The following is a 113,408-nucleotide window of genomic DNA, read 5'->3' as shown; positions in this document are numbered from 1 at the left end:
TGGGCCAGCCCGCGGGCGTGGGCGGCCGCGAGGGCGGCCGCCGCCTGCTCGACGACGGCGACGACCCGCGCGGGCTCCAGGACACCGTCGTGCCGCAGCACCGCGGCGAGGTCGGGCCCGGCGAGCAGGGGCGTCTCGACGGTCAGCCGGCCCTCGATCTCGCCGTGCTCGAGGACGGGCAGGACGTGCGGCTCGCGCAGCGTCCGGGCGATGGCGCAGGCGCGCTCGACGCGGCCGCGGTACTCCCGGTCGGCGCCGTCGGGAACGAGCACCTTGAGGGCCCCGACGCGCCCGGCGAGGGTGTGGCGGGCCCGCCAGACCTCGCCCGAGCGCCCGCGGTGGACGAGGTCGAGCAGCTCGTAGTGCCCGAACCTCCTCGGCGTACCACCAGCGGGCGGCACCCCCACCGCGGCCTCCTGACTGACGGGACGGGACCCCGGCCCCGCCTGCGCGGTCACCGGCTCGGGGTCCGAGCCTGCCAGCTCGGGGGCGTCGGCGTCTCGCCGGCGGGCGAGGCGAACAGGATGTGCTCGCACAGCTCGCGGGCCGTGCGCACGTGGCGCTGCAGCACCCGCGACGGGCGGGCCTCCAGACGGCGCCACTGCGGGATCTGCGCGGCCGCCGCGGCGGCGACCTCCTCGCGGCCCGCGCCCGCGGGCAGGCCCAGGCGCCGGGCGTCGTCGGTGCCGGTGGCGAGGTCGCGCAGGCGGGCGACGTCCTCGTCGCCGAGGCGCATCCGGCCGGCCTCGAGGTCGACGAGCGCGGCCGCGAGGTCGACCTGGCGCAGGGCCGGCTCGAGGCGCAGCCGGTCGAGGTCGGACTGCAGCGCGAGCAGCGCCCGGCGGTCGACCTCGTCGGGCACGTCCCAGCCCAGGTGCTCGAGGGCGGCGATGCCGGCGCTCGCGCGCAGCCGGTCGGCGCCGGCGACGAACACGGTCTCGATGCGCTCGAGCACCGCCGCGAGCCCCGAGTGCTCGGCGAGACCGTCCAGCAGCGCCGCGGCGGAGCGGCGGCCGTCGTCGAGCAGCGCGAGGCCGACCCGGATGCCGTGCAGGCCGAGCAGCTCGAGCAGCCGCTCGCGCTCGTCGGCGCCCAGCGGGGCGTCCTCCCACCCCCGGAAGCGCTGGACGGTGCGCAGCTTGCGCAGGACCGCGGCGCGCTCGGCGCCGCCGAGGGCGCGCAGCGCGCGGGCGTCGGCCTCGCCGAAGTCCGGGCCGCGGGCGGTCTCGGCCAGCAGCCCGGCCACCGGCACGACGTCGGAGAGCACCGCGCGCAGCTCGCCGGCGTAGCGATCGGCGACGCGGCGGGCGGTGGGCCACGGGTCGTCCTCGCCGGAGAGCGTGTCGATCCGCGAGAGGACGCCGATCATGTTCGCCGCCCCGAGCCGCAGGTCGCCGGTCCACGAGCGGACGGCCTCGATGGCCTCCACGTCGCGCTCGCCGGGGTGGGGCATGAGGTAGACGACGGCGTCGGCGTCGGCGAGGGCCGCGAGGGAGTCCGGGTCGAGCTTGGACAGCGAGTCCATGCCCGGCGTGTCGATGAGGGTGTACCGGCTCAGGGCGTCGTTGGGCGTCTCGACGGTCAGGTGCGCGACATCGTCCGTGGTGTCCAGGGAGGCGCCGACGCCCCCGGTGGCGGCGAGCGGCAGGACGCGCTCGGTCCCGTCGCGGCGGTGCACGCGCAGGCGCGCCTGGTGGCCGTGGGTGAACCAGGTGACCAGCCGCGTGGTCTCGGTCGCCCCGGTGGCGGCCAGCCGCTCCTGGAGCAGCGCGTTGGCGAGCGTCGACTTGCCGGCGTTCATGCGCCCGCCGACGGCGACGCGGATGCGCGGCTCGGACAGGCGGGTCACGAGGGCGTCGAGGCGGTCCCGCAGCTCGGGGGTGCGCAGCCGGTCGCGCGTCTGCACGCAGAGCTCGACGAGGCGCGACGTCACGGGCCCGACGGGTCCGGCCTCCTCGGTGCTCATCTGGCCGGTGCTCATGCCGTCCGGGCGGCGGGGTGGTCGCCGAGCAGCTCCACGAGGGCGCGGCGGCCGCGGGAGAGCTGGGACTTCACGGTGTCGATCGGGATGTCGCGCATCTCCGCGATCTCGGCGTACGACAGGTCGCACAGCTCGCGCAGTACGACCACGGCGCGGTACTGGGGCGGCAGCTGGGCCAGCGCGCGGTCGACGTCCATGCGGGCGACGACGCCGCCGTCGGCGCCGCGGGCGGGCGTCGGCTCCGGGACGGTCTCGGCCGGCTCCGGCGCCCGCTTGCGGCGGCGGACCTCGTCGATGGCCGCGTTGGTGGCGACCCGGTACAGCCAGGTGCCCACCGCCGAGCGGCCGTCGAACTCCCCGAGCCGCTTCCAGGCGATGATCATCGTCTCCTGGAGGGCCTCCTGGGCGTCCTGGTCGTTCGTGGTGATGCGGCGGCACACCGCGTAGAGGCGGGGGCGGTGGCGGGTCATCAGCTCGGCGAACGCGACCTGGTCGCCGCCCGCAGCAAGCACGGCCAGCTCGGTGTCCGGTCGCGCGTCCGCGCCTGCCATGCCCACGGCTCCTCCCTCGCGTCGACGTCACCCCGGGTGACCGTGAACCTGCCCCGACCGGGCAGACGTTACGTTCCGTCGACCACGGCGGCCACCCGAGCCACTCTTTCAGCCTAATTTTGGCTCCACTCCGTGACCAGAGCGGCCGGGAACAGCCCGAGCGGTGCGTGCGCTGACAATGGGAGCAGGGATCGCCGGGGCGTCGGCAGTGACCGCTGTCCCGCGACGGTCCCGCGACGCCGGGACACGGCGTCCCGATCCCCTGACCAGCACGAGGAGTACACGGGTGCCCGCTGCGACCGATCGCGCCGACACGGGCGCGGACCTCGGCGCGGACCTCGGCGCGCGCGTGGCCGCGCTCGGCCCCGCCGACGAGCACCGCCTGCGGCGCCGGATCGCCGGCGCCGAGCGCATCGGCGACGACGCCCGGCGCGCGAGCACGCTGGAGAAGATCGCCGGTGACGTCGCGGCCGCCGAGGACCGCCTCGCCCGCCGCCGCGCCGCCGTTCCGGCCGTCTCCTACCCCGCCGAGCTGCCGATCACCGAGCGCGTCGGCGAGATCCGCGCCGCGCTGGAGTCCCACCAGGTCGTCGTGGTCGCCGGCGAGACCGGGTCGGGCAAGACCACCCAGCTGCCCAAGATCGCCCTCGAGCTCGGCCGCGGCGTGCTCGGCACCATCGGGCACACCCAGCCGCGCCGGATCGCGGCCCGCACCGTCGCCGAGCGCGTCGCCGAGGAGCTCGGCACCACGGGCACCGACACCGTGGGCTACCAGGTGCGCTTCACCAGCCGGGCCGGCGAGGACACGCTGGTCAAGCTCATGACCGACGGCATCCTGCTCGCCGAGATCCAGCAGGACCGGCTGTTGCGCCGCTACGACACGCTGATCATCGACGAGGCCCACGAGCGCAGCCTCAACATCGACTTCCTGCTCGGCTACCTCGCGCAGCTGCTGCCGCGCCGCCCGGACCTCAAGGTGGTCATCACCTCGGCGACGATCGACCCCGAGCGGTTCAGCCGGCACTTCGGCGACGCGCCGATCATCGAGGTGTCCGGCCGCACCTACCCGGTGGAGGTCCGCTACCGCCCCCTGGTCGACGACGAGGGCGAGGCCAGGGACCAGGTCGACGGCATCGTCGACGCCGTCGACGAGCTGCGCCGCGAGGGACCGGAGGGCGACGTGCTCGTCTTCCTCTCCGGCGAGCGGGAGATCCGCGACGCCGCCGACGCGCTGCGCGAGCACGCCGAGCAGGCGCACGTCGAGGACCTCGACGTCCTGCCCCTCTACGCGCGGCTGTCCGCCGCCGAGCAGCACCGGGTCTTCGAGCCCGCGGCTGCGGGAGCAGGCGGGAGCAGACGGCGGGTCGTGCTCGCGACCAACGTCGCCGAGACCTCGCTGACCGTGCCCGGCATCCGCTACGTCGTCGACCCGGGGCTCGCGCGCATCTCCCGCTACTCGCGGCGCACCAAGGTGCAGCGGCTGCCGATCGAGCCGATCTCGCAGGCGTCGGCCACCCAGCGGGCGGGGCGCTGCGGCCGGGTCGCCGACGGCATCTGCATCCGGCTCTACACCGAGGACGACCTCGACGCCCGCCCGGAGTTCACCGACCCCGAGATCCAGCGCACCAACCTCGCGTCGGTGATCCTGCAGATGGCCGGCGCGAAGCTGGGCCCGGTCGAGGACTTCCCGTTCGTCGATCCGCCCGACCGGCTCGCCGTCCGTGACGGTGTCCGGCTGCTCGCCGAGCTCGGCGCGATCGTCGACGGCGACGCCACGCGGCTCTCCGACACCGGCCGGGCGCTGGCGCGGCTGCCCGTCGACCCGCGCATCGGGCGGATGGTGCTGGAGGCGGACCGGCTGGGGTGCCTGCACGAGGTCACGGTCATCGCCGCCGGGCTCTCCGCGCAGGACCCGCGCGAGCGGCCCGCGGACAGGACGGACGAGGCCGACGCCGCGCACGCCCGGTTCACCGACCCGCGCTCGGACTTCCTGTCCTGGGTGCACCTGTGGGAGCACGTGCGGAGCGGGCGCCGCGAGCTGTCGTCGAACCAGTTCCGCAAGCGCTGCCAGGCCGAGTTCCTCAACTTCCTGCGCATCCGCGAGTGGCAGGACCTCGCCGCGCAGCTGCGCCAGCTCTCCGACGAGCTCGGGCTGACGCGCAACGAGCCGTCGGCGGAGCTCACGAAGGAGCTCGGGGACCGCATCCACCAGGCGATGCTCACCGGGCTGCTCTCCCAGATCGGGCTCGCCCAGGAACCGCCGAAGGACCCGAGGACCGGGAAGCCGAAGCGACGCGCGCTCGTCGAGTACGAGGGCTCGCGCGGCGCCCGGTTCGCCATCTGGCCCGGGTCGACGCTGGCCAAGCGCCCACCGACGATGGTGATGGCCGCCGAGCTGGTGGAGACGTCGCGGCTGTGGGCGCGCACCGTCGCGGGCGTCGACCCGGCCTGGGTCGAGCGCGCCGCGGGCGACCTCGTCACCCGCACCCACTCCGAGCCGCGCTGGTCCAAGCGCCGCGGCACGGCCGTCGCCACCGAGCGGGTGTCGCTGTTCGGCGTGCCGCTGGCCCTCGACCGCACCGTCGACTACCACCGCATCGACCGCGAGGTCGCCCGCGACCTGTTCATCCGGCACGCCCTCGTGCTCGGCGAGTGGAACACCCGCCACGCCTTCGTCGCCCGCAACCGCGAGCGCCTCGAGCAGGTCGAGGAGATGGAGCGCCGGGCCCGGCGCGAGCTGGCGGTCGACGAGGAGACGATCGTCGCCTTCTACGACGCCCGGGTGCCCGAGGACGTCGTGTCGGTGCGCCACTTCGACCGCTGGTGGCAGAAGGCGGAGCGCCGCGACCCGCGGCTGCTCGACCTCGACCCGGCGGCGCTGGTGGCCGGCGAGGCTCCGAGCGCGGAGCAGTTCCCCGACACGTGGACCTCCGGCGGGCTCACCCTGCCGCTGTCCTACGCGTTCGAGCCCGGCGCCGAGACCGACGGCGTCACCGTGGACGTGCCGCTGGCGGTGCTCGGGCAGGTGCGCGCCGAGGACCTCGCGTGGCAGGTGCCGGGCCTGCGCGAGGAGATGCTCACGGCGCTGGTGCGTTCGCTGCCGAAGAACCTGCGCCGCTCGCTGGTGCCCGCCCCCGACAGCGCGCGCGCCCTGCTCGCGCGGCTGGCCCACGACGGCCGGCCGCGCGGCGAGGAGCCACTGTTGCCGGCGCTCTCGGACGCGGTGCGGCGGCTCTCGGGGCTCGACGTCCCCGTCGACGCGTGGAGCGTCGCGAGCCTGCCGGCGCACCTGCGGCTGACGTTCCGGGTCACCGCGGACGACGGCGGGGCGGTGGCCGAGGGCCCCGACCTGGGGGCCCTGCGCCGGCGGCACGCCGCGGCTACCCGCGCCGCGGTCGCGGCCGTGGCCGACGGCGCCGAGCGGCGCGGGGTGACGTCGTTCGCCGAGATCGGGGAGCTGCCGCGGACCCGCGAGCAGCGCCGGTCCGGCGGGACGGTCACCGCCCACCTGGCGCTGGTGGACACCGGCCGCGCGGTGGACGTGCGGGTGTTCGACTCCGCGCTCGAGGCCCGCGACGCCATGCGTGGCGGCACCCGGCGGCTGCTGCGCCTCGCGGCGTCCTCCCCGGCGCGCTCGCTGGTGCGGTCGCTGGACAACCGGGCGGTGCTGCGGCTGCGGGGGGCGATGACGGCCGGCGGCTACCGGGACGTCGACGTGCTGGCCGAGGACTGCGTGGACGCGGCGGTCGACGCGCTCGTCGCCACCGGCGGCGGGCCGGCGTGGGACGCCGACGCCTTCGAGCGCCTGCGGGCCCACGTCGCCGCGCGCCTGCCCGCCGCCGCGGCCGAGGTGCTCTCCCGCGCCGAGACCGTGCTCGGCGAGGCGGGGCAGGTGGCGCTGGCGATCGGCGAGCTGGCGGCCCGCCCCGGCGGGACGCTCGGACCGGCGCTCGACGACGTCCGCGAGCAGCTGCGGGTGCTCGTCGGCGACCGGTTCGTGGCCCGCACGCCGGTGGCCCGCCTGCCCGACGTCGCGCGCTACCTGCGCGCGGCCCGCAAGCGTCTCGAGAAGCTGCCGACGGCCCCGCGCCGCGACGCCGAGGAGACCGAGGTCGTGCACCGCGTCGACGCGGCCTACCGCGCGCAGCGGGTGCGGTCGGCGGGCGAGCCGCGCACCTTCGACCGCGACGGCTACGACGCGGTCGGCTGGATGGTGCAGGAGCTGCGGGTGAGCCTCTTCGCCCAGGAGGTCGGCACCGCCGGCCCCGTCTCCGAGCAGCGCATCCAGAAGGCCCTGGCCAAGCTCACGTGAGTGATCTTCCGAGCGATGGCTCGGAAGATCACGCACGGAGGGGTCAGCCGGGGGGCAGGTCGCCCTGGCGCAGGGCCCAGGCGACGAGCACCGACGGCACGACGACGAGCACGAGCGTCGCGACGGCGGCGAGCACCCAGAGCCCGGGGACGAGCAGCAGCGCCACACCCACGGCCGCGAGCGCGGCGCCCACGAGCCAGGGGACCGCGGCGCCACGCCCCGGGCGGCGGCGCAGGCGCCGCGCGAAGCCCGGGTCCGCGGCGCTCTCGTGGGCCGCGAGGCGGTCGAGGACCACCCGCTCGTGATGGGTCAGCGGCTCGCTCACGGCACACCTCCGCGCGGCTCGACGTCGTCGTCGATCGGCCCCCGAGCATGCCCCGGATCCCGGTGACGCGCACCCGCCGACCCGGCAGGCAGGATGGCGCGCCGTGGTGAGCGATGCCGAGGAAGCGCTGGTCCAGGAACAGCTCGAAGCCGTCCACGACCACCATTCCGACGCCCACGAGGACGACATCGTCTCGATCGCCCTTCCGGCCGCGGAGGGTGAGGAGGACGTGTTCGGGCTCGCGGGCACGGCGGTCGACGGCACCCAGTGGACCGTCGGCGACTGCGAGTTCCGCTTCCCCCTGCAGTCGATCTCCAAGGTCGTCACGTACGCGCTCGCGCTCGAGGACAACGGTCGCGAGACGACCCTGCGCCACGTCGGCGTCGAGCCCTCCGGCGACCCGTTCCACTCGATCACCTTCGACGACGAGCACCAGCGCCCGCACAACCCGATGGTCAACGCCGGCGCGCTCGTCGCCGCGTACCTCGTGCACGGCGACACGGCCGCGGAGAAGGTCGACCGCATCCTCGCCCGGTTGCGGGCGTTCACCGGCGTCGGGGACCTCGCGGTGGACGGCGACCTGCTCGCCGACCAGCTCGCGGCGGCCGACCGCAACCTCGCGATCAGCTACCTCATGCGCTCGCTCGGCATGATCGCCGGGAGCATCGAGGACAACCTGCTGGTCTACCTGTCGATGTGCTCGGTGCGGCTGACCACCTGCGAGCTCTCGGTGCTCGGCGCGACGCTCGCCAACGGCGGGACCAACCCGCTGACCGGCGAGAACGCCCTCGACCCGCAGCACGTGCGCGACGTCGTCAGCGTGATGATGACCTGCGGCATGTACGACGCCGTCGGCGAGTGGACCACCGACGTCGGCATCCCGGCCAAGAGCGGGGTGTCCGGCGGCATCGTCGCCGTCATGCCCGGCCGGCTCGGCCTGGCGACGTTCTCGCCCGGCCTCGACGCCCACGGCAACTCGGTGCGCGGCCAGGCCGTGTTCCGGGAGCTCTCGGCGCGGTACGGGCTGCACATGTTCGCCTCGCCCGACCAGACGCGCTTCGGGCGCCTGCGCCGCACCGGAGGACCTCGCCTGACCCGGGCCTGAGACGGCAGGATGGTGATCGTGGTCGCCGTCGGGGAAGCCGAGCTCGTCCGCAAGCAGCTGAACGAGCTCCACGAGGAGTACCAGGACTTCGGCGAGGACCAGGTCGTCAGCTACTACCCCGAGGACACCCCGGAGGCGCAGCGCCGCCTGTTCGGCCTCGCCGGCACCAACATCGACGGCACGCACTGGGAGGCCGGCGACTGCTCGGTGCCCTTCCCCCTGCACTCGGTGTCGAAGGTGTTCACCTACGGGCTCGCCCTCGAGGACAACGGTGCCGCGGCCACCCTCGCCCGGGTCGGGGTCGAGCCGTCCGGCGACCCGTTCAACTCGATCACGTTCGACGAGGTCAACCACCGGCCCCACAACCCGATGATCAACTCGGGGGCGCTGGTCGCGGCGAGCCTCGTGGCGGGCCGCGACGTCGACGAGAAGGTCGACCGCATCCTCGAGCGCTACCGCGCCTACTCCGGCAACCCGGAGCTGGCCGTCGACCAGCGCATCCTGCGCGCCCAGCTGCGCAGCAACGACCGCAACCTCGGCCTCTGCTACGTCATGCGCTCGCTGGGCATGATCACCGGTGACGTCGACGAGGTCGTCGAGACCTACCTGTCGGCCTGCTCGATCACGGTCACGGCTTCCGACCTCAGCGTCATGGGCGCCACGCTGGCCAACGGCGGGCTCAACCCGGTGACCGGCGAGCGCGCCGTCGCCCGCGAACACGTCCGCGACATCGTCAGCGTGATGATGACCTGCGGCATGTACGACGCGGCCGGTCAGTGGGCCAACGAGGTCGGCATCCCGGCCAAGAGCGGGGTCTCGGGCGACATCGTGTGCGTCCTGCCGCGCTACTTCGGCTTCGGCGTCTACTCACCGGGTCTCGACGTGCACGGCAACTCGGTGCGCGGGGTCGCGCTGTGCCGCGAGCTGTCCGAGGCCTTCGGGCTGCACGTGTTCGCCGATCCCGCCGACTCCCGCTTCGGCCGCGTCGCGCAGCCGACGCGCCCGGCGTGACGCGGGATGATGGCCGCGTGCATGACGTCCGGGCCTCCGACGCCGAGCGCGAGCTCGTGGTCGAACGACTCCAGCGCGCCGTCGGCAACGGGCGCCTGACCGTCGACGAGTTCGAACAACGGGCCGCCGCGGCGTACGCCGCGACGACCCGCGGTCAGCTCGCCGAGCTCACGAAGGATCTCCCCGGCCACCTCTGGTGACCGCCTCGCCGTTGACCGGCTCCCCGTGGGCGGCCGGCTCGGCCGCCTCCCGGGTGAGGGGCTCGGCGGCCGCGTCGATCGCGCGGCGCACGGCGTCGTCGGGGTCGACGGCCGGAGCCGCCGACGAGCTCGCCGGCGGAGCCGCCGACGAGCCCGCCGTCGCGGCCGAGCCGGGCCCCGCCGCGCTCTCGAAGAACCGCAGCAGTTCCACCGGCATCGGCATGACCAGCGTCGAGTTCTTGTCCGACGCGACGTCGGTGACGGTCTGCAGCAGTCGCAGCTGCAACGCGCCGGGCGTGGCGCTCATCCGCTCGGAGGCCTGGGTGAGCTTCTCCGAGGCCTCGAGCTCGCCCTGCGCGGCGATGACGCGCGCCCGGCGGTCACGCTCGGCCTCGGCCTGGCGCGACATGGACCGGCGCATCCCCTCGGGCAGGGCGATGTCCTTGATCTCGACGCGGTCGATGCTCACGCCCCACTCCTCGGTGGGCGCGTCGATCACGGCCTTGAGCTCGCTGTTGATCGCGTCGCGGTCCGAGAGCAGGGTGTCCAGGTCCGCGCGCCCGATGACCGAGCGCAGGGACGTCTGGGCCACCTGCGACGTGGCGCGCAGGTAGTCGTCGACGTTGACGACCGCCCGCACCGGGTCCGAGACCCGGAAGTAGACGACGGCGTCGACGCCGATCGTGACGTTGTCGCGGGTGATCGCGTTCTGCGACGGCACGTCGAGCACGGTCGTCTGGACCGGCACCTTCCGCATCCGGTCGACGAACGGGACGATCACCCGCAGACCCGGTTGGCGCACGGCCGGCAGCAGCCGGCCGAAGCGCAGGACGACGCCGCGCTGGTACTGCTGCACGGCCTGGACGGCCGCGCTCCCGGTGGTCAGCACCAGGAGCGCGACGACGATGAGGACCACCACGAGGGCTTCCATCCCCGACTCCTCCCTGAGGGCGGATCTCCACCCTCCCCGCGACGGCTGATGTCCGCCTGGCGGGGCGCTGAGCGCGGCCTGAGCGTCAGCGCTTCGGCATGATCACCCAGAGCGCCAGGTAGATCACGAACTGCGGTCCCGGCAGCAGGCAGGAGAGCACGAACAGCAGGCGCACGACGCCCGCGGACATGCCGAAACGCTCGGCGAGACCCGCGCACACGCCGGCGATGACCTTGCCGTGCTGGGGTCGGGTCAGGGTGGCCATGGTTGCCTCCGATCCATCGGTGGACGACTGGGGTGGACGGCTGGGGTGGACAACTGCCACCGACACTCCCCCAACGTGCGGCGCCCCTCCTCGGTGCCCGACCCCGGGGTTTCCGGGGGAGGCCCTGGTGACGCCGCTCACCGTGCCGGACGTGCCGCTCGTCGTGCGATCGCGGTTTCACCTCCCCGGCCGTGTTGGTACGTCGGCCGGGGTCCACACCGGGCCGGGAGTTCCAGGGTCGAGGAGGATCCACGTGGACGGGACCGCACGCACGGGAGTGGCCATCGTCGGGCTCGGTGGGGCCGTGGCCACCACCGCCGTCGCCGGCGTCGAGATGATGAAGCTGGGGGGCGTCGGCACCGAGGGCCTGCCCCTGGCCGACGTCGGGGGCCTGGTGCCCTACACGTCGCTGGTGTTCGCCGGCTGGGACGTCAACGGCGACGACCTCGCCAAGGCCGCCGAGGGCCACGGGGTGCTCGACCACCGCCAGATCGAGGCCGCCGGGCAGGCGCTGGCCGGGATCGAGCCCTGGCCCGCGGTCGCCGACCCGGAGTACTGCCGCAACGCCCGCGGCACGAACCTCGTCGCGGTCCCGGCGCTGCGTGACCGGGTCGCGCACATCGTCTCCGACCTGCGCCGCTTCCGCCGCGACCACGACCTCGAGACGCTGACGGTGGTCAACCTGGCCTCGACCGAGCGGTGGCCCGACCTCACGCTGCCGGCGCTCGCGTCCGCCGAGGGGTTCGAGTCCGCGCTCGACGCCGACGACGCCGCGATCACGCCCGGCATGCTCTACGCCTACGCCGCGATCACCGAGGGCGCCCCGTACGTCAACTTCACACCCAGCGCGTCGGCCGACGTGCCGGCCCTGCTGGAGCTCGCCGAGCAGCGCGGGGTGCCGGTCGCCGGCAAGGACGGCAAGACCGGCCAGACGATGATGAAGACGGTGCTCGCGCCGGCCTTCCGCTCGCGCGCCCTGACCGTCGACGGCTGGTACTCGACGAACATCCTCGGCAACCGCGACGGCGAGGTCCTCGACGACCCCGCGTCGCTGTCGAGCAAGATCGCGACCAAGGGCTCGGTGCTCGACGACATCCTCGGCTACGAGGTGCCCGACCACGTCGTGCGCATCGACTACTACCGGCCGCGCGGGGACGAGAAGGAGGCCTGGGACAACATCGACCTGGTCGGCTTCCTGGGCCAGCGGATGCAGATCAAGGTCGACTTCATGGCCCGCGACTCGGTGCTCGCCGCGCCGCTGGTGCTCGAGCTCGTGCGGCTCGTCGTCGAGGCCCAGCGCCGCGGCGAGGGCGGCGCCCAGGAACAGCTCGGCTACTTCTTCAAGGCGCCGACCACCCGCGACGGCTCGCGTCCCGAGCACGCGCTGTACCGCCAGGAGCAGGTGCTGCGCGACTGGATCGCCGCGGGCGCGGCGTGACAGCCGCCCTGGCCAGCCCCACCGCCCGTTACGCCGCGGTCCCCGGGCTGTTCCGGGAGGTCGGCGACCTCAAGCGGGTGCGAACCGCCGACGCCGACGGGTCGATGGCCGCGCGGGCTTTCGTCCGCGCGTGGTCGGCGCTGGTCTCCGGTGCCGACCCCACGGCCGTCGCCGACGCCGAGACCGCCGCCGCGGTCGCCGGGGCGCGGCTGGCCGGGATCGACGCGGGCGTGCTCGCCGACGCGGGTCTGGACGTGGCGGCGGTGCGGGACGTGCTGCGGCGGGCGATCGACGAGGTCGCCGAGGGCGTCGTGCACCCGGAGACGCTCGCGCGGCTGCGCGCAGCCCCGCCGACGGAGGCCGGGTCGGTGGCCCCGCCCGCGTTCGTGGGGGCGCTGTGCCGCCAGCCGCGGGCCGGCGCGACGGCCCCGGGCCGGCCCCGGCTCGTCGTCGAGCCGCCCGAGGACCACGGCGAGCACTGCTGGGCGGTCGCCGTCTACGCGGCGCTGCTCGCCGAGGACCACGGCGCCGACCGGGGCGAGGCGTTCCTGCTCGGGCTGGCGCACCACCTGCACAACGCGGTGCTGCCCGACGCCGGGTTCGCCGGCGAGACCCTGCTCGGCGAGCACCTCGACGGCGTCGTCGACCGGCTCACCGAGCGGGCCCTCGCGAGCCTGCCCGGGGACCTCGCCGCGCGGGTGCGGCCGGTGCTCGCCGCCCGCGCCGACGCGGACACCCCGCTCGGGGCGACGTTCCACGCCGCCGACGTCCTCGACCGCGTCCTGCAGACCCACCACCACGCCCGAGCCGCGGCGTTCACGGTGCGCGAGGCGCTCGTCGACCTGGAGCTGGTGCACGACTCGCCGGTGCAGGCGCACCAGAACGCCGTCCTCGACGCCGCGGGGCTGCTGCCGTGATCGCGAAGGCGGAGTTCGGGCGCGTAGAAGCAGCGAACCGCCCCTTCGCTGCGTCGGTGGTGGGCCTGGTCAGCCCCGAGAGCGGGACGGCGCTGCGGGCCGACACCGACCACAGCCTCACCGACGGCACGACGCGGTGGCCCGTACTCGAGGGCATCCCGTACCTGCGGGCCGGCCGCGACGACGTGCGCGACGGCGCGCTCGCCGCCCTCGACGACGGGCGCGTCGCCGACGCCGCGGCGGTGCTGCTCGCCGACAACGACGACTGGTGGGACCAGCCCCCGCCGCCCGCGGAGCAGCTGCGCGCGGTGCTGGACGCGTCGACACTGCGCGAGGCCGTCGCGGGGCTCGGGCTGGGCCGGGTCGGCGACTACTTCCTGCACCGCGACCACGACCCGTCGGGGCTCGCGGTGCTCGCGCTGACCGCCGCCCACCCGCCCGCCGGGCGGCCGGTGCTCGACCTCGCGTGCGGCGCCGGGCACCTGCTGCGCCGGCTCGCCCGGCACGGCGCGCGCGACCTCACCGGCGTCGACGTCGTGTTCGCCAAGCTCTGGCTGGCCCGGCGGTTCGTCGTGCCAGGGCACGTGTCGCTCGTCTGCGCCGACCTCGCCCACCCGTGGCCGGTGCCGCGCGCGGCCGGCACCTACGTCGCCGCGCACGACGTCCTGTACTTCCTCGACGACCCCGCGGCCCTGCTGGCGGCGGCCGCGGAGCACGCCGGGGACTGCGGTGCCGTCGTGGCCGCGCACTGCCACAACCTCGGCCAGCCGGGGCACCCCCGCCCGCCGGAGGCCTGGGCGGCCCTGCTGCCCGGCGCGCTGGCCTACGCCGAGGAGGAGCTGACGTCGGCCGCCCTCGAACGCCGGCTGCCGCGCCCGGCCGACGCGCAGGACCTCGGCGACACCGAGGCCGTCGCGCTGGCCCGGGGCGTGGGGAGCGCGCCGGAACCGTCGCTGCTCGACCCCGACCCGGCCGCGGCGCTCGTCCCCAACCCGCTCTACGTCGACGGGGTGCGGCACTGGCCCAACGAGGTCTGGGGCGCCGAGTACGGCCCGCGGGCCGCGACCTACCTGCCCGAGCGCTGGCCCGATCCCCTGCCCACCGACGCGTCGGCCCGCCGGTTGCTCGTCGACCTGCCGGAGCGCTGGTGAGCACGAGCCAGAGGAGATGTGGCTGGGGCGTCGTCGGCGCCGGGTGGGTGGCGCGCGACTTCGTCCTGCCCGCCATCGCCGCCGACCCCGCCGCGCACCTCGTCGGCGTGCACGACCGCGACGCCGGGGCGCTGGACGGGCTGGCGCCGGCGTTCGCCGACCTCGACGCCCTGCTCGCCGCCCCGGGCCTCGACGCCGTCTACGTCGCGACGCCCAACCACGCGCACGCGCCGGTGGTGCGCGCCGTGGCCGCGGCCGGCGTCCCGGTGCTGTGCGAGAAGCCGATCGCCCACGACGTGCCGGCGGCGAAGGAGATCGTCGCCGCCACCGACGGCGTGCTCGCCGGCACCGCCTTCGACCAGCGCTTCCACCCGGCGCACGAGACGATGGCCGCGATGATCGCCGCGGGGGACCTCGGCGTCGTGACCACCGTCCGGATCGTCTACGGCTGCTGGCTCCCGGGCGACTGGACCACCCCCACCGGCGGCACGGACAACTGGCGCGTGGACCCGGCCCGCGCCGGCGGCGGCGCCATGATCGACCTCGCCCCCCACGGCATCGACCTCACCGGGCGCCTGCTCGGCGAGGACCTCGTCGACCTGCTGGCGCTCACCGCGACGACCGTCCACGACTACAGCACCGACGACACGGCCGTCCTCGCCGGCCGCACCGCGAGCGGGACGTTGCTGACACACCACGTCAGCTTCTCCACCGCGGACCCGCTGCCGCGGCGGCGGCTCGAGATCGTCGGCACCCGCGCCCAGCTCGTCGCCACCGACACCCTCGGGCAGGACCCGGGCGGCACGCTGGCCCGGATCGACGCGGTCACCGGGACCGCGGAGCCGGTCCCGTTCGACACCACGGCCGGGCCCTTCGCCCGCCAGCTCGCCGCGTTCGGCGCGGCGGTCCGCGGCGAGGCCGCGTGGCCCTGGCCGCTCGAGCGCGACCTCGCCCTGCACACCCTGCTGTTGGAGGCCGCATGCCCCTGAGCCCCTGGACCTGCACGAACTGCGGGCACTGGCAGCGGTGGTTCGCCGTGCCGCCGCAGTGCCCGGTGTGCGTCGACGTCCGCAACGCCCTGCCCGAGGACGGCTGGGAGTTCCGGTCGTTCGACGACCTCGCCGCGGGCCGCGAGGCCCGGTGGACCGAGGTGACCCCGGGCGTCACGAGCTACTGGTGCGAGCCGCAGGTCGGCCTCGGCACGTGCGGCTGGGTGATCGAGACCGACGCCGGGCTCGTCGGCTGGGAGGCGGCCGGCTTCTACCCGGACGCGGCGATCGCCGAGATGCGCCGTCGCGGCGGGCTGGCCGCGCTCGGGGCGAGCCACGTCCACGGGTACGGGGCGCTGTTCCAGCTGCAGGACGCGCTGGCCCCGCCGGTGCTGGGCATCGGCGTGCGCGATCTCGAGTGGACCAAGGCGTTCCGCGTGACGTGGCCGCTCGACGACCGCCACGCGTTCGCGCCCGGCCTCGTCGCCCACCGCACGGGCGGGCACTTCGACGGCCACAACGTCCTGCACGACGAGCGCCGCGGCATCCTGTTCTGCGGCGACATGCTCAAGCCGAGCTTCGACGCCGACGGCCGCACGGTCGGGCTCAGCGCGCACAAGGCCTACCACGCGCAGATCCCGCTCTCCCACCAGGAGATCCGCGACGCCTACGCGGTGATCGAGCGCCTGGACTTCGAGGCCGTCGCGACGCCGTTCGAGTACGCACCGCACATCACCACGAAGACCGTGCTGGCCCTCTACGACCGGCTGCTCTCCGCCCAGCCCGTCGCCGGGCCGGTCCCGCTGGACGAGCTGTCGTGACCACGCTCGACGAGGTCACCGCGGGCCTCGACGCGGCCCTGCCGCCCGGCGACGTCGGCGACGCGGTGCTCACCGGGGCCGACCGCACCGGCGTGGCCGTCGTCGCCGCCGACCACGCCGACCCGGCCGGCGAGTGGCCGCGCAGCGGGGCGTTCGGCTACGGCCTGTCCGTCGAGCGGGCCCGGGTCGCCGCGCACGCCGAGCTGGCCGAGGAGATGCTGCTCTCGCGGCACCTGCGCACGCTGGAGCCGGTGCGCGCGTCCTACACCGAGCTGCGGGGCTCGCGCGGCGCCGACCGCGTCGCCGACCCCGTGTCGCTCGTGCTGCCCGCCGGCACCGCGTACGACCCGGACCGTCCCCGCTGGTGGCTCCCGACGACGCGCTGGCGCACGGGCGAGGAGGTGCTCGTCCCCGCCGAGTTCGCGGCGGCCTACCCCGTCGACCTCGACTGGCAGCCCGCCGGCGAGCGCCTCGCCACCGTCATCACCAACGGCTGCGGCGCCGGTGACACCGTCGAGCGCGCGGTCGCCCACGCGCTCGGGGAGCTGCTCCAGCGCGACGGCAACGCCACGGCCTTCCGGGCCCTTGACCGGGGCGTCGTCATCGACACCGACGGCGTCACCGACCCCGACACCCGCCGGCTGCTCGACCACCTCGCCGACGTCGGCATCACGGTGATCCCGAAGCTCGCCTCGACGGCGTTCGGCGTCACCGACCTGCACGTCGTCGGCTACGACACCGACGTCGCCGACGCGCCGCACCCCGTCACCGTGACGGCCGCCGGGGAGGCCGCGGACCCGGACCGCGAGGTCGCGCTGCAGAAGGCGCTGCTGGAGTTCTGCTCGGCGCGGGTGCGCAAGATCGTGGCGCACGCGGACCTCGACACGGTGCGGCCGCTGTTCGACGCCCGGTACTGGGAGCGCGAGCTGGCGCACCCCGTGCCGCCGCAGGAGCGCCGGGCGTTCGAGGCCATGACCGACTGGACCTCGCGCGGCGCGGGCGAGCTGCGCGACCTGCTCGCGCCGACCGTCCTGTCGCGACGGGAGACGGTGGCGTTCACCGACCTCCCGCACACGCCCGGGCTCGACACCCCGGCCGCGCAGCTGGACGACCTGCTCGCCCGCCTCGACGGGTTCGACGTGCTCGCGCTCGTGGCCGACGCGGGCTCGGCCGTGACGACCAAGGTCATCGTGCCCGGCCTCGAGGTCGAGACGATGTCGTACGGACGGATCGGCGCACGCGGCGTCGAGCGCCTCCTCGAGCGCGGCAGCGACCTCGTCGGCCTCGGCGCGCCGCCGCACCCCGGCGCGGCGCCGGTCCTGCTCACCGCCGAGGGGCGCGAGCGTCTCGGCGGTGACGCCTGGCTGGACCGGGCCGCGGTCGACCGGACGGTCGGCGAGCTCTACCCCCTCTACCGCGAGCCCACCCGTCACGCGGTCGCCCGCGCCGCCGCCGGGGAGGCCGTCGACCTGCGCTGAGGTCGCTCACACGGGTGGTGCGCCCCGGCGTCTCACACTGAGACAGGCGTCACGCGGCGTGGGCTCTACCTTGAGACCCGTGGACGACGACGGGGTGCCCGCGGGAGGCGGTGCGCGGTCACTCAAGACCGCGGCCACGGTCCTGCGCGCCCTGCGCCTGCTCGGCGACCACCCGGCCGGCCTGTTCGCCGCCGAGCTCGCCGACCACCTGGGCAAGAGTGCCGCCACCGCCCGGTACATGATCAACACCCTGTGCGAGGCCGGCTACGCCGAGCGCGACGGCGCGGGCCGCTGCCGCCTCACCGAGGCGCCGCCCTGGGGCCCGTGGGGCGCCCACCCGGCGACCTCGAGCCCCGTGCCCGGCGACCCCGACCCGGGCGCGATCCTCGCCGAGGCCACCACCGAGCTGTACCGGCGCACGCGCCAGCGCTCCTATCTCGTCCGCCGCACAGGGACCCTGGTGGCCGCGGTGACCGACTCCCGCGGCCATCAGGGTCTCGCCAAGCTGCCGGGCCTGGGCACCCACGTGGCGCCCGACCAGGCCCACGCGCTGGCCATGACCAAGGTGCTGCTCGCGGCGTCGCCGGCCTACCGCGAGGCGGTGGAGGCCGAGCCGCTCCGGGCCCTCACCTCGTCGACCACCACCGAGCTCGCGACGCTGTCCGCCGAGCTCGACGAGGTCGCGCGCACCGGGCTCGCGCTCGACCGCGAGGAGTACGCCGAGGGCTTCGCCACCGTGGCCGCGCCCGTCGTCTCGCCCTCCGGCGCCTCGACGGTCGCCGTCGGCCTGTCCTGCTCGGCGCGCCGGCTCGCCCTCGACGAGGACGAGCTGGTCGCGGCCGTGCGCGACGTGGCCGCGCGCGCGAGCGAGCAGTGGGCGAACGAGGGGTGGGCCCGCCCGGTGCCGGCGGTCCCGGTGGCCGACGCCGAGCGCGACGAGCTGCTCAGCGGCCCACGTCGGTGATGCCGAAGGCGCGCAGCCGCCGGTAGAGCGTCGCGCGCCCGATCCCGAGCGCGCTGGCGGCCTGCGAGCGGTTGCCGTTCGCCTCGACGAGCGCGGACACGATGAGGTCGCGCTCCGCGGTCTCCAGCGGCGTCAGCCGCCGGCGCGTGCCGCTCACCGCGAACTCGGCGGGCAGGTCGGCGGGCTCGACGTCGCCGGCGGGGCGGGCCGTGAGCGCCCGGCGCAGCACGTCCGCGAGCTGGGTGACGTTGCCGGGCCACCGCGCGCCGACGAGCAGGCCGGCCGTCTCGGCCGTCAACGACGCCCGGCGGGCCGGGGCGAGGCGGGCGAGCAGGGCGGCGGCGATCAGCGGGACGTCGTCGGGACGCCGGCGCAGGGGCTCGACCAGCACCGACGTCGCGAAGCCGGCCAGGACCCCGCCGACCGGCCCGTGCTCGGGGGCCCGCTCGGCCGTGACCAGCCCGACGACCCACCACGTCGGCGGGACCTCCTCGAGCAGCGAGGTCAGCGCGCCCGCGCCGGCCGCGTCGAGGGCCTCGGTGTGCCGCACGACGAGCGTCACCGGGCCGGCGCCGGCGGCGGCCTCCGCCGCGTAGCCCCCGAGCGTCACCGCGGCCTCCGGATCGGTGCCGTCGACGACCACCCAGCGGGCGTGCGACCGCAGCTCGCCGTGCACGGCCCGCACCGCCGCGGCCTTGCCGACGCCCGGCTCGCCCAGCACGACGGTGCTGCGCCCGGAGCCCGCGGCGCAGCGCAGCGACGAGGCGGCGGAGCGCCAGGGCCGGGAGTCGCCCGCGAGACCGGGCAGCGCCCGGTCGGCCGCCGGGGGCGGCGAGGGCAGCTCGACCGTGCGGGGCCCGGAGCCGCGACCGGGCGGCGGCACGAGGCCCGGCGGGTCGTCGCCGTGGGCCAGGCGCAGGTTGCTGCGGCTCGCCACGACCTCGACGACCACGCCGGCCGGGCGCTCGGGGGGCACCGGGGTGATGTGCAGCCGGGCCGGGCCGTCGGCGAGCAGGACGCGGTCCTGGTGCGGGCGGGCGCCGTAGCCCAGCTCGAGCGCCCGCAACGTGATGCGGTCCTGGTCGGCGGCCGGGAGGGCACGGGCCGCGCGGTTGGCCATGACGAGGTCGTCGGTCAGCGCGAGCACCGGGCCGCGGGCCCGGGCGCACGTCGCCCGGAAGGCGGCCATCACCCGCCGGATGCCGACGCCGCCGCGCTCGCGCAGCACGTCCTCGATGTCGGTGGCCGCCTGCTGGGCCAGGAACCGCATGAGGTCGTTGGCCTCGGAGCGCAGGCAGGTGACGTCGAGGATGCCGGCGAGGCCGCCGTCGGGGCCGCGGACGGGCGCGCCCGCGCAGGCGAAGGCCTGGAGGCGCTCGCTGAAGTGCTCGGCGCCGACCACCAGCGCGGGCATCGCGCCCTCGAGGGCCGTCCCGACGCCGTTGGTGCCCGCGAACTCCTCGGCGTAGCTGAAGCCCGGCGCCAGCGAGATCGCGTCGAGGCGGCGCTGCAGCTCGCCCTCGCCGACCCGGCGCTCGAGCACGCGGCCGTCCGCGTCGGTGAGCACGACGGCCACCGACATGCCCGAGAGCCGCTCGGCGAGGTCGTCGAGGACCGGGCGCGCGCAGTTGGCGAGGCTGCCGTCGAAGTCGAGGTCCGGCTCGTAGGGCAGGGCGAGGTGCGTCGCGTCGACACCGGCGCGCCGGGAGCGCTCCCACGAGTCGACGATCTCGGGCCGGACGACGCCGCGGGAGCTCACCGCGCCCTCGTCGACGAAGTGCTCGCGCGCGCGGCCGAGGGCGCCTTGGGCGCGTCGGTCCATGGGCCACCTCGCCATCCGCCATCACCTCGAAGTGATGGACAACACGGCATCGTACGGCCAGAACGGCGTCCGCAGGGGCCTCCCGGTGTCTCGGATCGAGACGACTCCGGCGTGACACCGCAGGTCAGGCCGGGTACGTCCGACCTCACCCCGGTTCGCGACCCTCGCCGGGCTCCGGCGGGCGGCCGAAGTCCTGGGCCGTGGCCTGCTCGAGGAACGCCCGCAGCTCCTCCACCTGCTCGGCGGCCTCCCGCGCCGGCTCGGGCCGGTCGCCCCCGAGCTCGCTGAACGACTGCCCGACGGCGTCGAGCACCGCGTCCGCGACCTCGATCCGCAGGCCCTCCCGCACGGCCACGGCGAGGACGTCGCTGGGCCGCCCCGGCAGCCGGGTCCCGTCGTCGAGCACGAGCTCGGCGCGGAAGCGGTCGTCGACGAGGTCGACGATCTCGCCGCGGTCCAGCCGGCGGCCGAGCAGGCCGGCGAGGTCGGGCAGCAGGTCCTGGGTCAGGCGGTCGTCGTCGGTGGTCTCGGGCGCGCGCGGACCGCGGTCGATGACCTCGGCCTGCGGACCCCGCACGGAGACGACCAGGCACCGGTCGGCACCTTCCTCGACGAGCAGCGCGAGCGGCTCGCGGGTCATCCGGTGCACCGCGAGCCGCGCGAAGCGCATGGCGACCACGGTCAGCTCCGCGACTCGTCGGACTCGAACGCGGCCCGGAGCCGGGCGAGGTCGTCCTTCACGCGCAGCGCGTCCTGCCCCTCGCCCCACGACGGGTCGCCGGGCTCGATGCCGAGGCAGCGCAGGAGCTCGGCGGCCGCCGCCGACGGGTCCCCCGACTCGCCGAGGATGGGGTGCAGCCCCTTCTCCGCGAGGTGGGAGAAGACCAGGTTGACCACGGTCCAGGGGTTGTACTTCTCGGTCACGCGTCACCCCCGGGTACGTCGGTGAGCTGCACCTCGTCCAGGGTCTCCAGCTCCGCCGGGCTCAGCGCCTTCACGCCCTCGAGCACCGTGGCCTGGTGCTCGGCGATCCGCCGGTCGACGAGCTGGCTGAGCTGGTAGGCGATCGCCCCGGTCTGGTGCACCGAGAGCGTGTCCGGCAGGTCCTGGCGGGTCGACGTGATCGCGACGCCCTGCGGGACGCCGTCGCTGACCGCGACGCCGACCTCGAAGGTCTCGCGCGGGTTGGTGGCCGGGTCCGCGTAGTGCTTCTTGATCTGGCGGACCATCCGGTGCCACGCGAGCACCTCGCCCTCGAGCTCCAGGCCCTCGACGTCGGCCTCCGTCAGGCCCATGCCCCGTCCGCCCGGCGCGAACGCGCGGGTGTACGACAGCAGCGCCGTCGTCCACAGCGACTCGACGAGCACCGGGTCCGGCTCCGGCACGCTGAGCTGCGTCACCAGCCGCTCGCAGCACAGCAGCACGGTCTGCAGGTCGTCGAAGATGGCGGCGAGGTCGGCCAGGGCGGTGGCGGCCGGGGATCCGACCCGCCGCACGGTGCGGGGGGTCTCGCTGGGCGCGGTCATGCGCACAGCTCCTCTCTGGGGGCGGCACGCAGCGCGGCGGAGCTGCCGCGACGGCTGGTGCTCTGGGCAGGGGAGGCAGCAGGGGACACAGGGTCGAGAACGGCGTCGAGGACGCTGTCGAGCAGGGCGACGAGCACGACGTCGCGCTCGTCGGAGGACGGCGGGCCCGCGACGGCCAGCAGGGCGTGCAGGGCCGCGACGAGCTCGTCGAGCGCGGCGAGGCCGCACGCGACGACCGCCCAGCGCGGCAGGCGCCGCGCCAGCGGGGCCGGGAGCACCGTGCCCCAGACCCGGCGGGCCCGGCGCGCGCGGGCGAGCCGGCGACGGGCGCCGGGGTCGTCCGGGCGCAGCGCCAGGACGGCCTCGGCGCCGAGCGCGACGAGCCGCCAGGTCAGGGCCGGGTCGTCGCCGTCGGCGCGGGTGAGCGCCTCGGCCCGGCCGAGGAGCGCCGACCGCCCGCGCGGCGAGCACCGGTCGTTGATCTGGGCGGCCAGCGCCGCGACGGCCGGGTGGGTGCACCGCGGCCACGCCCGGAACGGCTCCCCCGCGAGCACCGAGACGTGCTCCATGAGGCACCGCCCGGCCTCCGGGCCGTCGTGGTTGCCGGGGTCGAGACGGATCGCGTCGCGGTGGGGCGGCACGGCGGGCCCTCCTCTCGCGGGTCGGCGGTGTCCGGTCAGCCCTCGGCGGCCGCCGGGCCGGTGAGCCCGTAGCGCGCCGCGAGCTGCCCGCGGCAGATGCTGGTGTTGGCGTCGACGCCGACCTGGTAGCTGCGCGCCTTGCGCAGGTGCAGGGGCATCGCGTCGATCCCGACGGTGCGCCCCACCGGGTCGACCACCAGCGGGGCGTCGTCGTCGGCGGGGATCCCGAGCTCGCGGCGACGGGCCCGCAGCCGGCGCAGGTCGTCGGTGTCGGCGATCCCGGCGGCGTCGCCGAGGGTCATCCCGGCGACCTCCTCGGGCGTCGTGCCCGCCCGCACCAGCGGGCGCACGACGAGGTCGGTGCCGGCCATCATCGCGCGCTCGGTGAACGTGCGCCGCAGCTCGTGGAGCTCCTCGACGGCCTCGCCGACCTCGGATCCGGCCATCGAGTGGACGAAGCCGGCCCGTGCCGCGACGCCCTGGTTGATGGCGTCCGAGGCGAAGTGGTCGATGAGCACGACGTCGACGTCGGTGAGCCCCTCGACCTGCGAGACCGCGTCCCACGCGTCCGCGACCATGAGGAACGCGAAGTTCGGTGCGCAGAAGTAGGTGGGCAGGCGCAGACGCACGTGCGCGATCCCGTCGGGCGTGACCGAGCACTCGGCCACGAAGTCGAGCGAGACGACGTCGGCGTCGAGCTCGGGGTCGCGCACCGTGCGCAGCGCCTCCCACACCCCCGCCACGAGCGTGGCGGGGGTGTCGGAGGTGCGGGACACGGAGCGCAGCGGAGCTGGACCCGTGTCCGTGGTCATGCCTGGGCCACCGACCGGTCCTCGACGAGCTGGGCGTCGTCCTGCGCCGCCGGCTCACCCTCACGGATCTGGCACTCGGCCGGCACGTCGATGCCGTAGAGCTTGGCCGCGTTCAGACCGAGGATCTTCTTCTTGCCGTTGGTGTCCAGGCGCGGGTAGTCCGCGAACTGGTCGTCATCGGGCATCGTCCAGTCGACGAGGCCCTCGACCTGCCACTTCGGCTCCCAGATGTTGTAGTCCGAGCCGAAGGTCATCTTGTCCTCGCCGACCCAGAACAGCAGCTCGCCCATCACCTTGGCGAAGAACTTGGGACGGGCGTGCATGAGGCCGCCGATGACCACGGACAGGCCCGCGTACACGTTGGGCTCCTGCGTCGCCATGAAGCAGAAGTCCTCGATGCGCGGCAGACCCACGTGCTCGACGATGAAGTTCAGGTTCTGGAAGTCGGTCGCCGCGTGGTCGACGTCGGAGACGTCGAAGGCGTCCTTGTCCAGCGGCCAGATCGTCGGGCCCTTGTGGACGTGGATGTTCTTGACCCCGAGCTCCTCGGCCCGCTGCAGGAAGCGGTACGCCTCCGGGTCGGTGAGCTTGAACCCGCGCGAGTCGCCGTTCCACTCGGCGGTGTAGATCTTCGCGCCGATCGCGCCGTACTTGTTGACGTTCTCCTCGAACTCGCGCATGCCGGCGTCGCCGTCGCGCGGGTCGAAGCGGGTGTTCAGGATGAACTTGCCCGGGTACTTCTCGGCGAGGTAGCCGTTGCGCTCGGTGGTGTTGAAGCCGTTCTTGTACCACTCGCGCAGGTAGGTCGACTGGAAGATGGCCACGTCGACGTGGCCCTCCTCGAACTCCTGACGCATCAGCTGCTCTTCGGAGACCTTCTGGAACTCCTCGAGCGGCTGGTGGGTCTCGGCCGGGCCGAGGCCCTGGTAGGCGTGGAAGCACTCGATCCAGCCCTTGGCGTACTGCTCGGCGCCCTGCACCCAGTTCTCGGGCGAGGCGTCCCAGTAGTGCATGTGGGAATCGACGATGAAGTACTTCTCGCCGTCCTTCTCGTACATGTGGTGGTCCTTTCCTGCGAAGACGCCTCGGCCTACGGGACGAGGATCGCCCGGCCGCGGACCTGCCCCGCGTCCAGGTCGTGCAATGCGTCCAGTGCCCCCGACAGCGGGTACTGCTTGGTGTGCAGCGTGACCTTCCCGGCCTGCGCGAGGACCATGAGCTCGGCGAGGTCGTTGTACGTCCCGACGATGTTCCCGATGACGTTCTTCTCCCCGGCGACGAAGTCGAGCGTCGGCGCCGTGAACTGTCCGCCGTAGCCCAGCACGAACTGGTAGCCGGCCGGCCCGGTCATCTGCCAGGCCTCGTTCTCGACGCCCTGCTCGGCGACGAAGTCGAAGACGACGGTGGCGCCGCCGCCGGTCAGTTCCTGGACCTCGCCGACCTGGTTGCCGTCGGCCACGACGGTCTCGTCCGCGCCGATCTCCTTGGCCAGCTTCAGCGCGTCCGGGTTCTTGTCCACCACGATGATCTTGGTGGCGGTCAGCGCGCTGAGCGCCTGGATGCCGATGTGCCCGAGACCGCCGGCACCGACGACGACCGCGGTGCTCCCGGGCCACAGCAGCGGCACGGCCTTGCGCACGGCGTGGTAGGCGGTGATGCCCGCGTCGGCCAGGGCGGCGACGTCCGCCGGGTTGGTGTCCGGGTTGAGCTTCACGCAGGCCCGGGCGGTGGTCCGCAGGTACTCGGCCATCCCGCCGTCGTTGTTCGACAGGCCCGGGAAGAAGGCGTCCCCGGTGCACTGCATGTCGCGGCCGGCGCGGCAGGAGAGGCAGAGCCCGCAGGACGGCTGCGGGTGCAGGATCACCGTGTCGCCGACCTTGACGTTGGTGACGGCGTCACCGACCTCCTGGACCCAGCCGGCGTTCTCGTGGCCGATCACGTAGGGCAGCTCCGGGTTCTGGATGTCCTTCCAGTCCCCGTTGACGATGTGCAGGTCGGTGCGGCACACGCCGGCCCCACCGATCTTGACGATCACGTCCAGCGGCCCCTGGAGCTTGGGCTCCGGGATGTCGTCGATCGACGGGTCCTTCTGGTACTCGTGGACGCGGACGGCCTTCACGACGTGCTCCTCCCAATCGGCACAGTGGTCACGTGATCACCCCATCGACGGGCCGAGGCCCATCGACTGCGGCGTGCTCGAATCGGGCGCCGGCTGCGGCAGGCCTTCGTCGAGCTGGCCGAACTCTGTCATGAGGGACTTGTTCCAGGGGGTCTGTTCCTCGGCGACCAGCGAGTTCGTCGTGAGGATCAGCCCCGCCACCGAGGCACCGTTCTGCAGGGCGGAGCGCACGACCCGCAGCGGGTCGATGATGCCCATCTCGACCATGTTCCCGAAGCGGCCCTCGAGGGCGTCGAAGCCCTCGTCGACGCCGAGGTCGCGGGCCTGCTTGACGACGTCGGCGCCCTCGTAGCCGGCGTTCGTGGCGATGAGGTTGGCCGGCTCGGACAGCGCCGCGCGCACGATCTCCGCCCCCAGGCGGGCGTCGCCGGTCAGCGCGTCGAGGTCGCCCAGGGCCGCCTCGGCGTGCAGCAGCGCCGCACCGCCGCCGGCGACGATGCCCTCGGCCATGGCCGCGCGGGTCGCCTGCAGGGAGTCGTCGACGCGGTGGCGGACCTCCTTGAGCTCCGCGTTCGTCGGGGCGCCGACCTGCAGGATTGCGGCCTTGCCCGACAGCCGCGCGATGCGCTCGGAGAACCAGTCCTCGTCGGTGCCGATCGTGGCGCGGTCGAGCTCGGCGCGCAGCTGCTGGACGCGGGTCTCGCGGGCCGTGGGGTCGCCGAGGCCGCCGATGATCGCGGTCTGCTCGCTGGTGGCGCGGACCTGCGTCGCCCGTCCGAGGTGCTCGGCGCCCATCTGCTCGAGCGAGAACGCCGACGCCTTCGAGTAGACCTTGCCGCCGCAGAGCGCGGCCATGTCCTCGAGGAGGTGGACGCGCTTCTCGCCGAAGCCGGGGGCCTGGATCGCGGTGACCTTGAGGTGCCCGTTGACGTGGTTGTGCACGAGCATCTGGAGGGCGGAGCCCTCCACCTTCTCGGCGACGATCACGAGCGGGCGCGGGTCGCGCATGATCCGCTCGAGCACCGGCATGAGGGACCGGACGTCGGTGATCTTCTCGGCCGAGAACAGGATGTAGGGGTCGTCGAGGACGGCCAGCATGGAGCCGGGGTCGGTGACGAGGTACGGCGAGACGTAGCCGTTGTCGAACTCGAAGTCCTCGACGAAGTTGACGTGCAGGCCGAGCATCGGGCCGTCGTCGACGGTGATGACGCCGTCGTCGCCCACGGTGTGAAGGGTCTCGGCGACCACGCGGCCGATCGCGTCGTCGTCGTTGGCCGAGATCGCGGCGACCCGGGAGAGCGCCTCGACGTCGTCCACGGGGTGGGCCACCTGCGCGAGGTGGGCGACGATGCGCGCCACCGCGGCGTCGATGCCGCGCTTGACGAGCACGGGGTTGCCGCCCTGACTGATGGCCTTGAGCCCCTCGCGGACGATCGCCTGGGCGAGCACCGTCGACGTGGTGGTGCCGTCACCGACCACGTCGTTGGTCTTGACCGCGGCCTCCTTGAGGACCTGCGCGCCCATGTTCTCGAACTGGTCGCGCAGGTAGATCTCCCGCGCGATCGTCACACCGTCGTTCGTGACCTCCGGCGTACCGGTGATCTTCTCGAGGATGACGTTGCGCCCCTTGGGCCCGAGCGTGGATTTGACCGCTTCGGCGAGCTGGTCGACTCCAGCCTGGAGAGCCCTGCGCGCGTCGGCGCCGAATCGCAGTTCCTTGGCCATGTCCTCACTTCTCCGGTGCTCTGGGGCGCGAACGGGGAGTCAACGGGTCGTGCCGGTGAACGGCACCGGGCCGCCGCACGTCCGCCCCGTGCGGGCGTGCGGCGACCCGGGAGCCGCGTGCTACTTGTTCACCACGGGGGGCAGCATGTCGCCGATGAACTCGGCGGCCTCCTCCAGGTTCCCGAACATGATCGTCCGGTCATCCATGTGGATCATCTTCCCGTAGTGGGTCGACATGTTCTCCTCGAACTCGGCGGCGTTGTAGAAGTCGGGCTCCTCGCCGAGCGCCTCGGAGATCTCCGAGTACACGAAGTCCATGCGGCCCACGCAGTCCACGCGGATCATCGAGGGCAGGTGCTTGACCGTCACGTTCTCCTGACGGTCCATCACCTCGGCCACCACGACGCCGATCTGGTTGTTCATCAGCGTCACGCCGGCCATGCCGGACTCGGTGTTGTCCTGCTTGAAGGGGCTCTCGGCCGTCTTGAAGGACTTGGTCACTTGTTGAGCTCCTTCGGTGCCTCGAGACCGAGATCGGAGAGGATCCCGGCGAAACGGTTCTTGGCGCGGTCGAGGCTGTCCTCGAACCTCGGGGGCTTGGCGTCGGGCTGCGACCACAGCGGCTGCATGGTGCGGGCGGCCTCGAGGGCCTTGGGCACCCACTTCTCCAGCCAGCTCTGGAACAGCTGCTTGTTGTGGTCCGCGAACTCGCGGTCCTGGGTCAGCGGCGCGAAGGCCGCGACCGTCCAGCGCAGGTCGCGCTGGGCGTAGTCGTGCTCGCCGGCGCCCATGACGGTCGGGGTGACGTAGTCGCCGTTGCCGGCGGCCGACTGCATGACGAGGTTCGACCGGAAGAGCTCACCGAGCAGCGGCTCGAACACGACGTTGGTGGCGAAGATCATCTCGCCCCAGTCGTCCTCGATGGCGGTGATCTCCTCGACGAGCTTGCGGACGCCCTGCCACTCGGCGTCGTTGTTCCACGCGTCGACGTGCGCAGAGCCGTCGAAGCCCTCGATCTCCTCGGTGAGGGTGAGGTTGTAGAGCGCCAGGTCCTGCGCGAAGCGGATCTTGTGCTCGCTGTTCACGACCATCGCCGTGTTGTGCATGTTCGTCGGGCCCGACCGGTTGCAGGCCGCGAACACGTACAGGCCGAGGATGTGCTCGATGTGCATCCAGGCGCCGACGTTGCGCTCGACGAAACGCACCCAGTTCGACGTCCACTGGTCGAAGGCCTTGGCCTGGCGGGCGTTCTCGACGTTCTGGGTGACCTGCCGGACAACGTTGGCGTTGTTCCGGTACATCGTGAGTTCCCACTCCTCGTTGGGATCACGGAACTCGTGCCAGCCGTGCGCCGGCCAATCCTGGATCGGCTTGCCGCCGGAGCCGGGGCCGCGCTCGGGCTCGGGGTTGTCGACGCCCCACGCCTTGAGCTTCGTCCAGTTCAGCGGGTAGCCGCGGGACCCGTCGGCGAAGCCGTAGATCCAGCCCTGCGACAGGTAGTGGCGGGGGTCCGGCTGGACCTCGACCGTCACGTCCTCGTAGTGGGTCTGCTTGCGCTTCGCGGGCTTGAAGTAGTTGTACCGCCGGGCCGAGGGCCCGGAGTCGGGGAACTCCTTGGCGCCCGCTTCCGCGTCGGTGAAGACGGGCTTCGGAACGCTCCGCTCGGGACGCTCTTCGGTGCTTGTCATGGTCAGCCCTCGTCCTCCGGCTCTCCGGTGGTGGTGAACTTGTCGTAGTAGATGTGCTGCTCGTCCATTCCGCGCTGGGTCAGCAGGGCGATTGCCGCATCCACCATCGGCGGCGGCCCGCACACATACGCATCCATCCCTTCCAGGGCCGGCTCGTTCGCCCTGACCACCTCGGTGATCAGGCCGGTCTCGCCGTCCCAGTCGTCGCCGCCCGCCTCGGAGAGCGCCGGGACGTACTTGAATCCCGGGATCTTCTCCTCGAGCGCGCGCAGCTCGTCCTCGAAGCACAGGTCGGCCTTGGTGCGGGCGCCGTAGTAGAGGCGCGCCTTGCGCTCGCCGTCCTTCTCGGCGAGGGCGCGCAGCAGGCCCAGCATCGGGGCCATCCCCGCACCGCCGCCGATGAAGACGATGTCGGAGGTGCGGTTCTCGCGGAGGGTGCAGGTGCCGAACGGCGCCTCGACCTCGATGCGGTCACCGACGGCGACCTTGTGCTCCAGGAACTGCGAGAACACCCCGTCGGGGTAGATCTTGATGACGAACTCGAACACGCCTTCGCGGTTCGGCAGGTTCGCCATCGAGAACGACCGGACCTCGCCCGTGTCGGGGACCGTGAGGTCCATGTACTGACCGGGGAAGAACTTGATGTCCTCGCCGGCCACCTGCTTGACCACCAGGTGGCGCATGTCGTGGGTGACGGGCTCGTTGGCGAGCACCTCGACGGTGCCCTTCCGCAGCGGGAGCCCCGACCGGATGATCTCCTCGTCGTAGTTGAGGAGCTCGATCACGAGATCGTCGTAGGCGTGGGCGCGGCAGAGGAGCGTCTGCCCCTCCTCGCGCTCCATGTCCGGGAGAGCGAAGGTCGAGTACTTGTCGAGGTCGATGTCGTCGACGTCGCCCTCGAGGACGAACGACTTGCAGGCGGCGCACTGGCCTTCCTTGCACCCGTGCATGAGCTGGAGCCCCTGCTCGGAGGCGGCCCGCAGGATCGTCTGGTCCTCGTCGACCTCGATCTCGATGCCCACCGGTTCGAATCGGACCCGGTGCTTGTCACCCATCGATGGCTTCTCCGTTCGGGAGGAATGGTGCCGAAATCCGGACGAAACGGTCAGCCTCGGCCGGACGAGGGCGTGAGGGATCGAGGGGGGCCGGGTCACCCCGGCCCCCCTCTCACCTCACCGTGCTGCTACGACCGCACTCAGCTGGTCGCGTCGGCCGGCCGGCCGGCCGGACCCTGGCGGTTGTAGTCCGCCACGAACGCCTCGCGCTCCGAGTCGCTCATCTCGTTGAGGATGACGTTCGGGCTGGCCACGTGCGGCATGCGCCGCAGGTGGTCGAGGGTCCACATCTTCTTCGGGTCCAGGTCGAGGTGCGGCTGCGCCGTCATGGTCTTGCCGTCGTCGCGGACGAAGCCCATGTCGGACACCACGTCGGCCCAGTTCCAGCCGTGGTACAGCGTCTCCCACTCGCGGTGCCCGACGAGCTTGCCCATGTTCGGGGTCTCGCGGCCCTGGTAGGTCGGGCGGAACGCCTCGGCGTCCGTCCAGCGGCAGGCCTCGTGGCAGTACGTGCGCCACTGGCCGTCCACCTTGTCGACGACCATGTCCTCACGCACCAGGCAGGGGACCATGCAGGTCCAGCAGCGGTGCGGGTACACGTAGTCGACGTCCTCGGCGACGATCGGGTGGTGGCCGTTCGGCTTCGCCAGACGGTTGTAGTTCTCCCACCACTTGCCGTACTTGTCGTACCAGCCCGGGTACTTGTACTCGAACCACTCGAAGTCCTCGTCGGTCATGCCGTCGATGCGCCAGTAGTTCGCGAGCCACCCGGTGGCGAAGAACTGCGCGACCTCGTGGACGTAGCCCTTGTTCCAGATCTGGTTCCAGGACTCCTCGACCAGGTCGTGCGGGATCACGAGGCCGTACTTCTCGAGCGGCAGCAGGTACGCCCGGTAGTAGTCGTCGTAGATCCAGCGGCGCCACATCTCCGCGTAGGACTCGCGGTCCTTGCGGCGGTCCTTCGTGCCGTACTCGATGAAGGTACCGATGGCGGCGTCCACCACGCGGTGGTTGTTCCACCACGCGTAGCGCAGGTCGCGCTCGAGGAGCTGGCGGTTGTCCTCGTCCGACAGCGCCATCAGCAGGGTGGCGTAGCCGTTCGAGATGTGGCGCGACTCGTCCGACTGGACCGAGTGGAACACCGTCGGCAGCAGGTAGTCACCGTTGGCCGCGGCCTCGGCCGGCATGGCCACGAACAGGGTGTTCGTGAACGCCGTCTCGGCGACGATCGTCAGGTAGATGCTGGCCGCGGTGATCGCGTCACCGGTGATGAAGCCCTCGGCGAACTGACGGCCGATGGTGCCGCAGTAGTCCGAGTGGAAGTTCCGGAGGGTGTTGTTGAAGCCCGCCGGGTCGATGTAGTTGTTCATGTACAGCCGCTTGAGGTTCTGCTGGATCGTGCTGTGCCGAACCTCGTCGATCATCTGGATCGCCTGGCCGTTGTGCAGCTCCGGGTTCGGAACCGCCTGGAACAGCATCGGCATCGACCGTGCGGCCGAGATCTCCGGCAGCGGGATGATCGAGAGGAACAGCTTCTGCCACTCCAGCCAACGCTCCTGGACCTGGCGGAACATGTTCCCGCGGATCGCCCCGTCGGAGGCGCCGTACACGCGGTTGTCCTTCTCCTCCTGCATGGGGAAGTAGGACCGGAGGACCTGCTTGAGCGGGTCCTTCTTGGCCGCCTTACGGAACGTGTAGTCCGTCCCGTACTTCATGTACGGCTCGTGGTACTGCGGCTCCCAGGAAAGTTCCTGGATCTTCTGGTGAGCCTTCGCCAAACTCTGACGGCTCATCTTCTTCTCCTTGTGGAGTTCCAGCTCGGCGTACGGGGTTCCGCAGCCGTGGTTCGTGGTGGTCGCCGCCGCGGGGGGTGGTGCGGCGGCACGGCTCGCGGGGTCAGCGACCCCGCGGGACTGGATCGGCCCCTCGTGACGGTGGGCCCGGGTCGGACTCCAGCCAGCCGCGTGTCGCGGCCGTGGCGACGTCGCGGACGGCGTCGGTGAGCTCGTCGGCGTCGACCGCGAACTTCCGGCTCGGTGTGGAGATCGCGATGCTGGCCGCGACCTGACCGTCCGGGGCGAAGATCGGGGCGCCGATGCAGCAGAAGCCCTCGGCGTACTCCTCGCGGTCGACCGCGTAGCCGCGCTTGCGGACCCGGGCGAGCTCCAGCTCGATGGCCGGCGTGCTCGTGATCGTGGTGCCCGTGAAGGCCTCGAGGTCGTCCTGCGTGGTCATCAGCGCCGTGCGCGTGCCCGACGACGCGATGAGCGCCTTGGTCACGGCCAGCGCGTGCGCGGAGGCGAGCGGGATGCGCTCGGCGAGGTCCGGGATGCGCGCCAGGCCCTGGTGGCCGCGCGCGTCCACGATCACCGTCGCGTCGTCGCCCTCCCAGCGCGCGAGGTACGTGCGCTGCCGGGTGCGCCAGTACAGCTCGGTCACCGCGTCGGAGAGCCGCTCGGGCAGCTCGTAGCGCGAGTAGTCGTCGGTCGGGACGTCCGCGGCACCCCACGCGTCGCCCCACGGCGGGGTCTCCTGCAGCCGGAACGTGCCGACCTGCCGGTCGCGGGCGGCGAACCCCTCCTGGCAGAGGGTGTTGAGCAGGTAGCGGGCCGTGGCCGTGCTCTTGCCGAGCTCGGCCGCGAGCGCCTCGGCGGTGACGCCGTCCTCGGCGGCACCGAGGAACCGCAGGGCCGCGAGGGCCTCGGCGGCGGTCTTGAGGGAGCGACCCCCGCCGACACCGCGCCCGGGCACATCGGGCCGGCGCGGTTCCGTCATGGGTCCTCCTCCCCGTCGTCGGTCCCCGTCTGCGCTGTGTCTGCGCTGCTCCGACCGGCCGTATCGCTCACCGTCGTGCGGGGGCCACTGAACGCGTCCGGGACCCTTGTGGTCAACATCACGGTTTTCGCGTGCAGATACTGCACCCGCCGCTGGCCGCAGCGTTGCGACCGCTGCTCGCGCGACGGGCCCCGCAGACGACGCCGGACGGTGGGTTCCGCGGCCGAGCGGGGTGGTACCTCGGCCGGGATGTCCGCCTCCGAGCTGCACCGTCTGCGCTACGCGTACAACACCAACGGGCTCACGTCGCACCGTCTCGACGACGCGCTCGCCCTGCTGGCCGACTGCGGCTACGACGGCGTCGCCCTCACGCTCGACGTCGCCCACCACGACCCGTTCGCCCCGGAGCTGGGCCGGCGCACCACGGCTCTCGCGGACCGGCTGCGCGGCCTCGGGCTGGACAGCGTCGTCGAGACGGGGGCCCGGTTCCTGCTCGACCCGCGCCGCAAGCACCAGCCGACGCTGGTCACCGGGGACGCGGCGGGCCGCGCGCGGCGCGTCGGCTTCCTGCGCACGTGCGTGGACGTGGCCGCCGACCTGGGCAGCGAGGCCGTCTCCTTCTGGGCCGGCGTGCCGTCTCCGGGCCAGGACCGGGACGAGGCGTGGCGGTGGCTCGCCGACGGCGTGGGCGAGGTCGTCGCGCACGCGCGCGAGCGCGGCGTGGTCTGCGCGGTCGAGCCCGAGCCGGGGATGCTCGTCGAGGACTGCGACGACTGGGTGCGTCTGGCGCTGGACGCCCCGGAGATCACCCTCGCGCTGGACACCGGGCACTGCATCGTCTCCGGCCGCTGGACCCCCGAGGGGGCGGTGCGCGAGTTCGCGCCGCTGCTCGGGGCCGTCGCGGTCGAGGACATGCCGCGCGGTGTCCACGAGCACCGCGCGCCGGGCGAGGGCGACATGGACCTGCCGGCGGTGCTCGCCGCGCTGCGGGAGGTCCGCCACCCCGGCCTCGTGTCGTTCGAGCTCTCCCGGGACTCCCACCGCGCCGACGTGCTCGTGCCGTCGGCCCTCGAGACGATCAAGAAGATGGAGGCCGGCGCGTGAGGATCTGCTTCGTCTCCCGCCGCTACTGGCCGGCCGTGTCCGGCATGAGCGCCTACGCCGAGAACCTCCTGCGCCACCTCGTGCGCGAGGGCCACGACGTCACGCTGATCTCGCAGTACCGCGGCGACCCCGCCGGGCGCGGCGTCTACGGGGGCGGGCCGCCGCCGCCCGAGCGGGTGCCCGACGGCGTGCACGTCGTCGCCCTGGAGGCCCACGGCGAGCAGGAGGTCACCGGGGGGCGCCCGGCCGACTTCGAGGCCGACGTCGCCACGATGGTCGACACGATCGCCGCCGAGCACGCCCGGGCGCCGTTCGACCTGGTCCACGCGCAGTACGCCTACCCCAACGGCCTGGCCGTGCTGCGCGCCGCGCACGACCTAGGCCTGCCCGCGGTGGTCAGCGTGCAGGGCGGCGACGGCCACTGGGTGGGCACCTGCTGCTCGACCCACGAGACGCTGGTGCGGGCCGTGTTCACGCACGCACCGGCGCTGGTGATCGGCTCCTCGTCGTTCGCCGCCGAGGTGTCGCAGCGCCACGGCGTCGACCGCGACCGCTGGACGGTCGTCTCCGGCGCCACCGACACCGAGCGCTTCACCCCCGCCCGCACGCCCGGGAGCCTGTCCGACCCCCCGGTGCTGCTCTACCACGGTCGCGTCGACGCCCGGAAGGGCGTGCTCGACCTGCTCGACGCCGTCGCCGACCTGCTCGACCGCGGCCGGCGGCTGCACCTCGTCGTGTCCGGCATCGGGCCGGACACCAGCACCGTCGCCGACCGGATCACCGAGCTCGGCATCGACGAGCACGTCACGCAGCTGGGCTACACCGCCTACGAGGACGCCCACGAGGTCTACCGGCGCGGCGACGTGTTCGTCAGCCCGACCTACGCCGAGGGCTTCTCCAACACCGTGCTCGAGGCGATGGCGAGCGGCCTGCCGGTGGTGTCCACCGACGTCGTCGGCGTGCGCGACTGCGTCCGCGACGGCGAGAACGGCCTGCTCGTGCCGCCGAAGGACCCGGCGGCCCTCGCCGCCGGCATCGCCCGCGTCCTCGACGACACCGCGCTGCGCACCGACCTCGCCGCCTGGGCCCTCGACGAGGTCCGCGAGCGCTGGTCCTGGCCGGTGATCGCCCACCGCCTCACCGACGTCTACGCGACCGTGCGCGACGTGCCCGTGCCGGCGATCGACGACCCGCCCGTGGACCCCGACTGCCGCTTCCGCGCGGCGCCCCACCTGCTGTGAGGGATGTCAGCGGTGGGCCACCGCAGACGCCCGGTGTCCGTGACGCCACACGGACCATGGACCGCTCGTGAGCCGGGTGGTCGCGGTCAGCCCCCACCTCGACGACGCCGTGTTCTCCGCGGGCGGGACGCTCGCGCGCCTCGCCGCGGCCGGGCACGAGGTCACGGTCGTCACGGTGTTCACGGGATCGGTCGCCGCGCCGACGGGCTTCGCGCTCGCGTGCCAGACCGACAAGGGCCTGGCGCCCGACGTCGACTACATGGCGCTGCGCCGCGCCGAGGACGCGGCGGCGCTGGCCCGGCTCGGTGTCCGCGGCGAGCACCTCGGGCTGCTCGAGGCCCCGCACCGCGGTTACGGCTCGCCGGCGGCGCTGTTCGCCGGCCGCCGCGACGACGACCGCGTGGCCGGTCCCGTCGCCGACGCCGTGGGCCCGTGGCTCGCCGGGGCGGACGTCGTCCTGGGCCCGCAGTCGGTGGGCGACCACGTCGACCACCGGGTGGTGACGGCCGTGGTCGCGCGGGCCGCGGAGACGGACCGGACCGCGTGGTGGCGCGACACCCCGTACGCGGTGCGCCACCCCGAGGCGACCGGCGCACCGCAGGTCAGCGGCACCGACGTCGCCGTCGACGTGACCGCCGTGCTCACCGCGAAGGCGGAGGCGGCCGGCGCGTACGCCTCGCAGGTCGGGTTCCAGTTCGGCGGCCAGGAGCACGTCGCGCCGGTGCTGGCCGAGCTCGCGACCCGCGAGGGTGACGGCCGCCCCGCCGAGGTGCTGCGGGCCGGTGCGACGGCGCGCGCGCTGATCGGCACCCTGGACCCGTGACGCTCCTCGAGGTCGCGACGATCCACGCCGAGCCGGCGTCGCTGGCGTCCGCGCGCGGTCAGGAGGTGCTCGCCCGGTTCCCCGACGCCGAGGTCGTCGAGATCGACTCGCACTGGGCGATCCCCGACCTGCACGGGGCGGAGGAGAACGTGGCGCGCTGGGTGCGGATCAAGGCCGAGCACCTCGTGCTCGGGGAGAAGAAGACGCTGACGGTGCGCGAGAACGGGCGCTCGGCGGACTTCATCGCGCCCTCGACCGCCAACGGCTGCGCCATGGCCTGCGCCTACTGCTACGTCCCGCGCCGGAAGGGCTACGCCAACCCGATCACGGTGTTCACCAACATCGACGCGATCGCCCGCGCGATCACGCGGCACCACCGCAAGCTCGGCCCCAAGACCGAGCCGACGCAGTGCGACCCCGTCGACCGGGTCTACGACATCGGCGAGAACTCCGACTGCTCGGTCGACGCGCGGGTCAGCGACAACGTCGCCGACCTCGTCGCGCACTTCGCCCGCCTCGACGGCGCCAAGGCGTCGTTCGCGACCAAGCACGTCAACCGCGACCTGCTCGCGCTCGACCCGCGCGGCGGCACCCGCGTGCGGTTCTCGCTCATGCCGCGCCGCGACGCGAGGCTCCTCGACATCCGCACCGACACGATCGACGACCGGATCGCCGCGATCGACGACTTCGTCGCCGCGGGCTACGAGGTCCACCTCAACTTCTCGCCGGTGGTGCTGCGCGAACGCTGGCAGTCGGAGTGGGCGCTGCTGCTCGACGAGCTCACCGACCGGCTCCCGGAACCCGTGAAGGCCCAGGCGGCGTGCGAGGTCATCCTGCTGACCCACCACGAGGGCCTGCACGAGGTGAACCTCGGCTGGCACACGCAGGCCGAGGACGTGCTCTGGCGCCCCGAGGCGCAGGAGGCCAAGCGCACCGGGCCGGGCGGCCTGGCCGGCGACGTCGTGCGCTATCGCGTCGACGTCAAGCGGCGGGCCGTCGCGCGGTTCCGGGAGCTGGTCGCGCGGCACGCGCCGTGGCTGACGATCCGTTACGCGTTCTGAGGTGAGCACGGACGATTACCCTCGGCGCCCGTGAGCACCCGGCTGTCGCTGAGCCGCGACTACCCGCACGGCGTCCCCGCCTTCGCGGCCGCGCTCGCCGACCCCGAGTTCCACCGCGTGAAGCTCGACGTCGACGGATCCGGGTGCATCGAGGTGCTCGCGTTCGAGCGCCGGGACGACCGCGTGCGCGTCGTGCTGCGCCAGCCCGTGCCGCCGGGGCAGGTGCCCTCCGTCGTCGAGCGCCTGCTCTCGGGCGTGCTCGTCATCGAGCGCACCGAGGAGTGGCGGCTGACGCCGCGGCGCTGCGACGGCCGCGCCCGCGTGGCCGTGCCGGGCACGCCCATCGGCGCCGACGGCACGATGAGCGTCGCCCCCGCGGGCGACGGCCACAGCCGGCTCGCCGTCGACCTGGCCATCACCGCCGCGATCCCGCTGCTCGGCGGCGGCATCGAGCGGTCGGTGGTGACCGGCATCCGCGGCCTCACCGGCAGCGAGCACGAGCGGATCTCGCGCTGGCTCGAGCACGCCGAGCGGGCGGGCTGATGGCGGCCCGCCGCCGTCGCCGGCCCGGATCCGACCGGCTCTACGTCTCCTCCGCCGACGGGCTCCCGCTCGGGCACCTCGACCTGGTCACCCGCGAGGCCCACGACGTACCCGCGGGCTACCGCGAGCGGTTCGTCCAGGAGGCCAACGCCTGGCTGTGGCAGAACAGCATGCCGCCGATCGGCAGCCCGGCCGAGGTCGCCGAGCCCGCGGCGATCTCCGCGGGTGCCGAGCCGCCGGTCGGCGGCTGGGACCCCGGCTTCGACGACCTCGCGCTGCACCTGCCGGGCCACGGCCTCGCCGAGGAGGCTGCGAACGCCCGGGCGCTGGACGGGCCGGGCGCCGACCGCCCGTACCGGCTGCGGGCCGAGGGCCAGCACGCGGTCGCCGAGGCCCTGGGCAAGCTCACCCGCACCCCGGCACTGCGCCGCGGCCGCGGGGCGCGCTGGCGAATCCTGCACACGGTGCCGATGGCGTTCGCGGAAGAGCCGGCACACGTCGTCATCGACCACGTCCTCATCGGCCCGCCGGGGGTGTTCCTCATCGAGGTCGCCAACATCCCGGGCGGGCGCGCGGTGCTCGACCACCGGTCGGTGGACCTCGGTGGCGGCACGGTGCTCGACCTCGACCGGCGCCGCCGCGTCGGGATCGAGGCCGGCGAGCGCGTGTCGATCGCGCTCGCCCGCGCGGCCGGGGCGACCGAGACGCTGGACCCCCCGGCGGTCCACCCGGTGATCGCGATCGTCGGCGCGATCATGTCCGGGACCGGCCGCCCGCGCGGGGTGACGGTGACGCGCCTCGGGCAGCTGCCGCGGCTGCTCTCGGCGTTCGGGGCGCCGCTGTCCGACCTCGCCGTCGCGCAGATCTACGAGGTCGCCCGGCGGTCGACGACGTGGAGCCCGTGACCCCCACGACGACGCCCGGCCTGCGCCGGGCCCGGGTCGCGGTCGTGGGGATGTTCGTCGTCAACGGGGCGACGTACAACAGCGTCGTCCCGCGCTTCCCCACGCTGCGCGACGAGCTCGGGCTCAGCAACGCCGAGCTGGGCACCGCGATCGCCGCGTTCCCGGCGGCGGCGCTGCTGTTCGGCGTGCTCGCCGGCCCCCTGATCGCCCGGGTCGGCAGCGGCCGCGTCGGCGCCGGCGTCGGTCTCGCCGGGGCGGTGCTGCTGCCCGCGGTGGCGCTCGCGCCGGGGTGGTGGGCGCTGGCCGCGGCGCTGTTCGTCCTCGGCCTGACCGACGCCTGGGCCGACGCGGGGATGAACGCCCACGGCCTGCGCGTCCAGACCGGCTACGGGCGCTCGATCGTCAACGGCCTGCACGCCGTGTGGAGCATGGCCGCGGTGGGGGCGGGCCTGCTCGGCGCCGCGGCGGCCGCGCTGGGCGTGCCGCTGCTCGTGCACCTCGGCGTCGTGGCGGTGGTGCTGGTCGTGGTCTCCGTCATGGCCTGGCGGTGGGCGCTGCCGGGGCCCGAGCCGGAGGCCGAGGACGACACCGCCGACGCCGGCCGGCGGGGCCCCCTGCGCGCCGTGGTCGTCGGGGCCGGGCCGCTGCTGGCGCTGGCCGCGCTGCTCGTGGCGTCGGGCGGGATCGAGGACTCCGCCGCGTCGTGGGGCGCCCTCTACGTGCGCGACGACCTCGGCGGCGGGGCGTTCGTCGCCGGCCTGCCGTTCGTGGCGTTCCAGGCGTTCATGACCCTGGGGCGCCTCGCCGGCGACCGGCTGGTCGACCGCCTCGGCGCCGTGGTCGTCGCGCGGGCCGGGGCAGCGCTGGCGGCCGTCGCGATGGGCGCGGCCCTGCTCGTCGCCCACCCCGTCGCGGCCGTCGTCGGCTACGCGCTGACCGGCCTCGGGGTCTCGACGCTCTTCCCGCTCGGCTTCGCCGCCGCCGGACGCGTGCCGGGTGTGCGGCCCGGCGACGGGATCGCGGTGGTCGGCTGGCTCGCGCGCCTGGGCTTCCTGACGTTCCCGCCGGTCATCGGGGCGGTCGCGGACTCGGTGTCGGTCGGCGCCGGGCTCGTGCTCGTGCCGGGCGCGGCGGTCGTCGCGTTCCTGCTGGCGGGGGCGCTGCGGCCGCGGGGCAGGGTGGCGGCGTGACCCCCGACGAGGCCGTGCGCGCCCTGACCGCGCCCCTGGCGCCGCTCGACGAGGCCGTGGACGCCCTGGGGCGGGACGCGGGGCTGGTCGCCTGGTGGGGGACGGACGTGCCCGCCCGTGGACCGGCCCATCCCACCGACCCGGGCTGGGTCCTCCTCGACGTCGGCGACGCGACGATGCTGCGCAACCGCGTCACGCGTCAGGACCTCTACCGCACCGGGGTCTCGGCGATCCGCCGCGCGCTCGCCGGCCTGCTGCTCGACGACCTCGCGCTCGCCCCGACGTGGGCCGCCGAGGTCGTGCTCACGACGGCCGACGAGGAGCGGCTGACCGGCTGGATGCGGGCGCACCTGCGGCTGTCGGCCGTGGTGGACGTCGACCGCAAGCTCCTGCTGGGTCCGGTGCGCGACGCCCTGGCGCCGGGGCTGCGCGAGGACGGCGACACGGCCCGCGCGGCCCGGGAGCGCTTCGCCGCGGCCGCCGGCCCCCGCCCCGTCCGCGACCCCTCGGTCGCGTTCCGCCGCCCCTAGCCTCGTGCGTGATCTTCTGAGCGATAGCTCAGAAGATCACGCACGTGGAGGTCAGGCGCAGGTGACACAGGTGCGGGCGGCGGGGCGGGCCTCGAGGCGTTCGGGGGCGATCGGGCGGCCGCAGCGCTCGCAGGTGCCGTACGTGCCGGCGGCGACGCGGCCCTCCGCGGCGGTGATCTCGGCGAGGTCGTGGCGGGCGGCCGCGAGCAGGGCCGCGACCTGGGCACGGTCGAAGGCGATCGTCTGGCCCTCGGGGTCGTGCTCGTCGTCGCCGGAGCTCGCCGAGGCGGTCTCGACGATCCCGGCCAGCTGGGCCTCGAGCGCCGCGACCCGGGCGACGGTCTCGGCGCGGGCGTCGGCCAGCGGGCCGGTCACACGACCGTCGCCAGCGCGCCGGGGGCGATCGCGACGGTGACCTGTCGGTCGGCCGCGAGGTCGAGCACCTCGCCGTCGAGCTGCACCGGCATCGGCTTGAGCGTGGTGAACGCGAAGCGGTCGGTGTGCGGCTGCGGACCCAGGCCCCGGACGGAGGCGCGCACCGCGAACGCGAGCAGGCGCAGCTTCGACCGGTGCGGCAGCGTGATGACCTCGAACTGCCCGTCGGCCGGGTCGCCGTCGTCCGAGAGCGTCACGTACTTCGCCATCTCGGTGGTGTTGGCGAGGATGAGGCTGTCGAAGCGCCGCGGCCCCTCGCCCTCCACGTCGATCGCGAACGGGTGGAAGCGGGAGAACGCGCGGATGGTGGTGACGATCTCGCGCAGGGAGCCCTTGCCGCGGCGCTCGAGCTCGAGCGCCACCGTCGGCGTGATGCCGAGCCCGCAGTAGGAGTGCGCCCACCGTGGGCGGTCCTCGCCGGCGATGGTGATGCGCAGCAGGTCGAGACGCCGCACGTCGCCGGCCGCGATGGCCTGCGCGAGCGGGCGCCGGGCGATGGCGCGGTGGTGGTCGTTGGCGTTGCCCGCGGGCAGCACGGCCGCGACCGCGCCGGAGTACGCGCCGTCGCCCGCGGCCATGACGCCCTCGACGACCTCCTGGTAGCCGCCGTCGCCGCTGACCGAGACGACGAGCGTGCGGCCCCGCCGGGCCTCGGACTCCGCGATGACGCGCGCGTGCCCGGCGTACTCCGTGGGCACCTCGACCACCGCCAGCTGCGGCGCCTGCGTCTGCAGCTCCCGGCGGCACCGCGTCGCGCGCCGCTCGCCGTCACCGCTGCTCTGCGGGTTGTAGACGAGGACGACCCGGTCGTAGGCGGGCACCGGGGACGGAGCGGACGGCACGGCCACACCCGCAGCGTACGTCGCCCGCGGGTCCGCCCGGCGCAACGCGCGCGGTCCGGGCGGCCCCGTGCGACGGTCGGTGCATGCCCACCACCGGCACCCCCTCCGGCACCGCCACCCGGCGGCGCGCGCTGCTCGGCGGCGTCGTCGCCCTCGTCGTGCTCGCGGTCCTCGGGCTGCCGCTGCTGCTGCGGTCCGCCCCGGACGGCGCCCCGCCGCCGGCCGCCGACCCGCAGGCCCAGGCCCGCCTCGACGTCCCCCGCCGCGACGCCGGAGACCCGCTCGCCCTCGGGCGCCCCGACGCGCCCGTGGTGATGGCCGAGTGGGGCGACTTCCAGTGCCCCTTCTGCCGCCTCTACGCCACGACGACGGAACCGGAGCTCATCCGGCGCTACGTCGACGCCGGCCTGGTGCGGATCGAGTGGCACGACTTCGCCTACCTCGGTCCCGAGTCCGTCCTCGCCGCCCGCGCGGCCCGGGCCGCGGGTGCGCAGGGCCGCTTCTGGGACTTCCACACCGCGCTCTACCGCGACCAGCCGCCGGAGAACCGGGGCGACGTCACCGACGCGTCCCTCGAGGCCGTCGCGGGCCGGCTCGGGCTCGACGTCGACCGCTTCCGCCGCGACTACGCCGACCCCCGCACCGAGCAGGCCGTCCGCGCCGACCAGGCGCTCGGTGCCCGGCTCGGCGTCGGGGGCGTCCCCAGCTTCGTCGTCGGCGACCGGCTGATCTTCGGGGCGCAGCCCCTGCCGACCTTCACCGCGGCGCTCGACGACGCCCTCGCGCGCGCCCGCTGACGTGCTCGACATCGGCTACCTCGCGGCCTTCGCCGGCGGCGTCCTCGCGCTCGTGAGCCCGTGCAGCGCGCTGCTGCTGCCGTCGTTCCTCGCCTACGCGGTCGCGGGCCGCACCGAGCTCCTCGCCCGCACCGGGGTGTTCCTCGCCGGGCTGCTCGCCGTGCTCGTGCCCCTCGGCGCCGGATCGTCGGCGCTGGCCGGGCTGCTCACCGGGCACCGGGCCACGGTCGTCCTGGTCGCCGGGCTCGTCGTCATCGCGCTCGGCGTCGTCCAGATCCTCGGCGGCGGCTGGGCGCTCGCCCCGGCCGCGCGGGCCCAGCAGCGCTTCGCCACCCGCGGGACGTGGGTGGCGACGGCCGGGCTGGGCGCGGTCTACGGGCTCGCCGGGTTCTGCTCGGGGCCGATCCTCGGCGCCGTGCTCACCGTCGCCGCGGCGGGCGGCGAGCCGCTGCGCGGCGCGGCCCTGCTCGCCGTCTACGGCCTGGGCATGACCGTGCCGGCGTTCGTGCTCGCCGCGCTCTGGCAGCGGTTCGACCTGGGGCGGCGCCGCTGGCTGCGGGGCCGCGAGCTGCGGGTCGGGCCGCTGCGGCTGCACAGCACGTCGACGGTGTCGGGCCTGCTGTTCGTCGGCGTCGGCGTGCTCTTCCTCGTCGCGGACGGCACCGCGGGGCTGGTCGGCGCGGACCCGGCCACGGCGGCCCGCGCGGAGGACGCGGTGAGCGTCCTGGGGACCCGGGTGCCCGACGGCGTGCTGCTGGCGGTCCTCGCCCTCGCCGTCGTCGCCGTCACCGCCTGGCGGGTGCGCCGCGCCCACCGCTGACCGGCCCGAGCACGTGTTCGACGGCCTCGGGCAGGGTCGCGACGGCCGGCGCGACCGCCCGCAGGTCGGCCTCGTGGTGGGTGGAGTGCTCGGCCACCAGCACGCACGCGCTGCCCACCGCGGCGGTCGCCGCCGCGTCGTCGAGCGTGTCGCCGACGAGCACGACCCGGGCCGGGTCGAGGCCGAGCACCTCGAGGTGCGTCGCCAGCGCGGCCGCCTTGCTGCGCCCGTCGTGGTGGTGGTCGCCGTCGACGCGCGCGAACCAGTCGTGCAGCCCGCGCCGGCCCAGCGTCGCGTGCAGCTCGTCGTGGGCGAGCATGCTCAGCACCGACTGGCCCAGGCCTGCGTCCGCGAACCGCTCGAGGGCCTCGAGGGCGCCCGCGGCCAGCGGGAGCGCCGGTTCGGCACCGAGGTAGTGGGCACCGAACTCGGCGTTCATCCGCGCCCACTCGGCGTCGTCGACCTCGCGCCCGACGAGGTCGCCGTAGAACTCCCGCAGCGGGCGGCGGAACGTCGAGCGGTAGCGCTCGAGGTCGAGCGTGCCCTGCTCGCCGACCGCGACGAGCCCCGCGTTCGACGCCTCGACGACCAGGTGCACGTCGGCGAGCAGCGTCCCGTTCCAGTCCCAGACGACGTGGTCCACGCCGGACATCGTGCGCTACTGCTCCTGCAGGTGCTTGAGCAGCGCCTGGAGCGACCGGACCCGCGTGTGCCGCAGCACGTCCTGCGGGTCGTCGGACTCGGTCTGCTCCCGCCAGGCCTCGGTCTCGCCGTGGTCGGTGATCGCGAACCAGACCGTGCCCGGGGGCTGGTCGTCCTGCGGCTCGGGCCCCCCGGCGCCGCTGACGGCCAGGGTCAGGTCGGCGTCGAGCAGCTGGGCCGCCTTCTCGGACATCGCCCGCACCGCCGGCTCGGACACCACCGGGCCGTCGGGCACGCCGAGCGTGCCGTGCTTGGTCGTGCGGTCGTAGGCGACGACGCCGCCGCGGAACCACTCGCTCGAGCCCGGCGAGGCGGCCAGGTCGCTGCAGACCAGCCCGCCGGTCAGCGACTCGACGATCGCCAGCCGGTGGCCGCCCTGCGAGGCCACCTCCGAGATGGACTTGGCCAGCTGCTCCGGGTCCTGCTCCACGTGCACCCCTTCCGGCGCCCCACTGCGTCGTGACAGCGAGGCGTTGCCGATCGTGGGCGCAGGGAAACGCGGCGGGGAACGCTCAGGGACGGAAGCGGCGCAGCCGCAGGCTGTTGCCGACGACGAAGACGCTCGACAGCGCCATCGTCACCCCGGCGATCATGGGGTTGAGCAGCCCCGACACCGCCAGCGGCAGCGCCGCGACGTTGTAGGCGAACGCCCAGAACAGGTTGCCCCGGATCGTCGAGAGCGTGCGGCGGGCCAGGCGCAGGGCGTCGGGCACCGCGCGCAGGTCGTCGCGCACGAGCGTGACGTCGCCGGCCTCGATGGCCATCGCCGTGCCGGTGCCCATGGCCACGCCGAGGTCCGACTGCGCGAGCGCGGCCGCGTCGTTGACGCCGTCGCCGACCATCGCGACGGTCGCCCCGCCCTCCTGCAGCCGGCGGACCTCGTCGGCCTTCTCCGTGGGCAGCACCTCGGCGACGACGTCGCGCGGGTCGATCCCGACCTCGGCGGCGACGGCCTGCGCGGCGGCCGGGTTGTCGCCGGTGAGCAGCACCGGGCGCAGCCCGCGCGAGCGCATCTCGGCCACGGCGTCCGCCGAGCCCTCGCGCACGGTGTCGGCGACGGCGAGCACCGCGCGGGTGCGCAGCGCCCCGTCCGGGTCGGCACCGTCGGACCACGCCAGGAGCACCGTCGTCGCCCCGCGGCGCGCGGCGTCGTCGAGGGCCGCGTCCATGTCCGCCGGGACCGCCACGCCGTGCTCGTCGAACAGCCGCCGGCGCCCCGCGAGCACGCGGACCCCGTCGACCGTGCCGGTCACCCCGAGGCCGTCGAGGGCCGCGACGTCGGCGACGTCGGCCCGGCCCAGGGCCACCGGTACCGCGTCGCGGGCCGCGGCGGCGATCGCGCGGGCGACCGGGTGCTCGAGGCGGGCCTCGAGGGCACCGGCGCGGGCGAGCACCTCGTCGCGCCCGACCCCGCCGGTGGTGGTGAGGACGCGCAGCGTCATGCGGCCGGTCGTCACCGTGCCGGTCTTGTCCAGCACGATCGTGTCGACCCGACGCGTCGACTCGAGGACCTCGGGCCCGCGCAGGAGGATCCCGAGCTGGGCGCCGCGGCCGGTGGCGACGGCGAGCGCGGTCGGCGTCGCGAGGCCCAGTGCGCACGGGCACGCGACGACGAGCACCGCCATCCCGGCGGCGACCGCGAAGCCCCAGCCCTCGCCGGAGACGCCCCAGAACAGCAGGGTGAACAGCGCCACGAGCATCACCACGGGCACGAACCAGGTCGACACGCGGTCGGCGAGGCGCTGGATCGCGGTCTTGCCCTCCTGCGCGGACTGCACGCGCCGGGCCATGCGGGCCCACTGCGTGTCGCCGGCGGCACGGGTGGTCTCCACGACGACGCGGGCGATCTCGTTGCGGGTGCCGGCGAGCACCTCGGCGCCCGGCTCGACGTCGACCGGCGTCGACTCGCCGGTCATGGCGCCGGCGTCGATGCTCGAGCGGCCCTCGACGACCCGGCCGTCCACCGGGAATGTCTCGCCGGCCGCGACCGCGACGCGGTCGCCGGGCTGCACCCGGTCGACCGGCACCGGCAGCTCCCGGTCCGCGACGACCACGCGGGCCTCCGCCGCCGGCGGCGCCATCAGTGCCGCCGACACCCCGAGCGCCCGGCGCCGGCCGCGCCGCTCGATCCAGCGCCCGAGCAGGGCCGCGGTGGTGATCGCCGCGGCGGTCTCCAGGTAGATGGTCCGCGAGCCGTCGAACTGGTCGGGCTGGGGGATCAGGTAGATGCCGTGGCGCATGCCGCCCAGGCCGGCGCCGCCGAAGAACAGGGTCCACAGCGACCAGCCGAACGCCGCGAGCGTGCCGACGGAGACGAGCGTGTCCATCGTCGCGGACAGGTGGCGCAGGTGGCGGGCGGCCGCGCTGTGGAAGCGCCAGCCGCCCCAGATGACGACCGGCGCGGCGAGCACCAGGCAGAACCACTGCCAGTACCGGAACTGCCAGGCCGGGTTCATCGACACGGCGATGACCGGGATCGTCAGGGCGAGGCAGACCAGCGCGCGGTGGCGCAGCACGGAGAGCTCGGGGTCGGGCGCCTCCGCCGCGACCGCCGGCGGGGCGGGGCGCGGCCCGTCCTCGGGGGCGCTGCGCGGTGCGGGGACGGACGCCGACCCGGGCGGCACGAGGGGCGCGGCCGGGGTGGCGCCGAAGCCCAGCGCCGTCACCGCGGCCACCAGCTCGGCCGGGTCCTGCTCGGGCGGGTGGGTGACCCGCGCGCGGCCCGAGGCGTAGTTGACGCTCGCCTCGACGCCGGGCAGTCGTCCCAGCCGTCGCTGGATCCGCGCGGCGCACGTCCCGCACGTCATGCCGGTGACGGCCAGCTCCGTGGTCACCACCGCGCTGGTGGTGCCCCCGGCCGGTCCCGCCTGCTCCGCGACGTCGGTCGCCACGCCGCCACCTCCTGCTCGTCGATCGACGGCGCGACGCTAAGGGCGCGCCACGCGCGGGCGCCCGGAGCTGAGAGCTCCGGGCGCCCGGTCCGGCGACCGCCGCCCTCGGGCAGGATGAGCGGTCGGTACCACCCCCGGGAGGGTGGACGTTCTACCCCGAACGGGCCAACGGACCTTCTCAGCCGAGGCCGGCGGTCAGGCGTGAGCACGCGCCGTAACGGGACCCCGCCGCCCGGCGATGCTGCCGACGTCGGGAGACGTCAGTGGCCGGAGGAGCAGCAGTGGCGGTGCTCGTCGCGGTGGCGGTGATGGCCCTGGGCCTCGTCGTCGCCTGGGAGGTGCGGTACGTCGGCCTGTGGGCGCTCGTGCGGCTGCTCGACGCCGCCGAGGGCGTCGACGTCGCCGAGCGCCGGCACTACGCCGACTTCCGGCAGGTCGTCGTCTCCCGGGGCGTCGCCGCGCTGGACCTCGCGTGGGGCGCCGGGTCCGACGACCGCCCCCGTCTCACCGACCGCGCCGACTGGCAGCTGCGCAGCCCCTGACCGTCCTGCCCGACCGCGACGGTTCGGCGACCGGACCGGCCGGGTACGTCGCGGCCAGGCTGACAGGACGCCCGCGGGCCAGGGTCAGCTCAGGTCCCGTCGGTTCCCTCCACGAGCCGGCGGGACCGCCCTCACCATCCCCGGTGACACACTCCGGGCCGTCCCCGTCCGACGAGGAGGTCCCGTGGCGTGCCGCATCGGTGAGCTCGTGCTCGACTGCCGCGACCCCGAGCTGCTGGCCCGGTTCTGGTGCGAGGTCCTCGACTTCGTCGTGCTCGACCGCGAGGACGACGGCTCGGTGGAGATCGGGACGCGCGAGGGGTTCGGCGGTCCGCAGCCGACGATCATCCTGAGCCGCTGCGACGAGCCGGAGCCGGCCAAGCCGCGCCTGCACATCGACCTCAACGCCACCGACCGCGACCAGGACGCCGAGCTCGAGCGGCTCCTGGCGCTGGGTGCGCGGCCGGCCGACGTCGGGCAGACCGGGGACGAGCAGTGGCACGTCCTGGCCGACCCGGAGGGCAACGAGTTCTGCCTGCTCCGGGCGCGGCTGGACCCGATCTGAGGGCGGACTCAGGCGCGCTCGCGGAGGTGGCGGCCGAAGGAGCCACCGGTGAGGCGCGCGTCGCGGGCGACGCCCGCGAGCTCGACGACGTCCCGGTCGCGCAGCCACGCCGACAGGGACGGGAAGCCGACCGGGGGCGTGTCGAGGTCGTCGACGTCGGCGGTGTGCTCGAGCTCGGGCATGGGCCTCTCCCTGGACGGACATCGCGAGACCGGCCGTGCGCCGCGCGGGGGGATGCCGGGCGCGGCCTGCCCGCGAGGCTGTGGTGTCAGCGTCGGGACATGGCGTTCGCCAGGCGTCCACCAGCCTGACAGACGCTCCGGCTGACACCGGTGGGGGTGCGCTGACAGGATCACGTCGATGCCAGCCACACCCGATCTCGAGCGCCTCCGCCAGCTCCTGCACGCGCTGTCCTCGGACGACCGCGACGAGCGCCGCCCCTGGGCCGGCACGCTCGGCGACTGGTGGCGCGAGGGCGACCTCGACCCCGAGACCGCGACCACCGTCGGCACGGCCGTGACCTGGTGCGCCATGGTCGACGACGACGGCGGCGGCTCCCGGGCCCGGGTACTCGACTCCCTCGCCCTCCTCGCCGCCGACGGCCGCCTGCGGGAACCGGACCTCGACCGGCTCCTGCGCGGCGTCGACGCGCAGTGGGTGCCCGACAGCGAGCGGGACGCCACCGACACGCTGCGCACCGCGCTCGGCCGCAAGCCCGGCGGCCGCCGCGACCCCAAGGGCTACCTGTGGTCGCTCGTCGACCACCTCCACGCGCTGACCTCCCCCGATGCGGCGCGGCGCGAGGCCGCGGTGGGCCCGGCCGCCGCGGAGCCCGGCGTCAACCCGCCGGACGCCGAGGCGCTCGCCGTCGTGTCCGGGTGGGCGCAGGCCTGATCGGGTCCGGCACCGCTGCGCGGGTCGTCCGGACGACCATCCGCTCGCCCGGGCGCCGGAAGATGCTGAGCAGCTCGGCCGGCTCGTCGCCCGTACTGCCGAACCAGTGCGGCACGCTCGTGTCGAACTCGGCGATCTCCCCCGGACTCAGGACGAGGTCCTCGCCGTCCAGCAGCAGCCGCAGGCGCCCGGACAGCACGTAGAGCCACTCGTGGCCCTCGTGGCTGCGCAGCACGGCGTCGATCTTGGTGACCGGCACGACGATCTTCCACGCCTGCACGCCCCCGGGCTGCGCCGTGAGCGGGACGACGGTGCGGCCCTTGACCTGGCCGGGCTTCAGCCGGATCCGGGGGTCGCCCACCTCCGGTGCGCCGACGAGGTCGTCGAGCGGCACCCGATAGGTCAGCGAGAGCGCCAGCAACAGCTCGAGCGTCGGGCGCCGCTGCCCGTTCTCGAGGCGGGAGAGCGTGCTCTTCGAGATACCCGTGCGCGCCGACAGGTCGGCGAGCGTCGCGCCCCGCTGCGCGCGCAGCCGCTTGAGCCGGGGCGCCGCCCCCTCGAGCGCGGCGACGACCTCGGCGACGCCGGCCATGCCGTCCACGCCCCGCATCCCACTCGCCGATCCCGGGAACGGCAACGTCCGTTGGACGGTGGGCACGCGCCCCCCACCCTCGAGCGCATCCGTTCTCGAGGCCCGGGAGGGCGACATGACCGCGACCGTCTCCGCCGACACGCCCCGACGTCCCCGGGAGGCCCCGTGGCGGCGCACGTCCGTCACGGCCGGGGTGTTCTACCTGGCGACCTTCGTCTCGATCCCGGTGCTCGGGCTCTACGGGCCGGTGCACGAACCGGGCTACGTCACCGGCCCCGGTCCCGACACCGCCGTGGTCGTCGGTGGGCTGCTCGAGCTGGTGGTCGCGGTCGCGTGCATCGGCACCGCGGTCGCGCTGTTCCCGGTCGTGAAGCAGCAGAACGAGGGACTGGCGCTCGGCTTCGTGGCCTCCCGCACGGTCGAGGCCACCGTGATCGTCATCGGGGTGGTCGCCCTGTTCGCGGTGGTCGGGCTGCGCCGGGACCTCGCGGGCGGTCCCGCGGCGATCCCGACCGCGCGCGCCCTCGTCGCCGTGTACGACCAGACGTTCCTGCTCGGCCAGGGCCTCGCGCCGGTCGCCAACGCGCTCCTGCTCGGCACCCTGCTCTACCGCTCCCGCCTCGTCCCGCGCGCCATCCCGCTGCTGGGTCTCGTCGGGGCGCCGATCCTGCTGGCCTCGAAGGTGGCGACGATCGTCGGCCTCGACGGCCCGCTCTCGGCCTGGTCGGCCCTGGCCACCGTCCCGATCGCGGCGTGGGAGCTCTCGCTCGGCCTCTGGTTGGTCGTCCGCGGCGTCACGCCGCCGCGCCCCGGCCAGCACCTGACCCGGGGCGTCAGGGGGCGAGCGAGGCGCAGACCGCGAGGAAGGTCATGCCCTCGGGGCCCGCGCGGAGGTGGCGGACCGACTCCACCTCCACCCCGATGAACTGCCCCGGCGCGACGGCGGTCTCCTCGCCGTCGACCACCACCCAGCCGTGGCCGCCCGTGATCGCGTAGGCGTCCTCGGCGCCGTCGTCCCGGTGGTCGTGGGCGACGGTCTCCTCCCCCGCGGGCAGCTCGATCTGGTACAGCCCGAAGGCGGAGATCCCGATCGCCTCGCCGACGCGCTTCTCGAACGGGCTAGCGGCGGGATGCGGCCCGCGGCCGACGGTGAGGTCGCCTTGATCGACGATCCGGAACGGCACCGGGCCACGCTACGGTCCCCGCGGTCGTGCCGCAGCCGCGCCGGGAGAGCAGGATGCGGCGGCATGACGGTGGTACTGGTGCACGGCAATCCGGAGAGCGCGGCGCTGTGGGACCCGCTCGTCGCCGAGCTGGCCCGAGCGGGCGTCGACGACGTCGTCCGGCTCTCCCCGCCCGGCTTCGGCGCCCCGCTGCCGGCCGGCTTCCCCGCGACCGTCACGGCCTACCGCGACTGGCTGATCGCCGAGCTCGAGCGCATCGACCGGCCCGTCGACCTCCTGGGGCACGACTGGGGCGGCGGGCACGTCGTCACCGCCGTCATGGCGCGCCCGGAGCTGGTGCGCAGCTGGGCCAGCGACGCGCTGAGCCTGTTCGAGCCGGACTACGTGTGGCACGACCTCGCGCAGACCTGGCAGACGCCGGGGGACGGCGAGGCCCAGCTCGAGCAGATGCTCGGCGGGACCGTCGAGCAGCGGGCCGCGCAGATGGAGGGCTTCGGCATCGGGCACGCCGAGGCCCTGCAGATCGCGGGCGTGCAGGGCGAGGAGATGAGGACCGCGATCCTCGCGCTCTACCGCTCCGCCGCCCAGCCCGCCATGGCCGAGCTCGGGGCGGGGCTGCCGACGCTGGCGAGCCGCCCCGGTCTCGGGATCGTGGCCACGGCCGACCCCTTCGGCGGTTCCGAGGAGCTCCGCCGCCGGGCGGCCGAGCGCGCGGGCGCCGACGTCACGGTGCTCGACGGCCTCGGCCACTGGTGGATGGCCGAGGACCCGGCCCGCGCGGCACGCGTGCTCGTCGCCTTCTGGCGCGCCCGGGCCTGGAGCGCCTGAGCGGGCACCCCGTCAGCCGGGCAGGACCTCCGGCAGCCCGAACACCCCGACCAGCGCCGGGTCGTGGAACTTCACCACCCGGGCGAGGCCGGTCGCGGTCGGGGCCAGCACCACCACACCGTCGGCGCGCAGCACCCCGCCGGCGTCGCGGCGGTGGACAGTCGCGGCCGGCTGGCCGTTGGCGACGGTCGGGGTCATCCGCCAGTCACCCGGGGCCCCGAGCACGTAGGTGTCCAGCACGTGGAGGCACGTCGTCCGCCCGGCCTGCCAGTCGCGGAACGGCGTCGCCTCCAGCGTCGCGTCGGTGCGGAGGACCTCCTCGAGCAGGCGGGCGTCGGCGTGCTCGAAGGCCGCGACGTAGCCCTCGAGCAGGGCCCGGGCCCGCGGGTCGGACGGCTCGAGCAGATCCTCCGGGCTCGGCGCCAGCTCCTCCCACCGGGCTCGGGCCCGTTGGAGGCCGCTCTTGATCGCCGCCGTGCTCGCGCCGAGCACCGCCGCGGTCTCGGGCGCGGAGAAGGCCAGGACCTCCCGCAGCAGGAAGATCGCGCGCTGGCGTGCGGGCAGGTGCTGGAGGCTCGCGATGAGCGCCAGACGCAGCGATTCGCGCCCGACCACCGTCGCCGCCGGGTCGTCGTCGGGCGGGGTGATCCAGGCGTCCGGCAACGGCCCGAGCCAGGCGACCTCGCCCGGGGCCACCACGCGGGGCGGACGGTCCGGGTCCGGCTGGGGACCGGCCAGCCCCGAGGGGAGCAGCCGCCGCTGCCGGGACCGCAACGCCGTCAGGCAGACGTTGGTCGCGATCGTGTAGAGCCAGGTGCGCGTCGACGCCCGGCCCTCGAACCCGGCGTACGCGCGCCACGCCCGCAGGTAGGTCTCCTGGACGTGGTCCTCGGCGTCGTGCGCGGAGCCCGTCAGGCGGTAGCAGTGGGCCAGCAGCTCGCGACGGAACCGCTCGGTGTCGGCGGCGAAGCGGTCCTGCTCCGGGGTCGCGCGCACCCCCGGGAGGATAGGGCCGGGCCCGCGGGACGACGCGACGGTCACGGCACGAGCGCCAGCTTCCCGACGGTGGCCCTGGCCTCCAGCTCCGTGAGCGCCTTGCGGCCGTCGGCCAGCGCGTGGACGCCGGGCGCGCCGGGCCGGACGACCCCGGCCCGCACGAGCCCGAGCACCCGCCCCACCACCTCGCCGAAGAGCGGCGGCGCGGCCTGCGCGAGGACGCCGAGGTTGAGGCCGACGACCTGGACCTGGTGGCGGTAGACCAGCTCCCACGCGCTGATCGACGCGTCCCCGCCCACCACGCCGACCACGACCACCCGCCCGGTGACGCGACGGGTCGCCGCCAGGCTGGCCTCGAGGGTGCCCCCGACCGACTCCAGCACGAGGTCGACCCCGTCGCCGGCCAGCCGCAGCACCTGGTCGGCGAGGTCCGCGGCGTGGGAGTCGACGACGTGGTCGGCGCCGAGGGCCCGGACGACGTCGTGCTTGGCGCGCGCGGCCGCGGCGATCACCGTGGCGCCGTGGTGCTCGGCCAGGGTCACCGCGGCCTGGCCGGTCGCGCCCGCCGCGGCGTGGACCAGGACGGTCTGCCCGGCACGCACGTGCCCCAGGGTCTCGAGCGCCGCGACCGCGGTCGGCCAGTTGACGACCAGTCCCAGGGCCTGGGCGTCGGTCCACCCGGCCGGGACGGGGAGCGCCCCGGCGGCCGGCAGCACCATGTACTCGGCGAAGGCGCCGCCCCCGATGCCGACCCCGACGACGTGGGCGCCCAGGGGCGGCTCGACGACGCCGTCGCCGGCGGCCACGACCTCACCGGCGCCCTCGATCCCGGCCACGTAGGGCGGCTGCGGGCCGTGCGCGAAGGTCCCGCGTGCCTGCTGGAGGTCGACGACGTTCACGCCCGCGGCCGCCACCCGGATCAGCACCTCGCCGGGCCCGGGGCGGGGCACCGGCGCTTCGGTGACCAGGTGCAGGTCGTCCGGCCCGTGGTGGGACGTCTGTCGCAGGGCACGCATGGTGGGCGGGACGCTCACGGCTCACTCTCCTCGGGTGGCCCGGGTGCCGCCCCTGGGCGAGGAGCACCGGTGACGTGGAGACCACCGCCGGGGCCGGAAGGAATCGGTCGCGGCGCGACGGTGCAGCGGCGGGATCAGTCGACTGTCAGCGCGCCGCGCACGTGGTCGAGGAGCTCGTCGAGCATCGCGGCCTGGGCCGGTGTGAGCCCCAGCGCGGCCGGCCTGTTGAACGCGCGCACCGGGGGCCACGCCCGTGCCAGCACCTCACGTCCCCGATCGGTGAGGACGATCCCGACGCGCCGCCCCCGCCCGCCCGGGCCGCCGCGGGCGACGAGACCCTGCTCGAGCAGGGAACCGAGGAGCACACCGAGGCTCTGCGGGCGCACCAGGACCCGGCGGGCCAGCTCGGCCTGCGTCAGGGTCCCGCCGTCCTCGTCGAGACGCTCGAGCTCGAGGAGGACGGCGAACTGCGTGGGCGTGAGGTCCATCGCGGCGAACAGCTCGGCGAACCGCAGCCCGACGACGTGGGCGGTCTGCACGAGGTTCTGCGCGGTCAGCGCCTCCGCCGTCATGGGCGTACATTATCAGTTGACTGATGTCGCCGCCGGAGAGGTGCACGATGAGCAGCAGCAACGTCCTCGTCCTCGGGGCGGGCGGCGGCAGCGGCCGCGAGGTCGTCGAGGCGGCCCTGCGGGCCGGGCACCGTGTCACCGCCGCGGTGCGCGATCCCGAGAAGTTCCGCGCGCTGGGCGTCGGCGACACGACCACTCCGGGCGTCCTGACCGTCGCGCGCGTCGACGTCCGCGACGAGGACTCCCTCGTGCCGGCCGTGCAGGGCCAGGACGTCGTGGTGTTCGCGGCCGGCCCGCCGGGCCGGCGGGCGGACCGGCTCTACTCCGAGGGCGCGCGGGCCACCCTGGCCGCGATGCGCCGTGGCGGGGTCGACCGGTTCATCGGCATCACCTCGGCCGGCGTGCGCGACGACGACCCCGAGCTCGCGCTCTGGTACCGCGTGCTGGTGCGGCCCCTGCTCCGCGAGCTCTACGGCGACATGCGCCTTCTGGAGCAGATCGTGCGGGACGGAGACGTCGACTGGACCTTCGTCCGGCCCGTCCTGCTCCTCGACCGGGAGCCCGTCGGCACGTACCGCGTGCTCGACGGGGCGACCCCCGCGCGGGGTCGCACGATCACGCGGGCCGATCTCGCGCGGTTCGTCGTCGAGGAGATCGATCAGCGGCGGTGGTCGCGGCGCGCACCCACCCTCGCGCGGTGAGCTCCCGCGCCGTCGCGGGCGTGGGGCATGATCGCGGGGCCGTCGCCCGTCGGGCGGCGACACGGGGGGTGGGCGTGGAGGTCCTCGGGACGGGCGGACGTCGGTGGCGCGCCGGCCGGGAGAGCGTCCTGCGCACGCGGGCGACCCTGCTGCTCCTCGCCGCGTACGTCGTGCTCGTCGCCGTGCTCGCGCCCTTCCACCCGCCGGAGGAGTTCGACGTCCCCCGGGGCGCCTGGCCCGACGACCTGGTCCTCCTGGGGACGGCCGTCCTCGGCGGCGTCGTCGTGGCCGCCGCCGCCGTGCGGGCCCTCCGTCTCGTCACCGCGATCACGCTGTTCGACGACGGCAGCGTCCTGCTCGCGGCGCCCCTGCGGTCGGTGACGACCCACGTCACGACCCTGCGCCGGCTGCAGCGCGTGCGCCTGGTCGCCGACGAGCTCGTCACCGGCGACACGACCGTACGGCTCGCCGGCGGGATGCTGCGCCCCGAGCTGATCGAGGCCCTCACCGCGGTGCGCCCCGGGCTGGAGGTCACGGCAGCGGTGGCGGTGGCCCACCCCCTCCGACCATCGGCCGACGACGAGCCCGACCCCCCGCCCGAGGACCGTGCCGACGACCGGCCCCGCCCGCCCGGCGCCGTCCGGGCGGCACCCGTGCGCAGCACCCTGGCGCGCCGGGCCTCCACGCGCTCGGGAGAAGGCTGGGGCCCGCCCGAGCGGCGGGGTCCCGCACGGCGCGGAACGCCCCGGTCGGGCCGGTGGACGACGCCGGGCTGGTGGACCCCGACCTTCGTGGCGCTCTTCCTCGCCATTGCCGCGTGGTGCATCGCGGTGCCCGTGGGCCTGGTCCTGACCGTGCCGGGCGAGGCAGTCATCACGGCGTTCGGCCTCGTCGCCCTCGGCGGCGCCTGGGGCATCTACCCGTTGATCACGCTGCGGTGGGCGTTCCTGGCGACGTCGGTCGACCTCGCCCGTGACGGGACCCTCGTCGTGTCCGCACCCGCGGCGACCCGCACCATGCCGGTCACCGACGTGTGGGTCGTCCGGGCGCGGACCCACGTCGCCCGCAACGGCCGGCGACGTCCCCCGGTCTTCCTCCTCGAGACCGCCACCGGGGTACTGCTCCTGCCCAACCGGCTGGTCGACCACGACCTGCTCGACGTCCTGGCCGCCGCCAACCCGCTCATGCTCGTCCCCCGTCGGGAGACCTGAGCTCCCGCTCCGGCGACGGGCCGGCGAAGAGCAGCCGCGTCGCCCGCCCGAGGACCTCGGCCCGCGAGCCGCGCGGGTGCTCCACGGCGATCAGGCCGGCGGCGATGGCCGCCGAGAACGCCAGGAGGCAGCGCGCCTCCAGCTCGTCGGGGTCGGGGAAGCGCTCGCGGAACTGGGAGCGCAGGTACTCCATGCGCTGGTCGTCCACCCGCTGCAGGCGCTCGGCCACCGCCGGCTCGCGCCGGGCCCAGTCGCGCACCGCGAGGTCGACCGGGAGCAGCTCGGGCGCGAAGGTGAGCTCGGCGGCCCGCCGGCTGCGGGTCACCGCGTCGCCGCCCTCGCACTCGACCTGCTCGAGGGTGTCGGCGATCGTGCGCTGCTCCCAGAGGTCGAGGACCTCGGTCAGGAGCGCGGCCCGGTCGGCGAAGAAGCCGTAGAAGCCGCCCTTGGTGACGCCGAGGGTCCGCGCCAGCGACTCCACCCGCACGGCGTCGGGGCCGCCGACCCCGAGCGCCTGCAGTCCGGCCTCCACCCAGGCCCGACGCGGTGTCCGTGCCGTCGCCACACCCACCTCCGCCCGAGCTCTTGTACGCCACCGTATACCAGCGCTACCTTCTATACGGTCGCGAATAAAAGGAGTCCCCGATGACACGTCCCGCCATCGCCGCCAGCCAGGGCGTCGACGCCGTGCCGGCGTCGGCCCTGGGCCTGACCGACCTGCCGCGCATCGACTACGTCGACCATTTCGCGGTGCCCACCACCATCGACGCCGACCCGGAGCGGTGGGCGCGGGCGATGTTCGGCGACGAGCCCGATCTCGGCGAACGCGTCATCTGGAGCGTCCTGCTCGGTCTCGAGCTCGCGACGGGACGGTCGCCGGCGACCGTCGCGGGCTGGCGCATCACCGGCCGAGGTGAGGGCTGGGTCCGCCTCGCGGCCGCGGGGCCGCTGTTCGGCGGGAACCTCGTCGTGCGGAGCCCACGAGGCGAGGCGTCGCTGACCACCCTGCTGCACTACCGGCGGCCTCCGGCGTCGCTGGTCTGGCCGCCGCTGTCGGCCATGCACCGGATGCTGGTCCCCGGCGTGCTCGAGCGCGCGGAGCGGCGGCTCGTCGCGGCCGCCGGGAGCGCCGATGCGGTCCCGTGAGCCCGACGGGCTGACCCCGGTCCAGGAGTCGCTGTTCCTCACCCTGCACCTGCGGGCGCTCGACGCCCGGTCCGCCGACCCTATCCTCGGCGACACGGCGTCGGCCGATCTCGCCGACGCGCTCGACCACGACTTCTCCCCGCAACGCACGCAGCGCAGCGTCGTGCTCGACCTCGCGACCCGCACGAAGGTGCTCGACGACCTCGTCCGGCGCTTCACGGCCCGCCGGCCCGACGCCGTCGTCGTCGACCTCGGCTGCGGGCTCGACACCCGCGTCCTGCGGTGCGCCCCGCCCCCCGGCGTCGACTGGTACGACGTCGACTTCCCGGTGGTCACCGCCCTGCGCGACCGCTACCTGCCCGGCGTCTCGCACGCCGTCGGTGCCGACCTCACCGACCGCGGATGGTTCGAGGTCCTGCCCGCGGACCGGCCCACGATGCTCGTCGCGGACGGCCTCGTGGCCTTCCTGCGCGACGACGATCTCCACGGACTGCTCCGCGGCCTGACCGGCCACCTCGCGGGCGGCGAGTTCGCCACGAACGCGTACAGCCCGTTCGCGATGTGGGCCAGCCGGTACACCGCCGCCTTCCGGGCGATCGGCCTCACCGCGGCCTCGACCGGCTTCCTCGACCCGCACGAGCCCGAGCGCTGGGACGCCGGCCTGACGCTGGTCGAGGAACTGCTCCTGGCCCGGTCGCCCGAGATCGCGCGCTATCCCCCGCTGCTGCGCGCGTTCACCCTGCTCTGCGCCCGCAGCACCCGCGTCTCGCGAGAGGGGAACCGTGTCCTCCGCTACCGGTTCTGACGCCGCGCGGGCGGTGCCGTCGTGACCCCCGTCGCCGACCCGGTCTGGCCCGTGGTCGTGCTGGCGGTCATCCAGGTCGTCGACGGGCTGCTGTGTCGGGAGCCGATCCGGCCGATCGCGCAGTGCTCCGACGACGTCGCCTTTCCCCGCCGGCTGTGGTGGCTCGCGCCGACGGCCAAGTTCGCCGCGGCGGCCGGGCTGGTCGCGGGCATCTGGGTGCCCTACGTCGGGGCGGCGGCCGGCGCCGGCCTCGTCCTCTACTTCCTGCGGGCCGTCGGCGCGCACGTCCGTGTACGTGACTTCGGGCGCAACCTCTTCCTCAACGCCACGGGGATGCTGGCGATCTGCGTCGCCGTGACGACCGTCGCGTTCCTCGTCTGAGGCCGGCGCACCGGCCCGTGTCACAGCCCGCGCCGGCTGCGGCGTCCCTCCCGCAGACCGCCTCGAACCCAGGAGCGACATGACCGAGAAGACCGAGATCGTCGTCATCGGTGGTGGCTACGCCGGCGTGATGGCGGCGAACCGCCTCACCGGCCGGGCCGACGCCGTCGTCACGTTGATCAACCCGCGGCCGCGGTTCGTGGAGCGGATCCGGCGGCACCAGCACCTGACCGGCTCCCACGACGCCGCCGTGGACTTCCGCACGCTGCTCGCCCGCCCCGTGCGGCTCACCGTCGACACCGTCACCGCCATCGACCGCGCGGATCGGCGGCTCACCCTCGCATCCGGCGCCACCGTCCGCTACGACCACCTCGTCTACGCCGTCGGGAGCGGCAGCGCGGCGCCCACCGCCCCCGGCGCGGCCGAGCACGCGTACCCGCTGGCCGAGCTCGACCAGGTCGAGCGGCTGCGCCCGGTCCTCGACGCGGCCCCGCCCTCGGGTCCGCTCACCGTCGTCGGTGCCGGCCCGACGGGCATCGAGGTCGCCGCCGAACTGGCGTGACGCCGGGGCGTCACGCTGGTCTGTGGCGGGGAGCTCGGGCCCTACCTCCACCCGGCGGCGCGTCGCGCGACCGCCCGACGGCTGGCCCGCCTCGGCGTCAGCGTCCTCGACGGGCCGGGGTCCGTGGTGACCACCGTGACGCGGCGATCGGTCGGTCCTGCCGACGGCTGCGAGCTGCCGAGCACCGTCACGATCTGGACCGCAGGCTTCGGCGTCCCCGACCTGGCCCGCCGCTGCGGACTCACCACCGACGCGGCCGGCCGCCTGCTCACCGACGAGACCCTCACCAGCGTCGACGACGCCCGCATCGTCGCGGCCGGGGACGCGGCCGCGCCGTCGGACCTGCCGTACCGGATGAGCTGCCAGGCCGCGACGCAGCTCGGCCCCCAGGCCGCCGAGACCGTCCTCGCCCGCCTCGAGGGCCGCGCCCCCGCGCCGGTCCGGGTCGGCTTCGTCGCCCAGTGCCTCAGTCTCGGCCGACGCGACGGGGTCTTCCAGTCGGCGCACCGCGACGACACCGCCGCCCGCTTCCACCTCGCCGGCCGCACCGGTGCCGTGGTCAAGGAGCTCATCTGCCGCAGCACCGTCTGGAGCCTGCGGCAGGAGGCGCGGAAGCCCTGCGCCCACCGCTGGTGGCTCGCGGACGGGACGCGCCGTCAGGCGCTCGAGACCCGCGGCGACCCGGCACGACGATGACCTCCGGCACGGGTCGGTGGTCTCACTCGTCGGTCGCGGTGGAGTCCCCCGAGCTGTCGGTCGTGTAGCCCGAGGTGCCGTCGTTGCCGGCCGAGCCGGTCAGGCCGGAGTCGTTGAACTCGTTGGTACCGCCCGGTCCACCGCGACCGGCTTCGGGTTCCCGGCCGTCGTCCCCGGGCGGCGGGCTGGTCGCGTCACCACCGTCACCACCGTCGCCGGGACGGAACTCGTCACCCGCGGTGTGCGTGCTTCCGCCGTACCCCCCGTCGCCGCCGACCGCGCCCTGCTCGGGGCTCGTGCTGGGCTGGTCGGTCCGCGCATCGCCTCCGTCACCGCCGTGACCACCGACGGCCGCGGCCACGGCGCCGTCGAAGGTCTGTCCCGAGCCGCCGGCTCCGCCATTCCCGGCCCTCGCCGTGGTGGGCGCGGTCGCGTCGCCGCCACGGCCGCCGTCACCTGTCTGCAGGGTGCTCCCGACCGAGCCGGCGCCGAACACGTAGGCCGTGCCCCCGCTGCTGCCGCTGCCGCCGTAGGCGCCGCCAGCGGTGTTGACCGCGTTGCCGCCGTCGGCGCCGGGACCACCGATCGCCGAGGAGTGGGAGCCGGTGACCGACGCGCCGCCGCCCCACCCGGCGGAACCCGCCGTGACGTACATCGACGAGTTCGGCGAGTCGGTGCCGATGACGTCGGCGCCGCGGCCGCCTCGGCCGCCGACAGCGACACCGTTGTCCCCGGTGGCGTAGGCGTAGCCGCCCCGACCGCCCGGAGCCCCGAACCACTGGCCGGCGCTGTACAGGCCGTCGCCGGCCGCACCTCCGCGAGCGATCGGGTTGCTGCCGACGGCCTCTCCCGTTCCGCCGTCCCCTCCCTGACGCGTGCCGTCGGCGCCGACGCCGCCGGTGGCCGCCGCGTGACCGACGGTGCCGGCGGACGGGGAGCAGGCCGGGTCCGCACAGGAAGCAGTACCGGCGGCACCGGCAGCGCCGCCCACCGCGCGAGCGGATCCGCCGTCTCCGCCCCAGGTGCCCAGGAGATTGCCGTCCTGGTCGTATCCGTCGACGGCGACTCCGTTGCCGCCCGTCGCCGTGGCGGTGCCGCCGTCGCCACCATTGCCGACGTTGGTGCAGGTCCCGGAACACGTGCCCTGTCCGCCGTTGCCGCCGGCCCCGCCGCTCGCGGTAGCCGGTCGTGCGTGGCGGTCGAAGAAGTCCGCAGCGGTGCCGTTCACCCCGACGAGGGCGACGTCGCCTCCGGCGCCTCCGTTGGCGATGTTGGTGCACTCGCCGGAGCAGTAGCCGTAGCCGCCGTTGCCGCCACGGCCTCCGGTCACGGCCGTCCCGTATCCGTACACATCGAGGCCCGGAGTGCCGGAGCCACCCCTCCCACCGGTGGCCACGTTGGTGCAGGTGCCGATGCAGTAGCCGATCCCGCCGTCCTCCCCGTTCCCGCTGCCGACGCCCTCCGCCCCGACCGCGACGTCGATGCACGTCCCGGAACAGAACTCGATGTTCTCGCCCGAGGCGTCCTTGGCGCGCATGAAGCCGTCGCCGTAGGTGATGACGTAGTCGTCCGGGTCAAACGACGCCGACCGCTCGTCGAAGCCGGCGTTCCTGATCTCGGCGGTGAACGCCTCGAGCCGCTCCTGCTCGGTCGGGCCGGTCGGGTCGGTCGGGTCGGTCGGGTCGGTCGGGTCCGTCGGGTCCGTCGGGTCCGTCGGGTCCGTCGGGTCCGTCGGGTCGGTCGGGTCGGTCGGATCGACCGGGTCGACCGGGTCCGTCGGGTCGGTCGGGTGGCCCGGCTGGTGCGGACCTCCGGGCGCCGGATGCCCCGGGTCCGCCTCACCGGCGTGCCCACTGCCCGACGTCCCCGCGGGGACGACGGACGGGCCCGCCCACCCCGAGGCCTCCGACGACGGCCGCCCCTCCTGCTCCCCGTCGGCCTCCCCGCAGAGGGCCTCGACGCGGGACGGCGCCGCGGTGGCGTGCACGGTGCCCTCGGCGTCGACCGCGACCGTCTCCGGCGCGAACCGCAGCGGGAGGGTGTGGGTCGCGGCCCAGCCGTCGTCGGTGCGGGCGATGGTGGTGACCGAGCGGCCGAGCTGGTCGGCGCTGTAGACGTTGCCGGTGCGCGGGTCGAACGTCACCGACACCGGGCCGGCACCGGTGGCGACGGTCGCGATCTGCGTGTGGCCCCCGCCGGGGCGCGGGGCGAACACCAGCACCCGGTTGCCGCACGGGTCGACCTGGAACACCGTGCCGGTCGCCGGGTCCACCGCCACCCCGGTCGGCAGCACCGACCCCGCACCCGGACCAGGTGCGGACGCCGTCAACGCCCACGCCGGCAACGTGGGCAACGGCCCGTCGGGCGCCGCGACGGCGCTCGGAGCCGCACCCGCGAACAGCACGGCCGACGCGGCGACGGCCACCGCGCCGGCGCCCCACCGGCGGGTGCGGTACGAACGCGTCGCGCGCGCGGTCCGACGGCCTGCGGTCATGGTGGTCCCCCTCGCCCGGACGCGGCCGCCGACCGGGACACCGTGTCCCGCCCCCGATCGGCTCACCGAGAGCGCCCGCGTATTACCTTGTCTTTCGGGTCGGATGGCCTAGTCGTTACGTTGGGCACACCGATCGCTCCGCGTCCGGCTCACTCGATCACCCGTTGAGCCCAATGGCCGCTCGCAGCGAACACCCAGTGAGACGTCGACTTCCCGAGCCGCCAGGGGCTCAGACGGCGACGGCGTCGTCCGCAGGCGACGGCCCCTCCCCGTCGAGGGAGATCACCGACAGCGTGCCGTCCTCGGCGAACGAGACCAGGTAGAAGCTGTGGCCGTCAGGGCTGAGCCGTGCGTCGGAGAGGTACTCGCCTCCGCCCCCCGGGATGACGGTGACGCGGTCGTCCGCGGTGCTGACGAAGGTGATGCCGCCGACCCCGTCGACGGAGCTGACGGTGTACACGAACCGCCCGTCCGGGGTCAGGCTCGCCTCCGACAGGCCTGGGACGGTCGCGACCACGGTGTCGTCCGCCGTGTCGATCACCGACACCGTGCCGCCCAGGTAGTTGGTGACGTAGACGCGACGACCGTCGGGGCTGATGATCGGGCTGTAGGGGCGGTCGCCGACGGTGATCGTCGTCGTCTCCCCGGTCGCCGTGTCGAGGGCCGTCACGATGCCCGGTGTACCGGGCTCGCCGTTGACGTGGACGACGTAGGCGCGCGAGCCGTCCGGCGTGAGGACCAGGTCGAAGGCCCGAGGGGCGACGGCGAAGGTGGTGGTCACGGCGTCGTTCGCCACGTCGACCACGGTCACCCTCCCGTCGTAGCTCACCAGGTAGGCGCGGCTGCCGTCCGGGCTGAACACCACCTCGCGGTCGACCGGTCCGGTCGGGAGGACCACGACGCTCCGGTCCGCGGTGCGGATCACCGTGAGGGTCTCCAGCTCCTCGTTGCCGCTCCGCACGTAGGCGCGGCTCCCGTCGGGGCTGAGGACGACGTCGGTGGGCTGGTCGACCTCGATCGGGTCGCCGAGGGTGTCGGTCGCCGTGTCGAGGATCCGGACCGTGCCGCCCGCGTAGTCGAGGAGATAGATCTGACGACCGTCCGGGCTGGTGGGTGGGGAGAAGAAGAACGTGAACGCGGCGTTCGCGCCCACGTCCAGGACGGGCCCGATGGTGTCGTCGTCCGTGTGGATCACGGTGATCGTCCCGGAGACGTCGTTCGGGACGTAGGCCCTGGTGCCGTCGGCGCTGAAGACGACCTGCGAGGCGCCGTAGCCGGCCGGGAACGTGTCGAGCACCGAGCCGGCTGCGGCGTCGATGATGACGAGCGACCCCGTCTCGCCGTCGACGGCGTACCCGCGACGTCCGTCCGGGCTGAAGACCACGCCGTTGAAGAAGCCGCCCTCGGCGAGGGGAAGGGCCGAGAGGTCCGCGGTGTCGATGGCCGTCAGCGTCAGGGTGTCCGGCTGGTCGCCCCCGAGCACGCGGGCCGTGACGTAGAGATGGCGCCCGTCCGGCGCGACCCGCAGCCCCTGGCCGTAGTCCCCGATGTCCACGGAGCCGAGGACGGCGCCCGTCGCGGCGTCGGCGACGGTGACCAGGCCGCTCTGGTCGAGCACGTAGGCCCGGCCGCCGTCCGGACTGAAGACCACCTCGCTGAAGTAGGCGTCGAGGACGACCACGGACCGGCTCCCGTCGGTCGTGTCCGCGATGGTCACGGTCCGGTCGTCGTTGCTCGGCACGGCGACGTACCGGCCGTCCGGGCTCGCCACGGTGGAGCCGGGGTAGGTGCCCACCCCGACGCTGCTGGTGACGGTCGGGGGCGTGCTCGGACTGGCCGGGGCGAGGGGCACCGTCACCGTGAGCTCGTCGCCCGGGGCCACCCGCGCCGCGATCCTCGCCGTCGCTCCCGAGGAGGCCCGCACCGTGAAGGTGTCGACGTCGGCACCCGGGGTCCCGGCGGCGTAGGCCTGTCCCGCGGCGCTGGGGACGTAGACGTAGGTCCCGTCGGGCCTGATCATCACGCGCCCGAAGCGCGGCGGCGTCGCGACGGTGTACGTGATCGGCGCGCCGTCCGGACCGGTGGTCGGGAGGGTTCCGCGGACGACGCCGGTGGCCGCGTCCGGTGTGCCCACCGTGACGTCGCCCGGGATCGGGGGGACGCCCGTGCCGGTGACGGTGACATCCACGGTGACGTCGATGGTGTGCGCGCCGAAGAGCCGCTGGGCCAGCGCCGGGTGGGAGCGGGCGAGGACCTGGCGGGCGAGGGCGGTGAACCCGCCCAGCCCGGGCGCGGCCGGGTCGTTGTCCCGGACGGTGATGACGAACGAGTCCTGACCGCCGGACGCGGCCGTGGCCGCGTTCGGGATGTAGGTGTAGGTGCCGTCCGGCCGGAGGTCGACGTCGCCGTTCCGCGGCGGGGTGGTGAGGGTGTAGGTCAGGTGGTCGCGGTCCGGGTCGCTGGCGTGCAGGTCGCCGACGATCTCCCCGGTGCTGGTCGGCGGAGCCTGCGTGGGGCTGGCAGTGGGGCTCTGGTTGACCAGCGGGTTCTCCCCGCGACGGAAGAACGCCCACTGTGCGATCAGGAGCGCGCCGGCCGGCACGGCCGGTCCCGAGGGGGCGTGCGCGGCGTGGGGCGTCAGACCGGCCAGCGCGAGCGCGATCCGGGTCAGCACGTTCTGGGTGGCGCCGTGCGTGACGGGCGCGGTCCGTGCGCTCGGGGCGATCGGCCCGGCGGCGGTCGACGGGCTCGCCGTGGCCTGTCCGAGGGTCGCGCTCGCGGTCGTCGGGGTCGTGGCGTCGCGTTCGGGGACCCGGGCGGTGTCGTCGGGGGTCTCCGTGGGCCCGCCGACCACCGGCTGCGCAGCGTCCGTGGTCGGGGCAACGGGCTCGGTGAGCTCGGTGGGCTCCTCGGCGTCTCCGGGCTCCGTCTCCGTCGGCGTCTGCGGGGGCGTGGTGTCGCCGGAGTCGCCGTGCTCGTCGTTCCCCGCGTCGCGACCGTCGGCGCCCTCGCCCTCGGCGGGACCGCTCGGTCCGGGGTCACTCGCGTCGCTGCTGCCGGCGTCGGTGGCGCTCGTGCCGGCATCGTTGTCGATGACGTCGGCGGGGTCGTCCTCCGTACCCGTGACCGCCACCGTGCGGACGACCATCTCGACCGACGGGGACCCGGTCGTCGCCTGCCCGCCCTGGAGCAGGATGCCGGCGCCGAGGGCGGCCGCCAGGGTGGTCTGCGCCGTCCGGGACGTCACGGCCACCCGGGCCGCACGCTTCGCCGCGACCCGGGCCGACCTGCGGGCCCGCGCCGCCACTGCGGCCCGGCTGGTGTTCCTGTCCCCGACAGCTTTCTTCACGTGTTCCCCCCGATACAGCAATGCCTTGCTTGTCTCTCTCAGCATCGCTACTCGAGGTGGCAGTGTTGCCCGAATGGGTGAGCCGATCAGGTGAACCAAGAAGAATTCGGAACCAAAGAACTACTCACGGCTCACGGTGGATCACCCACCGTCGGCGCTGGAGTCGAGCGGCTGGACGTCCGGGCTCGCGTACTCCCGCATGAGGTCGAGGACCACCGCCTGGCGCTCGTCCTCGAGCCGGGGGACCGCGTGGGGTGCGTCGGGGGCCTCGTCGCCGCGGGCGGCCGGGAGGTCGGCACCCTCGGCGTCGGAGACGTGCGCCATCGACCAGCGCCCGAACACCCGGTGGTCGACGGTGTCGGCGTCGAGCAGGACGACGTCCTCGTGGCGAGGGTCGGCGGCGATCCTCGCGTAGAGCTCGCGCACCGTCGCCTCGTCACCCTCGAGCACCTGGACGAACGTGTCCTCCCAGACCAGGAGAGCGCCGCTGAGCCCGAGGTCGCCGTTCTTGCGGCGCGACAACTCGAAGATCTCTTCGAGCTCCGCGGGCCGGTTGTCGCGCTCCATGGTCGTGCTGCTGCGGTAGACCAGGCGGAAGATCGATGGTCCGGGCGCTGCCGTCGTATCGGCCATGTGGTCGTCCTCCTCGGGCTCGGACTGCGGGGACCGGACGAGCGTTCGGCTGCCCTCGCGGGGAGCGGCGGGTATGCCCGCGCCGCTCGGGGGCCACACCGCGGTGCACCCGTGGCTCAGGTGACGGTGGTCCGCGCGACCGACGACATCGACCGCCGCCGGCGGCGCCGACGCGAGGAGTTGGTCACGCGATGACCTCGGACCGCGACTTCACCCGGCCGAGCGACGCCGAGAGGCGCTACCCACGCCTCAAACGTTGCTCCTCGTCGACGACGAGGCCGGTGCGGATGCACTCCGGAGTGACGCCGGACCGTCGACGCCCCGCATCTCGATGACGGTCCGTTGTTCCGGACCCTGACGGCCGGGGTGGCGCGTTACCTGCTCGTGACCTTTCCGATGGTGGCTTCGTTGGCCCGGGAGCCGCAGCGCAGCTGATCACTTCTCGGCTGCGTGGACCGTGCTCGAGAGGCGCGGTGGTGGCGAGGGGGGGCGTCTCTTCGTGTCCGTGCCCGTCCCGGTGGACGGACTCGGCGTGTCCCGTGTTCTGGCCGTCCGAAACGGAGAGTGCAGATGATGAAGAAGTTCGGTGTCGTGACCCTCGGAGTGGCCGCCGGCCTGGCCGCCGCTGCCCCGTTGGCTTCCGCGACCGAGTCCCACCACGGCGACGAGCACGGGGCCTCCGGCTCGTGCAACGTCAACGGCGGCAACGCCGAGGCCAACGGCGGCATCAGCGGCGACGCCCTCGCGGGCAACGTCCTCAGCCAGCTGCCGGTGGGTGGAGCCAACGTCGGGAACCTGACGTGCAGCAACATCCTGAACGACAACCTGAGCGGCAACTCGCTCGACCTGGACCTCGGTGGTGCCGCTGCGCCCGTGACCTCGCCGGTCACCGGCGGTGCGGGAGGTGGCTCGACCGACACGGGCTCCACCGAGGCGGGCCCGACCGACACCGGCTCCACCGACGGGACCGACACCGGCTCCACCGACACCGGCACCACCGACACCGGCACCACCGACGAGACCAACGCCGGCTCCACCAACGGGACCGACGCCGGTTCCACCGAGGGGACCGAGGCGGGCTCCACCGACACCGGCGACACCGGCAGCAGCGACACCGGCAGCAGCGACACCGGCAGCAGCGACACCGGCAGCAGCGGCACCGGAGCGAGCACGGCGATGGAGACGCTCGGCCTCGTCTGACCGGACGGCGTCGGCACGGGCCGGGCCACTCGTGCCGAGTGGCCCGGCCCGTTCGCACGTCCGGTGACCTCCACGGCACGCGGGCTGCCGAGCGACGTCACCGACGGCGTCCGTGCCAGAAGTCCGACCGCGACGGGCCCATCGGCCGTGGCCCTCGACCTCCAGCGCGCCCACTGTGCAGCGCCGAGGTCGGGAGGTCCGAGGTGCTGGACGAGTACATCCTGCCCACCGAGCGCCGCGTCATCCGAGCCCGGCTGCACCCCGTGGCCATCGTCCACAAGGTCCTGCTCGCGGTCGTCCTCTTCGTCCTGCTCGCCCTCGGCGCGACGCTCCTGCCCGGGAACGCCCTGCTGGACAACGTGCTCTGGTACGGCTCACTGGCCGTCCTGCTCACGGCCAGCATCCAGACCGGCGAGTGGTGGGTGGAGAAGGTGGTGGTCACCGACAAGCGTGTGATGCGCATGCGCGGGCTGCTGACCCACCACGTCGACATGATGCCGCTGACCAAGGTCACCGACCTGACGTTCCAGCGCACCCTGCTCGGCCGCCTGCTCGGCTACGGCTCGCTGCACATCGAGTCCGCCGGGCAGGTCCAGGGCCTCGAGCTGCTGTCGTTCCTGCCCGAACCCGAGGAGGTCTACGGAGCCATCTCCGAGCTGGTGTTCGGCGGGAAACGCCAGACCCGTACGTACCTGTCGCGTGGGCCGCGGACCGGCGCCCGCAGCCGCCGCCGTTGAACGAGGGCGGCAGATCGACGAGGGCTCGCCGAGGTCGGACCGGGGCAGAGACGATCCGGCGAGCCACGCACTGCGACCCGTTGTCCTCCGGATGGGGGACGCCTCAGCGTCATGAGCCCGCGACGATCGCGTCGTGACCGCCGATGTCGTGACCGACAGTGCCGTGAAGCCGTTCTTCAGCGACAAGGACTTCGACTTCGAGTTCCGCGACGCCCTCGGCGGGACCGCGTACGGCGTGGGGGACCCGGGGATGTGGCTCGCCACCGCGGCGCGGATCGTCGACGGCGACCGCCAGAGCTGGTTCACCGCGTGGTGCGACCGTGCTCGCGAGCTCGCCGCGCTCGGTGAGGCGTGGAGGGGTGACCCGGCCGGGGCCGCGTGGGCTCACCTGTCGGCCTCGTCGGCCTGGTCGAGGGCCATGGTCGCGATCGACGGTCTGCCCCCGGAGCAGGCCGAGGCGGAGCTCCTGCCCACGTTCCGGGAGTCACGGCGCTGCTGGGACGCGATGATCGAGGCCTCGCAGGGTCGGCATGTCCGTGTCGACATCCCGTACGAGGACACGACGCTGCCCGGCTACCTGCTGCGGCCCGACGCGAGCGGGACGCCGCGGCCGACGTTCATCATGACCAATGGCAGCGACGGCCCGATCGCCGGCCTGATCGCGAGCGGCGCCGCCGAGGCGCTCGCCCGGGGCTGGAACGCGCTGGTCTACGACGGGCCGGGTCAGCAGTCGATGCTCTTCGAGCGCGGCGTGCCGTTCCGCCCCGACTGGGAGGCCGTGCTGACGCCGGTCGTCGACGCGATCGTCGCGCGCCCGGACGTCGACGCCTCGGCCCTGACCGGCTACGGCATCAGCCAGGCCGGCTACTGGCTCCCCCGCGCCCTGGCCTTCGAGCACCGCCTGGTCGCCGCGGTCGCCGACCCCGGCGTCGTCGACGTCTCGACGAGCTGGATGAGCTTCCTGCCCCCGGAGATGGTGGCGCTTCTCGACGGCGGCCAGAAGGACACCTTCAACGGCTACATGGCCCAGGCCGGCGACGATCCGGCCCTGGCGCGCGAGTTCGCCTTCCGCGCCCGCCCCTACGGCATCAGCGACCCCTACGAGCTGTTCACCGCCGTGCGGACCTACACCCTGCGCGACGTGGCGGCGAGCATCCGCTCCCCGCTCCTGATCACCTCGCCGGAGGACGAGCAGTTCTGGCCCGGCCAGTCCGACGAGCTCGCGGGCCTGCTCACCGCACCCCACGACGTCGTCGCCTTCACCCGCGCCGAGGGAGCGAACCGGCACTGCGAGCCGCTCGGACGCCGCCTCACCGCGGCGCGGATGTTCACGTGGCTGCAGGCGCGAATGCGCTGAATCGCGCCCGCTTCCCGACCTTCGGCGGAGGGGGCAACCTCGACTCGTGGACGCTCTCGAGATGGCGACGGCCGAGCGGACCGACCTGGCGGACCTCCTGGAGACGCTGGAGCCCGAGCAGTGGGAGGCCCCTTCGCTGTGCGAGGGCTGGCGCGTCCGCGATGTGGTCGCCCACGTCATGAGCTTCGACGTCGGTCTGATGGTGATGGCGCGCAGCGCGGTCCGCGGCCGCATCGTCCACACCAACCAGGTCGGCGTCGACGAGCTCGCGCTGCTGGGTACCGATGTGCTCCGCGACGAGCTGCGAGCTCACCTGCGGCCACAGCGGCTGGCCGCGGTCTTCGGCGGGCGCCTCGCCCTGCTCGATGTCACCGTCCACCACCAGGACATCCGGCGACCGCTGGGTCTGCCCCGAGAGATTCCGCCAGAACGGCTGCGCCTGGTTTTGAACTCCAGCCTGCGCAGTGTGGAGCTTCCGACCTGGCGCATCGTTCGCGGTGTACGCCTGGTGGCGTCCGATCTCGACTGGAGCCACGGCTCAGGGCCAGAGGTTCGCGGCCCGGCCGAGGCGATGCTGATGGCGATCACCGGTCGGCCCTGCGCCGTCGGTGAGCTGACCGGTCCGGGGCAGCCGGTAGTCGCCGGCCGGCTCACCCGCTAGATGTCCTCGGCCAACGGCGTGCTTCGCCGCCCACGGCGACTCGTCGTCCGGCCGGACGCGGCGACGATCCGGGCCGCAGGCCCTGGTACTCGACGATGAGTCCGCTCCGGGGTGGTGTGGACGGTCCGGTCATCCTGTCCCGCCGGGGATCATGGCTCCGGGCGGGCCGAGGTGTGTGATGTCGTGGCGGGTCGCGACAGCGGTCATCTCCGCGGGGTCGGGAAGGAACGGTGCCGCTGGCAGGGCCCGCTCCCGTGCGGGCTCGCTCACCGCAGCGACGAACTCGTCCATACCGCCGGGCATGGTGATCGCCAGTGTCCGGAGCAACTCGTCACCGTCGGCGCGGTAGCCGTGAGGGACTCCGCGCGGCAACCACACGAAGCCGCCGGTGTCGGCCCGGAACTCGGTGTCGCCGCTGAAGCCGACCAGCGAGCCGGCCAGGACGTAGAACGCCTCGTCGGCGCGGTGGTGGACGTGCGGCGGTGTCGCGAATCCCGCCGGGTGCAGGAACTCCACGATCGACAGGGTTCTGCCGGTACCGGTGGCCGAAGCCCGGATGGTGGCCAGGGTGCCGAGGAACCAGTGCTCGTCGGCCGTGTCGGTGCTCGTCGTGTAGACGCTCATGTCGAGCTCCCCCGGTGGTCGTGTGGGTCACCCACGGTCGCGGTCGAGTCGGACCTCACGGGAGGGGGTCGGCCCGTACGTAGCGCGTCACCACTCCCGGCGAGCGGCCCGGGCCACGAGCTCGAGCCGCGTGGCGGTGCCGGTCTTGGCGAGCAGGCGCTCGACGTGCTTCTCCACGGTGCGCGGTGAGAGGTAGAGCCGCTCGCCGATGGTGGCGTTCGACAGGCCGTCGGCCACGAGCAGCAGGACCTCCATCTCCCGGCCGGTGACGCCCGCGGTCCGGAGGGTGTCGGGGATCGGCGGGCCCGGAGTGTGCCGGCCGGGTCGCCCTCCGCCGCGCGCGAGCAGCCCGCGGCAGGCCGCGGCGATGCGGTCGTGACCGGCCGTGGCGAACCACACTGCGTCGTCGCGCAGCCAGCCGGCCGGATTGCCCCAGCCGTCGGCCACAGCGGCTTCCGCCGCGAGCCGCCGGCCGAGCCGTCGGTGGAACGGGATCTCCGGGGGGCCTGCGAGCACGGTGTCGGCCTCGGCGAACGCCGCGGTCGCGTCGTCGGGGTGACCGCCTCGCCCCAACGCGATCGCTCGCGCGAACCCGACGAGTCCCGCGTTCCAGCGGGTCAGAGCGGCGGTGTCGAGGTCCTCGAACGGGTCCTCGCCGACGAGGGCGAGCACCGCGGCCGCGAACCCGAGGGTGGGAGGTGAGGTGACCGTCGGGTGGGCGCGGATCAGGTCGAGGCCGCGGCGTAGGTGCCCCAGGGCGCGGTCCCGGTCCTCGATGACCAGGGCTCGGAGAGCGCGATTGCCGCACGCGGCGACCTCGACGAGCGGGTCCGGTCTCCAGGCGACGGCCCGGGCCTCGAGCCCCGCGGCGGCCGCGCGCTGCCCCAGGGCGACCCGGGCGTCGGCCGCGAAGATCAACGCGACGGGCAACGTGGCGAGCCCGACCCGCTCGGCGACGGCCGCACAGGCTTCGGCCTCGACGATGGCCTCCTCGCACCGTCCGCGCATGAACAGCACGCCCGCACGGTGCAGAGACACGACGTTCGTCGTGGCCACCGCACCGATGCGCTCGGCGAGCGCGCGCGCCGCGTCCAGGCGGTCGAGTCGCAGCGACGTCAGGGTGTCGATGGTCGAGAGTTCGTGCAGCGCGCGCATCTGCCACACCGGCAGGTCGTGGGCCTCGGCGACCGCATACGCCCGACCGAAGAGCTCCTCGGCAGCGCGGGTGTCGCGCAGGCGCGTGACCCGGCCCAGGACCTCCAGGGCTTCACAGAGCACCGGGAACGGCCCCGCGTGCTCGGTGGTGGTGATCGCTTGGCGCGCTCGGGCCGCGGCGAGCGCGATCCGGCCCGTGGCGATCGCGATCTGGGCCTCGGCCACGTCCACTTCGGCCGACGCGGCCCGATCAGCGGGTTCGCCCGGGTCGGTGGCCATCAGCTCCCGAGCCGCATCGACGACAGCACGCGCCGCGCTCCAGTCGGCGGCCGCCGTCCAGGCGCGCGCGGGACGCAGCTGCGCCCGGGCCATGCGCTGCGGGGACGCCGCGGTCTGCTGGAGGAGGGCGAGCAGGCGGTCGGTGGTCGTGGCCGTATCGACGGGCCTGCCCGCCAGCGCCAGGACGTCGGCCAGTGCCTCGTGGGCGAGCACGGCGGTGGTGGCGTCCCCGCCCGCCAGGTCCGTCGCTCGGCGCAGGGTGTCCTCCGCGGTGGCCAGCGCCCCACGGTCGGTGTCGGCACGTCCCGCGCGGATCAGCAGCGCCGCCGCACGGCGCCGGTCGCCCGCAGCCTCGGCGAGGTCGGCGGCGAGACCATCGCGACCGGCGAGACCGGGATCAGCCTCTTCGAGTGCGGTCAACGCCCGGGAGGACCACGCCGTGCGCTCGGACGGGAGCAGTGAGGCCAGGACGGCCTCGCGGTGCAGGGCATGCCGGAAGCCGATCCCGCCCACGAGGTCGAGCACGCCGCCCGCAACGGCCTCACGCAGGGCGTCGCCGACCGCGTCAGCGCCCAGACCGACCGTGCCGGCCACGACGACGTCGTCGCATCCCTCGCCCAGGACGGCCACGGCGAACACGCAGCGCCGTGCCTCCGTCGACAGCCCCGCCACCCGCGCAGTGGTGAGCTCCACGAGCGTCTCCGGCACGCCCGGGCCGCTCGCCACGAGCTCCTCGACCAGCAACGGGGAGCCTTCCGCCCGCGCCAGCGACCTCCGGATCTCCTCGCTCGGTGGATGCCCGAGACAACCGGCCGCCATCTCGACGACCGCGGGCTCGTCGAGGGCGTCGAGGCGGATCACGACCACCGCGCCGCGCCGCGCGAGTCGGTCGATCACGTCGAGGGCCGGGCCGGGCTCGTCCCGCGCGGTCAGCAGGAGCAGACACCGCGTCGCGGCGACGTTGTCCGCCAGGTACTCGACGACGGCGAGCGTGTCCGGGTCGGACCAGTGCAGGTCCTCCAGCACCACGATCCGTCGACCGACCGAGCGCACCATCGCCTCGGCGACGACCCACGGACGGTCGGCCGACGCGTCGGGTGCCTGCACGCCGGTCAGCAGTCGGTCCACCACGGCGCGGTGAGGACCGGACGGCCGCGCCGCACGATCGACGCCGGCCAACGCCTCGACCACCGGCCGGTAGCCCCCCGCCACGCCGGGGACCGCCCGCCCGACCAGGGCCCCCGGCTCGCCGCGGAGCAGCTCGTCCACCAGCCGGGACTTCCCGAGACCGGGCGGCCCGACGAGCGCCACCGCCACCCCGCTACCGCCTCGCGCCGTCGCAGCTGCCTGCCGCAGGCGTTCCAGCTCGGTGTCCCGCCCCACCAGCCACGGGCAGCGGACCCTGCCATCCCCCACGGGAGGGATATAGCCGCGTGCCCCCCGCTGCGCAACGGTCGAGCTCGACGACGTATGTCGTCCGGGAGCGCCTCCCGAGCGCCTCGACATCCCGGTCGTGCCAGACCTGCGCTGGCACGTCGGCGGTCGGAGGTGGGCCCCGTCGGACTCGAACCCACAACCTAGGGATCGAAAAGATTCCCGGTCGTCGCCCCACACAGCCTCTACCAGCAACTTTCGTTGCGGCGTGGGCCTCCTCGACCAACTCCAGGCATGTCGGTTCACACCGCTGTTCTCCACGACCTGCTCCACGAAAAGATCGTCGACTCCCCCAGCTCTTGGCTCGCGCCGCGAGGAGGTCTCACATCGCGGACGACTCGGCGGGATCGACACGAGCCAGCTTCACACGGGCGCCACTCGGCCGGTGGCGTCTCACAGCCGCTGAGGATGGCGACGTTGGCGCCCGACAAGTACGTGACACGGGTGGCGCTCCACGACTGCCTACATGGCCTTCTCCTCGCGCTCAGCGGCGACGCCGGTTCTCGCTCGCGACCCGAGTCCGAAGTGGGTAGGAGCCGGAGTTCGCGTCATAGAAGCCGGTTATCGGCTCACGTGGTGGGCCCGGTGGGACTCGAACCCACAAGCGACGGATGAGAAGATCGCTGCACCCCGGCTGCCGGGCGCCGCTACCAGTAACAACAGTGTCGGAGTAAGGTGACCGAATGGTCATGCGGGTGGCGGTTCCCGTGCTGCCGTGCCGAGATGTGCAGGCAACGCGGTCGTACTTCACGGACGTGCTCGGATTCGACACCATATTCACCTGGGAGACCCCACCTAGCTACGCGGCCGTGATCCGCGACACCGCCGAGTTCCACCTGTACGCCGAAAGCAGCGGCCCGGCCAGGGTGACGGTTGTCGTCGACGACGTCGATTCCTGCCACGACGAGCTGAGCGCCCGCGGCGCCGACATCGTCGAGCCACTGGCTGACCGGCCCTACGGAATGCGCGACTTCAACGTACGGACACCCGATGGACACTTGTTGATCTTTAGCCAGCCGCTTACCGAGTACGGGTGACCATCAGCGGACCAGCCGGAAGAATGACCGGACTTCGTCGACGAACAACGCCGGCTGCTCGAACGCCGCGAAGTGGCCGCCCTTGCCGGGCTCGTTCCAATACCGGATGTTCGGGAACCGGCGCTCCGCCCACCGCCCAGACGGGCGCTACAGCTCCCTGAGGAAGACCGAACAGCCGTTGGGTACGGTCACCGGCGCGCCGGCCGACCCGGAGATCCATTCGTTGACCTGCCGGAGGCTTTCCCCTAAGCCGGGCGGATGAGGCACCGGGCGGTCCTGCTCGTGCGGGGTGGGGGGCGCGCCGGTGAGCAGCGCGGCGGCCACGAGGCCGGGTTTCCCATCCGGCCAGCGCCGGTAGATCGTCGCCGTGCGGGTACTGACCTCGTGGGTCCGGAAGGCGAGCCGTACAGCAACGTGGTCGCTGATCTGGTCGTCCCGGAGCCGGCCCAGTGGGGGCTCCGCCGCGACCCCCACCTGTGGCGGGCGATGCGTCAGCAGACGCAGAACATCGCGCTGCCGGTCGATCTCGACGGCGTCGCGGGCGTCTTGAACGAACGTTTCGCGAACACAGTGGGGGTCGACCTTCGTGCTGTGGACCTGCCCGAGCACGTGTACCGCGAGGAGTTCGCACACGGTGGATGTCCGGCGGCGGGATCCACCTGGGGACGTGGAAGGCCCGGTTGTTCCCGCTCCTGCTCGCGCGAGCCGCAGCCCTGCACCGGTACTCGTGGTGGTCGCCCGGCACGTAGATCGGGCTGCCCTGCGCACGCTGAGTTCGCTCGTGCCCGGTCTGAACCGCTCCGGCCTGTACGAGGAACCTGATCGGGTCGTTGCACGGCACGGGGAGGCCTCCCGACTCTCTCCCCCGCTACTGGGTAGGGGGCGTGTGAGCTCGCAGCCCGACTCCCACGACGCCCGGGCGCATTCGGTGGAGAGGTGCTGGGGACGCTGGTGACGGTTCCCGGCTGTGCTGCGGTCACCCCTCGTCCACCAAGAGGGGGGCACTCGTGGAGAGAGACAGAAAGACCTGGTCGTAGCACCGGTCAACTTGTGCGGCTGCGTCCTCCGAGGGCCCACCCGATCGGCGCAGTAACAACGAGCCCCACTCTCCGATCCTCATGCTGGGGACTTCAGGGGGGGACATGAGTCGTCGACTCCAACGCGCGGCGGTCTACAACACCGCACTCACCGCGCAAGCCGTCGGCCAACTAGCCACCGCGGATCGGCTTCGCGACCTCAGACACCGAGGGCTGATCGGGCCGAACGCCACTCCGGCTCAGGTCGGAGCCGTGGAGCACCGCCTCGCCGCCCAGATGCGGGCGCGGATCGCGCTCGAGCAGCCCGATCCCTTCAGGGTTCGAGCCGAGTGGATCAAGTGGTTCGCCATCGCGATGACACCCCTGGTCATCCTCGCCACGATCAACTCCGCCATCCACGTCGGCTCCCGAGGCGTCACCAGCGGCCTGGCGCTCCTTACGCTGCTCCTCATCGGGTGCGCCATCGCCTACTTCCGTGTGCGCGCCGCAGAAGCCCGACGCGCCACTGTCATGTCCCGCTCGACAATCACTGCAGCCGGCCGCTGCGGCTGGTGCGACAGCCCGGATGTCCACATCATCGAGGGAGAGCGAACGCCGCCCCGGGTCTTCCACGCCCTCGAGATCGAGGCGGCGTTGGAGGGCCGGACAGCCCCTCCGCACCTCGCCCGGGAGACTAGGCAGCACCACGACGCCGAGCACTACCAGCGGCTTGCTGCTGAGCACACCGAGCTCGCGCACCAGGCGCGGGCCACCGGGGACGAGGCCTCCGCCCAGATGTGGGAGGACTCCGCGCACATGAACGAGCAGCTGCGCCGCAACGCTTGAGAGGCCTGCCGTGCAGCCGATCGGAAGCGAAGCCTCTGGTCACGAGGGGTGGGCCCCGTGGGACTCGAACCCACAACCTACGGATTAAAAGTCCGCAGCTCTGCCCATTGAGCTAGAGGCCCGGCCGGTGCGGCCGGGTCGATCGTAGATGTCGGGCCGTGCCCGGGTCAGACGCCGGCGGTGGTGCGCGACGGGCCGAGGGCGCCGCGGACGAGGACGATGCCCACGATGGTCGCGACGACCACCACGACGAGGACGGCCTGGAAGGCGACCGTCGGGGCGTCGAGGAAGGCCGGGACCGCGAACAGCGCCGAGACCGCGCGGAGCACGACGGCCACCCACATGGCCACACGCGACGGCCACACCGCCCACACCGCCAGCGCGATGAGGGTGGCCACGCCGAAGGCGATCGACATCGGGTCGGCGAACGCGGGCGCCTCGGGGGGGGGGGGCGGGCATCAACCACGGGCTGAGGACGTCCAGGAGCCCGAGCAGGGCCAGGACGACGACGCCGGCGGTGATCTGCGAGGTGCGCACGGAGGACCCCCGAGGTGCGGTCGCGGGACCCGTCCCCGCGGCTCGGGAGGCATCGTGCGCCCAGTACCCGACCCGGGTCTGCCGTACTGCACTACGGCAATCCCGGGGCCTCGGTGCCGCGATCGATGGTCCGTTCGGCGCAACCGCGCTCCCGCTCGACGACGCGCGTCGGCGGCGTCGACCGGCGAGACCTGCTCCGGTCGGGTGCTCCCGGAGCACTGTCCGGGACCCCGGACGGGCGAACGTGCTGCCACCCCGCAGCCCGGGCCGCCGAGAAACAGCAGGTCAGCGCGCTGCGTGCCGGAGAGCCCCGAACCACGTCGACGACACGCGGGGACGACACGCTGCGACCATCTCCGACACAGCGTCACCGCACGTCACTGTCGGGTCACGGTCGTGCGGCGCGCAGGAAACGAGTACCAACCATGCACGCCGGGGGAACGCGCCCCCGGTGACGCAGGACCCGCGTGGCGGGTGCGAGCGCTCCCCGCTCCACCGGCTCCACCTCCGCGCGGTGCAGGTGCCCGCGGGCCCCGACGGGACGGCTTGAACGCTCAGGCAGCCCGACCGCACGAGAGGAGGCCGTTGACGTGTCGATGGCCGTGGTCATGTCCGAGATGCCCGACGTCTGGCGCAAGGTGCTCGCCGAGCACGTGCCCGACGAGCGGCAGTACTGCCGTGCGTGCTTCCACGATGGCGGCCGCGCGAGCTGGCCGTGCCAGACGTACCGGATCGCGCAGGAGGCCAAGTGGGTCGCCGAGGGCGGCCTGCCCGGCACCGGCCCGCACGGGCCCGGTCCGAGCCGCACGCGCCTGAGCCCTCCCGACGCGACACAGCGGTCCGCTGCGCCGACCGGCCGGCCGGGCCCGGCGCCGTCGTCCGGGCCGATCGGCACCGGGATGGACCGCCCGTTCGCGGGCGACCCGCTCGGCGAGCCGATGACGGGCGAGCGCCCCTACGGCTCCGGCATGACTGGCGAGCGGTCGTACGGCTCGTCGGCCACGGGTGAGCGCCCCTACGGGTCGACCTACGACGCCCCCTACGGCTCGTCGTTCGGCGTCGACGACCGGCCGCACGCCCGCTGGTAGCGGCCCCGGTAGCCCCCTGGAGACAGGCAGGCCCCCGGAGCGTCCTCCCGTCCACCCGGTGCTGCGTTGGGTGGGCGGGCCCCGACTGGACTGGGGTCGGGGGCTCCGGGGGCTGGTGTCCTGCCTGGATTGCGCTGGCCGCCCTGCCGCGGGATCAGTGGGGACCACTGCCGCGGACCGGCCATTCCACGGCCTGCGAGCGACTAGCTGACGGACACCTCACGAGTCCTGTCGTTCATCAACGCTGGACCACCTCCTCTCCCGTGTACGCACCACGCTAAGCGCGTTCCGATCACCCCGCAAACGGCTTCCCGGTGACCTCGTTGACAGGCAACCGATCAGTTTCCTATGGTCGGACGGGCAACCGAATGGTTGCCTGATCGGAGATGTCGTGGACGAGGTGTTCCGTGCCCTGGCCGACCCGAGCCGGCGGGCCCTGCTCGACGCGCTGCACGCCCGGGGCGGGCAGTCGCTGCGCGAGCTCAGGGAGGGCCTGGCGATGACGCGGCAGGCCGTCGCCAAGCACCTGGCCGTGCTCGAGGAGGCCGGGCTGGTGGTCACGTCCCGGCACGGCCGGGAGAAGCACCACCACCTCAACGCCGCGCCCATCAACGACGTCGCCGACCGGTGGATCCGGCGGTACGACCGGGCGCGGGCGCAGACCCTCGCCGACCTGAAGAGCGCTCTGGAGGCGACCGAGGTGTCCGACGACTTCGTCTACGTGACCTACATCCGCACGACACCGGAGGAGCTCTGGCGGGCGCTGACCGACGCCGCCTTCATCACGCGCTACTTCGACGGCGGCGGCCCGCGGTCGGACTGGCGGGTCGGGTCGCCGGTGCTGTGGTCGATGTTCGGCGAGGAGCCCCACGACTGGGACCAGCAGGTCCTCGAGGCCGACCCGCCGCGGCGGCTCTCCTACACCTGGCACACCTACCAGCCGGAGATGCAGGAGATGTTCGGGTGGAGCGACGAGCGCCTGGCCGAGCTGCAGCAGGAGAAACGCTCGAAGGTCACCTTCGAGATCGAGGAGGCCGGCGGCGCCGTCAAGCTGACCGTGACCCACGACGACTTCGTGCCCGGCAGCGAGATGAAGAAGGGCGTCGAGCAGGGGTGGCCCGGCATCCTGTCGAACCTCAAGTCGGTGCTGGAGACCGGCGAGCCGGTCGCGACCCGGTGACTACCCCCGGGTGCGCCAGGCGACGAGGTCGACGGCGGAGCGGGTGTTGACGATGCGCTCGACCGGCACCTCGCACTCCTCGGCGCGCTCGGCGCCGTAGGGCTGCCAGTCGAGCTGGCCGGGGGCGTGGGCGTCGGTGTCGACGACGAACTCGCACCCCGCGGCCAGGGCCTGCCGCAGCAGCGGGCGCGGCGGGTCGAGGCGCTCGGGCCGAGAGTTGATCTCGACGGCCACGCCGTTCTCGATGCATGCGTCGAAGACGGCCTCGGCGTCGAACGTCGACGGCGGCCGCGTCCCCCGGCCGCCGGTGACGAGCCGCCCGGTGCAGTGCCCGAGCACGTCGACCAGCGGGTGCGACACGCCGGCGATCATCCGGGCCGTCATGAGCTCGCTGGGCGCCCGCAGCTTCGAGTGGACGCTGGCCACGACGAGGTCCAGCTCCTCGAGCAGGTCGTCGGGGGCGTCGATGTCGCCGTCCTCGAGGATGTCGACCTCGATGCCGCGCAGCAGCCGGAACGGCGCGAGCTCCTCGTTGACCTGCGCGATGACGTCGAACTGCCGGCGCCGGCGCTCCGGGGTCAGGCCGTTCGCGACGGTGAGGTTCTCCGAGTGGTCGGTGAGCACCATCCACTCGTGCCCGATGTCGCGGGCCGTGCGGGCCATCTCGAGGATGTCGCTGCCGCCGTCGGACCAGGTCGAGTGCGTGTGGCAGTCGCCCCGCAGCGCCGCGCGGATCGCCGCGCCGCCGGCGACCGGCTCGGTGTGCCGAGCCTCGAGATCGGCGAGCGTGCCCGACGTGCCGGACTCGAGGACCTCGGTCACCACCGCGGCGGTCTTCTTCCCGACGCCCTTGAGGTCGGTCAGCGTGCCCGCCCGGGCGCGGCTCGCGACGTCGTCGGCGTCCAGCTCGGCCAGCTTGTCCGCCGCCGAGCGGTAGGCCTTCACCCGGTAGGTCTCGGCCCGCTCGCGTTCGAGGTAGAAGGCCACGGCGCGCAGGGCGGCGATCGGGTCACCGTCGACGGGGATGGCGGTCACGTGGTCAGGGATACCCCACCCGGACCGGCCGTGGGCCACGGCACCACGGACAATCGGGGACGAGCACTGTGATGGAGGTGGTCTGCTCGTGCGGGTGACCGGAGTCGGGCACGCGGGGATGCGGTTCGAGACGACGGGCGGCAGCGTGCTGTGCGACCCGTGGGTGAACCCCACGTTCTTCGCCTCGTGGGTCCCGTTCCCCGACAACACGCAGCTCGACTGGGACGCCCTGGGCGACTGCGACTACCTCTACGTGTCGCACCTGCACCGCGACCACTTCGACGCGGACAACCTGCGCGCCCACGTCTCCAAGGATGCCCGGGTGCTGCTCCCGGACTACCCCACCGACGAGCTCGAGAACGAGCTGCGCGCGCTGGGATTCCGGCACTTCGTGCGCACCGAGAGCGGCGTCGCGCAGGAGCTCGACGGCGGCCTGCGGTTCATGATCACGTCGCTGAAGGGCCCGGGTGACGGCCCGATCGGCGACTCCGCGCTGTCGCTGGACGACGGCACCGCGCGCATCGTCGACCAGAACGACGCCCACCCGCTGGACATCCCGAAGCTGCTGGAGTTCGGCGCCTACGACGCGCACTTCACGCAGTTCTCCGGCGCGATCTGGTGGCCGATGGTCTACGACCTGCCCACGGCCGCGAAGCGCGAGTTCGCCCGCCGCAAGCGCATCGGCCAGGAGGACCGCGCGATGCGCTACATCCGCGAGGTCGGCGCGCCGCACGTCTTCCCGACGGCCGGCCCGCCCTGCTTCCTCGACGACGAGCTCTTCCGGTGGAACGGCCTGGGCTACGAGGGCGTCGAGGGCGAGTCGATCTTCACCGACCAGTGGGAGTTCCTCGGGCGGATGCGGGAGCTCGGCCACGATGGTGGGCACCTGCTGCTGCCGGGGACCACCGCGGAGATCGGCCACGGGACGGTCGAGGACCTGACGCACCCCGTGTCCGACGCCGAGATCGAGACGATCTTCCTCGACAAGGAGCGCTACCTGCGCGACTTCGCCGAGCGCGCCCGGCCCGCCATCGAGGCGCAGAAGGCGCGCTGGGCGACGCCGCAGCCGGACATCCTGCGCCAGCTCAAGGAGTGGATCGAGCCGCTGATGAAGCGCGCCGACCACATGTGCGACGGCATCGGCGGTCCGGTGCGCATGGACCTCACCGGCATGCCCGCCGAGGTCCCGGGCGTCGACGACGAGGGCACGCTGTCGCTGGCGTTCGACTTCACCGCCCGCGAGATCCGCCTCTACGGCGGCGAGCAGGCCCGCTACCGCTGGACGGTGCCGGGCACGCTCGTCGCCACCAACATCGCGACCGGCGAGGTCGACTGGTCGAACTCGCTGTTCCTCTCCGTGCGCTTCCGCGCCTCGCGCGTCGGCCAGTACAACGAGTACCTGTACACGTTCTTCAAGTGTCTGTCCGAGGAGCGGATGGACTACGTGGAGAACTGGTACGACGCGCAGAACGACGACGGCAACGACATCGAGCTCGACGGCTGGCGGGTCCAGGCCCGCTGTCCGCACCTCTCGGCCGATCTGTCGAAGTTCGGCTCGGTCGACGGAGACGTGCTCACGTGCACGCTGCACAACTGGAAGTTCAACCTCGCCACGGGACGGTGCCTGACCAGCGCCGGCCACGAGATCCGCGCGCAGAAGCTCGCCGACTAGCCCCCCTCGGGGAACGGCGCCCGTCCGGTGATCCGCAGCAGCAGGTCGACCGCGGGTAGCTCGACGACCTGCGGCCCCGCGCCGAGCGACACGTCGGTGTCGGTGGCTACCAGGCACACGCCGGCCAGGTCGGTGCCGAAGTGGGCGAGAGCGCGCGGTCCGGCGGCGTCGAGGACGTGGCGCACCCGGTCCGCGGGGGGCCGGGGCAGGCCGAGCGGATCGGTGACGTCGAGGCCGTGGATGACGTCGTGGCTCAGTGCACCGGCCTGGCCGCCGCCCGGCGGCCGCCACGGGTGCGCGACGTTGTCACGGAGGGCCGCGAGCAACTCGGCGTCGGAGAGCCGCGCGGTGTCGGTACGGGCGATCCGGTCGCTGAAGCGGTGGAAGTCCCCCCGCGCCGCCGCGATCCCCCGCAGCACGCGGAAGGCCGAGTGGCGGTAGGGCAACGTCACGTGGGCGACGACCTCCCGGACGCGCCACCCCGCGCACAGCGAGGGCGCCGCCCACTGGTCGGGGCTCAGGGCGGCGTAGAGGTCGGCGAGCCGGAGGCGTTCGGCGGCGGTCTCGCGGGCGATCGGGTCGGTGGTGTCGAGCTGGCGCGGCACGGCGGTCTCCGGGGGACGACGACGCTGACGCACCTCCTACGTCCGCGGCACCGCGGATTCATCGGTCCGGCGGAGGGATTCCTCGTCGAGCACCCCTGGCAGGCCGAACCCGGCGAAGCGGTCCCCGGTGCCGAGGAACGTCGTCGTGCGCGCGATGCGGTCGCCGTGGGTCTCGACCAGCACCAGCGCGAAGGGCCGCAGCCGGCCCTGCTCGTCCGGGCGGTACTGCCCGAACCCGGGTTGCCCGCTGATCACGGCCGGCGCCAGGCGCGCGCCCTCGCACCCGCCGGACCCGACCATCCGGGCGATCGTCGCGCCGCCCTCGACCCACCAGGCGAACGGCGGCATCGAGGCCCGGGCGTCCTCGGCGAGCAGGTCGGTCAGGCGGGCCACGTCGTGTGCCTCGAACGCGTCCACATAGCGGGCGAGCAGACGCCGCTGCTCGAGGTCGGTCTCGTCGTAGGGGTCGCCGGGCGCCGGACGGCGCCGGCCGAGCGTGTCGCGGGCGCGCTGCAGGGCGCTGGTGACGGCCGCCGTGCTCGTCCCGAGGACCGCAGCGGTCTCCGCGGCGGAGAACGCGAGGACGTCGCGCAGCAGCAGCGTCGCCCGCTGGCGGGGCGGGAGGTGCTGCAGGGCGGCGACGAAGGCGAGCCGCACCGTCTCGCGCCGGGCCGCCAGGTCCGCCGGATCCGCCGCGGCCACGAGGCGGGCGTCGGGCATCGGCTCGACGAAGCGGTCCGCGGGCAGCGGACGACCGAGGTCGGGGCCGGGGACCGCTGCGGGTCCCAGGTCGACGCACAGCGCCCGCCGGCGTGCGCCCCGCAGCAGGTCCAGGCAGACCGTCGTCGCGATGCGGTACACCCACGTCCGCAGGGCGCCCCGGTCGGCGTCGTAGCGGGCGCGGTGCCGGAAGGCCCGCACGATCGTCTCCTGCACGGCGTCGTCGGTGTCCGCGGCCGACCCGAGCATGCGGTAGCAGTGCGCGGTCAGCGGGACCCGGAACGCCTCGAGCTCGTCGACGGTGGGCACGGCCATGCCGGGAGTCCACCACGGACGGCGCACAATGGAGCCCCATGGAGGCCTTGCGCATCGGTCCGCTCGAGCTGCCGACGCCGGTCGTTCTCGCCCCGATGGCGGGCATCACCAACGTCGCGTTCCGGCGGCTGTGCCGCGAACAGGGGGCCGGGCTCTACGTCTGCGAGATGATCACCGCCCGGGCGCTGGTGGAGAAGCACCCCGGCACCGCCGAGATGATCGCCTTCGACCCGGACGAGAACCCGCGCTCGATGCAGCTCTACGGCGTCGACCCGGTGACCATCGGGCGCGCCGTGGACCGGATCGTCGACGAGGACCTCGCCGACCACGTCGACCTCAACTTCGGCTGCCCCGTGCCCAAGGTGACCCGCCGCGGCGGCGGGGCGGCGCTGCCCTACAAGCGGCGGCTGTTCGCCTCGATCGTGCGGGCCGCGGTCACCGCGGCGCAGCGCGGCGGACTCCCGCTGACGGTGAAGATGCGCGTCGGCATCGACGACGACCACGTGACGTTCCTCGACGCCGGGCGTCTCGCCGCCGACGAGGGCGCGGCGGCGGTCGCCCTGCACGCCCGCACGGCGGCGCAGCGCTACTCGGGCACCGCCGACTGGGACCGCATCGCCGAGCTGCGCGACGCCCTGCCCGCGGCGACGCCGGTCCTCGGCAACGGGGACGTCTTCGCCGCGGCCGACGCCGTGGCGATGATGGCGAAGACCGGCTGCGACGGCGTCGTCGTCGGGCGGGGCTGCCTCGGACGGCCGTGGCTGTTCGGCGAGCTGGAGGCCGCGCTCGCCGGCCGCCCGCTCCCGACGCCGCCGACGCTCGGCGAGGTCGCGCAGGTCATGCGGCGCCACGTCGAGCTCCTCATCGCGCACCACGGCGCCCACAAGGGCGTGCGCGACTCGCGCAAGCACATGTCCTGGTACCTGCACGGGTTCGCGGTCGGCTCGGAGCTGCGCCGGGAGCTCGGGATGATCGACGGGCTGGAGCGCCTCGACGAGCTGCTCGCGAAGCTCGACCACGACCTGCCGTTCCCCGCCGACGCCGACGGCCCCCGCGGCCGCCAGGGCTCGCCGGCGCACGTCACCCTGCCCGAGGGCTGGCTCGACGACCCCGAGGACGACACCGTCCCGGCCGCCGCCGACGTCATGCACTCCGGCGGCTGACGCCCCGCGTCCGCTACCGCGCGTACAGGCCGTGTGAGGTCACGTCGACCTGACGTCACCGCGGGCACGCGCGGCTCCCGCAGGACCACCGGCGCGGGCGACTCAAGGTGGGCCGAACGTGTCGACACCTGACACATCTACGCAGCGTCACCTGCGCCGGACGATTGACGTTGGTCGCGTGACGGCGAATGGCCGTGACGATCGCGCTCCGGCGGGCAACACTGGAGTCGGGACGGAGGTGGTGTGCGTGCGCCTGGCCGGGCTGCGCCACGGACGCGGGGCGACGGTGTCGACGACCGCGCAACCGGTGCACGACACCGGCGCCACGGACGCCTCCCTCGCGACGGAGCCGCCGGTGCCGACGCCCGCGACCAGCCACTTCCCGCCCACCCGACCGATCGTGGGGCTCGACGCCGAGCCGTCGGCCGCCCCGACACGTGACGGCCGGGCCGACCAGGCGCGTGCCCACGAGGCGGCCGCCGAGGTCCTCGCCGACCGCGGCGACTGGCGGCGCGCCTACCACCACCTCAAGGCCGCCGTGTCCCTCGTCCGCGACGAGCGGACGTTGCCGGCGGGAGTGCCCGATCAGTTACGCGACGAGGTCGACCGTCTCCGGCGTGAGCGCGCCGAGGCCCGCGAGCAGAGCCGCCGCGACAGCCTCACGGCCACGTGGAACCGCCGCTACCTCGACGAGCGCCTGGGCACGCTGCGTGGCGATCTCGACGGTGTCCCGTCCCGGGTCTGCGTGGCCCTGGCGGACGTCGACCACTTCAAGGACGTGAACGACACGCACGGCCACGCCCTGGGCGACCAGGTGCTGCGCCGCCTCGTCGACCTCATGAACGAGGAGCTGCCGGCGGACGCCTTCTGCGCCCGCTACGGCGGCGAGGAGTTCGCGCTCGTCCTGCCCGGCCTCGAGCCCGCCGAGGCGGTGCGGGTGTGCGAGGAGGCCCGCGCCCGCGTCGACGCCCACCCGTGGCACGAGGTCGCACCCGACCTGCGGGTCACCGTCAGCGTCGGTGTCGCGTGCCTCGACGACGGGTGTGGCCCGTCCGGCTCCCCCGGCAGCCTCGACGCCGCCGACGCGCTGCTCTACGTCGCCAAGCGCGCCGGGCGCAACGCCGTCGCCTACCGCGACACGGCCGACGGCACCGTCCGGCTCGCCGGTGCCGCGTCCGCCCGGCGCGGCATCGACGCCGCCGCGCGCCGCGCGTTCCCGCCGTCCTGACCCGGCTCACCCGGTCGTGACGAGACTGAGGCGAGCCTGAACGCACGGGTGGCCGTTCGGGTCCCACGTGTCGCCCGGTCGTGTGGCGGTCGTTGTGTCCGGGACCCCGCGTGGCGTAGTGGCCCCGGCGCCGTGGAGGGGCGACCGCGCCGTACGATCCGGCCTGACCAGCACCGTCGGGATGCCGTCCATCACGGGCCTGCCCGAGCCGCGAGGAGATGCGTGACCGACGACCGCCCCGAGCACCCGGCCGCGGGCACCCGCCCCGCGGCGGCCGGGCCGGGCGCGGACCGGGCGCCCCGGATGAGCGGGCCGGCCTCGGCCCCCTTCCGCGTCCCCGTCGCGGCGCCTGCGGCGGGACCCCGCCCGGCGATCGTGCCGCTCACCCGGCGGCGCGCGCCCCGCCTGGGCCTGCGCCCGCCCGGCGCCGCCCTCGTCACGGCCCCCACCACGCTCCCGTCGCCGACGGCCCTCCCCTCGTCCGGCACACCGTCGTCCGGCACGCCGTCGTCCGGCATCCCCTCGCCGGCCGCGTCCCTCCCGCCGTCCACCCGCGCGCCCGTCGACGCGGTGACGCTGCCGGCCGGGCAGGTGCCGCGGCCCGAGGCCCGCCCGCCCGAACCCCCGGAACCGGCGACGCCCGACCCGGCGCCGCACGAGGAGGAGGACCGCCCCGAGCCCGCCCGGGTCGCGGTCGTCCCGGCCCTCGCCGCTCCCCCGGTCCCGGCGGCGCCGCGCGCCGCACCGCCGGTCGAGTCGCCCGCGGTCCGGCACGTGCGGGCGGCCGCCGCGCTGGCCGTCCCGGCCGGACCGGCGACCGAGATCGAGGACCGGGAAGCGCCGGAGCCCTTCGAGCCGCCCGAGGAGCCGGTCCTGCCGGCCGCGCCGGCGCCCCCGCCGCCGTCCCCGCCGCGCCGGAAGACCGCCGTCGAGGCCAAGGAGAGCGAGGGGCACCTGGCGGCGACGTCGGCCGTGCTCGCCTCGGCGGGCGCACGGATGGCGACGTGGCGCCGGCGCTGGACCGGCCGGCGGGTGCTGCGGCTGCTCACGGCCACGTGCGCCGTGCTCGTCGTGCTGGTCTGCGGGCTCGGCTGGGGCGCGGCGTCGTGGGTCGAGGCCGCCGTGCGGCAGATCGGCGCGCTGGACCCGAACTCCCCGGCCATCCAGGACGCCGCCGCGCAGGTGGGCGACCAGAACTTCCTGGTCGTCGGCTCCGACAGCCGCGCGGGCGCCCCGCCCTCGGAGGACGCCGGCGACGTCGCCGACGTCCCCGGCGCCCGCACGGACACGATCATGATCGTGCACGTCCCCGAGGACCGGACGGGCGTGACCGTGGTGTCGTTCCCGCGCGACCTCGAGATCACCCGGCCCGCCTGCGAGCGTTGGGACCCGGTGACCGGGGCCTACTCGAACCAGGTGCTCCCGCCCGCGCCGCGGGTGAAGCTCAACTCCGCCTACGCCGCCGGCGGGCCCCGCTGCGTGACCCGGGCGATCCAGGAGCTCTCCGGGCTGGCCGTCAACCGCTTCCTCGGCGTGGACTTCCAGGGCTTCCAGGGCATGGTCGACGCCGTGCGCGGCGTGCCCATCTGCGTCGAGCGCCCCGTCGAGGACTCCGTCCTCGGCGACATCATCCCGCAGGCCGGGCCCACGGTGCTGTCCGGCCAGCAGGCACTGGACTACGTCCGCGCCCGCCACGTCGAGGGCGACCCGTCGAGCGACTACGGCCGCATCCAGCGCCAGCAGCGCTTCCTCGGGGCGCTGCTGCGCTCGGTGCTCTCGGCCGGCACGTTGCTCGACCCGCGCCGGCTCGAGGGACTCGTGGACGCCGTGGCCCGCTCGACGTTCGGCGAGAACATCGGCTCCGACCAGCTCTTCACCCTCGCGCAGTCCCTGTCCTCGGTGGACCCGCGCACGGTCGCGTTCGTGACCGTGCCGACCACCGGCGTCGCCAACGACCGCGGCAACGAGGTGCTGCGCGTCGGCGCCGAACAGGCCCTCTTCGACGCGATCATCCAGGAGCGCCCGCTGCCCGGGACGCCCGGCGCCGCCCCGGCGACGCCGCCGCCCGCCCCCGCCGACGTGCGCCTGGTCGACGAGCGGACCGGCGGCGGCACCGGGTCGTCGGAGGACGGCAGCGACGAGGAGGGATCGTCCGGGCCCTCGGCGTCCACCGTCGCCGGACGGTTGCGGGCCGACGGGTTCCGCGTCGTCGCCGACGACGCCGGGGCGGCCTCCACCGCCACCTCGGCCTACGGGTCCGGCGCGACGACCATCCGCTACTCGCCCGACCAGGCGGCCGCCGCCCAGGCGCTCGCGGGGGCCGTCCCCGGTGCACGGCTCGAGCCCAGCGCCTCCGGCCGCGGCTCCCTGACGCTGGTCCTCGGCGACGACTTCGACGGCGAGGTCCGCTCCGGCGCCTCCGCCGAGAGCGCCGCCCCGGCCGGACCGGTGAACCCGACGATCACTGCGGCCGACACCAGCTGTGCGTAGCTGATCTCCGCGTTCATCCCCGGTTCACGCCGTGGTCGGGTCCGCGATGGTGCCCCCGCGTAGGTTGCGCGGTATGCGTGCGGCCTACCACGAGAAGCTCGACGCCCTGTCGGGCGAGCTCGCCGAGATGTCCCTCATGGCGGGCGAGGCCATGAAGAAGGCGACGAGCGCCCTGCTCGAGGGCGACCTGGACCTCGCCGAAGAAGTCATCACCGAGGACAAGAAGATCGACGGCCTGCGCACCCAGGCCGAGGAGCAGGCGTTCGGGCTGCTGGCCCTGCAGGCGCCCGTCGCGGGCGACCTGCGCTCGGTCATCGCCGCGATCCACTCCGCGGGCGACCTCGAGCGGATGGGCGACCTCGCCGTCCACGTCGCCAAGGCGGCCCGCCGGCGGCACCCGGCCAAGGTGCTCCCGACCGACGTCGCGCCCTACTTCGCCGAGATGGGCCGCGTCTCGCTCGACCTCGCCCAGGACGCCCGCCAGGTCATCCTCACCCGCGACATCGAGCTCGCCTTCACCATGGAGTCCGACGACGACGCCATGGACGACCTGCACCGGCACCTGTTCACCATGCTGCTGAGCCAGGACTGGCCCGGCGGGGTCGCCCCGGCCATCGACGTGACGCTCTTGGGCCGCTACTACGAGCGTTTCGCCGACCACGCCGTGGCCGTCGCCCGCCGCGTGGTCTTCATGGTCACCGGCAAGATGCCCAACACCCCCGAGGCCTGAGACACACGACGGCCCCTCCCGCACGCTGCGGGAGGGGCCTCGTCGTGTGATCAACGGGGACTTCGGACGCCTAGAAGCAGCGAGATACCCGTTCGCTGCTACCGGGGAGGCTCAGCCGAAGCGGCCGGAGATGTAGTCCTCCGTGGCCTGCTCCCCGGGGTTCGAGAAGATCTTCTCGGTGTCGTCGATCTCCACGAGCTTGCCCGGCTTGCCGGTGGCCTCGAGGTTGAAGAACGCCGTCTGGTCGCTCACCCGCGCGGCCTGCTGCATGTTGTGGGTGACGATGACGATCGTGTAGTCCTTCTTGAGGTCCGCGATGAGGTCCTCGATCGCCAGCGTCGAGATCGGGTCGAGCGCCGAGCACGGCTCGTCCATCAGCAACACGTCGGGCGACACCGCGATGGCGCGGGCGATGCACAGGCGCTGCTGCTGACCGCCGGAGAGGCCGCCGCCCGGCTTGTCCAGGCGGGTCTCGACCTCCTTCCAGAGGTTGGCGCCGCGCAGCGAGGCCTCGCAGACCTCGTCGAGCTTCTTCTTGTCGCGCACGCCCTGCAGCTTCAGGCCCGCGACGACGTTGTCGCGGATGGACATCGTCGGGAACGGGTTGGGCCGCTGGAACACCATGCCGATGGTGCGGCGCACCGCCACGGCGTCGGAGCCGCGCGCGTAGATGTCCTCGCCGTCGAGCTGGATCTCCCCCTCGACGCGGGCGCCGGGGATCTCCTCGTGCATGCGGTTGAGCGTGCGCAGCACCGTCGACTTGCCACAGCCCGACGGGCCGATGAACGAGGTGACGCTGCGCGGCGAGACCGACAGGTTCACGTTCTGCACGGCGTGGAAGTCGCCGTAGTAGATGTCGACGTCCTTGAGGTCGAGACGCTTGGCCACGGGATTCCCTCTACTTCGAGATGGCGGAGAAGCGGGACACGACGCTCGCCCCGAGCTGCAGGATCATGATGATGAGGATCAGCGTCAGGGCCGCGCCCCAGATGCGGAACTGCCCGGCGGGCTCCGGGTTCGAGAGCTCCGAGAACATCAGCAGCGGCAGCGACGCCATGTTGCCGGAGAACGGGTCGAAGTTGATCGACTGCGAGTAGCCGACGAGCACCAGCACCGGCGCCGTCTCGCCCATGACGCGGGCCAGCGCCAGCATGACCCCCGTGACGGTGCCCGACAGGGCGGTGGGCAGGACGATGCGCAGGATCGTCTTCCACTTCGGGATGCCGAGCGCGTAGGACGCCTCGCGCAGCTCGTCGGGCACCAGCCGCAGCATCTCCTCGGTGTTGCGGATGACCACCGGGAGCATGAGCAGCACCAGGGCGAGCGAGACCATGAACGCGCTCTGCTCGGCGCCCAGGATCGAGATGAAGGCCGCGAACACGAACAGCGCGGCGACGATCGACGGCACGCCCGCGAGGATGTCGACCATGAAGCTGGTGGTCCTCGCCAGCCGGCCGCGGCCGTACTCGACGAGGTAGACCGCCGCGAGGATGCCGATCGGCACCGCGATCACCGCGGCGAGCAGCGCCTGGATGATCGTGCCGTAGATGGCGTGGTAGACGCCGCCGGCGAACGACTCGGGCAGCACGCCGTTGAGCGAGCGGCTCCACCAGTCGGCCGAGACGATCGCACGGATCCCCCGCCCGACCACCGTGACGATGACCCACACCAGGGGCACGACGGCGACGAGGAACGCCAGGGTCACCAGAACGGTGGCGAGGTTGTTCCTGACCTTCCGGCCGGTGCTCAGCGGCCGGAACGCTAGCGGGGCCGCCGGACGGTCGGGGCTGTCCAGCCCGGTAGCCCCACCCGATGGTCCGGCTCCCCTATCGGCGTGCTCCCCTTGATGCTGCGCGTCCGTGCTCATCAGCCGTTCACCTTCCCGCCGGCGACGACGCGCGCGATCGCGTTGACCACGAACGTCAGGACGAAGAGGACCAGACCCGCGGCGATGTAGGCGCCGGTCGGCAGCGGCTGGCTGAACTCCGAGGCCGCCGACGCGATGAGCGACGCGAACGTGTAGCCGCCGTCGAAGAGGCTGCCGTGCGAGGGCGTCGTCGCCGCACGGATGACGATGAGGACGGCGATGGTCTCGCCGAGCGCGCGGCCGAGGCCGAGCATCGAGCCCGCGATGAAGCCGCTGCGCCCGTAGGGCAGGACGGCCATGCGGATGACCTCCCAGCGGGTGGCCCCCAGCGCCTGCGCCGCCTCGATGTGGAAGCGCGGGGTCTGGGAGAACACCTCGCGGGTGACCGCGGTGATGATCGGCAGGATCATCACCGCCAGGACCACGCCGCCGGTGAAGATCGTGCCGGTGAGCACCGGCAGGTTGCCCGGGGCGAAGAGGAAGAACCAGCCCAGGTAGTCGCGCAGCCAGGTGGCGATCGGCAGCAGGGCCGGCGCGAGCACCGCGATGCCCCAGAGGCCGTAGATGATCGACGGCACCGCCGCGAGCAGGTCCACGACGTAGGCGAAGGGGCGGGCGACCCGCTTGGGCGCGTACTGGGTGAGGAACAGCGCGATGCCCAGCGAGACCGGCATCGCGATGAGGAGGGCGAACAGCGAGGACAGCACCGTGACCACGAGGAGGTCACGGATGCCGAACTGCAGGTTCGCGGCGTCGCGGGTGTTGAACACCGGCGACGTGAAGAAGTCCGCGTTGTTGGCCAGCAGCGACGGCACCGCCTGCACGAGCAGGAAGAGGCCGATCGCGGCCACGGCCACGACGACGAGGAGGCCGGAACCCGAGGTCAGCCGCCGGAAGACGCCTTCACCGCGTCCTCCGGACGAGCCGCCCCGGGCCCGCCCACCGGGAGCAGGGTCGGTCACGGTGTCCAGGGTGGCCGACCCGGCCGTCGAACCCTCGTCCCGAGGGTCCGACGGCGGGGCCTGCGCTGTGGTGCGATCGGTCACAGCTGGGGTTCCGTCCGCCTCGTCGTCAGTGGTCACGCGATCAGGCCGGTGCTACTGGATGGCGTTGACCGCGGTGGTCACGCGCTGCTTGAACTGGTCGGGCAGCGGGACGTAGCCCGCGTCCGGCAGGGCCTGCTGCGCGTTCGGCGAGAGCGCCGTCTGCAGGAACGCCCGGACCGCGGTGGCGGTCTGGTCGTCGGCGTAGTTCGAGCAGACGATCTCGTAGGTGGCCAGGGCGATCGGGTACGCACCGGGCGCCGAGGTCTTGTAGAGGCTGTCCAGGTTCAGCGTCAGGTCGTTGCCCTGACCGGAGATCTGGACGTTGTTGATGGCCGCGGCCACCGACTGCGTGGTCAGCGCCACCGGCTGCCCGCCGCCCGAGTTGATGACCTGCGCGATGCCGAGGTTCGCGCGCTGGGCGAACGAGGCCTCGACGTAGCTGATCGAGTTCGGGGTGTTGCGGGTCGCGTCGGCGACACCCTGGCTGCCGCGGGCACCGGCGCCCACGCCGCCGTTGAACGTCTGCGAGGCCGGCTTGGCGTAGGCGTTGTTCGAGGCCGCCACCAGGTACTTCTGGAAGTTCTCCGTGGTGCCGGACTCGTCGGAACGGAAGTTCACGACGATCGGCGCGGCCGGCAGCGTCTTGCCCGGGTTGAGGGCGGCGATGGCCGGGTCGTTCCAGGTGGTGATCTGCCCGTTGAAGATGCGGGCGGCGGTGGTGCCGTCGAGCGCCAGGTCGGTGACGCCCGGGAGGTTGTAGGCGATGGCGACCGGGCCGAAGACCAGCGGCAGGTTCCACGCCGGGGAGGCGCAGCGCTGCTGGGCGCGGTTGGTCTCGTCGCCCTGCTTGAGGGCGGAGTCCGAGCCGGCGAAGTCCGTCTGGCCGCCGAGGAACTCGTTGCGCCCCGCGCCCGAGCCGCTCGGGGTGTAGTTCAGCGTCTGACCCTGGCAGGTCTGCTGGTAGGTCGTCACGAAGCGCGTCATCGCGTTGTTCTGCGCCGACGAGCCGCTGGACCGCAGGTCGGGCTTGCCGCCGCAGGTCACGCCGGGCGCGGCGGAGACGCCACCCCCACCGGCGTTGTCGTCACTGCCGCAGGCGCCGAGCAGGAGCGCCGAGGCCGCGATCAGGCCGATCGCCGCCGCGCGCCGCTGAAACCTCACAGAACGTCCTCCGTGTCCGTTGGGCCCACCCCCGTGTGGGCACGATGCGGCGCGGGGTGTCGCACCACGGCGGCGAGGCTAGGCAGGCAGGGTGGACGAACGGAGCGTGCGAGGTGAACGAGGGATGAACGGGTCGGCAGCAGCCCCCACCGGGCGGGTGACGCGCGCGACACCCGTCACCGTGGGCGATCAGCGCTGGTAGGAGACGTCCACGGCGTCGCGCTCGAACCCGAGGTGGCGGTAGGTGGCGATGGCCGGGGCGTTGTCGCCCTCGACGTACAGGATGGTCGTGCGCAGACCGCCGCCCTCGAGGTGGTGCAGGCCCGCGAGGGTCAGCGCGCGACCCAGGCCGCGGCCCTGGGCGCCGGGGTCGACGCCCACGACGTACACCTCGCCGAGCGCCTCGTCGGCGCCGACTGTGCTCGCCGGCGCCTCGTGCACCTTCGTGAAGTGGAAGCCGAGGAGCTCGCCGGTCGCGGTGTCCCACGCGAGCAGCACGCCGTCGGCGTCGAACCAGGACTCGGCCTCGATCTCCTCGACGTCGGCGCCCGTCCAGCCGCTCTGCTCGGGGTGCCAGGAGAACGCCCGGTTGTTGACGGCGACCACGGCGTCCTCGTCCTGCCCGACCCGCAGCGGGCGGATGGCCACGCCCTCGGGCACGGCCAGGGCGGGCAGCGGCGGCGCCTCGTGGCCCGGGGCAGGCCGCCGCATCCGCCACAGCTCGCGGGCGCGCCGGCGTCCCGCGTGCTCCGCGAGCCGGGCGGCGCCGGGGGAGTCGCCGTGCGCCCAGAACCGTGCGGCCGGGGCGGCCGCGAGCACGGCGTCGACGAGGGCCGTCCCGATCCCCTGGCGGCGGTGCCGGGGATGGACGGCGAGCTCGGCCACCGGGTCGTCGGGGTGCTCGCCGTCGACCAGCGCGTGGCCGGCCAGGTCGGCGCCGGCGCGCGCCACCAGGTGGCGCGTCGTGGCCCGGCCGTGCCCGCCCCCGAGCGCGGCGATGTCGCGGCGGGCGGGCTCGGCGTAGGCGTCGACACCGTCCGCCGCGGCGACCGCGGCCGCGAGGGAGCGGACGTCGTCGCCGTCCTGCGGTCCGGCCTCCGACACCTCGATCGTCACGGGACCGGACCGTAGCGGCCCGCGCTCGACCTCCGTCAGACCCCGCGCGCCCAGGCCGCCGGGCGGACCACCCGCGCGTCGTCCCAGGACCCGGACGACCGCGGCACCGGGGTCGCGGGGAGGCCGCGACCCGGGCCGCCCGGGCCGTCGTCCTCGTCGGCCCCGTCGCGGTCGCCGTCCGCGTCGTCGGTGACGGCGCGGCTGCCGGCGAGCACGCCGCGCACCGGCCGCACGAACTTGTAGCCGACGTTGCGCACGGTGCCGATGAGCTGCTCGTGCTCGCTGCCGAGCTTCGCGCGCAGGCGCCGGACGTGGACGTCGACCGTGCGGGTGCCACCGAAGAAGTCGTACCCCCAGACCTCCTGCAGCAGCTGGGCGCGGGTGAAGACGCGCCCCGCGTGCTGCGCGAGGTACTTGAGGAGCTCGAACTCCTTGTAGGTGAGGTCGAGCGGGCGCCCGCGCAGGCGGGCGGTGTACGTGGCCTCGTCGATGACGAGCTCACCCAGCACCAGCGCACCCTCGGCCCCGGCGCCGTCGGAGGCGCGGCGGGCCCGCAGCAGCCGCAGGCGGGCGTCGACCTCGGCCGGCCCGGCGCCGGGCAGCAGCACCTCGTCGACCCCCCACTCGAGGGAGACGGCGACGAGGCCGCCCTCGGTGAGGATGGCGATCACCGGGACGTCGAGGCCGGTGGAGCCCAGCAGGCGGCAGAGGCTGCGGGCGGCGGCGAGGTCGTGGCGGGCGTCGACCAGCACGGCGTCGTGCGGACCGGCATCGAGCAGGGCCGCGACCTCGGGGGCCGCGGTCCGGAGTCCGTGGGGTAGCAGGGCCAGCGACGGCAACACTGACGTCGGCTCGGGGTCGGCGGTGAGCAGCAGCAGCTCCACGCGTGTCTCCCTCCGCGATCGTGCGTCGAACGATAGACCAGTTCACCGCGCCGTCACCCGGCCGCGCGTTCCATGTCACGTCGGCGGACCCGATCGGCCGCGGGCGACCGATCGGGCCTCGGCTCGGCCCGTCGACCGGGCGGGACGGCGTGCGGGCTAGGCTCGCGCGGTTCCCTCGCCGCGGTCCGCGCCGTCTGGCCCGTCGCACCGCCGGGGGACGTCGTGCGGGGCGGGGGCCCATGAGTCAGCGCTGGGGTCGGCGCAGGGGGTGGAGGAACGGTGTCGGGCTGGGTGCTCGTGGTCGTCGCGGCCCTGGTGGTGGCGCTCCTGGCCGGCCTCGCGGTCGCGCTCGTACGGCTCCGGCGGCGGGGCGAGCCGGCCCCACTGTCCGTACCGTCCGCGCCCCCGGAGGACCCGGGTCCGGAGGGCACCCGCCGCGACCTGCGGGCCGTCTCGCCGCAGCCCGGCACGCGGGTCAGCGGCGTGCTGCCGCGCGACCTGGCCGCGCCGCCCGGCGGGCTCGCGCTGCTCCAGCTGTCGTCGCAGTTCTGTGCCGACTGCCGCGCCTCGCGGTCCGTCCTCACCGACGTCGCGTCCGAGCACCCGGGCGTCACCGTCCGCGAGGTGGACGTCGCGACGCGGCCCGAGCTCGTCCGGCTGCTGGGCATCCGGCGCACGCCGACGACGCTCGTCGTCGACCCGGCGGGCGTCGAGCTCGCCCGCACCGTCGGGGTCCCGCGCCGGGCCGACCTGCTGGGCACGCTGGCGCCGTTGCGCCGCACGGGCTGACGATGCGTGCCGTCCGGGTGACATCACGCTCGGTCCCTGCCCGATTCTTCGGTAGCGTGGCGCCCGTGGACGGAGGGCTCACCCAGCGGCGCGCGATCGACCTGTGCCGCGTCGACTCCAGCCTCTGTCGCTGACCGGACCGGACCTCGTCGCGTCCGGACCCGTCCACATCCTGGTCATCCCCGGTGTGTCCGCTGGTCCCGGCCGCGTGTGTCCGCCCCGCACCCCGTCCGAGAACGCCGATGTACATCCACGAGGAGCACCACACATGAGCCGCCAGGACGTCCTGGTCAGTGCCGACTGGGCCGAAGAGAACCTCGACGCCGCCAACACGGTCTTCGTCGAGGTCGACGAGGACACGACCGCCTACGAGGGTGGCCACATCCCCGGCGCGGTCAAGCTCGACTGGAAGACCGAGCTGCAGGACCCGGTCCGCCGCGACTTCGTCGACAAGGCGGGCTTCGAGCAGCTGCTGTCCTCGAAGGGCATCAGCAACGACGACACCGTCATCCTCTACGGCGGGAACAACAACTGGTTCGCCGCCTACGCGTACTGGTACTTCAAGCTCTACGGCCACCAGGCCGTCAAGCTGCTCGACGGCGGTCGCAAGAAGTGGGAGCTCGACGGGCGCAAGCTCGACACCGAGGTCCCGCAGCGCGAGAAGACGCAGTACTCCGCCCAGGAGCAGGACACCTCGATCCGCGCGTTCCGCGACGAGGTCGTCAACGCCATCGGCACCAAGAACCTCGTCGACGTCCGGTCGCCCGACGAGTTCTCCGGCAAGCTCCTCGCGCCGGCGCACCTCCCGCAGGAGCAGGCTCAGCGCGGTGGCCACATCCCGTCGGCGCTCAACGTGCCGTGGTCGAAGGCCGCCAACGAGGACGGCACGTTCAAGTCGGACGACGAGCTGCGCGCGCTCTACTCCGAGCAGGGCCTCGACTCCTCGCGCCCGACCATCGCGTACTGCCGCATCGGCGAGCGCAGCTCGCACACCTGGTTCGCGCTGCACGAGCTGCTGGGCGAGCAGGACGTCAAGAACTACGACGGCAGCTGGACCGAGTACGGCTCGCTGATCGGTGTGCCGATCGAGACGGGGAGCGGTTCCTGATGTGCAGCGCCCCTGAGCAGACCGCCGAGCTGCCGGCCGGCACCGACCTGTCGAAGGAGTCGGTGCTCGTCGGGAAGGTGACCTCCGGCGGCTCGCCCGTCAGCGGCGCCTACGTCCGTCTCCTCGACGGCACGGGCGAGTTCACCGCCGAGGTCGTGTCCTCGGCGTCCGGCGACTACCGGTTCTTCGCCCGCCCCGGCACCTGGACCGTCCGCGCTCTCTCGCGCTCCGGCAACGGCCAGACCGAGGTGTCCGTCGGCGGCCCCGGCCTGTTCACCAACCAGGTCGAAGTCGCGAGCTAGAGGTTTCCCGTCGCCGCCCGTCCCGCCTCCCGAGGCGGGGCGGGCGGTGTCGTTAGGGTGGACCGGTGGCGTGGTTCTACACGGTCCTGCTCGCGGCCTGCAGCGCCGGGATCCTGGGCGCCGGGGTCGCGCTGACGAGGCGCCTCTTCCGCGACGAGGTCCTGATCGCCGAGGAGGAACGATGAACGCGCCGTACAGCTCGGCCGACGGGGCCGACGGCGACCTGCCCGAGGGCAGCACCGGCAACGAGGCCATCCGCGCCGCCGAGGAGCGCGCCGCGCACACCCGCGACGCGAACGTCCCGCAGTGGCCGGACCTGCCGATCCCGAACGACACCGCGAACCTGCGGCTCGGGCCGGACCTCAACGACGCCCTGCTCGGCCTGCTGCCGCTCGTCGGGGTGTGGCGCGGGGAGGGCGAGGTGGTCTACCCGACCATCGACGGGCCCTTCCACTTCGGCCAGCAGATCACCGTCGCCCACGATGGCCGGCCGTTCCTGTCGTGGGAGTCGCGCTCCTGGATCCTCGACGGGCCCGGCGGGGAGGTCGTGCGGCCCGCGGCCCGCGAGGTCGGCTGGTGGCGCCCGCAGCCCGACGGCACGATCGAGCTGCTGCTCGCCCACCAGACCGGGATCATCGAGCTGTACTACGGCTCGAGCCGCACCCAGACGTCGTGGGAGCTGCAGACCGACGCGATCGCCCGCACGTCCACGGCCAAGGAGGTCAACGGGGCGACGCGGCTCTACGGCATCGTCGACGACGGCGACCTCGCGTACGTCGAGGAGCGCGCCATGGTCGGCCAGCCGCTGCAGCCGCACACCTCCGCGCGCCTCCGACGCGTCGCCGGCTGACCCCACCGTGGAGGTCCGGCCCGCCGGCCCGGAGGCTCTGATCGTCGACCTCGACGGCCTGGGCGCCGTCGCCGCCGTGGGTGCCGCCCTGCGCGGCGCGCTCGACCGCGGCGAGCTGCCCGGCGTCGTCGACGTCGTCCCGGCCGCCCGCACGGTGCTGGTCACCGCGCCGGGCGACCGGGGGGCGCTGGCGGCGGTCCGGGTCCTGCTCCAAGGCGTCGACACCACGGCCGCGCCCGCCCGGGACGAGGCCGGGTCGGTGGAGCTGCCGGTGGTGTACGACGGCGAGGACCTCGAGCTGGTGGCGCGGGACGCGGGCTGGTCGACCGACGAGGTCGTCACCGCCCACACCGGCGCCGAACTGACCGTCGCGTTCGGCGGCTTCGCGCCCGGGTTCGCCTACCTCACCGGGCTGCCCGAGGCGCTGCAACAGCCGCGGCTCGACACGCCGCGGCCGCGCATCCCGGCCGGCTCGGTGGGGGTGGCCGGCGAGTTCGGCGGGGTCTACCCGCGTACCTCGCCCGGTGGCTGGCGGCTGATCGGCCGGCTGACCGACGACGCCCCGACGCTGTTCGACCCCGACCGCGACCCGCCCGCGCTGCTCGTGCCCGGCACGACCGTCCGCTTCCGGGACGCCGGGTGACGCGCGAGCTCGTCGTCACCGAGGTCGGGCCGCAGGCGCTGGTGGTGGACCGCGGCCGTCCGGGGTGGGCGCACATCGGCGTCCCGCCGGCCGGGGCCCTCGACGGGCCGGCCCACGCGCTGGCCCAGCGGCTCGTCGGCAACCCGCCCGACGCCGCCGGCCTGGAGATCCTGCTCGGCGGGCTCGCGGTGCGGGCGACGGCGGCGCTCACCGTCGCCCTCACCGGCCCGCCCGGCGGCCTGCGGCTGCGGCGCGGGGGCGGCCCCGAGCGCGCCGTCGCCTCCCACCAGCCCGTCCACCTCGCGGCCGGCGACGTCGTCACCGTCCCGGCCCCGGGCTCGGGGCTGCGGGGCTACCTCGCCGTCGGCGGCGGCGTGGCCGTCGAGCCGGTGCTCGGCAGCCGCAGCGCCGACACGCTCTCCGGGCTCGGGCCGGCACCGCTCGCGGTGGGCGACCGCCTCCCCGTCGGCCCGCCGACGCCGATCCCACCGGTCGGGACGGGCGCGATCGGCGTCTCCACCGCCCCCGACGCGGTGGTGCTGCGCCTGCACCTGGGGCCGCGCGCCGACTGGATCGACGACGCCGCCGGGGCGCTGCGCGCCGGGACGTGGACCGTCGCGCCCACCGGCGACCGCGTCGGCGTCCGCCTCGAGGGGCCGCCGCTCGCGCGGGCCGACGACCGCCAGGGCGAGGAGCTGCGCAGCGAGGGACTGGTCGGCGGCGCGGTGCAGGTGCCGCCCGACGGGCAGCCGGTGGTCTTCCTCGCCGACCACCCGACGACCGGCGGCTACCCCGTGGTCGGCGTGGTGGACCCGGCCGAGCTGGCGGCGTTCGCCCAGCTGCGTCCCGGCTCGTCGGTGCGGTTCTCGCCGGTCGCGGCGCCGTCGGGGCCCTGAGGCCCGGGCAGCAGGCCGAGCCCGCGCGCGACGACCGTCGCGAGCCGCTCCTCGTCGATGCCCACCAGGTGCGCGACCTGGGACGGGGTGAGCCCTGCACGCAGCAGCGCCGTGACGTCCCGCTCGCCGGGAGCAGCGCCCCCGTCGCCCGCCGCCGCGAGCGCCGCCACCGCGGCCTCCGGGTCCCGCAGGAGCACGGCGAGCAGGCGGTCCTTCGCGGCGTCGGTCCGGGCGTCGGTCCCGTCGTCCCCGGTGCCGGTCGCCGTGGCGGGGGTCGGGGCCGGGGTCGCGTCCGGGACCGTCTCCTCGGGCTCGGGCTCCGGCGCGCCGTCGGTGTCCGTGGCGGCGTGGCGGGGCCGGTGGTCGGCCGGGCGCTCCGGGGTCCCGGTCGTCTCCGGCTGCTCCTCCGTCAGACCGGCCCGCACGGCGTCGACGTCGAGGGGGTCGGTGCGCGGCTCCGCGTAGGACGCCGCGGCCGTGGGCGCCGGGGTGTCCGGGAGGTTGGACACCGGCGTGCGGGAGCCGTCGCGCTCCGGTGCCGGCTCGGTCCAGACGGCCTCCGGATCGGCCCGCCCCGCCTCGAGCGCAGGGGGCGGCCACGCGGCCGCGGCGGCCGCCCGGCGGGCACGCCGGCGGCGCACCCCGGACACGACGATGAGCAGCAGGGCGAGCGCCAGGAGGACGGCGGCCACGACGATCCACGTGATCGGCGACTCGAGCACGCGCATGACCGCAGACAGTACGCCGTCCGGGCGCGGCCCGGCGGGTCGTCCGATCACCGACCGTCGGACGAGGTCACCCGTCTGCCGCACGCTCCGGGGACGGAGCGGCCGGACGGGTCGCGGCACCCGACGGCTGGGCGCCCTCGGTCACCTCGACCGCGTTGCCGTCGGTGTCGGCGTCGACGGCGGCGCCGTCGGCGGGGGTGGCCGCGACGGCGACGGTGTCGTCCACGCCGCTCCCGACCGTGCCGTCGGTCCCGTCGCCCGACGGGCCCGCGGCCGGGTGCGGTGCCTCGATCGTCGGCTCCCCCGGCGACATCGCGCCGGGCGGCCCGCCGGGGCGGCCCGCGAACGCCGCGGGCGGGCGGGGTCCGGGGCCGGGCGGGCCCGGTGGGCGGGCGGCCCGGACGCCGGCCGCACCGGGCCGGACACGATCTCGTCGAGCCGCCCGCGCAGGCGGACGAGCTCGTCGACGACGGCGTCGCGCTGCGCCCGCAGCTCGGCCAGGGCCGCGCGGGACTCGGCGTGCTCGGCCAGCAGCGACTCGGCGGCCTTGCTGCGGACCAGCTGGGCCTCCTGCTCGGCGGCCTGCAGGATGCCGCGCAGGCGGTCGTTGAAGGCGCCGACCATGTCCGGGCTCCCGGCGTTCCCGGGCTCCTGCTCCTCCGGGGGCGCCGAGCGCCGGGCCTCGGGGATGGTGTCGGAGAGCCGGCTCGCGAGGGCCGCCGCGTCCGGGCCGGGAGCGCTGCGCCGGCGCTCCCGCACCGCGAGCTGGGCACGCAGCTGGGCGTTCATCCGCCGCAGGCCGCTGACGTGCTCGTCGACCTGGCGGCGGTCGTAGCCCCGCAGCACGACGTCGAAGTGCGGACCCGGGGCGTCCTCCTCGACGCCCGAGAGATCCAGGTAGTGCTCGGCGTCGGGCGGTGTGCGTCCCTGCTCACCGGTCGTCATCATCACCTGCCTGGAGGCCGCGTGCGCGGAGCGCCGGGTGTGGGCGCGAGTCGTCCCGATCGTAGGGACCGGTGCGGGACCGCGCACGGAGCCGCACCAGCCGGGCACACCGCGTGCACCCGTCGGAGGACCCCTCGACGGGCCTACCATCGACGGGGTGGACACCGAACTGCGGCAGACGCTGCACCGCCGCGGCCTGCGCATGACCCCGCAGCGCCAGCTGGTGCTCGACGCCGTCTCCGAGCTCGGTCACGCCACGCCGGAGGCGATCTGCACCCGGGTGCAGCAGACCGCGCCCGCGGTGAACATCACCACGATCTACCGGACACTGGACCTGCTCGAGCAGCTCGGGGTGGTGCGCCACACGCACCTCGGGCACGGGGCGCCCACCTACGCGACGTCCGAGCACGAGCACGTCCACCTCGTCTGCCACCACTGCGGCCGCGTCGACGAGATCGACGTCGACACGCTCGACGAGCTGTCCGCCGCCCTGCACGAATCCCACGGATTCCGCCTGGACGCCACCCACGTCGCGCTGTCGGGCACCTGCCGCGACTGCGCCGCCCGCGCCGATGCCGAGCTCGCGGAGGACGCGCCGTGACCATCTCCCCCTCCTTCGACGAACCGGGCGCCGTCGCCCACCAGCCCGCCGGCGACGACGACGCCGGTCCGCTGCTCGACGCCGCCGTGCCCGCCCACTACGGCGATCCCTTCGGCGAGCAGCGCGCGATGACGCGCCGTGCCGCCGTGGTCGACCGCTCGCACCGCGGGGTGCTGCGCATCACCGGCCCGGAGCGGCTGAGCTGGCTGCACCTCCTGATCTCCCAGCAGGTCGCGGACCTGGCCGACGGCGCCGGCACGGAGGGCCTCGTCCTCGACGCCCAGGGCAGGGTCGAGCACCACGCCGTCATCGCCCACGTCGACGACACCCTGTGGCTCGACGTCGAGCCCGGCCGGGCCGCGGACCTCGCCACCTACCTCGACCGCATGCGCTTCTGGTCGCAGGTCGAGGTGGCGGACGCGACGGACGAGTGGGCCGTGCTGTCGGTCGTCGGGCCGGCCGTCGACGAGGTGCTCACCGCCGCCGGCGTCGCCGCTCCGCAGGGGGACCACGCGTCGCTCGCCCTTTCCGGCGGCGGCGTGGTGCGCCGGATGCCGTGGCCGGGGCCGGGCCCCGACGCGGCGGTCGACCTGGTCGTGCCGCGCGCGGAGCTCGGCGCGTGGTGGTCGCGGCTGCGCGGCGCCGGCGCCCGGGCGGCCGGGCACGACGCCTTCGAGGCGCTGCGGGTCTCGTCGCTGCGCCCGCGCCTCGGTCTCGACACCGACGAGCGCACGATCCCCCACGAGATGGGCTGGATCGGCTCGGCGGTCCACCTGCAGAAGGGCTGCTACCGCGGGCAGGAGACGGTGTCGCGGGTCGCCAACCTCGGCCGCCCGCCGCGCCAGCTCGTGCTGCTGCACCTGCAGTCCGGCGACGACCCGCTGCCCCCGCCCGGCACCCCGGTGCTGGCGGCCGAGGGCGGCCGCGCGGTCGGCCGGATCGGCAGCGCGGTGCGCCACCACGAGCTGGGGACGGTCGCGCTCGCGCTGCTCAAGCGGTCGGCCGTCGCCGGGGGCGCGGAGCTGTGGGTGGCACCCGACGACGCCGACGGGACCGGCCTCGTGCCCGGCCCGGCGGCCGTCGACCCGGACTCGATCCCGCCGGACACCGGCGAGCCGCCGGGGCGGGCGGCGATGCGGCGACTCAAGGGGTGACCGAGCTGCTCGGTCCGGACGACGTCGCCGCGGCCGCCGTGGTGCTCGACGGGGTCGCGGCGCGCACCCCGGTCGAGGACCTCGACGGCGACCTCGCCGGCCTGGCCGTCAAGCGTGAGGACCTCCAGCCGATCGGCGCGTTCAAGCTGCGCGGCGCGTTCCACGCCGCGAGCCGGCTCGACGACGGGCGCCGGGCCGCCGGCCTCGTCACCCACTCCTCGGGCAACCACGGCCGCGCCCTGGCCTGGGTCGCGCGACGGCTCGGCGTGGCCGCCACCGTGGTCGTCCCCGACGACGCGGTCGAGGCCAAGGTCGCGGCGATGGCCGCGCTGGGGGCCCGTCTCGTGCGCGTCCCGGCCGACGAGCGCGAGTCCGCCGCCGCGGCCGTCGCCGCCGAGACCGGCGGGGCGCTCATCCCGCCCTACGACCACCGCGACGTCATCGCGGGCCAGGGCACCGTCGGGGCCGAGATCCTCGCCGACCGGCCCGACGTCGAGCAGGTCGTCGTCCCGGTCGGCGGCGGGGGCCTCATCAGCGGCATCGCGGCGGCGCTGCGCGGCTCGGGGGTCCGCGTCGTCGGCGCCGAGCCCGAGCTCGCGGGCGACGCGGCCGCGAGCAAGCGGGCCGGGGAACGGGTGCGGTTCGCGCGCGAGCAGGTCGCCGCCACGGCCGCCGACGGCCTGCGCTCCACCGTCCTCGGCGAGCTGACCTGGCCGCACGTCCGCGACCTCGTCGCGGAGGTCGTCACGGTGTCCGAGGAGGAGATCGCGGAGGCCACCCGCCGGCTGCACCGCGCGGGGGTGCCGTGCGAGGCCAGCGGCGCGGTGGCCACCGCGGCCTGGCTCGCGCTGCCCGACGGCGACCGTTCCCGCCGCACCGTCGCCGTCGTCAGCGGCGGCAACGTCGACCCGACGTGGCTGGCGGGCGTGCTCGGCGGCGGACGGTCGGTGCCGACGTCCGGGTGACCCGGGAGCCCACCGGCGACCGGCGCGCGCGCCGGGAGCACCTCTCGACGCGCCGACCCGGGTGCGGGATGACATCCCCCACCCGTGTCCCGCACCATGGGGAGCCATGATCGAGTTCCGGCAGGGCGGTCGTCGACGCCTCGACCGCGTGCTCGACCCCGCCTTCCTCGCCGACCTGGGCACCTGCCCGCTGGACGACGTGCGGTCGAAGCGGGACGACGCGGCCCAGGAGGAGACGGACCTGTCCTACCTGCGGCGGCTGCTGCACGCGCGCATGGACATCGTCCGCTTCGAGCAGCGGCGGCGCACCGCCACGGCCGAGGGCGGGGAGGAGCCGTCGCTGGTCGACGAGCTGCCCCGCATCCTGGCCGACAACGCGCTCGGACCGTCCGCGGGCCGCGGCCGGCACCACACCGTCCAGCCCTCGCGCGCCGAGTCGCACCGCCGCCACGTCGAGGCGCTGCTCGCCGACACCGGGCTCTCCGACGTCGCGACGCTCTCCGACGACGACCTCACCGCCGCCGCCCGCGAGTACGCCCAGGAGGAAGCGTCGGTCTCCGAGCACCGCGGCCGGGTGCAGCAGGTGATGGACGCGTGCAACGACGAGCTGGGCCGCCGCTACCGCGAGGGCTCGGCCTCGGTCGACGACCTGCTGCGCCGCGAGCGCGAAGGCGCCTAGCCACCCGTCTCCTCCCGGGTTACTGGCTGGTATCGCTCGCTCAGCGAGCGATACGAGCCAGTAACCGCCGAGGGCCCGTCAGTTCGCGCGCTGGTGGACGGCCACGGCGGCCCAGAAGTCGCGCAGGCGCCGGTAGCACGCCATCGCCCGCTCGGCGTCGCCCGCGCGGAGGGCATCGAGCGCCTCGGTGACGTCCTCGGCCGAGGTGTCGGCCGCCAGCACCTGGTCGTCCATCAGCGCGACCAGCCCGCCGTAGTCGAGCTCGACCAGCGAGCCGGCGTCGAAGTGCCGCAGCCAGCGGGCGGTGTCGCGCAGCACGTCCGACGGGCCGTCGTCGCCGAGGGTCTCGGTCAGCAGGTCGGCGCCCGCGTCCGCCCGGGCGAGCGTGTCGGCCATCGACATCCGCCAGTAGCAGCGCCGGGTCGGCGCCTCCGGCGCGGTGACGGCGTCGTCGCTGGGCAGCACGAGGACGCGCTCGGCCGGGTCGACGAGCGCGAACCACGGCAGCGGCACGGTCCAGGTGGCCGAGACGATGTGGGTGGCGGCGTCGCCCAGCTCGGCGACGACGGCCTCGGCGCGCGAGCGCACCGCGGACTCCTCGACGGGCAGGGCGGCGGCCCGCAGCACCGGCTGCTCGCTGCTCAGGAACCCGACGAGCGCGGCGGCGGCCCGGGGGCGCGTCTCGAGGGGGCAGACGAGCGTCGTCGGGCCGAACGGCTCCTGCCCCGGTCCGCCCGGGCCGTCGGCGAGCAGCACGTCGGCCGGGCCGTCGTAGGAGGTGCCGTCGGCGCGCTCGCCGGGCAGCAGGCGCGGCGGGACGCCCAGCTGTGCGCGGAGACACACATCACGATCGCGCCGCCCCGCGTCCACCGCCCGGACCGCTCCGCGCGCCAGACCGGCGCGCACCCGTGCCGCCAACGGTCCCTGCAGCGCACCCAGGGGTTCGTACACACGCAGGTAGCAGACGAAGGGGGCGGGCACGGGCGCCGATCGTGCCATGTCACGTCGCGACCCCGATCGGACACACGGTATTGTCGTGAGTACGAGAGTTACCTCAGATTTCAGGGGGCCGCCGGAGATGCTCCGGCCGCCCCCGCCCTGTGCGAGGGGGTCCAGCCATGGGACGCGGACGAGCCAAGGCCAAGCAGACGAAGGTGGCCCGAGAGCTCAAGTACAGCTCCCCGAACACGGACTTCGACGCGCTGCAGCGCGAGCTGGGTAGCGGCGACGACCGCTTCTCCCCCCGCTCCGACGACGACGACACGGTCGACGCGCGCTGGGGCGAGTACAGCTACGACGAGCGGTGACCGCTCCGTCGAGCTGACACGTCAGCCGGCACGGCTCCCGTCCGGGGGTGGCACGCTTCGCCGCCGCCCGGGCGGGTAACCGCGCCCGTCCACCGCTCACCACCGAGCGGTGCCGAGGCGCGAGGAGGCGGCCGTGAGCAAGTCGTTCAGCAAGGGCGACGACGTCAAGTGGAACTGGGGCCAGGGTCAGGCCGAGGCCACGGTCAAGGAAGTCCACACCGAGCGCGTCGAGCGCACCATCGACGGCAAGAAGAAGACGCGCAACGGCACCGACGACAACCCGGCCTACGTGCTGGAGCAGTCGAACGGCCAGACCGTGCTCAAGCTCCACTCCGAGCTCATGCCCGATGACTGAGACGGACTAGAAGCGGGGGTGGTCGCCGCGCAGCACCGCGTGGCCGGCGTCCACCGGCCCCTCGTCGTCGGTGGTCGCGCGCACCTCGCCCAGCACCCACGACGGCACGTGCTTGGCGGTCAGCACCGCCATCGCGCGGTCGACGTCGTCGGGCGGCAGCACCACGACCATGCCGACGCCCATGTTGAAGGTGCGCTCCATCTCCTCGCGGGTCACGCGCCCGCGGGAGGCGATGAGCTTGAACACCGGCGCCGGGGTCCAGGTGGTGCGGTCGAGATCGGCGGTGAGGCCCGCGGGCAGGACGCGCGCCAGGTTGGCGCACAGGCCCCCGCCCGTGACGTGCGCGAACGTGCGGACGTCGGTCTCGGCGGCGACGGCGAGGCAGTCGCGGGCGTAGATGCGGGTGGGCTCGAGCAGCTCGTCGCCGAGCGTGCGGCCGAACTCCTCGACGTGGCCGTCGAGCGACATCCGGCCGATCTCGAGCAGCACCTGCCGGGCGAGCGAGTAGCCGTTGGAGTGCAGGCCCGACGACGCCATGGCGACGACCGTGTCGCCCGGGCGCACGCGGTCGGGCCCGAGCATGCCGTCGGCCTCGACCACGCCGACGCCGGTGGCCGACAGGTCGTAGTGGTGGGGCTCCATCACGCCGGGGTGCTCGGCGGTCTCGCCCCCGAGCAGCGCGCAGCCGGCGAGCCGGCAGCCCTCGGCGATCCCCGCGACGATCTTCTCGACCTTCTCCGGCACGAGCTTGCCGATCGCCAGGTAGTCCTGGAGGAACAGCGGCTCGGCGCCGCAGACCACGAGGTCGTCGACGACCATGGCGACGAGGTCGCGACCCACCGTGTCGTGGCGGTCGGCGGCCTGGGCCACGGCGAGCTTGGTGCCGACGCCGTCGGTCGACGCGGCCAGCACCGGCTCCCGGTACTTCCCCGTCCGCAGCGCGAACAGCCCGGCGAACCCGCCGATGCCGCCGAGCACCTCGGGCCGCGTCGTGGACGCCGCCAGGGGCTTGAGCCGGTCGACGGCGCGCTCGCCGGCCGCGACGTCGACGCCCGCCGCGGCGTAGCTCGCGTGCGCGTCGTCGGGGGCGTCGGTCATCGTCGGGGAACCTCGCAGAGGGGTGGGGACGTCACCGGACGTCAGGGACGGCTGACGACGTCAGGGACGGCTGAGGGCGTCCTCGGCACCGTAGCCGGGACTGCCCAGCGCCACGGCCGCCCCGTTCCCGTTCCCGCGACCCGTGTGCACCACGGGACCGCCGGCGTCGCCGCCGTCACCGCAGCTGGCGCCCGTGACGTCCTCGAGCAGGTGCTTGCCCACCATCGCGTCCTCGGGCAGGGCGATGGGGTACTCGCCGGAGAAGCAGGCCGTGCACAGCCGCGAGCGCGGCTGGTCGGTGGCCGCGACCAGGCCCTCCTGCGAGATGTAGCCCAGGCTGTCGGCGCCGACCGAGCGGCGCACGCCCTCGTCGTCGAGGCCGTTGGCGATGAGCTCGGCCCGCGACGCGAAGTCGATGCCGTAGAAGCAGGGCCAGCGCACGGGCGGGCTGGCGATGCGCACGTGCACCTCGAGGGCGCCGGCCTCGCGCAGCATCCGCACCAGGGAGCGCTGGGTGTTGCCGCGGACGATCGAGTCGTCGACGACCACGAGGCGCTTGCCGCGGATGATCTCGCGCAGGGGGTTGAGCTTGAGCCGGATGCCCAGCTGGCGGATGGTCTGCGAGGGCTGGATGAAGGTGCGCCCCACGTAGGCGTTCTTGACCAGGCCCTGGCCGTAGGGGATGCCGGAGCCCTCGGCGTAGCCGATCGCGGCCGGCGTGCCCGACTCGGGCACCGGGATCACCAGGTCGGCCTCGGCCGGGTGCTCGGCGGCGAGCCGTCGGCCGATCTCGACGCGCGCCGAGTGCACGCCCCGGCCGGAGATCGAGGTGTCGGGCCGGGCGAGGTAGACGTACTCGAAGATGCAGCCCTTGGGCTCGGGCGCGGCGAAGCGGGAGCTGCGCAGGCCCTCGGCGTCGATGGCGATGAGCTCGCCGGGCTCGACCTCGCGCACGAACGACGCGCCGACGATGTCCAGCGCGGCGGTCTCGGAGGCGACGACCCAGCCGCGGTCGAGCCGGCCGAGCACCAGGGGCCGGACCCCGTGGCGGTCGCGGGCCGCGTAGAGCGTGGTCTCGTCGCAGAAGGCGAGGCTGAAGGCGCCCCGCAGGTCGGGCAGCAGGCGCAGGGCCGCCTCCTCGACGCCGAGATCGGCCGCGCTGTCGGCCAGCAGGCCGGTGACGACGTCGGAGTCGGTGGTGGCGCCGTCGAGCGCGGATCGCCCGCGACCGTGCACGCCCCGGCCGCCGTGCCGGGCCGCCTGCTCGTCGCGCCGGCGGAAGAGCTCGGCGGTGTTGACGAGGTTGCCGTTGTGGCCGAGCGCGAGGCCCGTGCCGGCCGCGGTGGTGCGGAACGTCGGCTGGGCGTTCTCCCAGGTGGGAGACCCCGTCGTCGAGTAGCGGGTGTGCCCGACCGCGAGGTGCCCGCGCAGCGACGAGAGCGTCTGCTCGTCGAAGACCTGGCTGACCAGCCCGAGGTCCTTGAACACGACGATCTGGCGGCCGTCGCTGACCGCCATGCCGGCGGCCTCCTGGCCGCGGTGCTGCAGGGCGAACAGGCCGAAGTAGGTGAGCTTCGCGACCTCCTCGCCGGGCGCCCAGACACCGAAGACGCCGCACTCCTCCTTGGGGCCCTCGTCGAAGGCCGGAGGTGAGCCCTGCGCGGGCTCGGTGGCGGGAGACGGTGTTGCCGTGGGCCGAGGATCGCTTCCGGCTGGGTCCACCGGGACGGCTCCTTGTCGACGGTGATGCCACGAGGCGTGCCGCGCCCAGACTACGCGCCGGTACCCGGCGCCGGGGCCCCCGCGCGCCGGGCGGGGCGCGATCCCCGTCTCAGGCGGGCCCGGCTCAGCGGGTGCGCAGGGCGGCCAGCGGCGCCCCGCGGCGCACGAGGTCGGCGACGTCCGCGGCCGGGAGCGCCGGGGCGAACAGCCAGCCCTGGCCCTCGTCGCAGCCGAGCGCGCGCAGCCGCGCCGCCTGCGGCGCGGTCTCGACGCCCTCGGCGGTGACGGTGAGGTCGAGGGCGTGACCGAGCGCGACGAGGGTGCCGACGATGCGCTCGTCGACCTCGTCGGAGAGCTCCTCCTCGCGCAGCCCCTCGCCGAACGAGCCGTCGAGCTTGATCACGTCGACGGGCAGCTTGCGCAGGTAGGAGAGGTTCGAGTAGCCGGTGCCGAAGTCGTCGACGGCGATGCGCACGCCGAGGGCGCGCAGCCCGTCGAGCGCCTTGAGCGGGGCGCCCTCGTCGGTGGTCAGGGCCCGCTCGGTGAGCTCGACCTGCAGCCGGTGCGACGGTAGGCCCGTGCGCTCGAGCAGCGCGCCCACCTCGGCCACCAGGCCCGGCTCGAGCAGCTGGCGCGGGGCGACGTTGACGCTGACGAACGGGGCGGCGTCGCCGAACTCGGCGTACCAGTCGCGGGCGTCGCGGCAGGCCGTCTCGAGCACCGTGCGGCCGAGCGCCACGATGACCCCGGTCTCCTCGGCGGGCTCGATGAACAGCGAGGGCGAGAGCACGCCCAGGCGGGGGTGCTGCCAGCGCACGAGGGCCTCGACGCCGCGCACGCGGTGGTCGGCGAGCGAGACCAGCGGCTGGTAGAGCACGAAGAACTCGCCGTGCGAGACCGCCGAGGGCAGCGCGGCCGAGAGCGAGAACCGGGCCGTCTCGGCCTCGTCGCGACCGGGATCGTGGACGGCGAAGCGGCCGCGGCCCTCGGCCTTCGCGGTGTAGAGCGTGATGTCCGCGGCACGCATCAGGTCCGACGCCGTGGTCTCGGTGACGGCCTGCTCGACCAGGCCCATGCTCGCGCCGACCACGAGCTCCTGGCCGGCCAGCCGCACCGGCGGCGAGAGCGCGGCCAGCACCCGCTCGGCCAGGGCGACCAGGCCGTCGACGCCGTGGGAGTCCTCCACGAGCACGACGAACTCGTCACCGCCGGTGCGGGCCACCAGCTCGCCCTCGCCGGCGCACTCCTCGAGCCGGCGGGCGACCTCCTGGAGCATGGTGTCGCCGACGTCGTGCCCCAGGCTGTCGTTGATGGTCTTGAAGCCGTCGAGGTCGAGGAAGCAGACGCCGATCCGCCGCGTCGAGCCCGGCCGGGTCTCGGTGAACACGCGCTCGAGGCGCTCGGTGAGGCGGGCGCGGTTGGCCAGGTCGGTCAGCGGGTCGTGGTAGGCCTGGTAGGCGAGGTGCGCCTGGAGGCGGTGCCGGTCGGTGACGTCCTCGAGCATCGCCAGCTGGTAGGCCGGGCGGCCCTCCTCGTCGCGCACCAGCGAGAGCGTCAGGTGGCCGACGATCTCCTCGCCGTTGCGGCGGAAGAAGCGCTTCTCGACGCGGAAGTTGTCGATCTCGCCGCGCAGCAGGCGCTCGTAGAACTGCCACACCGAGGGCGCGTCGTCGGGGTGGGTGAGGTCGCCGACCGTCAGGCGCCGGAACTCGTCGACCGTGTGCCCGAACATCCGCGTCAGGGCCGGGTTGACCTCGAGGATCCGGCCCTGCATGTCGCCCAGGCCGATGCCGATCGCGGCCTCGTGGAACATGGCGCGGAACCGTGCCTCGCTCGCGTGCAGCGCCTGCTCGGTGTGGTGGCGCGCCACGAGCACGGCGCGGCGGATGGCCTCCTGCTCGTCGAGCGTGCGGTCGCGCAGCGCGGCTGCGTAGCCCGCGGCGAGCGTCGCCGTCAGGGCGTGCACCGCCGGCGTCACCTCGGGGCCGTAGAGCGCCGGCAGCCGCTCGGCCAGCAGGACCAGCGTCCGCTCGACCGTCTCGGGGCCCGTGAAGTGGGCCGCGACGAGCCGGCGGCCGATCGCGGCGCCGGCGGCGGGGCGCGGCGGGTCCGCCCGCACGGCGTCCACCACCCGCTCCGCCAGCTCCCGCAGGTGCGCCTGGAGCTCGTCGGACGCCATCGACACGTAGCTCGTGCCCTCGACCTCGTCCGCCCACGCGGCGGCGAGGTCGTCGATCGGGTCGGCGTCCGGCACGGCGGACAGGGGCTCAGTCACGACGCCCCACGGCGGCGTAGCCGGTGAAGCGTTCGGGGTGCTCGAGCGTGGCCGACGGGTTCTCCGGCCGCCACTCGGGCAGGAACACGATGCCCGGCTCGATGATCGAGAAGCCCTGCAGCAGGCCCGCCACCTCGTCGCGCGAGCGCATCGTCATCGGCGTCGCGGTGCGGCGGTAGAGCGACTGGTGCTCGTCGGCCCGGTCCGGCGCGCCGTCGGCGCTCGCGTGGCTGACGACGAGGTGGCTGCCCGGGGCCAGCGCCTCGCGGTACCGGGCGAGCACCTCCGCCGGGCGGCGCTCGTCGCCCACGAAGTGCAGCAGCGCGACGACCAGCAGCCCGACCGGTCGTGAGAGGTCGAGCAGCGAGCGCGTCACGGGGTCGCCGAGCACGGCGTCGACGTCGACCATGTCGGCCTGGACGACGCCGGTGCGCGGGTCGTCGGCGAGCAGGGCGCGGGCGTGGGCGACGGCCACGGGGTCGATGTCGACGTACACGACGTGCGCGTCCGGCCGCTCGGCCTGGGCCACCTCGTGCACGTTGCCCACGGTCGGGATGCCGGAGCCGATGTCGAGGAACTGGTCGATGCCGCGGTCGGTCAGGTGGCGGACCGCCCGGCGCATGAACGCGCGGTTGGCCTGCATGATCCGGGGCAGCTCCGGCCAGTCGGCCACCGCCCGCGCGGCCATCTCCCGGTCGGCCGCGAAGTTGTGCAGCCCGCCCAGGTAGTAGTCGTAGACGCGCGCGGCGCTCGGACGGTCGACATCGACCTCGTCGGGTGCCCAGCTCGGCCGATCCACCGGGCCTCCCCTCCCACACCCTCACGACCCACCGCCCGTGGCGCGCCCGGCCGTCACCGTCCGGACACGGCGATGATACGGGCGATACCGCCTGGGCTCAGGGCTTCTCACACGTTCGATGCACGTCAACCACCGGGAGCCATCGCGCGATCTCGCCGGCGCGGTGCCCCGACGCGGAGACGCGGTCCGCGGCACCGTCCCAGCTCAACAGGCCCAGCGCGAGCGCGAGCCACGTCGCGGGATCGGTCTCGACGACGTTGGGTGGCGTGCCCCGGGTGTGCCGGGGGCCCTCCACGCACTGCACGGCGCCGAACGGCGGCACCCGCACCTCCACCGAGTGGCCGGGCGCCGCGTGCTCCAGCGTGCGCAGTGACGAGCGCACCGCGGCGGCGAGGGCGGGCCGCGGTGGGCGCTCCGTGCCGTCGGGGTCGCGCACCCACGGGGCCACGGCGAGCAGCTCCGCGCGCACCTGCGCGGGGTCGGGCGCTCGGCGGGGCACGGTCGTCCAGCCTAGTGCCGGATCACGACCGGGGCGGGTGGAGCGCCGCGACACCGGCCAGGGCGAGGTCGATGCCGGCGAGGAACTGCTCGCGGTCGTCGTGCGCCCGCATCTGGCCGGCGACGGCGCGGGTGAAGGGGTAGGCGTCCGGGTCCAGGTCCTCCCACCCGCGCGCCATCTCACCCAGGATCGCGGCACGGTCGCCGCCGGGACCCACGACGCGGGCGTTGGCGGCGTTCTGGGCGGCGGCGCCGACGATGTACTGCACCAGCACCGACGCCACGGTGAACCACCGCCCGCGCGGCACGCCGAGCGCCCGCACCTGTTGCCCGACGCTCTCGAGCAGCCGGGGGTCCGTCGTCTGCCACGGCCCCGACGCGAGCTGGGCGGCGACCCACGGGTGCGCGTCGATGGCGTCGAAGAGGGCGAGGGCGACCGCCCGCAGCCGGTCGCCCGGCGCGCCGGCGGGGTCGGCGGCCAGCGCAGGGCTGACGACGGCGTCGGTGGCCGCGGCGAGCAGCTCGCCCTTGTTCGCGACGTGCCAGTAGATCGCGCCGGGGCCGGTGGCGAGCCGGTCGGTGAGCGCGCGGAAGGTCAGCCCGCCCTCGCCCGCGGCGTCGAGCAGCTCGACGGCGGCGTCGACGATGCGCTCGCGCGACAGCGACTCGGTCCGGCGGGGCACGAGGTCATGTTGACAGCTCTGGAGCGCCGTTCCAAGCTTGATTGGAACGACATTCCAGCGAGCTGCGGAGGTCCCCGTGCGCACTCCCGTCACGATCGTCGGCGCCGGCCTGGGCGGGCTGGTCCTCGCCCGTGTCCTGCACGTCCACGGCATCCCGGCCACGGTCCACGAGGCC

Annotated in this window: 116 protein-coding genes and 1 tRNA gene (2 of these 117 running past the window's edge); 59 read left to right on the top strand and 58 right to left on the bottom strand. The window is 74.4% G+C overall.

What is annotated here, in order from left to right; all coding sequences use genetic code 11:
• The 3 genes in view from ABD994_RS01910 to ABD994_RS01900 are tightly spaced (at most 47 nt apart) and all read right to left on the bottom strand, a layout consistent with a single transcriptional unit that may run on beyond the window.
• Positions 1-407: the 5' portion of a serine/threonine-protein kinase gene (locus ABD994_RS01910; protein ID WP_345410647.1), read on the bottom strand. It extends 397 nt beyond the left edge of the window; only the first 407 of its 804 coding nucleotides appear in the window; it begins with the start codon at positions 405-407; the stop codon falls past the left edge of the window.
• Between the two features lie 47 nt (positions 408-454).
• Complete coding sequence (locus ABD994_RS01905; RefSeq protein ID WP_345410646.1) at positions 455-1,981, bottom strand: dynamin family protein; 1,527 nt, start codon at positions 1,979-1,981, stop codon at positions 455-457.
• Positions 1,978-2,532 carry an RNA polymerase sigma factor gene (locus tag ABD994_RS01900; RefSeq protein WP_345410645.1) on the bottom strand — a complete coding sequence of 185 codons (555 nt, stop codon included), beginning with the start codon at positions 2,530-2,532 and terminating at the stop codon, positions 1,978-1,980. Before ABD994_RS01900 ends, ABD994_RS01905 begins: the two co-directional genes overlap by 4 nt.
• A 286-nt stretch (positions 2,533-2,818) precedes the next feature.
• Between ABD994_RS01900 and hrpA the strand changes: the two genes are divergently transcribed.
• Positions 2,819-6,844, top strand: coding sequence for an ATP-dependent RNA helicase HrpA (hrpA, locus tag ABD994_RS01895; protein ID WP_345410644.1), 4,026 nt, complete (start codon positions 2,819-2,821; stop codon positions 6,842-6,844).
• 43 nt (positions 6,845-6,887) lie between these two features.
• On the opposite strand, the gene ABD994_RS01890 is transcribed toward hrpA, so the two are convergent.
• Positions 6,888-7,169 carry a DUF3040 domain-containing protein gene (locus tag ABD994_RS01890; RefSeq protein WP_345410643.1) on the bottom strand — a complete coding sequence of 94 codons (282 nt, stop codon included), beginning with the start codon at positions 7,167-7,169 and terminating at the stop codon, positions 6,888-6,890.
• A gap of 106 nt (positions 7,170-7,275) precedes the next feature.
• Between ABD994_RS01890 and glsA (ABD994_RS01885) the strand changes: the two genes are divergently transcribed.
• Genes glsA (ABD994_RS01885) through ABD994_RS01875 form a run of 3 tightly spaced genes read left to right on the top strand, consistent with a single transcriptional unit; the run spans position 7,276 to position 9,485 of the window.
• Positions 7,276-8,274, top strand: a complete 999-nt coding sequence (glsA, locus tag ABD994_RS01885) for a glutaminase A (protein WP_345410642.1) — start codon at positions 7,276-7,278, stop codon at positions 8,272-8,274.
• An 18-nt stretch (positions 8,275-8,292) separates the two neighbouring features.
• Positions 8,293-9,285 carry a glutaminase A gene (glsA, locus tag ABD994_RS01880; protein ID WP_345410641.1) on the top strand — a complete coding sequence of 331 codons (993 nt, stop codon included), beginning with the start codon at positions 8,293-8,295 and terminating at the stop codon, positions 9,283-9,285.
• A 17-nt stretch (positions 9,286-9,302) separates the two neighbouring features.
• Complete coding sequence (locus tag ABD994_RS01875) at positions 9,303-9,485, top strand: DUF1707 SHOCT-like domain-containing protein (RefSeq protein WP_345410640.1); 183 nt, start codon at positions 9,303-9,305, stop codon at positions 9,483-9,485.
• On the opposite strand, the gene ABD994_RS01870 is transcribed toward ABD994_RS01875, so the two are convergent.
• Together ABD994_RS01870 and ABD994_RS01865 are read right to left on the bottom strand one after the other, a co-directional pair.
• The gene (locus tag ABD994_RS01870) at positions 9,454-10,416 is read right to left on the bottom strand and encodes a slipin family protein (protein WP_345410639.1); all 963 of its coding nucleotides are present in this window, start codon (positions 10,414-10,416) and stop codon (positions 9,454-9,456) included. The two genes, ABD994_RS01875 and ABD994_RS01870, sit on opposite strands and share 32 nt — an antisense overlap.
• An 85-nt stretch (positions 10,417-10,501) precedes the next feature.
• Entirely contained in the window at positions 10,502-10,681 is a 180-nt protein-coding gene (locus ABD994_RS01865) for a PspC domain-containing protein (protein ID WP_345410638.1), read from the bottom strand.
• A gap of 253 nt (positions 10,682-10,934) precedes the next feature.
• Here ABD994_RS01865 and ABD994_RS01860 point away from each other — a divergent pair, with 253 nt between their 5' ends.
• The 7 genes from ABD994_RS01860 to ABD994_RS01830 all read left to right on the top strand — a co-directional run bounded on the left by ABD994_RS01860 (position 10,935) and on the right by ABD994_RS01830 (position 18,439).
• Positions 10,935-12,119 (top strand): inositol-3-phosphate synthase, encoded by a 1,185-nt coding sequence (locus tag ABD994_RS01860; protein WP_345410637.1) that lies wholly within the window; start codon positions 10,935-10,937, stop codon positions 12,117-12,119.
• Positions 12,116-13,036 carry an HD domain-containing protein gene (locus tag ABD994_RS01855; RefSeq protein WP_345410636.1) on the top strand — a complete coding sequence of 307 codons (921 nt, stop codon included), beginning with the start codon at positions 12,116-12,118 and terminating at the stop codon, positions 13,034-13,036. The genes ABD994_RS01860 and ABD994_RS01855 overlap by 4 nt, the downstream gene beginning before the upstream one ends.
• Positions 13,033-14,187 (top strand): methyltransferase domain-containing protein, encoded by a 1,155-nt coding sequence (locus tag ABD994_RS01850; protein ID WP_345410635.1) that lies wholly within the window; start codon positions 13,033-13,035, stop codon positions 14,185-14,187. The genes ABD994_RS01855 and ABD994_RS01850 overlap by 4 nt, the downstream gene beginning before the upstream one ends.
• Positions 14,184-15,176, top strand: coding sequence for a Gfo/Idh/MocA family protein (locus ABD994_RS01845; RefSeq protein ID WP_345410634.1), 993 nt, complete (start codon positions 14,184-14,186; stop codon positions 15,174-15,176). Before ABD994_RS01850 ends, ABD994_RS01845 begins: the two co-directional genes overlap by 4 nt.
• A complete protein-coding gene (locus ABD994_RS01840; protein WP_345410633.1) occupies positions 15,167-15,997 on the top strand; it encodes an MBL fold metallo-hydrolase in 831 nt (276 codons plus the stop codon). The genes ABD994_RS01845 and ABD994_RS01840 overlap by 10 nt, the downstream gene beginning before the upstream one ends.
• A complete protein-coding gene (locus ABD994_RS01835; protein WP_345410632.1) occupies positions 15,994-17,475 on the top strand; it encodes a YcaO-like family protein in 1,482 nt (493 codons plus the stop codon). The genes ABD994_RS01840 and ABD994_RS01835 overlap by 4 nt, the downstream gene beginning before the upstream one ends.
• A gap of 79 nt (positions 17,476-17,554) precedes the next feature.
• The gene (locus ABD994_RS01830) at positions 17,555-18,439 is read left to right on the top strand and encodes an IclR family transcriptional regulator (RefSeq protein WP_345410631.1); all 885 of its coding nucleotides are present in this window, start codon (positions 17,555-17,557) and stop codon (positions 18,437-18,439) included.
• Here the strand turns inward: ABD994_RS01830 and ABD994_RS01825 are convergent.
• From ABD994_RS01825 to ABD994_RS01760, 14 genes are all read right to left on the bottom strand, one after another.
• A complete protein-coding gene (locus ABD994_RS01825) occupies positions 18,420-20,261 on the bottom strand; it encodes a sigma-54-dependent Fis family transcriptional regulator (RefSeq protein WP_345410630.1) in 1,842 nt (613 codons plus the stop codon). The two genes, ABD994_RS01830 and ABD994_RS01825, sit on opposite strands and share 20 nt — an antisense overlap.
• 145 nt (positions 20,262-20,406) lie before the next feature.
• On the bottom strand, positions 20,407-20,931 hold the full coding sequence (locus ABD994_RS01820) for a bifunctional nuclease family protein (RefSeq protein ID WP_345410739.1): 525 nt from the start codon (positions 20,929-20,931) through the stop codon (positions 20,407-20,409).
• 11 nt (positions 20,932-20,942) lie between these two features.
• On the bottom strand, positions 20,943-21,185 hold the full coding sequence (locus tag ABD994_RS01815; protein WP_345410628.1) for a hypothetical protein: 243 nt from the start codon (positions 21,183-21,185) through the stop codon (positions 20,943-20,945).
• On the bottom strand, positions 21,182-21,787 hold the full coding sequence (locus ABD994_RS01810) for a hypothetical protein (protein WP_345410627.1): 606 nt from the start codon (positions 21,785-21,787) through the stop codon (positions 21,182-21,184). Before ABD994_RS01810 ends, ABD994_RS01815 begins: the two co-directional genes overlap by 4 nt.
• Complete coding sequence (locus ABD994_RS01805; protein WP_345410626.1) at positions 21,784-22,428, bottom strand: hypothetical protein; 645 nt, start codon at positions 22,426-22,428, stop codon at positions 21,784-21,786. Before ABD994_RS01805 ends, ABD994_RS01810 begins: the two co-directional genes overlap by 4 nt.
• Before the next feature lie 35 nt (positions 22,429-22,463).
• Positions 22,464-23,204: a metal-sulfur cluster assembly factor gene (locus tag ABD994_RS01800; protein WP_345410625.1), complete on the bottom strand. Its 741-nt coding sequence runs from the start codon at positions 23,202-23,204 to the stop codon at positions 22,464-22,466.
• 32 nt (positions 23,205-23,236) lie between these two features.
• Positions 23,237-24,298: an amidohydrolase family protein gene (locus ABD994_RS01795; protein WP_345410624.1), complete on the bottom strand. Its 1,062-nt coding sequence runs from the start codon at positions 24,296-24,298 to the stop codon at positions 23,237-23,239.
• 32 nt (positions 24,299-24,330) lie between these two features.
• The gene (locus tag ABD994_RS01790; protein ID WP_345410623.1) at positions 24,331-25,359 is read right to left on the bottom strand and encodes an NAD(P)-dependent alcohol dehydrogenase; all 1,029 of its coding nucleotides are present in this window, start codon (positions 25,357-25,359) and stop codon (positions 24,331-24,333) included.
• A 36-nt stretch (positions 25,360-25,395) separates the two neighbouring features.
• Positions 25,396-27,084, bottom strand: coding sequence for a chaperonin GroEL (gene groL, locus ABD994_RS01785; RefSeq protein WP_345410622.1), 1,689 nt, complete (start codon positions 27,082-27,084; stop codon positions 25,396-25,398).
• 120 nt (positions 27,085-27,204) lie between these two features.
• Positions 27,205-27,525, bottom strand: a complete 321-nt coding sequence (locus ABD994_RS01780) for an MmoB/DmpM family protein (RefSeq protein ID WP_345410738.1) — start codon at positions 27,523-27,525, stop codon at positions 27,205-27,207.
• A 56-nt stretch (positions 27,526-27,581) separates the two neighbouring features.
• Positions 27,582-28,772, bottom strand: coding sequence for a ferritin family protein (locus ABD994_RS01775; RefSeq protein WP_345410621.1), 1,191 nt, complete (start codon positions 28,770-28,772; stop codon positions 27,582-27,584).
• 2 nt (positions 28,773-28,774) lie between these two features.
• Positions 28,775-29,827 (bottom strand): NADH:ubiquinone reductase (Na(+)-transporting) subunit F, encoded by a 1,053-nt coding sequence (locus ABD994_RS01770; RefSeq protein WP_345410620.1) that lies wholly within the window; start codon positions 29,825-29,827, stop codon positions 28,775-28,777.
• Positions 29,828-29,967: 140 nt separating this feature from the next.
• Positions 29,968-31,620: a ferritin family protein gene (locus ABD994_RS01765; protein WP_345410618.1), complete on the bottom strand. Its 1,653-nt coding sequence runs from the start codon at positions 31,618-31,620 to the stop codon at positions 29,968-29,970.
• A gap of 103 nt (positions 31,621-31,723) precedes the next feature.
• Complete coding sequence (locus ABD994_RS01760) at positions 31,724-32,602, bottom strand: IclR family transcriptional regulator (protein ID WP_345410617.1); 879 nt, start codon at positions 32,600-32,602, stop codon at positions 31,724-31,726.
• A gap of 249 nt (positions 32,603-32,851) precedes the next feature.
• Between ABD994_RS01760 and ABD994_RS01755 the strand changes: the two genes are divergently transcribed.
• The 8 genes from ABD994_RS01755 (at position 32,852) to ABD994_RS01720 (ending at position 39,999) form a co-directional block, all read left to right on the top strand.
• Positions 32,852-33,706: a sugar phosphate isomerase/epimerase family protein gene (locus tag ABD994_RS01755; RefSeq protein WP_345410616.1), complete on the top strand. Its 855-nt coding sequence runs from the start codon at positions 32,852-32,854 to the stop codon at positions 33,704-33,706.
• The gene (locus ABD994_RS01750; RefSeq protein ID WP_345410615.1) at positions 33,703-34,947 is read left to right on the top strand and encodes a glycosyltransferase family 4 protein; all 1,245 of its coding nucleotides are present in this window, start codon (positions 33,703-33,705) and stop codon (positions 34,945-34,947) included. Before ABD994_RS01755 ends, ABD994_RS01750 begins: the two co-directional genes overlap by 4 nt.
• Before the next feature lie 67 nt (positions 34,948-35,014).
• Complete coding sequence (locus ABD994_RS01745; RefSeq protein ID WP_345410614.1) at positions 35,015-35,770, top strand: PIG-L deacetylase family protein; 756 nt, start codon at positions 35,015-35,017, stop codon at positions 35,768-35,770.
• Entirely contained in the window at positions 35,767-36,831 is a 1,065-nt protein-coding gene (locus ABD994_RS01740; protein ID WP_345410613.1) for a spore photoproduct lyase family protein, read from the top strand. Before ABD994_RS01745 ends, ABD994_RS01740 begins: the two co-directional genes overlap by 4 nt.
• A gap of 30 nt (positions 36,832-36,861) precedes the next feature.
• The gene (locus tag ABD994_RS01735; RefSeq protein WP_345410612.1) at positions 36,862-37,374 is read left to right on the top strand and encodes a DUF2505 domain-containing protein; all 513 of its coding nucleotides are present in this window, start codon (positions 36,862-36,864) and stop codon (positions 37,372-37,374) included.
• Complete coding sequence (locus ABD994_RS01730; protein WP_345410611.1) at positions 37,374-38,279, top strand: nuclease-related domain-containing protein; 906 nt, start codon at positions 37,374-37,376, stop codon at positions 38,277-38,279. Before ABD994_RS01735 ends, ABD994_RS01730 begins: the two co-directional genes overlap by 1 nt.
• A complete protein-coding gene (locus ABD994_RS01725; protein ID WP_345410610.1) occupies positions 38,276-39,469 on the top strand; it encodes an MFS transporter in 1,194 nt (397 codons plus the stop codon). Before ABD994_RS01730 ends, ABD994_RS01725 begins: the two co-directional genes overlap by 4 nt.
• A complete protein-coding gene (locus ABD994_RS01720; RefSeq protein ID WP_345410609.1) occupies positions 39,466-39,999 on the top strand; it encodes a hypothetical protein in 534 nt (177 codons plus the stop codon). The genes ABD994_RS01725 and ABD994_RS01720 overlap by 4 nt, the downstream gene beginning before the upstream one ends.
• A gap of 51 nt (positions 40,000-40,050) precedes the next feature.
• On the opposite strand, the gene ABD994_RS01715 is transcribed toward ABD994_RS01720, so the two are convergent.
• Positions 40,051-40,374, bottom strand: coding sequence for a TraR/DksA family transcriptional regulator (locus tag ABD994_RS01715; protein WP_345410608.1), 324 nt, complete (start codon positions 40,372-40,374; stop codon positions 40,051-40,053).
• Positions 40,371-41,282, bottom strand: coding sequence for a diacylglycerol/lipid kinase family protein (locus ABD994_RS01710; RefSeq protein WP_345410607.1), 912 nt, complete (start codon positions 41,280-41,282; stop codon positions 40,371-40,373). Before ABD994_RS01710 ends, ABD994_RS01715 begins: the two co-directional genes overlap by 4 nt.
• A 77-nt stretch (positions 41,283-41,359) precedes the next feature.
• On the opposite strand from ABD994_RS01710, the gene ABD994_RS01705 reads away from it, so the two are divergent.
• Positions 41,360-42,073 carry a DsbA family protein gene (locus tag ABD994_RS01705; protein ID WP_345410606.1) on the top strand — a complete coding sequence of 238 codons (714 nt, stop codon included), beginning with the start codon at positions 41,360-41,362 and terminating at the stop codon, positions 42,071-42,073.
• A 1-nt stretch (position 42,074) separates the two neighbouring features.
• A complete protein-coding gene (locus tag ABD994_RS01700; RefSeq protein WP_345410605.1) occupies positions 42,075-42,893 on the top strand; it encodes a cytochrome c biogenesis CcdA family protein in 819 nt (272 codons plus the stop codon).
• Here the strand turns inward: ABD994_RS01700 and ABD994_RS01695 are convergent.
• From ABD994_RS01695 to ABD994_RS01685, 3 genes are all read right to left on the bottom strand, one after another.
• On the bottom strand, positions 42,859-43,536 hold the full coding sequence (locus ABD994_RS01695) for an HAD family hydrolase (protein WP_345410604.1): 678 nt from the start codon (positions 43,534-43,536) through the stop codon (positions 42,859-42,861). The genes ABD994_RS01700 and ABD994_RS01695 overlap by 35 nt on opposite strands.
• Positions 43,537-43,551: 15 nt before the next feature.
• Positions 43,552-44,025, bottom strand: a complete 474-nt coding sequence (locus ABD994_RS01690; protein ID WP_345410603.1) for a CinA family protein — start codon at positions 44,023-44,025, stop codon at positions 43,552-43,554.
• Between the two features lie 82 nt (positions 44,026-44,107).
• On the bottom strand, positions 44,108-46,486 hold the full coding sequence (locus ABD994_RS01685) for a heavy metal translocating P-type ATPase (protein ID WP_345410602.1): 2,379 nt from the start codon (positions 46,484-46,486) through the stop codon (positions 44,108-44,110).
• Between the two features lie 281 nt (positions 46,487-46,767).
• On the opposite strand from ABD994_RS01685, the gene ABD994_RS01680 reads away from it, so the two are divergent.
• The gene (locus ABD994_RS01680) at positions 46,768-47,028 is read left to right on the top strand and encodes a hypothetical protein (RefSeq protein ID WP_345410601.1); all 261 of its coding nucleotides are present in this window, start codon (positions 46,768-46,770) and stop codon (positions 47,026-47,028) included.
• Positions 47,029-47,212: 184 nt separating this feature from the next.
• A complete protein-coding gene (locus tag ABD994_RS01675) occupies positions 47,213-47,593 on the top strand; it encodes a VOC family protein (protein WP_345410600.1) in 381 nt (126 codons plus the stop codon).
• Positions 47,594-47,601: 8 nt separating this feature from the next.
• Here ABD994_RS01675 and ABD994_RS01670 read toward each other — a convergent pair whose 3' ends face one another.
• Positions 47,602-47,775 carry a hypothetical protein gene (locus ABD994_RS01670; protein ID WP_345410599.1) on the bottom strand — a complete coding sequence of 58 codons (174 nt, stop codon included), beginning with the start codon at positions 47,773-47,775 and terminating at the stop codon, positions 47,602-47,604.
• 178 nt (positions 47,776-47,953) lie between these two features.
• On the opposite strand from ABD994_RS01670, the gene ABD994_RS01665 reads away from it, so the two are divergent.
• Positions 47,954-48,487: a hypothetical protein gene (locus ABD994_RS01665; RefSeq protein WP_345410598.1), complete on the top strand. Its 534-nt coding sequence runs from the start codon at positions 47,954-47,956 to the stop codon at positions 48,485-48,487.
• Here ABD994_RS01665 and ABD994_RS01660 read toward each other — a convergent pair.
• The gene (locus ABD994_RS01660) at positions 48,432-49,079 is read right to left on the bottom strand and encodes a helix-turn-helix domain-containing protein (RefSeq protein ID WP_345410737.1); all 648 of its coding nucleotides are present in this window, start codon (positions 49,077-49,079) and stop codon (positions 48,432-48,434) included. The genes ABD994_RS01665 and ABD994_RS01660 overlap by 56 nt on opposite strands.
• Positions 49,080-49,194: 115 nt before the next feature.
• Here ABD994_RS01660 and ABD994_RS01655 point away from each other — a divergent pair, with 115 nt between their 5' ends.
• Entirely contained in the window at positions 49,195-50,004 is an 810-nt protein-coding gene (locus ABD994_RS01655; protein WP_345410597.1) for a DUF4386 domain-containing protein, read from the top strand.
• Here the strand turns inward: ABD994_RS01655 and ABD994_RS01650 are convergent.
• On the bottom strand, positions 49,913-50,263 hold the full coding sequence (locus ABD994_RS01650) for a cupin domain-containing protein (RefSeq protein WP_345410596.1): 351 nt from the start codon (positions 50,261-50,263) through the stop codon (positions 49,913-49,915). The genes ABD994_RS01655 and ABD994_RS01650 overlap by 92 nt on opposite strands.
• Before the next feature lie 63 nt (positions 50,264-50,326).
• Between ABD994_RS01650 and ABD994_RS01645 the strand changes: the two genes are divergently transcribed.
• Positions 50,327-51,091, top strand: a complete 765-nt coding sequence (locus ABD994_RS01645) for an alpha/beta fold hydrolase (RefSeq protein ID WP_345410595.1) — start codon at positions 50,327-50,329, stop codon at positions 51,089-51,091.
• 12 nt (positions 51,092-51,103) lie between these two features.
• On the opposite strand, the gene ABD994_RS01640 is transcribed toward ABD994_RS01645, so the two are convergent.
• The 3 genes from ABD994_RS01640 to ABD994_RS01630 form a co-directional block, all read right to left on the bottom strand.
• On the bottom strand, positions 51,104-52,087 hold the full coding sequence (locus ABD994_RS01640; RefSeq protein WP_345410594.1) for an RNA polymerase subunit sigma-70: 984 nt from the start codon (positions 52,085-52,087) through the stop codon (positions 51,104-51,106).
• 41 nt (positions 52,088-52,128) lie between these two features.
• Positions 52,129-53,121 (bottom strand): zinc-binding dehydrogenase, encoded by a 993-nt coding sequence (locus tag ABD994_RS01635; protein WP_345410593.1) that lies wholly within the window; start codon positions 53,119-53,121, stop codon positions 52,129-52,131.
• Between the two features lie 116 nt (positions 53,122-53,237).
• Positions 53,238-53,675, bottom strand: coding sequence for a MarR family winged helix-turn-helix transcriptional regulator (locus ABD994_RS01630; RefSeq protein WP_345410592.1), 438 nt, complete (start codon positions 53,673-53,675; stop codon positions 53,238-53,240).
• A gap of 47 nt (positions 53,676-53,722) precedes the next feature.
• Here ABD994_RS01630 and ABD994_RS01625 point away from each other — a divergent pair, with 47 nt between their 5' ends.
• Together ABD994_RS01625 and ABD994_RS01620 are read left to right on the top strand one after the other, a co-directional pair.
• The gene (locus tag ABD994_RS01625; RefSeq protein WP_345410590.1) at positions 53,723-54,376 is read left to right on the top strand and encodes an NAD(P)-dependent oxidoreductase; all 654 of its coding nucleotides are present in this window, start codon (positions 53,723-53,725) and stop codon (positions 54,374-54,376) included.
• Positions 54,373-55,587, top strand: coding sequence for a serine/threonine-protein kinase (locus tag ABD994_RS01620; protein WP_345410589.1), 1,215 nt, complete (start codon positions 54,373-54,375; stop codon positions 55,585-55,587). The genes ABD994_RS01625 and ABD994_RS01620 overlap by 4 nt, the downstream gene beginning before the upstream one ends.
• On the opposite strand, the gene ABD994_RS01615 is transcribed toward ABD994_RS01620, so the two are convergent.
• Positions 55,559-56,152 carry a TetR/AcrR family transcriptional regulator gene (locus tag ABD994_RS01615; protein ID WP_345410588.1) on the bottom strand — a complete coding sequence of 198 codons (594 nt, stop codon included), beginning with the start codon at positions 56,150-56,152 and terminating at the stop codon, positions 55,559-55,561. The two genes, ABD994_RS01620 and ABD994_RS01615, sit on opposite strands and share 29 nt — an antisense overlap.
• An 80-nt stretch (positions 56,153-56,232) precedes the next feature.
• Between ABD994_RS01615 and ABD994_RS01610 the strand changes: the two genes are divergently transcribed.
• The 5 genes from ABD994_RS01610 to ABD994_RS01590 all read left to right on the top strand — a co-directional run bounded on the left by ABD994_RS01610 (position 56,233) and on the right by ABD994_RS01590 (position 59,177).
• Positions 56,233-56,733, top strand: a complete 501-nt coding sequence (locus ABD994_RS01610; protein ID WP_345410587.1) for a hypothetical protein — start codon at positions 56,233-56,235, stop codon at positions 56,731-56,733.
• Positions 56,720-57,538 (top strand): class I SAM-dependent methyltransferase, encoded by an 819-nt coding sequence (locus tag ABD994_RS01605; protein ID WP_345410586.1) that lies wholly within the window; start codon positions 56,720-56,722, stop codon positions 57,536-57,538. Before ABD994_RS01610 ends, ABD994_RS01605 begins: the two co-directional genes overlap by 14 nt.
• A gap of 21 nt (positions 57,539-57,559) precedes the next feature.
• Positions 57,560-57,919 carry a DoxX family protein gene (locus ABD994_RS01600; RefSeq protein ID WP_345410585.1) on the top strand — a complete coding sequence of 120 codons (360 nt, stop codon included), beginning with the start codon at positions 57,560-57,562 and terminating at the stop codon, positions 57,917-57,919.
• A 79-nt stretch (positions 57,920-57,998) separates the two neighbouring features.
• Entirely contained in the window at positions 57,999-58,481 is a 483-nt protein-coding gene (locus ABD994_RS01595) for an FAD-dependent oxidoreductase (protein WP_345410584.1), read from the top strand.
• A 135-nt stretch (positions 58,482-58,616) separates the two neighbouring features.
• A complete protein-coding gene (locus ABD994_RS01590; RefSeq protein WP_345410583.1) occupies positions 58,617-59,177 on the top strand; it encodes an NAD(P)/FAD-dependent oxidoreductase in 561 nt (186 codons plus the stop codon).
• A 22-nt stretch (positions 59,178-59,199) separates the two neighbouring features.
• On the opposite strand, the gene ABD994_RS01585 is transcribed toward ABD994_RS01590, so the two are convergent.
• The 3 genes from ABD994_RS01585 to ABD994_RS01575 all read right to left on the bottom strand — a co-directional run bounded on the left by ABD994_RS01585 (position 59,200) and on the right by ABD994_RS01575 (position 65,653).
• Positions 59,200-61,671 carry an NHL repeat-containing protein gene (locus ABD994_RS01585; RefSeq protein ID WP_345410582.1) on the bottom strand — a complete coding sequence of 824 codons (2,472 nt, stop codon included), beginning with the start codon at positions 61,669-61,671 and terminating at the stop codon, positions 59,200-59,202.
• Positions 61,672-61,900: 229 nt separating this feature from the next.
• A complete protein-coding gene (locus ABD994_RS01580) occupies positions 61,901-64,918 on the bottom strand; it encodes an Ig-like domain-containing protein (RefSeq protein WP_345410581.1) in 3,018 nt (1,005 codons plus the stop codon).
• 243 nt (positions 64,919-65,161) lie between these two features.
• The gene (locus ABD994_RS01575) at positions 65,162-65,653 is read right to left on the bottom strand and encodes a BLUF domain-containing protein (protein WP_345410580.1); all 492 of its coding nucleotides are present in this window, start codon (positions 65,651-65,653) and stop codon (positions 65,162-65,164) included.
• Between the two features lie 570 nt (positions 65,654-66,223).
• Here ABD994_RS01575 and ABD994_RS01570 point away from each other — a divergent pair.
• From ABD994_RS01570 to ABD994_RS01555, 4 genes are all read left to right on the top strand, one after another.
• Positions 66,224-66,853, top strand: coding sequence for a hypothetical protein (locus tag ABD994_RS01570; protein WP_345410579.1), 630 nt, complete (start codon positions 66,224-66,226; stop codon positions 66,851-66,853).
• A gap of 203 nt (positions 66,854-67,056) precedes the next feature.
• Positions 67,057-67,590, top strand: coding sequence for a PH domain-containing protein (locus ABD994_RS01565; RefSeq protein ID WP_345410578.1), 534 nt, complete (start codon positions 67,057-67,059; stop codon positions 67,588-67,590).
• 133 nt (positions 67,591-67,723) lie between these two features.
• Complete coding sequence (locus ABD994_RS01560) at positions 67,724-68,947, top strand: alpha/beta hydrolase family protein (RefSeq protein ID WP_345410577.1); 1,224 nt, start codon at positions 67,724-67,726, stop codon at positions 68,945-68,947.
• A 46-nt stretch (positions 68,948-68,993) separates the two neighbouring features.
• Positions 68,994-69,608 (top strand): maleylpyruvate isomerase family mycothiol-dependent enzyme, encoded by a 615-nt coding sequence (locus ABD994_RS01555; RefSeq protein WP_345410576.1) that lies wholly within the window; start codon positions 68,994-68,996, stop codon positions 69,606-69,608.
• 129 nt (positions 69,609-69,737) lie between these two features.
• Here ABD994_RS01555 and ABD994_RS01550 read toward each other — a convergent pair whose 3' ends face one another.
• Positions 69,738-70,232 carry a cupin domain-containing protein gene (locus ABD994_RS01550; RefSeq protein ID WP_345410575.1) on the bottom strand — a complete coding sequence of 165 codons (495 nt, stop codon included), beginning with the start codon at positions 70,230-70,232 and terminating at the stop codon, positions 69,738-69,740.
• Between the two features lie 87 nt (positions 70,233-70,319).
• Positions 70,320-73,172, bottom strand: coding sequence for a helix-turn-helix transcriptional regulator (locus tag ABD994_RS01545; protein ID WP_345410574.1), 2,853 nt, complete (start codon positions 73,170-73,172; stop codon positions 70,320-70,322).
• 611 nt (positions 73,173-73,783) lie between these two features.
• Between ABD994_RS01545 and ABD994_RS01540 the strand changes: the two genes are divergently transcribed.
• Positions 73,784-74,137: a VOC family protein gene (locus tag ABD994_RS01540; RefSeq protein WP_345410573.1), complete on the top strand. Its 354-nt coding sequence runs from the start codon at positions 73,784-73,786 to the stop codon at positions 74,135-74,137.
• A gap of 147 nt (positions 74,138-74,284) precedes the next feature.
• On the opposite strand, the gene ABD994_RS01535 is transcribed toward ABD994_RS01540, so the two are convergent.
• On the bottom strand, positions 74,285-74,770 hold the full coding sequence (locus tag ABD994_RS01535; protein ID WP_345410572.1) for a hypothetical protein: 486 nt from the start codon (positions 74,768-74,770) through the stop codon (positions 74,285-74,287).
• A 656-nt stretch (positions 74,771-75,426) separates the two neighbouring features.
• On the opposite strand from ABD994_RS01535, the gene ABD994_RS01530 reads away from it, so the two are divergent.
• Positions 75,427-75,999, top strand: coding sequence for a hypothetical protein (locus ABD994_RS01530; protein WP_345410571.1), 573 nt, complete (start codon positions 75,427-75,429; stop codon positions 75,997-75,999).
• A gap of 49 nt (positions 76,000-76,048) precedes the next feature.
• Here ABD994_RS01530 and ABD994_RS01525 read toward each other — a convergent pair.
• Together ABD994_RS01525 and ABD994_RS01520 are read right to left on the bottom strand one after the other, a co-directional pair.
• A tRNA-Lys gene (locus tag ABD994_RS01525) sits at positions 76,049-76,121 on the bottom strand.
• Between the two features lie 45 nt (positions 76,122-76,166).
• Positions 76,167-76,415: a hypothetical protein gene (locus ABD994_RS01520; RefSeq protein WP_345410570.1), complete on the bottom strand. Its 249-nt coding sequence runs from the start codon at positions 76,413-76,415 to the stop codon at positions 76,167-76,169.
• Positions 76,416-77,126: 711 nt separating this feature from the next.
• On the opposite strand from ABD994_RS01520, the gene ABD994_RS01515 reads away from it, so the two are divergent.
• Together ABD994_RS01515 and ABD994_RS01510 are read left to right on the top strand one after the other, a co-directional pair.
• Positions 77,127-77,624 carry a hypothetical protein gene (locus tag ABD994_RS01515; RefSeq protein WP_345410569.1) on the top strand — a complete coding sequence of 166 codons (498 nt, stop codon included), beginning with the start codon at positions 77,127-77,129 and terminating at the stop codon, positions 77,622-77,624.
• A gap of 391 nt (positions 77,625-78,015) precedes the next feature.
• Positions 78,016-78,804: an ArsR/SmtB family transcription factor gene (locus tag ABD994_RS01510; RefSeq protein ID WP_345410568.1), complete on the top strand. Its 789-nt coding sequence runs from the start codon at positions 78,016-78,018 to the stop codon at positions 78,802-78,804.
• Here the strand turns inward: ABD994_RS01510 and ABD994_RS01505 are convergent, their stop codons facing one another.
• Entirely contained in the window at positions 78,805-79,839 is a 1,035-nt protein-coding gene (locus ABD994_RS01505) for a PHP domain-containing protein (protein WP_345410567.1), read from the bottom strand.
• A gap of 88 nt (positions 79,840-79,927) precedes the next feature.
• On the opposite strand from ABD994_RS01505, the gene ABD994_RS01500 reads away from it, so the two are divergent.
• Positions 79,928-81,511, top strand: a complete 1,584-nt coding sequence (locus ABD994_RS01500; RefSeq protein WP_345410566.1) for a Rieske 2Fe-2S domain-containing protein — start codon at positions 79,928-79,930, stop codon at positions 81,509-81,511.
• On the opposite strand, the gene ABD994_RS01495 is transcribed toward ABD994_RS01500, so the two are convergent.
• Both ABD994_RS01495 and ABD994_RS01490 read right to left on the bottom strand, forming a co-directional pair.
• Complete coding sequence (locus tag ABD994_RS01495) at positions 81,508-82,116, bottom strand: maleylpyruvate isomerase family mycothiol-dependent enzyme (RefSeq protein WP_345410565.1); 609 nt, start codon at positions 82,114-82,116, stop codon at positions 81,508-81,510. The two genes, ABD994_RS01500 and ABD994_RS01495, sit on opposite strands and share 4 nt — an antisense overlap.
• A gap of 36 nt (positions 82,117-82,152) precedes the next feature.
• Positions 82,153-83,151, bottom strand: coding sequence for an RNA polymerase subunit sigma-70 (locus ABD994_RS01490; protein WP_345410564.1), 999 nt, complete (start codon positions 83,149-83,151; stop codon positions 82,153-82,155).
• 38 nt (positions 83,152-83,189) lie between these two features.
• Between ABD994_RS01490 and dusB the strand changes: the two genes are divergently transcribed.
• From dusB to phoU, 4 genes are all read left to right on the top strand, one after another.
• A complete protein-coding gene (gene dusB, locus ABD994_RS01485) occupies positions 83,190-84,314 on the top strand; it encodes a tRNA dihydrouridine synthase DusB (protein WP_345410563.1) in 1,125 nt (374 codons plus the stop codon).
• Positions 84,315-84,561: 247 nt separating this feature from the next.
• Positions 84,562-85,542, top strand: coding sequence for a GGDEF domain-containing protein (locus ABD994_RS01480; protein ID WP_345410562.1), 981 nt, complete (start codon positions 84,562-84,564; stop codon positions 85,540-85,542).
• Positions 85,543-85,764: 222 nt separating this feature from the next.
• Positions 85,765-88,032, top strand: a complete 2,268-nt coding sequence (locus tag ABD994_RS01475; protein WP_345410561.1) for an LCP family protein — start codon at positions 85,765-85,767, stop codon at positions 88,030-88,032.
• A 73-nt stretch (positions 88,033-88,105) separates the two neighbouring features.
• Positions 88,106-88,762, top strand: coding sequence for a phosphate signaling complex protein PhoU (gene phoU / locus ABD994_RS01470; protein WP_345410560.1), 657 nt, complete (start codon positions 88,106-88,108; stop codon positions 88,760-88,762).
• Between the two features lie 111 nt (positions 88,763-88,873).
• Here phoU and pstB read toward each other — a convergent pair whose 3' ends face one another.
• The 6 genes from pstB to ABD994_RS01440 form a co-directional block, all read right to left on the bottom strand.
• Positions 88,874-89,650: a phosphate ABC transporter ATP-binding protein PstB gene (pstB, locus tag ABD994_RS01465; RefSeq protein WP_345410559.1), complete on the bottom strand. Its 777-nt coding sequence runs from the start codon at positions 89,648-89,650 to the stop codon at positions 88,874-88,876.
• Between the two features lie 10 nt (positions 89,651-89,660).
• On the bottom strand, positions 89,661-90,557 hold the full coding sequence (gene pstA / locus ABD994_RS01460) for a phosphate ABC transporter permease PstA (protein ID WP_345410736.1): 897 nt from the start codon (positions 90,555-90,557) through the stop codon (positions 89,661-89,663).
• A gap of 71 nt (positions 90,558-90,628) precedes the next feature.
• Positions 90,629-91,591 (bottom strand): phosphate ABC transporter permease subunit PstC, encoded by a 963-nt coding sequence (gene pstC, locus ABD994_RS01455; RefSeq protein ID WP_345410558.1) that lies wholly within the window; start codon positions 91,589-91,591, stop codon positions 90,629-90,631.
• A gap of 135 nt (positions 91,592-91,726) precedes the next feature.
• Entirely contained in the window at positions 91,727-92,836 is a 1,110-nt protein-coding gene (gene pstS / locus ABD994_RS01450) for a phosphate ABC transporter substrate-binding protein PstS (protein WP_345410557.1), read from the bottom strand.
• A 189-nt stretch (positions 92,837-93,025) separates the two neighbouring features.
• Complete coding sequence (gene mshD, locus ABD994_RS01445) at positions 93,026-93,952, bottom strand: mycothiol synthase (protein WP_345410556.1); 927 nt, start codon at positions 93,950-93,952, stop codon at positions 93,026-93,028.
• Between the two features lie 35 nt (positions 93,953-93,987).
• Complete coding sequence (locus tag ABD994_RS01440) at positions 93,988-94,836, bottom strand: winged helix-turn-helix transcriptional regulator (protein WP_345410555.1); 849 nt, start codon at positions 94,834-94,836, stop codon at positions 93,988-93,990.
• Positions 94,837-95,115: 279 nt separating this feature from the next.
• Between ABD994_RS01440 and ABD994_RS01435 the strand changes: the two genes are divergently transcribed.
• From ABD994_RS01435 to ABD994_RS01410, 6 genes are all read left to right on the top strand, one after another.
• Complete coding sequence (locus ABD994_RS01435; protein ID WP_345410554.1) at positions 95,116-95,625, top strand: TlpA family protein disulfide reductase; 510 nt, start codon at positions 95,116-95,118, stop codon at positions 95,623-95,625.
• Between the two features lie 268 nt (positions 95,626-95,893).
• Positions 95,894-96,733, top strand: a complete 840-nt coding sequence (locus tag ABD994_RS01430; RefSeq protein WP_345410553.1) for a sulfurtransferase — start codon at positions 95,894-95,896, stop codon at positions 96,731-96,733.
• Positions 96,733-97,035: a DUF1416 domain-containing protein gene (locus tag ABD994_RS01425; protein ID WP_345410552.1), complete on the top strand. Its 303-nt coding sequence runs from the start codon at positions 96,733-96,735 to the stop codon at positions 97,033-97,035. The genes ABD994_RS01430 and ABD994_RS01425 overlap by 1 nt, the downstream gene beginning before the upstream one ends.
• A gap of 181 nt (positions 97,036-97,216) precedes the next feature.
• Positions 97,217-97,885 carry a heme-binding beta-barrel domain-containing protein gene (locus ABD994_RS01420; protein WP_345410551.1) on the top strand — a complete coding sequence of 223 codons (669 nt, stop codon included), beginning with the start codon at positions 97,217-97,219 and terminating at the stop codon, positions 97,883-97,885.
• 7 nt (positions 97,886-97,892) lie between these two features.
• The gene (locus ABD994_RS01415; protein WP_345410550.1) at positions 97,893-98,528 is read left to right on the top strand and encodes a 5-oxoprolinase subunit B family protein; all 636 of its coding nucleotides are present in this window, start codon (positions 97,893-97,895) and stop codon (positions 98,526-98,528) included.
• Entirely contained in the window at positions 98,525-99,424 is a 900-nt protein-coding gene (locus tag ABD994_RS01410; protein ID WP_345410549.1) for a 5-oxoprolinase subunit C family protein, read from the top strand. The genes ABD994_RS01415 and ABD994_RS01410 overlap by 4 nt, the downstream gene beginning before the upstream one ends.
• Here the strand turns inward: ABD994_RS01410 and ABD994_RS01405 are convergent.
• Together ABD994_RS01405 and ABD994_RS01400 are read right to left on the bottom strand one after the other, a co-directional pair.
• Positions 99,316-100,152, bottom strand: coding sequence for a hypothetical protein (locus tag ABD994_RS01405; protein ID WP_345410548.1), 837 nt, complete (start codon positions 100,150-100,152; stop codon positions 99,316-99,318). The two genes, ABD994_RS01410 and ABD994_RS01405, sit on opposite strands and share 109 nt — an antisense overlap.
• Before the next feature lie 141 nt (positions 100,153-100,293).
• A complete protein-coding gene (locus ABD994_RS01400; protein WP_345410547.1) occupies positions 100,294-101,097 on the bottom strand; it encodes a hypothetical protein in 804 nt (267 codons plus the stop codon).
• Between the two features lie 157 nt (positions 101,098-101,254).
• Between ABD994_RS01400 and ABD994_RS01395 the strand changes: the two genes are divergently transcribed.
• The 4 genes from ABD994_RS01395 to ABD994_RS01380 all read left to right on the top strand — a co-directional run bounded on the left by ABD994_RS01395 (position 101,255) and on the right by ABD994_RS01380 (position 104,496).
• A complete protein-coding gene (locus ABD994_RS01395; RefSeq protein WP_425550000.1) occupies positions 101,255-101,698 on the top strand; it encodes a Fur family transcriptional regulator in 444 nt (147 codons plus the stop codon).
• Positions 101,695-102,852: a CAF17-like 4Fe-4S cluster assembly/insertion protein YgfZ gene (gene ygfZ, locus ABD994_RS01390; protein ID WP_345410546.1), complete on the top strand. Its 1,158-nt coding sequence runs from the start codon at positions 101,695-101,697 to the stop codon at positions 102,850-102,852. Before ABD994_RS01395 ends, ygfZ begins: the two co-directional genes overlap by 4 nt.
• Positions 102,849-103,817 carry a threonine ammonia-lyase gene (locus ABD994_RS01385; protein WP_345410545.1) on the top strand — a complete coding sequence of 323 codons (969 nt, stop codon included), beginning with the start codon at positions 102,849-102,851 and terminating at the stop codon, positions 103,815-103,817. Before ygfZ ends, ABD994_RS01385 begins: the two co-directional genes overlap by 4 nt.
• Positions 103,818-103,923: 106 nt before the next feature.
• Positions 103,924-104,496, top strand: a complete 573-nt coding sequence (locus ABD994_RS01380) for an RsiG family protein (RefSeq protein ID WP_345410544.1) — start codon at positions 103,924-103,926, stop codon at positions 104,494-104,496.
• A 78-nt stretch (positions 104,497-104,574) separates the two neighbouring features.
• Here ABD994_RS01380 and ABD994_RS01375 read toward each other — a convergent pair whose 3' ends face one another.
• A complete protein-coding gene (locus ABD994_RS01375) occupies positions 104,575-105,477 on the bottom strand; it encodes a DUF8083 family protein (RefSeq protein WP_345410543.1) in 903 nt (300 codons plus the stop codon).
• A gap of 137 nt (positions 105,478-105,614) precedes the next feature.
• On the opposite strand from ABD994_RS01375, the gene ABD994_RS01370 reads away from it, so the two are divergent.
• Both ABD994_RS01370 and ABD994_RS01365 read left to right on the top strand, forming a co-directional pair.
• A complete protein-coding gene (locus ABD994_RS01370) occupies positions 105,615-105,803 on the top strand; it encodes a DUF3073 domain-containing protein (RefSeq protein WP_345410542.1) in 189 nt (62 codons plus the stop codon).
• Between the two features lie 133 nt (positions 105,804-105,936).
• Positions 105,937-106,158, top strand: coding sequence for a hypervirulence associated TUDOR domain-containing protein (locus ABD994_RS01365; protein WP_345410541.1), 222 nt, complete (start codon positions 105,937-105,939; stop codon positions 106,156-106,158).
• A 6-nt stretch (positions 106,159-106,164) separates the two neighbouring features.
• Here ABD994_RS01365 and purM read toward each other — a convergent pair whose 3' ends face one another.
• From purM to ABD994_RS01335, 6 genes are all read right to left on the bottom strand, one after another.
• Positions 106,165-107,256: a phosphoribosylformylglycinamidine cyclo-ligase gene (gene purM / locus ABD994_RS01360; RefSeq protein ID WP_345410540.1), complete on the bottom strand. Its 1,092-nt coding sequence runs from the start codon at positions 107,254-107,256 to the stop codon at positions 106,165-106,167.
• A 60-nt stretch (positions 107,257-107,316) separates the two neighbouring features.
• Positions 107,317-108,978, bottom strand: coding sequence for an amidophosphoribosyltransferase (gene purF / locus ABD994_RS01355; protein WP_345410539.1), 1,662 nt, complete (start codon positions 108,976-108,978; stop codon positions 107,317-107,319).
• 124 nt (positions 108,979-109,102) lie between these two features.
• Positions 109,103-111,253 carry a putative bifunctional diguanylate cyclase/phosphodiesterase gene (locus ABD994_RS01350; protein ID WP_345410538.1) on the bottom strand — a complete coding sequence of 717 codons (2,151 nt, stop codon included), beginning with the start codon at positions 111,251-111,253 and terminating at the stop codon, positions 109,103-109,105.
• Positions 111,246-112,052 (bottom strand): SAM-dependent methyltransferase, encoded by an 807-nt coding sequence (locus tag ABD994_RS01345; RefSeq protein WP_345410537.1) that lies wholly within the window; start codon positions 112,050-112,052, stop codon positions 111,246-111,248. The genes ABD994_RS01350 and ABD994_RS01345 overlap by 8 nt, the downstream gene beginning before the upstream one ends.
• 97 nt (positions 112,053-112,149) lie before the next feature.
• Positions 112,150-112,551, bottom strand: a complete 402-nt coding sequence (locus ABD994_RS01340; RefSeq protein WP_345410536.1) for a sterol carrier family protein — start codon at positions 112,549-112,551, stop codon at positions 112,150-112,152.
• A 22-nt stretch (positions 112,552-112,573) separates the two neighbouring features.
• Positions 112,574-113,233, bottom strand: a complete 660-nt coding sequence (locus ABD994_RS01335) for a TetR/AcrR family transcriptional regulator (RefSeq protein ID WP_345410535.1) — start codon at positions 113,231-113,233, stop codon at positions 112,574-112,576.
• Positions 113,234-113,309: 76 nt separating this feature from the next.
• Between ABD994_RS01335 and ABD994_RS01330 the strand changes: the two genes are divergently transcribed.
• Positions 113,310-113,408, top strand: the 5' portion of a protein-coding gene (locus ABD994_RS01330) for an FAD-dependent oxidoreductase (protein ID WP_345410534.1). Its footprint extends 1,020 nt past the window's final position; the window shows 99 of its 1,119 coding nt (coding positions 1-99); it begins with the start codon at positions 113,310-113,312; the stop codon falls past the right edge of the window.

It is taken from the genome of Actinomycetospora chlora, from assembly GCF_039542135.1.
In the GTDB taxonomy this organism is placed as follows: Bacteria; Actinomycetota; Actinomycetes; order Mycobacteriales; family Pseudonocardiaceae; genus Actinomycetospora; species Actinomycetospora chlora.
This window is presented reverse-complemented; position numbering and strand designations above follow the sequence as displayed.

Coding starts and splice junctions, on each gene's coding strand:
- ABD994_RS01550 (WP_345410575.1), bottom strand. CDS start 70,232: ATGAGCGTCTACACGACGAGCACCGACACGGCCGACGAGCACTGGTTC.
- ABD994_RS01795 (WP_345410624.1), bottom strand. CDS start 24,298: ATGTACGAGAAGGACGGCGAGAAGTACTTCATCGTCGATTCCCACATG.
- ABD994_RS01770 (WP_345410620.1), bottom strand. CDS start 29,827: ATGGGTGACAAGCACCGGGTCCGATTCGAACCGGTGGGCATCGAGATC.
- ABD994_RS01570 (WP_345410579.1), top strand. CDS start 66,224: ATGATGAAGAAGTTCGGTGTCGTGACCCTCGGAGTGGCCGCCGGCCTG.
- phoU (WP_345410560.1), top strand. CDS start 88,106: ATGCGTGCGGCCTACCACGAGAAGCTCGACGCCCTGTCGGGCGAGCTC.
- ABD994_RS01705 (WP_345410606.1), top strand. CDS start 41,360: ATGCCCACCACCGGCACCCCCTCCGGCACCGCCACCCGGCGGCGCGCG.
- ABD994_RS01905 (WP_345410646.1), bottom strand. CDS start 1,981: ATGAGCACCGGCCAGATGAGCACCGAGGAGGCCGGACCCGTCGGGCCC.
- ABD994_RS01775 (WP_345410621.1), bottom strand. CDS start 28,772: ATGACAAGCACCGAAGAGCGTCCCGAGCGGAGCGTTCCGAAGCCCGTC.
- ABD994_RS01425 (WP_345410552.1), top strand. CDS start 96,733: ATGTGCAGCGCCCCTGAGCAGACCGCCGAGCTGCCGGCCGGCACCGAC.
- ABD994_RS01870 (WP_345410639.1), bottom strand. CDS start 10,416: ATGGAAGCCCTCGTGGTGGTCCTCATCGTCGTCGCGCTCCTGGTGCTG.
- ABD994_RS01655 (WP_345410597.1), top strand. CDS start 49,195: ATGACCGCGACCGTCTCCGCCGACACGCCCCGACGTCCCCGGGAGGCC.
- ABD994_RS01660 (WP_345410737.1), bottom strand. CDS start 49,079: ATGGCCGGCGTCGCCGAGGTCGTCGCCGCGCTCGAGGGGGCGGCGCCC.
- ABD994_RS01430 (WP_345410553.1), top strand. CDS start 95,894: ATGAGCCGCCAGGACGTCCTGGTCAGTGCCGACTGGGCCGAAGAGAAC.
- ABD994_RS01820 (WP_345410739.1), bottom strand. CDS start 20,931: ATGCGCTTCGCGCGGCTCGCGGTGCACCGGATGACCCGCGAGCCGCTC.
- ABD994_RS01400 (WP_345410547.1), bottom strand. CDS start 101,097: ATGACGACCGGTGAGCAGGGACGCACACCGCCCGACGCCGAGCACTAC.
- ABD994_RS01585 (WP_345410582.1), bottom strand. CDS start 61,671: ATGACCGCAGGCCGTCGGACCGCGCGCGCGACGCGTTCGTACCGCACC.
- ABD994_RS01595 (WP_345410584.1), top strand. CDS start 57,999: ATGACCGAGAAGACCGAGATCGTCGTCATCGGTGGTGGCTACGCCGGC.
- ABD994_RS01630 (WP_345410592.1), bottom strand. CDS start 53,675: ATGACGGCGGAGGCGCTGACCGCGCAGAACCTCGTGCAGACCGCCCAC.
- ABD994_RS01665 (WP_345410598.1), top strand. CDS start 47,954: ATGCCAGCCACACCCGATCTCGAGCGCCTCCGCCAGCTCCTGCACGCG.
- ABD994_RS01755 (WP_345410616.1), top strand. CDS start 32,852: ATGTCCGCCTCCGAGCTGCACCGTCTGCGCTACGCGTACAACACCAAC.
- dusB (WP_345410563.1), top strand. CDS start 83,190: ATGGAGGCCTTGCGCATCGGTCCGCTCGAGCTGCCGACGCCGGTCGTT.
- ABD994_RS01605 (WP_345410586.1), top strand. CDS start 56,720: ATGCGGTCCCGTGAGCCCGACGGGCTGACCCCGGTCCAGGAGTCGCTG.
- ABD994_RS01420 (WP_345410551.1), top strand. CDS start 97,217: ATGAACGCGCCGTACAGCTCGGCCGACGGGGCCGACGGCGACCTGCCC.
- ABD994_RS01645 (WP_345410595.1), top strand. CDS start 50,327: ATGACGGTGGTACTGGTGCACGGCAATCCGGAGAGCGCGGCGCTGTGG.
- ABD994_RS01540 (WP_345410573.1), top strand. CDS start 73,784: ATGGTCATGCGGGTGGCGGTTCCCGTGCTGCCGTGCCGAGATGTGCAG.
- ABD994_RS01760 (WP_345410617.1), bottom strand. CDS start 32,602: ATGACGGAACCGCGCCGGCCCGATGTGCCCGGGCGCGGTGTCGGCGGG.
- ABD994_RS01780 (WP_345410738.1), bottom strand. CDS start 27,525: ATGGCCGGCGTGACGCTGATGAACAACCAGATCGGCGTCGTGGTGGCC.
- ABD994_RS01840 (WP_345410633.1), top strand. CDS start 15,167: ATGCCCCTGAGCCCCTGGACCTGCACGAACTGCGGGCACTGGCAGCGG.
- ABD994_RS01825 (WP_345410630.1), bottom strand. CDS start 20,261: ATGGACCGACGCGCCCAAGGCGCCCTCGGCCGCGCGCGCGAGCACTTC.
- purM (WP_345410540.1), bottom strand. CDS start 107,256: ATGACCGACGCCCCCGACGACGCGCACGCGAGCTACGCCGCGGCGGGC.
- ABD994_RS01490 (WP_345410564.1), bottom strand. CDS start 83,151: ATGGCCGTGCCCACCGTCGACGAGCTCGAGGCGTTCCGGGTCCCGCTG.
- ABD994_RS01730 (WP_345410611.1), top strand. CDS start 37,374: ATGGCGGCCCGCCGCCGTCGCCGGCCCGGATCCGACCGGCTCTACGTC.
- ABD994_RS01900 (WP_345410645.1), bottom strand. CDS start 2,532: ATGGCAGGCGCGGACGCGCGACCGGACACCGAGCTGGCCGTGCTTGCT.
- ABD994_RS01370 (WP_345410542.1), top strand. CDS start 105,615: ATGGGACGCGGACGAGCCAAGGCCAAGCAGACGAAGGTGGCCCGAGAG.
- ABD994_RS01405 (WP_345410548.1), bottom strand. CDS start 100,152: ATGCGCGTGCTCGAGTCGCCGATCACGTGGATCGTCGTGGCCGCCGTC.
- ABD994_RS01625 (WP_345410590.1), top strand. CDS start 53,723: ATGAGCAGCAGCAACGTCCTCGTCCTCGGGGCGGGCGGCGGCAGCGGC.
- ABD994_RS01575 (WP_345410580.1), bottom strand. CDS start 65,653: ATGGCCGATACGACGGCAGCGCCCGGACCATCGATCTTCCGCCTGGTC.
- groL (WP_345410622.1), bottom strand. CDS start 27,084: ATGGCCAAGGAACTGCGATTCGGCGCCGACGCGCGCAGGGCTCTCCAG.
- ABD994_RS01380 (WP_345410544.1), top strand. CDS start 103,924: ATGATCGAGTTCCGGCAGGGCGGTCGTCGACGCCTCGACCGCGTGCTC.
- ABD994_RS01520 (WP_345410570.1), bottom strand. CDS start 76,415: ATGTCGATCGCCTTCGGCGTGGCCACCCTCATCGCGCTGGCGGTGTGG.
- ABD994_RS01810 (WP_345410627.1), bottom strand. CDS start 21,787: ATGACCGCGCCCAGCGAGACCCCCCGCACCGTGCGGCGGGTCGGATCC.
- ABD994_RS01765 (WP_345410618.1), bottom strand. CDS start 31,620: ATGAGCCGTCAGAGTTTGGCGAAGGCTCACCAGAAGATCCAGGAACTT.
- ABD994_RS01670 (WP_345410599.1), bottom strand. CDS start 47,775: ATGCCCGAGCTCGAGCACACCGCCGACGTCGACGACCTCGACACGCCC.
- ABD994_RS01865 (WP_345410638.1), bottom strand. CDS start 10,681: ATGGCCACCCTGACCCGACCCCAGCACGGCAAGGTCATCGCCGGCGTG.
- ABD994_RS01545 (WP_345410574.1), bottom strand. CDS start 73,172: ATGTCGAGGCGCTCGGGAGGCGCTCCCGGACGACATACGTCGTCGAGC.
- ABD994_RS01610 (WP_345410587.1), top strand. CDS start 56,233: ATGACACGTCCCGCCATCGCCGCCAGCCAGGGCGTCGACGCCGTGCCG.